This is a genomic window from Flavobacterium amylolyticum, from assembly GCF_048284335.1.
GTDB lineage: Bacteria > Bacteroidota > Bacteroidia > Flavobacteriales > Flavobacteriaceae > Flavobacterium.
Genome location: NZ_JBLVPG010000003.1, coordinates 173,015 through 288,357, shown reverse-complemented (window position 1 = coordinate 288,357; position 115,343 = coordinate 173,015). Strand labels below are relative to the sequence as shown.

Annotated in this window: 104 protein-coding genes (2 of these 104 running past the window's edge); 52 read left to right on the top strand and 52 right to left on the bottom strand. The window is 34.4% G+C overall.

Features of this window, described 5'->3' with window-relative positions:
- The 3 genes from ACNQF9_RS12180 to ACNQF9_RS12170 form a co-directional block, all read right to left on the bottom strand.
- A protein-coding gene (locus ACNQF9_RS12180) for a pyridoxamine 5'-phosphate oxidase family protein (protein WP_417960953.1) crosses the window boundary here: on the bottom strand, positions 1 to 491 show its 5' portion. Its footprint begins 19 nt before the window's first position; only the first 491 of its 510 coding nucleotides appear in the window; it begins with the start codon at positions 489 to 491; the stop codon falls past the left edge of the window.
- Between the two features lie 200 nt (positions 492 to 691).
- Entirely contained in the window at positions 692 to 1,054 is a 363-nt protein-coding gene (locus ACNQF9_RS12175) for a VOC family protein (protein WP_417960951.1), read from the bottom strand.
- A gap of 177 nt (positions 1,055 to 1,231) precedes the next feature.
- The gene (locus tag ACNQF9_RS12170) at positions 1,232 to 2,284 is read right to left on the bottom strand and encodes a glycosyltransferase family 9 protein (RefSeq protein WP_417960949.1); all 1,053 of its coding nucleotides are present in this window, start codon (positions 2,282 to 2,284) and stop codon (positions 1,232 to 1,234) included.
- A gap of 412 nt (positions 2,285 to 2,696) precedes the next feature.
- Between ACNQF9_RS12170 and ACNQF9_RS12165 the strand changes: the two genes are divergently transcribed.
- A complete protein-coding gene (locus tag ACNQF9_RS12165; RefSeq protein WP_132065763.1) occupies positions 2,697 to 2,924 on the top strand; it encodes a CDGSH iron-sulfur domain-containing protein in 228 nt (75 codons plus the stop codon).
- An 89-nt stretch (positions 2,925 to 3,013) separates the two neighbouring features.
- Here ACNQF9_RS12165 and ACNQF9_RS12160 read toward each other — a convergent pair whose 3' ends face one another.
- The 5 genes from ACNQF9_RS12160 to ACNQF9_RS12140 all read right to left on the bottom strand — a co-directional run bounded on the left by ACNQF9_RS12160 (position 3,014) and on the right by ACNQF9_RS12140 (position 6,933).
- The gene (locus ACNQF9_RS12160) at positions 3,014 to 3,874 is read right to left on the bottom strand and encodes an NAD(P)-dependent oxidoreductase (protein WP_417990303.1); all 861 of its coding nucleotides are present in this window, start codon (positions 3,872 to 3,874) and stop codon (positions 3,014 to 3,016) included.
- 165 nt (positions 3,875 to 4,039) lie between these two features.
- Positions 4,040 to 4,372, bottom strand: coding sequence for a hypothetical protein (locus tag ACNQF9_RS12155; RefSeq protein ID WP_417960946.1), 333 nt, complete (start codon positions 4,370 to 4,372; stop codon positions 4,040 to 4,042).
- Between the two features lie 138 nt (positions 4,373 to 4,510).
- On the bottom strand, positions 4,511 to 5,065 hold the full coding sequence (locus ACNQF9_RS12150) for an REP-associated tyrosine transposase (protein ID WP_417960944.1): 555 nt from the start codon (positions 5,063 to 5,065) through the stop codon (positions 4,511 to 4,513).
- 231 nt (positions 5,066 to 5,296) lie between these two features.
- The gene (locus tag ACNQF9_RS12145) at positions 5,297 to 5,962 is read right to left on the bottom strand and encodes a hypothetical protein (protein ID WP_417960942.1); all 666 of its coding nucleotides are present in this window, start codon (positions 5,960 to 5,962) and stop codon (positions 5,297 to 5,299) included.
- A 395-nt stretch (positions 5,963 to 6,357) separates the two neighbouring features.
- Complete coding sequence (locus ACNQF9_RS12140) at positions 6,358 to 6,933, bottom strand: hypothetical protein (RefSeq protein ID WP_417960940.1); 576 nt, start codon at positions 6,931 to 6,933, stop codon at positions 6,358 to 6,360.
- 436 nt (positions 6,934 to 7,369) lie between these two features.
- On the opposite strand from ACNQF9_RS12140, the gene ACNQF9_RS12135 reads away from it, so the two are divergent.
- Positions 7,370 to 8,776: an APC family permease gene (locus ACNQF9_RS12135; RefSeq protein ID WP_417960938.1), complete on the top strand. Its 1,407-nt coding sequence runs from the start codon at positions 7,370 to 7,372 to the stop codon at positions 8,774 to 8,776.
- Between the two features lie 336 nt (positions 8,777 to 9,112).
- On the opposite strand, the gene ACNQF9_RS12130 is transcribed toward ACNQF9_RS12135, so the two are convergent.
- Both ACNQF9_RS12130 and ACNQF9_RS12125 read right to left on the bottom strand, forming a co-directional pair.
- Positions 9,113 to 10,561, bottom strand: a complete 1,449-nt coding sequence (locus ACNQF9_RS12130) for a glyceraldehyde-3-phosphate dehydrogenase (protein ID WP_417960936.1) — start codon at positions 10,559 to 10,561, stop codon at positions 9,113 to 9,115.
- Positions 10,562 to 10,718: 157 nt separating this feature from the next.
- Entirely contained in the window at positions 10,719 to 12,119 is a 1,401-nt protein-coding gene (locus ACNQF9_RS12125; RefSeq protein WP_417960934.1) for a trypsin-like peptidase domain-containing protein, read from the bottom strand.
- A gap of 137 nt (positions 12,120 to 12,256) precedes the next feature.
- Between ACNQF9_RS12125 and dapF the strand changes: the two genes are divergently transcribed.
- The 5 genes from dapF (at position 12,257) to ACNQF9_RS12100 (ending at position 16,373) form a co-directional block, all read left to right on the top strand.
- Positions 12,257 to 13,039, top strand: a complete 783-nt coding sequence (dapF, locus tag ACNQF9_RS12120; RefSeq protein ID WP_417990302.1) for a diaminopimelate epimerase — start codon at positions 12,257 to 12,259, stop codon at positions 13,037 to 13,039.
- 17 nt (positions 13,040 to 13,056) lie between these two features.
- Positions 13,057 to 13,590: a GNAT family N-acetyltransferase gene (locus ACNQF9_RS12115; protein ID WP_417960930.1), complete on the top strand. Its 534-nt coding sequence runs from the start codon at positions 13,057 to 13,059 to the stop codon at positions 13,588 to 13,590.
- Between the two features lie 87 nt (positions 13,591 to 13,677).
- Positions 13,678 to 14,718 (top strand): endolytic transglycosylase MltG, encoded by a 1,041-nt coding sequence (gene mltG, locus ACNQF9_RS12110; protein WP_417990301.1) that lies wholly within the window; start codon positions 13,678 to 13,680, stop codon positions 14,716 to 14,718.
- A 2-nt stretch (positions 14,719 to 14,720) separates the two neighbouring features.
- On the top strand, positions 14,721 to 15,635 hold the full coding sequence (locus tag ACNQF9_RS12105; protein WP_417990300.1) for a DUF2279 domain-containing protein: 915 nt from the start codon (positions 14,721 to 14,723) through the stop codon (positions 15,633 to 15,635).
- A 96-nt stretch (positions 15,636 to 15,731) separates the two neighbouring features.
- Positions 15,732 to 16,373, top strand: a complete 642-nt coding sequence (locus tag ACNQF9_RS12100; RefSeq protein ID WP_417960923.1) for a peptidoglycan-binding protein LysM — start codon at positions 15,732 to 15,734, stop codon at positions 16,371 to 16,373.
- 68 nt (positions 16,374 to 16,441) lie between these two features.
- Here ACNQF9_RS12100 and ACNQF9_RS12095 read toward each other — a convergent pair whose 3' ends face one another.
- The 5 genes from ACNQF9_RS12095 to udk form a co-directional block, all read right to left on the bottom strand.
- Positions 16,442 to 16,960 carry a hypothetical protein gene (locus ACNQF9_RS12095; protein ID WP_417960921.1) on the bottom strand — a complete coding sequence of 173 codons (519 nt, stop codon included), beginning with the start codon at positions 16,958 to 16,960 and terminating at the stop codon, positions 16,442 to 16,444.
- A 295-nt stretch (positions 16,961 to 17,255) separates the two neighbouring features.
- Positions 17,256 to 19,394, bottom strand: a complete 2,139-nt coding sequence (scpA, locus tag ACNQF9_RS12090; protein WP_417990299.1) for a methylmalonyl-CoA mutase — start codon at positions 19,392 to 19,394, stop codon at positions 17,256 to 17,258.
- 66 nt (positions 19,395 to 19,460) lie between these two features.
- The gene (locus tag ACNQF9_RS12085; protein ID WP_417990298.1) at positions 19,461 to 20,825 is read right to left on the bottom strand and encodes a methylmalonyl-CoA mutase subunit beta; all 1,365 of its coding nucleotides are present in this window, start codon (positions 20,823 to 20,825) and stop codon (positions 19,461 to 19,463) included.
- A 124-nt stretch (positions 20,826 to 20,949) separates the two neighbouring features.
- Positions 20,950 to 21,270, bottom strand: a complete 321-nt coding sequence (locus ACNQF9_RS12080) for an FtsB family cell division protein (RefSeq protein ID WP_417960915.1) — start codon at positions 21,268 to 21,270, stop codon at positions 20,950 to 20,952.
- A 136-nt stretch (positions 21,271 to 21,406) separates the two neighbouring features.
- Positions 21,407 to 22,015, bottom strand: a complete 609-nt coding sequence (udk, locus tag ACNQF9_RS12075) for a uridine kinase (RefSeq protein WP_417960912.1) — start codon at positions 22,013 to 22,015, stop codon at positions 21,407 to 21,409.
- A 154-nt stretch (positions 22,016 to 22,169) separates the two neighbouring features.
- Between udk and ACNQF9_RS12070 the strand changes: the two genes are divergently transcribed.
- From ACNQF9_RS12070 to ACNQF9_RS12055, 4 genes are all read left to right on the top strand, one after another.
- On the top strand, positions 22,170 to 22,751 hold the full coding sequence (locus tag ACNQF9_RS12070; RefSeq protein ID WP_417960910.1) for a Crp/Fnr family transcriptional regulator: 582 nt from the start codon (positions 22,170 to 22,172) through the stop codon (positions 22,749 to 22,751).
- A 90-nt stretch (positions 22,752 to 22,841) separates the two neighbouring features.
- Complete coding sequence (locus ACNQF9_RS12065) at positions 22,842 to 23,594, top strand: pirin family protein (protein WP_417960908.1); 753 nt, start codon at positions 22,842 to 22,844, stop codon at positions 23,592 to 23,594.
- Positions 23,595 to 23,641: 47 nt separating this feature from the next.
- On the top strand, positions 23,642 to 24,172 hold the full coding sequence (locus ACNQF9_RS12060) for a YceI family protein (protein ID WP_417960906.1): 531 nt from the start codon (positions 23,642 to 23,644) through the stop codon (positions 24,170 to 24,172).
- Positions 24,173 to 24,242: 70 nt separating this feature from the next.
- Positions 24,243 to 24,554: a response regulator gene (locus tag ACNQF9_RS12055; protein WP_417960904.1), complete on the top strand. Its 312-nt coding sequence runs from the start codon at positions 24,243 to 24,245 to the stop codon at positions 24,552 to 24,554.
- Positions 24,555 to 24,672: 118 nt separating this feature from the next.
- On the opposite strand, the gene ACNQF9_RS12050 is transcribed toward ACNQF9_RS12055, so the two are convergent.
- From ACNQF9_RS12050 to dnaA, 6 genes are all read right to left on the bottom strand, one after another.
- On the bottom strand, positions 24,673 to 25,554 hold the full coding sequence (locus ACNQF9_RS12050) for an SDR family oxidoreductase (protein WP_417990297.1): 882 nt from the start codon (positions 25,552 to 25,554) through the stop codon (positions 24,673 to 24,675).
- 74 nt (positions 25,555 to 25,628) lie between these two features.
- Complete coding sequence (locus ACNQF9_RS12045; RefSeq protein ID WP_417960900.1) at positions 25,629 to 26,756, bottom strand: methionine aminotransferase; 1,128 nt, start codon at positions 26,754 to 26,756, stop codon at positions 25,629 to 25,631.
- 163 nt (positions 26,757 to 26,919) lie between these two features.
- Positions 26,920 to 27,453 (bottom strand): hypothetical protein, encoded by a 534-nt coding sequence (locus ACNQF9_RS12040; protein WP_417960898.1) that lies wholly within the window; start codon positions 27,451 to 27,453, stop codon positions 26,920 to 26,922.
- A 457-nt stretch (positions 27,454 to 27,910) separates the two neighbouring features.
- Positions 27,911 to 28,636: an SAM-dependent methyltransferase gene (locus ACNQF9_RS12035; protein ID WP_417960896.1), complete on the bottom strand. Its 726-nt coding sequence runs from the start codon at positions 28,634 to 28,636 to the stop codon at positions 27,911 to 27,913.
- Between the two features lie 70 nt (positions 28,637 to 28,706).
- Complete coding sequence (locus tag ACNQF9_RS12030) at positions 28,707 to 29,174, bottom strand: low molecular weight protein-tyrosine-phosphatase (protein ID WP_417960894.1); 468 nt, start codon at positions 29,172 to 29,174, stop codon at positions 28,707 to 28,709.
- A gap of 7 nt (positions 29,175 to 29,181) precedes the next feature.
- A complete protein-coding gene (gene dnaA, locus ACNQF9_RS12025; protein WP_417960892.1) occupies positions 29,182 to 30,609 on the bottom strand; it encodes a chromosomal replication initiator protein DnaA in 1,428 nt (475 codons plus the stop codon).
- Between the two features lie 183 nt (positions 30,610 to 30,792).
- On the opposite strand from dnaA, the gene ACNQF9_RS12020 reads away from it, so the two are divergent.
- Positions 30,793 to 31,197, top strand: a complete 405-nt coding sequence (locus ACNQF9_RS12020; protein ID WP_417990296.1) for an acyl-CoA thioesterase — start codon at positions 30,793 to 30,795, stop codon at positions 31,195 to 31,197.
- A gap of 29 nt (positions 31,198 to 31,226) precedes the next feature.
- On the opposite strand, the gene ACNQF9_RS12015 is transcribed toward ACNQF9_RS12020, so the two are convergent.
- Genes ACNQF9_RS12015 through ribD form a run of 3 tightly spaced genes read right to left on the bottom strand, consistent with a single transcriptional unit; the run spans position 31,227 to position 33,534 of the window.
- Entirely contained in the window at positions 31,227 to 31,850 is a 624-nt protein-coding gene (locus tag ACNQF9_RS12015) for an IMPACT family protein (protein ID WP_417990295.1), read from the bottom strand.
- Between the two features lie 45 nt (positions 31,851 to 31,895).
- Entirely contained in the window at positions 31,896 to 32,498 is a 603-nt protein-coding gene (locus tag ACNQF9_RS12010) for an HAD family hydrolase (RefSeq protein WP_417960886.1), read from the bottom strand.
- Entirely contained in the window at positions 32,491 to 33,534 is a 1,044-nt protein-coding gene (gene ribD / locus ACNQF9_RS12005; protein WP_417960884.1) for a bifunctional diaminohydroxyphosphoribosylaminopyrimidine deaminase/5-amino-6-(5-phosphoribosylamino)uracil reductase RibD, read from the bottom strand. Before ribD ends, ACNQF9_RS12010 begins: the two co-directional genes overlap by 8 nt.
- A gap of 105 nt (positions 33,535 to 33,639) precedes the next feature.
- On the opposite strand from ribD, the gene ACNQF9_RS12000 reads away from it, so the two are divergent.
- Both ACNQF9_RS12000 and prmC read left to right on the top strand, forming a co-directional pair.
- A complete protein-coding gene (locus tag ACNQF9_RS12000; protein ID WP_417960882.1) occupies positions 33,640 to 34,125 on the top strand; it encodes a GNAT family N-acetyltransferase in 486 nt (161 codons plus the stop codon).
- 51 nt (positions 34,126 to 34,176) lie between these two features.
- Positions 34,177 to 35,031: a peptide chain release factor N(5)-glutamine methyltransferase gene (gene prmC, locus ACNQF9_RS11995; protein WP_417960880.1), complete on the top strand. Its 855-nt coding sequence runs from the start codon at positions 34,177 to 34,179 to the stop codon at positions 35,029 to 35,031.
- A 65-nt stretch (positions 35,032 to 35,096) separates the two neighbouring features.
- Here prmC and ACNQF9_RS11990 read toward each other — a convergent pair whose 3' ends face one another.
- The gene (locus ACNQF9_RS11990; RefSeq protein WP_417960878.1) at positions 35,097 to 36,341 is read right to left on the bottom strand and encodes an ABC transporter permease; all 1,245 of its coding nucleotides are present in this window, start codon (positions 36,339 to 36,341) and stop codon (positions 35,097 to 35,099) included.
- A 396-nt stretch (positions 36,342 to 36,737) separates the two neighbouring features.
- Here ACNQF9_RS11990 and hisS point away from each other — a divergent pair, with 396 nt between their 5' ends.
- The 9 genes from hisS to ACNQF9_RS11945 all read left to right on the top strand — a co-directional run bounded on the left by hisS (position 36,738) and on the right by ACNQF9_RS11945 (position 45,716).
- Positions 36,738 to 38,114: a histidine--tRNA ligase gene (gene hisS, locus ACNQF9_RS11985; RefSeq protein ID WP_417960876.1), complete on the top strand. Its 1,377-nt coding sequence runs from the start codon at positions 36,738 to 36,740 to the stop codon at positions 38,112 to 38,114.
- A gap of 295 nt (positions 38,115 to 38,409) precedes the next feature.
- Positions 38,410 to 38,988, top strand: coding sequence for a nucleotide exchange factor GrpE (locus ACNQF9_RS11980; RefSeq protein WP_417960874.1), 579 nt, complete (start codon positions 38,410 to 38,412; stop codon positions 38,986 to 38,988).
- 81 nt (positions 38,989 to 39,069) lie between these two features.
- Positions 39,070 to 40,182, top strand: coding sequence for a molecular chaperone DnaJ (gene dnaJ / locus ACNQF9_RS11975; RefSeq protein WP_417960872.1), 1,113 nt, complete (start codon positions 39,070 to 39,072; stop codon positions 40,180 to 40,182).
- Between the two features lie 169 nt (positions 40,183 to 40,351).
- Complete coding sequence (locus tag ACNQF9_RS11970; protein WP_417960870.1) at positions 40,352 to 41,272, top strand: ABC transporter ATP-binding protein; 921 nt, start codon at positions 40,352 to 40,354, stop codon at positions 41,270 to 41,272.
- 60 nt (positions 41,273 to 41,332) lie between these two features.
- Positions 41,333 to 42,649 (top strand): ABC transporter permease, encoded by a 1,317-nt coding sequence (locus ACNQF9_RS11965; RefSeq protein ID WP_417990294.1) that lies wholly within the window; start codon positions 41,333 to 41,335, stop codon positions 42,647 to 42,649.
- Between the two features lie 63 nt (positions 42,650 to 42,712).
- Positions 42,713 to 43,876: a sigma-54-dependent transcriptional regulator gene (locus tag ACNQF9_RS11960; protein ID WP_417960866.1), complete on the top strand. Its 1,164-nt coding sequence runs from the start codon at positions 42,713 to 42,715 to the stop codon at positions 43,874 to 43,876.
- Between the two features lie 86 nt (positions 43,877 to 43,962).
- A complete protein-coding gene (locus ACNQF9_RS11955; protein ID WP_417960864.1) occupies positions 43,963 to 44,661 on the top strand; it encodes a DEAD/DEAH box helicase in 699 nt (232 codons plus the stop codon).
- A 15-nt stretch (positions 44,662 to 44,676) separates the two neighbouring features.
- Entirely contained in the window at positions 44,677 to 44,895 is a 219-nt protein-coding gene (locus ACNQF9_RS11950; RefSeq protein WP_291249006.1) for a DUF2007 domain-containing protein, read from the top strand.
- Positions 44,896 to 44,918: 23 nt separating this feature from the next.
- Positions 44,919 to 45,716: a Cof-type HAD-IIB family hydrolase gene (locus ACNQF9_RS11945; RefSeq protein WP_417990293.1), complete on the top strand. Its 798-nt coding sequence runs from the start codon at positions 44,919 to 44,921 to the stop codon at positions 45,714 to 45,716.
- On the opposite strand, the gene ACNQF9_RS11940 is transcribed toward ACNQF9_RS11945, so the two are convergent.
- Positions 45,713 to 46,294, bottom strand: a complete 582-nt coding sequence (locus ACNQF9_RS11940) for a hypothetical protein (RefSeq protein ID WP_417990292.1) — start codon at positions 46,292 to 46,294, stop codon at positions 45,713 to 45,715. The two genes, ACNQF9_RS11945 and ACNQF9_RS11940, sit on opposite strands and share 4 nt — an antisense overlap.
- Positions 46,295 to 46,424: 130 nt before the next feature.
- Between ACNQF9_RS11940 and mtaB the strand changes: the two genes are divergently transcribed.
- Positions 46,425 to 47,753, top strand: coding sequence for a tRNA (N(6)-L-threonylcarbamoyladenosine(37)-C(2))-methylthiotransferase MtaB (gene mtaB, locus ACNQF9_RS11935; protein WP_417990291.1), 1,329 nt, complete (start codon positions 46,425 to 46,427; stop codon positions 47,751 to 47,753).
- 127 nt (positions 47,754 to 47,880) lie between these two features.
- Here the strand turns inward: mtaB and ACNQF9_RS11930 are convergent, their stop codons facing one another.
- Positions 47,881 to 48,597 (bottom strand): 3-ketoacyl-ACP reductase, encoded by a 717-nt coding sequence (locus ACNQF9_RS11930; protein WP_417960856.1) that lies wholly within the window; start codon positions 48,595 to 48,597, stop codon positions 47,881 to 47,883.
- A 134-nt stretch (positions 48,598 to 48,731) separates the two neighbouring features.
- Entirely contained in the window at positions 48,732 to 49,583 is an 852-nt protein-coding gene (locus ACNQF9_RS11925; RefSeq protein ID WP_417960854.1) for a DUF6929 family protein, read from the bottom strand.
- A gap of 171 nt (positions 49,584 to 49,754) precedes the next feature.
- Between ACNQF9_RS11925 and ACNQF9_RS11920 the strand changes: the two genes are divergently transcribed.
- The 3 genes from ACNQF9_RS11920 to ACNQF9_RS11910 all read left to right on the top strand — a co-directional run bounded on the left by ACNQF9_RS11920 (position 49,755) and on the right by ACNQF9_RS11910 (position 54,135).
- A complete protein-coding gene (locus ACNQF9_RS11920; protein ID WP_417990290.1) occupies positions 49,755 to 50,636 on the top strand; it encodes a PPK2 family polyphosphate kinase in 882 nt (293 codons plus the stop codon).
- A gap of 187 nt (positions 50,637 to 50,823) precedes the next feature.
- Entirely contained in the window at positions 50,824 to 52,272 is a 1,449-nt protein-coding gene (locus ACNQF9_RS11915) for a PhoX family protein (RefSeq protein ID WP_417990289.1), read from the top strand.
- An 84-nt stretch (positions 52,273 to 52,356) separates the two neighbouring features.
- Positions 52,357 to 54,135: a cytochrome-c peroxidase gene (locus tag ACNQF9_RS11910; protein WP_417990288.1), complete on the top strand. Its 1,779-nt coding sequence runs from the start codon at positions 52,357 to 52,359 to the stop codon at positions 54,133 to 54,135.
- Between the two features lie 53 nt (positions 54,136 to 54,188).
- Here ACNQF9_RS11910 and ACNQF9_RS11905 read toward each other — a convergent pair whose 3' ends face one another.
- A complete protein-coding gene (locus ACNQF9_RS11905; protein ID WP_417960846.1) occupies positions 54,189 to 54,779 on the bottom strand; it encodes a hypothetical protein in 591 nt (196 codons plus the stop codon).
- Between the two features lie 225 nt (positions 54,780 to 55,004).
- Between ACNQF9_RS11905 and ACNQF9_RS11900 the strand changes: the two genes are divergently transcribed.
- Positions 55,005 to 56,387 (top strand): MATE family efflux transporter, encoded by a 1,383-nt coding sequence (locus tag ACNQF9_RS11900; protein ID WP_417960844.1) that lies wholly within the window; start codon positions 55,005 to 55,007, stop codon positions 56,385 to 56,387.
- Between the two features lie 27 nt (positions 56,388 to 56,414).
- Positions 56,415 to 56,642 carry a hypothetical protein gene (locus ACNQF9_RS11895; RefSeq protein ID WP_091204000.1) on the top strand — a complete coding sequence of 76 codons (228 nt, stop codon included), beginning with the start codon at positions 56,415 to 56,417 and terminating at the stop codon, positions 56,640 to 56,642.
- A 2-nt stretch (positions 56,643 to 56,644) separates the two neighbouring features.
- Here ACNQF9_RS11895 and meaB read toward each other — a convergent pair whose 3' ends face one another.
- Positions 56,645 to 57,733 (bottom strand): methylmalonyl Co-A mutase-associated GTPase MeaB, encoded by a 1,089-nt coding sequence (meaB, locus tag ACNQF9_RS11890; RefSeq protein WP_417990287.1) that lies wholly within the window; start codon positions 57,731 to 57,733, stop codon positions 56,645 to 56,647.
- Between the two features lie 168 nt (positions 57,734 to 57,901).
- Between meaB and ACNQF9_RS11885 the strand changes: the two genes are divergently transcribed.
- From ACNQF9_RS11885 to ACNQF9_RS11875, 3 genes are all read left to right on the top strand, one after another.
- Positions 57,902 to 58,813, top strand: a complete 912-nt coding sequence (locus tag ACNQF9_RS11885) for an AEC family transporter (RefSeq protein WP_417990286.1) — start codon at positions 57,902 to 57,904, stop codon at positions 58,811 to 58,813.
- Positions 58,814 to 58,858: 45 nt separating this feature from the next.
- Positions 58,859 to 60,070 (top strand): MFS transporter, encoded by a 1,212-nt coding sequence (locus ACNQF9_RS11880; protein ID WP_417990285.1) that lies wholly within the window; start codon positions 58,859 to 58,861, stop codon positions 60,068 to 60,070.
- A 232-nt stretch (positions 60,071 to 60,302) separates the two neighbouring features.
- Entirely contained in the window at positions 60,303 to 60,941 is a 639-nt protein-coding gene (locus ACNQF9_RS11875) for a peroxiredoxin (RefSeq protein ID WP_417960837.1), read from the top strand.
- Positions 60,942 to 61,023: 82 nt separating this feature from the next.
- Here the strand turns inward: ACNQF9_RS11875 and ACNQF9_RS11870 are convergent, their stop codons facing one another.
- From ACNQF9_RS11870 to ACNQF9_RS11840, 7 genes are all read right to left on the bottom strand, one after another.
- The gene (locus ACNQF9_RS11870; RefSeq protein ID WP_417960835.1) at positions 61,024 to 61,905 is read right to left on the bottom strand and encodes a DMT family transporter; all 882 of its coding nucleotides are present in this window, start codon (positions 61,903 to 61,905) and stop codon (positions 61,024 to 61,026) included.
- Positions 61,905 to 62,486, bottom strand: coding sequence for a GDP-mannose pyrophosphatase NudK (nudK, locus tag ACNQF9_RS11865; RefSeq protein WP_417960833.1), 582 nt, complete (start codon positions 62,484 to 62,486; stop codon positions 61,905 to 61,907). Before nudK ends, ACNQF9_RS11870 begins: the two co-directional genes overlap by 1 nt.
- A 63-nt stretch (positions 62,487 to 62,549) precedes the next feature.
- Positions 62,550 to 63,821 (bottom strand): adenylosuccinate synthase, encoded by a 1,272-nt coding sequence (locus ACNQF9_RS11860; RefSeq protein ID WP_417960831.1) that lies wholly within the window; start codon positions 63,819 to 63,821, stop codon positions 62,550 to 62,552.
- Positions 63,822 to 63,852: 31 nt separating this feature from the next.
- On the bottom strand, positions 63,853 to 64,335 hold the full coding sequence (locus ACNQF9_RS11855; RefSeq protein ID WP_417960829.1) for a Fur family transcriptional regulator: 483 nt from the start codon (positions 64,333 to 64,335) through the stop codon (positions 63,853 to 63,855).
- A gap of 116 nt (positions 64,336 to 64,451) precedes the next feature.
- Positions 64,452 to 66,671: a RelA/SpoT family protein gene (locus ACNQF9_RS11850; RefSeq protein ID WP_417960827.1), complete on the bottom strand. Its 2,220-nt coding sequence runs from the start codon at positions 66,669 to 66,671 to the stop codon at positions 64,452 to 64,454.
- Positions 66,672 to 66,770: 99 nt separating this feature from the next.
- Positions 66,771 to 68,318, bottom strand: coding sequence for a serine hydrolase (locus tag ACNQF9_RS11845; RefSeq protein ID WP_417990284.1), 1,548 nt, complete (start codon positions 68,316 to 68,318; stop codon positions 66,771 to 66,773).
- A gap of 122 nt (positions 68,319 to 68,440) precedes the next feature.
- The gene (locus ACNQF9_RS11840) at positions 68,441 to 69,226 is read right to left on the bottom strand and encodes a TrmH family RNA methyltransferase (RefSeq protein ID WP_417960823.1); all 786 of its coding nucleotides are present in this window, start codon (positions 69,224 to 69,226) and stop codon (positions 68,441 to 68,443) included.
- Positions 69,227 to 69,389: 163 nt separating this feature from the next.
- On the opposite strand from ACNQF9_RS11840, the gene ACNQF9_RS11835 reads away from it, so the two are divergent.
- Genes ACNQF9_RS11835 through ACNQF9_RS11815 form a run of 5 tightly spaced genes read left to right on the top strand, consistent with a single transcriptional unit; the run spans position 69,390 to position 73,944 of the window.
- Complete coding sequence (locus ACNQF9_RS11835; protein WP_417990283.1) at positions 69,390 to 69,992, top strand: trimeric intracellular cation channel family protein; 603 nt, start codon at positions 69,390 to 69,392, stop codon at positions 69,990 to 69,992.
- Between the two features lie 35 nt (positions 69,993 to 70,027).
- Positions 70,028 to 70,978 (top strand): FemAB family protein, encoded by a 951-nt coding sequence (locus ACNQF9_RS11830; protein ID WP_417990282.1) that lies wholly within the window; start codon positions 70,028 to 70,030, stop codon positions 70,976 to 70,978.
- On the top strand, positions 70,975 to 72,090 hold the full coding sequence (locus tag ACNQF9_RS11825; protein WP_417990281.1) for a DegT/DnrJ/EryC1/StrS family aminotransferase: 1,116 nt from the start codon (positions 70,975 to 70,977) through the stop codon (positions 72,088 to 72,090). The genes ACNQF9_RS11830 and ACNQF9_RS11825 overlap by 4 nt, the downstream gene beginning before the upstream one ends.
- Positions 72,077 to 72,646, top strand: a complete 570-nt coding sequence (locus ACNQF9_RS11820; RefSeq protein ID WP_417990280.1) for an acyltransferase — start codon at positions 72,077 to 72,079, stop codon at positions 72,644 to 72,646. The genes ACNQF9_RS11825 and ACNQF9_RS11820 overlap by 14 nt, the downstream gene beginning before the upstream one ends.
- Positions 72,646 to 73,944: an O-antigen translocase gene (locus tag ACNQF9_RS11815; protein WP_417990279.1), complete on the top strand. Its 1,299-nt coding sequence runs from the start codon at positions 72,646 to 72,648 to the stop codon at positions 73,942 to 73,944. The genes ACNQF9_RS11820 and ACNQF9_RS11815 overlap by 1 nt, the downstream gene beginning before the upstream one ends.
- Here ACNQF9_RS11815 and ACNQF9_RS11810 read toward each other — a convergent pair.
- Complete coding sequence (locus ACNQF9_RS11810) at positions 73,892 to 75,043, bottom strand: glycosyltransferase family protein (protein WP_417990278.1); 1,152 nt, start codon at positions 75,041 to 75,043, stop codon at positions 73,892 to 73,894. The genes ACNQF9_RS11815 and ACNQF9_RS11810 overlap by 53 nt on opposite strands.
- 44 nt (positions 75,044 to 75,087) lie before the next feature.
- Here ACNQF9_RS11810 and ACNQF9_RS11805 point away from each other — a divergent pair, with 44 nt between their 5' ends.
- The 3 genes from ACNQF9_RS11805 to ACNQF9_RS11795 are packed head-to-tail and all read left to right on the top strand — an operon-like array spanning position 75,088 to position 77,404.
- The gene (locus ACNQF9_RS11805; protein ID WP_417990277.1) at positions 75,088 to 75,912 is read left to right on the top strand and encodes a glycosyltransferase family 2 protein; all 825 of its coding nucleotides are present in this window, start codon (positions 75,088 to 75,090) and stop codon (positions 75,910 to 75,912) included.
- Positions 75,909 to 76,316 (top strand): sugar 3,4-ketoisomerase, encoded by a 408-nt coding sequence (locus tag ACNQF9_RS11800; RefSeq protein ID WP_417960807.1) that lies wholly within the window; start codon positions 75,909 to 75,911, stop codon positions 76,314 to 76,316. The genes ACNQF9_RS11805 and ACNQF9_RS11800 overlap by 4 nt, the downstream gene beginning before the upstream one ends.
- A complete protein-coding gene (locus ACNQF9_RS11795; RefSeq protein WP_417960805.1) occupies positions 76,313 to 77,404 on the top strand; it encodes a glycosyltransferase family 4 protein in 1,092 nt (363 codons plus the stop codon). The genes ACNQF9_RS11800 and ACNQF9_RS11795 overlap by 4 nt, the downstream gene beginning before the upstream one ends.
- Here ACNQF9_RS11795 and ACNQF9_RS11790 read toward each other — a convergent pair.
- A complete protein-coding gene (locus tag ACNQF9_RS11790; protein WP_417990276.1) occupies positions 77,401 to 78,291 on the bottom strand; it encodes a glycosyltransferase family 2 protein in 891 nt (296 codons plus the stop codon). The genes ACNQF9_RS11795 and ACNQF9_RS11790 overlap by 4 nt on opposite strands.
- A complete protein-coding gene (locus tag ACNQF9_RS11785) occupies positions 78,291 to 78,977 on the bottom strand; it encodes a cell division ATP-binding protein FtsE (protein WP_417960801.1) in 687 nt (228 codons plus the stop codon). Before ACNQF9_RS11785 ends, ACNQF9_RS11790 begins: the two co-directional genes overlap by 1 nt.
- Positions 78,978 to 79,224: 247 nt before the next feature.
- Between ACNQF9_RS11785 and ACNQF9_RS11780 the strand changes: the two genes are divergently transcribed.
- The 10 genes from ACNQF9_RS11780 (at position 79,225) to ACNQF9_RS11735 (ending at position 96,287) form a co-directional block, all read left to right on the top strand.
- On the top strand, positions 79,225 to 82,239 hold the full coding sequence (locus ACNQF9_RS11780) for a tetratricopeptide repeat protein (protein ID WP_417990275.1): 3,015 nt from the start codon (positions 79,225 to 79,227) through the stop codon (positions 82,237 to 82,239).
- An 82-nt stretch (positions 82,240 to 82,321) separates the two neighbouring features.
- A complete protein-coding gene (locus tag ACNQF9_RS11775; RefSeq protein ID WP_417960797.1) occupies positions 82,322 to 83,185 on the top strand; it encodes a PhzF family phenazine biosynthesis protein in 864 nt (287 codons plus the stop codon).
- Between the two features lie 47 nt (positions 83,186 to 83,232).
- Entirely contained in the window at positions 83,233 to 85,044 is a 1,812-nt protein-coding gene (locus tag ACNQF9_RS11770) for a porin family protein (RefSeq protein WP_417990274.1), read from the top strand.
- A gap of 143 nt (positions 85,045 to 85,187) precedes the next feature.
- Positions 85,188 to 85,637, top strand: a complete 450-nt coding sequence (locus ACNQF9_RS11765) for a hypothetical protein (protein ID WP_417960793.1) — start codon at positions 85,188 to 85,190, stop codon at positions 85,635 to 85,637.
- Positions 85,638 to 85,720: 83 nt separating this feature from the next.
- Entirely contained in the window at positions 85,721 to 87,346 is a 1,626-nt protein-coding gene (locus ACNQF9_RS11760) for an amidohydrolase (RefSeq protein WP_417960791.1), read from the top strand.
- 195 nt (positions 87,347 to 87,541) lie between these two features.
- On the top strand, positions 87,542 to 89,158 hold the full coding sequence (asnB, locus tag ACNQF9_RS11755) for an asparagine synthase B (protein ID WP_417960789.1): 1,617 nt from the start codon (positions 87,542 to 87,544) through the stop codon (positions 89,156 to 89,158).
- Positions 89,159 to 89,338: 180 nt separating this feature from the next.
- Positions 89,339 to 91,282: a DNA topoisomerase (ATP-hydrolyzing) subunit B gene (gyrB, locus tag ACNQF9_RS11750; RefSeq protein ID WP_417960787.1), complete on the top strand. Its 1,944-nt coding sequence runs from the start codon at positions 89,339 to 89,341 to the stop codon at positions 91,280 to 91,282.
- A gap of 116 nt (positions 91,283 to 91,398) precedes the next feature.
- Positions 91,399 to 92,334, top strand: a complete 936-nt coding sequence (mdh, locus tag ACNQF9_RS11745) for a malate dehydrogenase (RefSeq protein ID WP_417960785.1) — start codon at positions 91,399 to 91,401, stop codon at positions 92,332 to 92,334.
- 225 nt (positions 92,335 to 92,559) lie between these two features.
- The gene (gene secDF, locus ACNQF9_RS11740; protein WP_417960783.1) at positions 92,560 to 95,532 is read left to right on the top strand and encodes a protein translocase subunit SecDF; all 2,973 of its coding nucleotides are present in this window, start codon (positions 92,560 to 92,562) and stop codon (positions 95,530 to 95,532) included.
- A gap of 347 nt (positions 95,533 to 95,879) precedes the next feature.
- Positions 95,880 to 96,287 (top strand): acyloxyacyl hydrolase, encoded by a 408-nt coding sequence (locus ACNQF9_RS11735; protein WP_417990273.1) that lies wholly within the window; start codon positions 95,880 to 95,882, stop codon positions 96,285 to 96,287.
- Positions 96,288 to 96,341: 54 nt separating this feature from the next.
- Here the strand turns inward: ACNQF9_RS11735 and lgt are convergent, their stop codons facing one another.
- The 5 genes from lgt to ACNQF9_RS11710 all read right to left on the bottom strand — a co-directional run bounded on the left by lgt (position 96,342) and on the right by ACNQF9_RS11710 (position 101,367).
- The gene (gene lgt / locus ACNQF9_RS11730) at positions 96,342 to 97,268 is read right to left on the bottom strand and encodes a prolipoprotein diacylglyceryl transferase (RefSeq protein ID WP_417990272.1); all 927 of its coding nucleotides are present in this window, start codon (positions 97,266 to 97,268) and stop codon (positions 96,342 to 96,344) included.
- A 66-nt stretch (positions 97,269 to 97,334) separates the two neighbouring features.
- Positions 97,335 to 97,583 carry a membrane protein insertion efficiency factor YidD gene (gene yidD, locus ACNQF9_RS11725; RefSeq protein WP_417990271.1) on the bottom strand — a complete coding sequence of 83 codons (249 nt, stop codon included), beginning with the start codon at positions 97,581 to 97,583 and terminating at the stop codon, positions 97,335 to 97,337.
- An 84-nt stretch (positions 97,584 to 97,667) separates the two neighbouring features.
- A complete protein-coding gene (gene cysS, locus ACNQF9_RS11720) occupies positions 97,668 to 99,146 on the bottom strand; it encodes a cysteine--tRNA ligase (RefSeq protein ID WP_417990270.1) in 1,479 nt (492 codons plus the stop codon).
- Between the two features lie 127 nt (positions 99,147 to 99,273).
- A complete protein-coding gene (gene folE / locus ACNQF9_RS11715) occupies positions 99,274 to 99,945 on the bottom strand; it encodes a GTP cyclohydrolase I FolE (protein ID WP_417960771.1) in 672 nt (223 codons plus the stop codon).
- Positions 99,946 to 100,149: 204 nt separating this feature from the next.
- On the bottom strand, positions 100,150 to 101,367 hold the full coding sequence (locus ACNQF9_RS11710) for a pyridoxal phosphate-dependent aminotransferase (protein WP_417990269.1): 1,218 nt from the start codon (positions 101,365 to 101,367) through the stop codon (positions 100,150 to 100,152).
- A 127-nt stretch (positions 101,368 to 101,494) separates the two neighbouring features.
- On the opposite strand from ACNQF9_RS11710, the gene ACNQF9_RS11705 reads away from it, so the two are divergent.
- The gene (locus ACNQF9_RS11705) at positions 101,495 to 102,823 is read left to right on the top strand and encodes a PDZ domain-containing protein (protein ID WP_417990268.1); all 1,329 of its coding nucleotides are present in this window, start codon (positions 101,495 to 101,497) and stop codon (positions 102,821 to 102,823) included.
- Between the two features lie 52 nt (positions 102,824 to 102,875).
- Here ACNQF9_RS11705 and ACNQF9_RS11700 read toward each other — a convergent pair whose 3' ends face one another.
- Entirely contained in the window at positions 102,876 to 103,262 is a 387-nt protein-coding gene (locus tag ACNQF9_RS11700) for a DUF1573 domain-containing protein (protein ID WP_417960765.1), read from the bottom strand.
- A gap of 215 nt (positions 103,263 to 103,477) precedes the next feature.
- Between ACNQF9_RS11700 and ACNQF9_RS11695 the strand changes: the two genes are divergently transcribed.
- Positions 103,478 to 106,111 carry a valine--tRNA ligase gene (locus ACNQF9_RS11695; RefSeq protein WP_417990267.1) on the top strand — a complete coding sequence of 878 codons (2,634 nt, stop codon included), beginning with the start codon at positions 103,478 to 103,480 and terminating at the stop codon, positions 106,109 to 106,111.
- A gap of 78 nt (positions 106,112 to 106,189) precedes the next feature.
- On the opposite strand, the gene ACNQF9_RS11690 is transcribed toward ACNQF9_RS11695, so the two are convergent.
- The 6 genes from ACNQF9_RS11690 to ACNQF9_RS11665 form a co-directional block, all read right to left on the bottom strand.
- A complete protein-coding gene (locus ACNQF9_RS11690) occupies positions 106,190 to 106,738 on the bottom strand; it encodes a PepSY-associated TM helix domain-containing protein (RefSeq protein WP_417990266.1) in 549 nt (182 codons plus the stop codon).
- A gap of 58 nt (positions 106,739 to 106,796) precedes the next feature.
- Positions 106,797 to 109,004 (bottom strand): TonB-dependent siderophore receptor, encoded by a 2,208-nt coding sequence (locus ACNQF9_RS11685; protein WP_417990265.1) that lies wholly within the window; start codon positions 109,002 to 109,004, stop codon positions 106,797 to 106,799.
- Positions 109,005 to 109,190: 186 nt separating this feature from the next.
- The gene (locus ACNQF9_RS11680; protein WP_417990264.1) at positions 109,191 to 110,318 is read right to left on the bottom strand and encodes a PepSY-associated TM helix domain-containing protein; all 1,128 of its coding nucleotides are present in this window, start codon (positions 110,316 to 110,318) and stop codon (positions 109,191 to 109,193) included.
- Between the two features lie 63 nt (positions 110,319 to 110,381).
- Entirely contained in the window at positions 110,382 to 112,529 is a 2,148-nt protein-coding gene (locus ACNQF9_RS11675) for a TonB-dependent siderophore receptor (protein ID WP_417990263.1), read from the bottom strand.
- Between the two features lie 187 nt (positions 112,530 to 112,716).
- Positions 112,717 to 113,196, bottom strand: coding sequence for a DUF6265 family protein (locus ACNQF9_RS11670; RefSeq protein ID WP_417990262.1), 480 nt, complete (start codon positions 113,194 to 113,196; stop codon positions 112,717 to 112,719).
- Between the two features lie 157 nt (positions 113,197 to 113,353).
- Positions 113,354 to 115,343, bottom strand: the 3' portion of a protein-coding gene (locus ACNQF9_RS11665; RefSeq protein WP_417960751.1) for a DNA topoisomerase 3. It continues 302 nt past the right edge of the window; 1,990 of the gene's 2,292 nt are visible here — the last part of the coding sequence; its start codon lies off the right edge, out of view — the gene reads right to left on this strand; it ends in the stop codon at positions 113,354 to 113,356.

The window sequence follows — 115,343 nt, the reverse complement described above, 5'->3', positions numbered from 1 at the left end:
TCATTATTGTTAAGTAAATTGGCACCTGTTACTACGGATGCAGCCATTTTTAGAAAATTTATCATTTTGCTATCATCAGTATCCCAATAGTAAGCACTGGATGGTATTACTTTTATTAGAGAAACATTGGGATCAGACTTCCCTTCTTGGAACCATATATTTACTACCGGAGTCCATAGTTTATCAATATTTTCTCGTTCGGTATTGATTTTTGCCTCGCCATTTACAACCATATAACTTCCAATTCCTGGATGTGCAAAAAATAATTGTACTACAGCGTCTTGTTCTATTTCTTTATTTTTATCACTGTCTTTCTCGCTAAAAAACCAAATGTTTCCTTCTTCACATACTTTTACGGCACTCATTGGTCTAGTAGTTGCACCATCATTGGTTTTCAGATTAGTACAAAAAAGGCATGTATTAATTTCCTTGACCAGAGTTTTAAGTTTTTCAATTCCTTCACTGGTATGCTTGCTTGTTGTAGTACTCATGATTGTAGATTTTATTTGGATAAAACAATGGTAAACTTAAAGTACAAAGTTGAGCAATAAATAAGAAGTAGACATTACACAATTCCATGTAAGAGTTTCAATTTTCACACATCTGATAATTAGACGGTTATTGTTTTTTATATAAAATATGCTTCTTGATATAAGATACTTACAGATAAGGATTAATCTAAATATTAGTATTACTTTTCTAGACTATTTATTTCAATCCAATATCCATCAGGATCCTGAATGTAGATTTGTTTGATACCATCTGCTCGAACAGTAATTTTGTCAAGTGTCCCCGGCCAGTCAGAATATGTAATGTTCTGGTTGTTTAATACTTTTATTAGCGTATCAAAATTAGTAGTTTTAAAAGCCAGATGAACCGCTTTATTTAGGGCAACAGGTTCTTTAATGGTAGAGACAAGATGCAATTCTTTACCTTCACCCAATGACATCCATCGAATGCCTTCTTTTTTTGTTAGGTTAGTGATTTCTGAAAGTTTTAATACGTTTTTGTAAAAAGTAACAGAACGATCTAAATCTTTAACTGAAAGTGCCATGTGATCTAACTTTAAAGTAAATGAATCTTGATTTTGTGACCAAATTGTGCTCGAACAAATAAAGGTGAGTAGGATTGATAGTAAATAGGGAATTCTCATAAGCTTTAGTTTTTATGTTTTGTGTTCAATAATTTTATTTAAAAGATAATGTTTAAGAATATTTATTCTCAATTAAAATTAGCCTTTTATAAGGACGCTATTTATTATTTTGATCCAAGCTTCTTTATTGCCAATATTCGTATTTATAGCTACACTATTATTGTTATATGGTTTATAGGTGTTTATATTCTCGCGGGAGAAAAGCCCAATTGTAGGCTTTAAGGCGGAACTGGCCAAATGCATAATGCCACTATCGGCGCCAATAAAAATTTCAGTATTGGCAATTACAGCTGCAATTTCACGAATGTCTTTACTGTAAAAGGAAGGTGCTTTAAATCCAATTTGTGAAATGTTTTCAACTGGTAAAACTTCAATAATATTGTAATTTGGGTATTCTGTTTTTAAGAGGTCATAAAATTCTTCCCACCAAGTTTCTGAATAGCATTTGTCATCCGTGGCAAAAGTGAAAATAGAAATTGTCTTACTGTCATTTTTTACTATATTTTGCACTATTTCTTGGCCTTGAGCAATTTCAGAGGGCCTTAGCTTAAGGTCTAGTGATGGAACTGGATTGGCATTATTTTCATATCCTAATTGGATCAGGAAATTCCTAAATTCATACACTGGATATTTTGCAATGTGCTCATAATCGGTGTGTTTTAATTGCATTTTATCATCAACTTCTCCGAAAAATTTGTATTTTGCATCTGCAAATTGTGCCGATAATCGTCCTGAGGAGGAGTTCTTATCTACGTTGATAACAATGTCATATTTTTGCTTTTTGATTTTTATCCAAACCTTAAAATAATCGATTAAGTTTTTGAAAGGCTTTTTAGGAAGTGCAATGATGTAATTTATGTTTGCATAATTTTCAAATACAATTGGAGCTAAACCTCCTTTTACAAACAAATCAATTTTACAGTCCGGAAAAGTTGCTATTACATCCTGTACTAATGGGGTAATAAGCAGCAAATTTCCCAGTCTATGATTGGGTCTGGATATTAAAACCCTTTTAATTTCGATTTTTTGAGCTAAATCTATTTTCTGATTCTTTTGTGAACTGCCAATATTTTTGGTCAAGGCATGGGTTGCAATTCTCCTGTAAACATTTATTTGTTGTAAAATACTCATGCTTTTGAAATATTATGGGGTATTGAATTCTTATTTAGTTAAAATTAATTAAGGGTGTGAATATTCATTCAAAAAAAACTCAAAATAATCAATCACCACCCAATAGGTACTGTCTTCTTGACAAATGTACAATTTAGATGGAATCATTATGCTTATACCATAAAATAAAAAGCCGCGAAGTATCGATTTAGATCCTATTTGAAGTTCGCTTTATCCAAAAGGGAAATGTGGATACAGTCGATTTGGTATGAGATCAAATCAAATTCTGCCAGCTAGTACTTTTTTCATTATTTAAATTTCACATAATATAGAATTAATGTAAATTAGCTTTGTATATCCTAAAAAAAAGCACGATTTTTAAGCTGTCAGAATATATTTTGCAATCTTTGAACTCTAAAAAATAAAAAGTATTATGAGTAAGACTAAACTAACAATAAATCGCAACGGTTCTATAAAAATAGAAGGTGATTTCGAAATAACAGACTGCGAAGGAAAAACATACGGATTAGAGGGTAGAACGGCTTTGGGTCTTTGCCGTTGCGGATTGTCAGTAAATAAACCTTTTTGTGATGGTTCACACCGCAATGGTTTTGAGCATGAATCAGCTGCATTTGACTTGCCACCAGTAAAAACGAAGTAATGTCATTTTTTAGTTCGATTAAATAAGAAAAGCTACATCCGTAAAGATGTAGCTTTTTTGTTTTATACGCGTTTTTATAAAATTTTATCTCAATGCTTTTTCAAACTGCTGATAATCGCCATAACATCTTGATCGCCTAATCCTTCTTTTTCTGCTGCAGCATAACTGTCGTACAAAGGATGAATTAGCGGGGAATCGAGTCCGGCCTCTTTGGCCAGTCTTAAATCTTTGACTAAATGTTTCAAAGCAAATGCTGCCGGATAGGAATCGTTCAAAATAGAAGGTGTTTTGATATTCGTAATTCCGTTGCCACATGCGCCTTGATTGATGATGTTGAGCATGTCTTCTTTGCTTACGCCGTTTTTCTCGGCAAATAAAACCGTTTCGGCTACTCCTTGAAGGTTCAATCCTAATAGGTAATTGATGGCTAATTTAGCTGAACTCGCCACGCCAGGTTCGCCTACATGAATCGCAATTTTACCCAAAACGTCAAATATGGGTTTGGCTACTTCGTAATCTTCATTCGAAGCACCCACAAGAATAACCAGCGTTCCGTCTTGTGCTGGTTTTACACTTCCAGAAACGGGAGCATCTATAAAATGTACTTTATGTTGGTTGCAAATGGTGTTTAAATAACGCGAGGTTTCCGGTGCAACCGTGCTCATATTGATGAGGGTTTTGCCAGGATTGGTTTTAGACAATAAACCTGTTGGTCCCACAAAAACTTCTTTGACGGCTGCGTCATTGGATAACATCGTCAAAACGACGTCACAAGTTTCCATTAGTTCTTGTAAACTGCTTGCTGATTTTGCTCCTGCAGCCAGTAATGGCGCTTCTTTCTCTTTGGTACGATTGAAAACGGATACTTCAAAACCTGCTTTGAGTAGGTTCATCACCATTGGATTTCCCATATTGCCAAGACCTGTCCATCCTAATTTTAATGTATTCATAATTTTTAGTGCTAAATGATACGTTTCCTGTTTTGGTGTTAAAGCTATACTAACATCAGGAAAGCGACACTAAAGTACGTTTAATTTCTGGGAAAGAAACATAAAATTGCGAGTGGAACGGATTATTGACATCCAAGCGAACGGGTTTTATAAATTCAGGTATTCCTAAAGTAAATTTAGAAGTTTAGAGAGTGCGATTCCTGTAGCGACCCCAATTAGCATCCAAAAATATCTTTGTTTTTTGTCTATTTTTACAAATTGTTCCTGGAGTAATTCACCATTTTCTTTCAATTCAAGTTTGATTTCTTTTTTGTCGAATTGTTTGTATTTGGATTCTAATATTAAATCTCTGGCGTGTAGTTTTATTTCATGGGTAATTCCAGAAAAAGAAAACTTTTTAGAAATTATTTTTCCATTCAGTAAAACACTTTCAATTCCAAAAATAGAATTCCAGAATTCTATTTTATTCGAGTCAATGTTGAATTCAGCGTATTTCATTTTGTTTTGATGTTTATATAATGTTGTGTAATATGCTTTTTTTAAATCAAATTAAGCTCTGTTTTCGGTCTGCCAAATCATCCATAATGCAAAACCAATACGATAGCGCGGATTTGCAATCCGTGCCCGTAACGAATATCAAAATATTTCTAATATAAGTACTTCTAATTCACTTTCTAAACTGGCATAATTTCTGGCGGAACTAAAATAATAATCTTCTGGTACAGAAACTATTTTATCTTTAACGGGGTTGTTATGGATGTATTCTACTTTTTCTTTGATAAACAAATTGCTAAATATATGTTCTGCATGATAACCATCTTGCCATACTTTATAGTGTTGTTCTTTTTTTAAATGTTCACATGATTTTTTAAAATAATCCAACAGCCATTCTCTTCTGCTTTCTGGTTCCTCTTTTATTATTTGTATTATTTTTTTGGAAGTAAACTTTTTAAAATCCCGAATTATGTCAGATAAAATGAAATCATTTGTTGCTTTACAAAATAAATGTAAATGACTACTCATTAAACAATACGCATAAATTCCTAAACCTTTATGTGTTTGGCAATGTTTTAAAGAATCGGTTATGATAAATTTTTGATTTGGTCTAGTAAATATATCAACCCAACCTACAGTGGTTATTGTGATAAAAAAAGCTTCTTCTGTAGTTGTGGCTTTGTATTTAGTAGACATCGTTTTTTTTAATTTTATGGGAGAATTTAATTTATTTAGCGAATCTCTGGAACACCCAATATATTAGTTACACTTCTAATTTTTAAATTGTTTTATTCTCTTTGTGGGCACGGATTGCAAATCCGCGCTATCGTTGTCCGAAAATTAGATATCCGCGCTATCGGGGTTATTCCTTAACTTAATGACATTGTGCGCTAGAAATTAGCAGTTATTTGGTTGTTGTTTTTTGATTTATTTAAATTCACTTAAAATTTTATACTCAATTTCAATATTTGATGTATTTAAAATTTCAATTCTCATACCTTTAAATCCAATGACATTACTTTCGCTAAGATCATAGTGTAACTCTTGAGTAAACGCGGGTCTTGCCATATCGTTAATAAATTCCCGGTATGTAAAATTGAGTACATTACTAGCTTTTCCGTTATAAATAAATACTTTCTTAAAGCAATCTTTACAATTAGGATTGACGTAAATTGCATTTTCAACTATTAATTTTTCTTTTTGATCTTTTGTTAAAAAGCCATTAAATGAGTCTATATATGGGACATAAATACTTTTTTCGTTGTCAAATGCTATTCCAATAGTTCCACGATCTAAATAACCCTTTTTGGCTGGGTTAAAATATAGTCGATATTGTTTTTTATCTTCTAAATATGGCAAAATGTCACCAACTTTATAGGGAAACTTTACAAAATTTATTTTAAAATCAGGGCATGTTTTGATTTTAATAGCTTCTTGAAAATCTTCTTGACCTGTCATAAATATTTCGTCTCCAATTTCACTTCTTAAAGTTATATTTAATTCTTTACTGTTAAAATTACGTCTTTTGTATTGACCATTTGCTGTTAATGATATGGAAATTAATAATGTCAGGATTATTTTTTTTATTATCATAATTTTTAAATATATATTGTTTAAATTTTGCCCATTTGGTGCGTGAGTCCCCCTCGTGAACACAGTTAATACCCCATTATATTTTAAATAAAATCTTAATCTTAGCACAAATTAAAATCATATTAATTCATTAAAACTTTCACGAGCGGGACGCTCGAGCTAGCTGGTAAACCCTAACTGTTAGCAGTAGTTGTTTATTTTTTTCTACTATTATGGTAATCATTCATATTTGTCTGAGTATAGATTTTGTATTTGCCTGTTCTAATTATTTTTCGAATTTGGGCATCTTCTTCTAAAAGATAAGAAATTGGATTTGCCTAATCTTCCAAATACAAAACCATATTTAAATTAAGCCAAATACCCAAATTGCTTGTAGCGTGTATTAGCTACAGTAACTAATTGAATTTTATTTTCACTCCAAACTTATCTTCTAGTTTGTCTACTTTCTTATTAACTTTTTCTGTAATGTAATTTGTGCAATGGTCAAAAAGATCAAAGTATTTTTCATATTCTCCCACTGGCGATTTGAAAGTTATTGTTTGACTTAAAACAATTTCATCTTCCATTTTTTTCTGAAAAACTACAGCAAGTTCAAAATCACTATTGCCATTGTGCGCAATGTATTCGTTACGCATATCCATTAAAGCAGAATGAATTTGTTTAAGCTTCGGCTCATTTTTGAAAACTTCTTTTGCATCTAGCGATACTTTCCCACTTCCAGAACTTGAAAAACATTTCGCATAAGAGAGAACGGAATTTTTAAACATCCCATGTGCCAAAACAAATTCCTCAAAGTTATCAAAAGGTTTTTTTTCGTTGAATTTGTTGGCAAACTTTAGGGAATGTTCAGCTTCTAAGATTTGCATAGATAAATTTGTCCAAGAATTTAAATAATGAGTTTCATCTTCACTGATGGCAAAACCTTTATCTGTCAAGCTTTTTAAATTTTCTGAAAGTTCTTCTTTATGCATAGTTTGTGGTTATTGTAGCTAACTAACATATAGGCGATTCAAACTTTCGCATATACATCCAAATACGGGTGGCTTCGCGAAACTTTATTTCTTTTTTATATTTCTCAAATATATTCAATTTTTCTTACAATTTTCCTTAAAAAGATAAACGTTTAGTTATTGCGGTTTGCGTGAGGGAGGGAAGCGGCATCCTTTATTTTCCTTCTTTAAGAAAATAAAGATACAGCGTACCGCCCGACCCAAAGTGGCGAGGAGGAACGACAAAGCTAACTGCAGGGTCACGCCCAAAAGAACAATCGGTTTATTAATTCTCACGCTATACTCTTGTCTCTTGTTTCTATATTCTTCACTCTAAACTTCTCACTTTTATCCTCCCTTTTATGAAATTTCCAAAAAAAGTATATCTTTAGCCAACAAAAAACCAAAAAGTCACTTTATGGAAGACCAAAAACCAGACGATTTTAAAAGAGAATTAGGATTACTCGACGGAACCATGCTTGTGGTGGGTTCTATGATAGGTTCCGGGATATTTATTGTCAGCTCGGATATGGTCCGTCAGTTGGGATCTGCCGGTTGGTTGATTGCTATGTGGGTGCTTACGGGTACTATTACGGTGATTGCCGCCGTGAGTTATGGCGAATTGAGCGCAATGTTTCCTAAAGCGGGGGGTCAATATGTGTACATCAAGGAAGCGTACGGGAAACTGGTGGGTTTCTTGTACGGTTGGAGTTTCTTTGCCGTAATTCAAACCGGTACCATTGCTGCCGTGGGTGTGGCTTTTGCTAAATTTGCCGCCTATTTGTATGCACCTTTAAGTGATAAGAATATTTTATACGAGATCGGGGATTTCAAACTCAATGCAGCTCAGATTGTTTCTATTTTCACGATTATTTTGTTGAGTTACATCAACAGTCGCGGTGTGAAAAACTCTAAGATTCTACAAACAGTTCTGACAGTTATCAAAATTTTATCATTGGCAGGTTTGATTATTTTTGGTTTTATGGCTGCCAAAGCGGAAGTTTGGGATGCGAACTGGACGAATGCTTGGACGTCACAAACGCTGAATGTAGAAACGGGTTCGTGGTTGCCCATCAGCGGAACGGCTTTGATATCTGGGATTTCGGCTGCCTTAGTGGGTTCAATGTTCTCTAGTGTAGCTTGGGAAGGGGTAACTTTTATCGCCGGAGAAATAAAAAATCCAAAACGCAACGTAGGATTGAGTTTGTTCTTAGGAACCTTAATCGTGAGTGTGATTTATATTTTAGCTAATATTATGTATTTGGCGGTAGTGCCATTGTATGAAATTGCTACGGCAGAATCTGATCGTGTCGCTGTTGTGGCTTCGCAAAGTATTTTTGGTTCAGTGGGAACATTGATTATTGCTGTGATGATTATGATTTCGACTTTTGCCTGCAACAACGGATTGATTATGGCGGGAGCCAGAGTATATTATACGATGGCGCAAGACGGTGTTTTCTTCAAGAAAGCGGCTGAATTGAATCATGCCAGTGTTCCGGCTTGGTCTATCTGGGCGCAGTGTATCTGGGCTTCGGCGTTGTGTCTTACGGGAAAATACGGAGATTTATTGGATTTTGTGGTTATCATCGTTTTGATATTTTACATCTTGACTATCCTAGGAATATTTATTCTGCGCAAGAAAATGCCAAATGCTGAAAGACCATATAAAGCTTTTGGATATCCATTTTTGCCAGGATTATACCTTATTATTGCCTCGGCAATTTGTATTGCTTTGTTGTATACAAAAACCAGTACAAGTGGATGGGGAGTTTTGATAATGTTGATTGGGATACCGGTGTATTATTTGACAAAAGCTAAGGAGTAGTTTTTAAGTTATGAGTTATTAATTATGAATTTATGGCTGTATTATATCATTTATGAATTCAAAATAGTCGAACCTAAAGGAACTTATATTCCTTATATGTTTAAAAAGACTCGTAATTAATTTATGTTCAAGATTTTTTTAAAATCAGTGAAAATCCCCTTAATTTGTGTTCCAATACGGTAGAATAATACCTTAAAAACCTAAAACAAAAAAATCCGTCTCGTTTTATAACGCGACGGATTTTTTATTTAATCCAGGTTGGGCTGCTGTTAATACAATCTAAAACTAAAACTAAAAATTACAACTACTTGCAACCCATAACCTGTAAGCTGAATGCTAGTAGTACGTGAATCGTCTTACTTTGGCAATGTATTTTGCTAATCGGATGACTTGGTGGCTGTAGCCGTACTCATTGTCGTACCAAATGTATAGTACGATATTTTTTCCATCGGCAGAAACGATTGTGGCATTACTGTCATAAATGGCAGGAGCTGAGGTTCCTACAATATCCGAAGAAACCAATTCGTTATTCAAAGAATATTTGATTTGCTCTACTAATTCGCCTTCCAAGGCATATTTTTTCATGATAGCATTGATCTCTAAGAGCGAAGTTTCTCTCGATACTTCAAGATTTAAGACCACCAAGGAACCGTTAGGAACCGGCACCCGAATCGCATTGGAAGTTAATTTCCCGGCAAGGCTTGGTAATGCTTTTGCAACTGCGCTTCCTGCACCAGTTTCGGTAATGACCATGTTTAATGCTGCTGCTCTTCCGCGACGGTATTTTTTGTGCATATTATCCACAAGATTCTGGTCGTTCGTGTAGGCATGTATGGTTTCCAAATGTCCTTTGACAACACCCAAAGTATCTTCAACAACTTTCAGGATTGGTGTGATTGCATTGGTTGTGCAGGATGCTGCCGAAAAGATGTTAATTTCGTCTGGATTGTATTCATTTTGGTTTACACCATGAACAATATTAGGAACTCCTTTTCCAGGAGCTGTAAGCAAAACTTTATCTACACCTTTAGAAACTAAATGCCGGCTCAAGGCTTCGTGTGTTGTAAAGGCACCAGTATTGTCAATGACTAAGGCTCTATCAATACCAAAATGGGTATAATCTATTTCTTCTGGAGCATTTGCCGTGATGATGTGAACGGTAGTTCCATTGATAATCAGTGCATTGTTTTCAGGATCAGCCGTTACAGATCCTTGAAAATCACCGTGAATAGAATCATAACGCAACAAGGATGCTCTTTTTTCAAGTGTGGTAGCGTCATTTTTGTCACGGGTCACAATTGCTCGCAACCGCAATTGACTTCCTTTTCCAGTCTTAGACATTAATTCGCGAGCTAATAAGCGTCCTATACGTCCAAAACCATAGAGCACAACATCTTTCGGATGAATTTCCTCTGAGTTTTTGGCGTTTTTTAATTTGTCTATCACAAAATATTTAGCATCAGGATATTTATCCTCTTCTAAACCATATTCATACGTAAGTTTACCAATGTCGAGTTTTGCGGGTGGTAAATTCAATTCTAAAATAGCTTTTGCAATTTTAACCGAATCAAACACAGAAATGGGTTTGCCTACAAATTCGGCCGCATATTCATGCAGGTTGATAATGTCACTGACATTTCTATCAATTAATTGATTTCGGAATAAAACCATTTCTATGGATTTATCATACCATAAATCGCTGATAATTTTAATCAGTTTTACTCCTGCACGTCGCCTGTCGGCCTGAAAAGAAACTTCCTTTTCGTATAAAGTTGTGATTGCCATGTTGAAAATTTAATGAAAATAAGTGATTGTATTTTTTAAAATTTGCGCAAAAATACCCATTTCAATCGATTTCGTAACGCATTTTGCGATTTATTTATAAAATAAAAAAGCCACCTTGTTTTTTCAAGATGGCTTTGATTTTTAAAATTAGAGTAACTTATAGGATTACGCGAAGTACCTCCCCATTTTTAGTGATCATTTCGATACGTACCGTTTGATTTTCCTCTTTTTTGTTCAAAAGTTTAGCGACTGTTTCAATATCTGTCGCTTTTACATTGTCAATGCTCAGGATGATGTTTCCTCTTAACTCAGCATCATATTGTTTTAAATTTTCAGCAGTGATGGATTTGATTTTTACCCCATAATCAATTTTGAATTTCTTTTTGTCAGCAGCATCAATGTTCTCTAATTCAATTCCTTTAAATTCCGTACTAAAAAATTCATTTTTGCTTAAAATTACAGGAATCATTTTTGTCTTCCCTGCTCTAATATAAGTAACTTGAACTTTATCATTTGGTCTTTTAGTATTGATATATCCGGAAAGATCAGCAAAAGTAGCTACGTTTTGTTCGTCTAGTTTGATAATGATATCTCCTTTAGTAAGACCTGATTTTTCCGCACCGGAATGTTGGGTAACCTTATTGATGTAGAATCCTTGGGTTTGGGAAATACCCAATTCTTTCGAGGCAGTTCCGTTTAACTCGCCCCCCTCAACACCCAAAATTCCGCGTTGAACATTACCAAATTCCATAAGGTCTTCGATAATTTTTCGCGCAATATTCGAAGGTACGGCAAACGAATACCCTACATAAGAACCTGTCATGGAAGAAATCATCGTATTGATGCCTATTAATTCTCCCCTTGTGTTAACCAAGGCACCACCACTGTTTCCTGGGTTTACGGCAGCATCTGTTTGTATAAAAGACTGTATTCCACTAGTGTCTAAGTCTCGGGCCTTTGCCGAAACAATTCCTGCGGTTACTGTTGAAGTCAGATTATAGGGATTTCCAACAGCCAAAACCCATTCGCCGACTTTCACCGAATCAGAATTGGCAAAAACGGTGTACGGTAACTTTTCCTCTGTATCAATTTTCAACAAAGCAATATCCATTTTAGAATCGGTACCGATAAGTTTTGCCTGATATGATTTTTTGTTGTTTAAGGTAATTTCAATTTCAGAGGCCCCTTTGATTACGTGATTGTTCGTTACGATATAGCCATCTTCAGAAATAATGACTCCGGAACCGGTTCCCACTTGTTCTTGGGATTGCCCCCCTTTGTACCCATAAAAATATTCTAGCATAGGATTGGTTATGGTTCTGCGGGAAACGTTTTTAACATGCACAACCGTATGGATTGTTTTCTCTGCAGCTTCAGTAAAATCAATAACTTCTGCTGACAATCCTACTTTTTTACCGTAGGAATCAGATGCTACTGTCACCGCCGAACTTTTTTCATTAGAAAAATATCCATTGGTGTCAAAGAATACTTTGTAAGCACCTAGTGTTACCACTCCGCTTAATAAAGAAACCAAAAAAAGAGTTGAAAATTTTTTCATAATAAAGTTTGTTTTTATGATATCCACATGTAAAAATAAAACTAAATTGCTTTTTTAAAATACTCTTTAACGCTCTTTAACAATGATTAACATTTCATTAATAGTTCGTACTTTTGTTGGACTTAATTATAACTATAATGCTACTAGAATTTTATAAATACCAGGGAACGGGGAATGATTTTGTAATGGTGGATAACCGTTTGGGTTTTTTCCCAAAAGAAAATACGAAGCGCATTGCGCATTTATGTGACAGACGCTTTGGTATAGGTGGAGATGGGCTTATTTTATTAGAAAATGACGCAGAAACTGACTTTAAAATGGTCTATTACAATTCTGATGGCAATCAAAGTTCCATGTGTGGTAACGGTGGCAGGTGTTTAGTGGCTTTCGCCAAAAAGCTGAACGTAATTCAAAACAAGACTACTTTTATCGCAACAGATGGTGTGCACCACGCTACAATTACGGAGGATGGATTAGTTTCGCTACAAATGATTGATGTTGCTGAGGTAAAAGTGAGTGACGATCATGTGTTTCTGAATACTGGTTCGCCACATCATGTGCAGCTGGTGGATGATTTAGAAAATTATAACATTAAGAAAAACGGAGCAGCGATTCGATACGGTGATTTATATGGAGAAGTAGGTAGTAACATTAATTTTGTCAAACAAATTGACGACACCACTTTTTCGCTCAGAACTTATGAACGAGGCGTAGAAGACGAAACGCTTTCATGCGGAACAGGAGCCACAGCAGTGGCTATTGCAATGAATGTCTTAGGAAAAACAAAGGCCTCTTCGATCGACTTAAATGTTGAAGGTGGAAAATTAGTCGTTTCTTTTGATAAAAAAGAAGGGCAATTTACCCGAATTTTTCTGAAAGGACCAGCAGAATTTGTATTTAAAGGGACTATTGATCTATAAATAATATTCCGAATAAAATGAAAACATTAAAAGGGGATTCAATCTACATCCGCGCATTAGAACCCAATGATTTAGAGTTTGTTTATGGGATTGAAAACGATCAGAGCATTTGGGAAGTCAGCAATACACATACACCTTACAGCCGGTTTTTAGTCAAGCAATATTTAGAAAATGCCCATCAGGATATTTATGAAGCCAAGCAATTGCGATTGGCAATTTGTCAGGATCAGGATTTTCCAGCCTTGGGTCTAATCGATTTATTTGATTTTGATCCCAAGAATAATAGGGCTGGTGTTGGTATTGTTATTCAAGCGAAAGAAAATAGAAAACAGAATATTGGGTCAGAAGCATTGGAGCTATTAATACAATATGCTTTTTACAATCTTAATTTACATCAATTGTATGCAAATATAGGTGCCGAAAATGAAGCAAGTAAAGCTCTTTTTACTAAATTTGGATTCGAATTGATCGGTGTAAAAAAAGAGTGGACCTTTGTAAATGGTAAATACAAAGACGAAGCGATTTTTCAATTGATTAATACTGAATTTTAAACGCTTTAGTTTTGATTCACGACCCTTTCAAAAACAAATAAGACACAAAGAATAGTTGTGTGCTATACCTATAAAAAAATAACACTTATGAATATTAAGAAAATTATCACAATCGTATCAGTAGTTTTGATAACTATATTAATGATTTACGGATTGGTTATTTTACGCCAGATCTTTTCTTCGAATACAAAATTTTCGGAAAAAGAAGTCTTTATTTTTATTCCAACAGACGCTAAATACGAGGAGGTCAAAAAAATAGTGGCACCATATATTGAGAATTTAGAACGTTTTGAAATGGTAGCTAATAAAAGAGGCTATATTGATAATGTTATACCAGGTCGTTTTTTATTCAAAAAAGGAATGAATAGTTATGAATTGGTAAAAACATTGCGACTTAATTCACCGGTAAAACTGGCATTCAACAACCAGGAACGTATAGAAAATTTAGCAGGGCGAGTTGGCTCTCAGATTGAAGCGGATAGTTTATCCTTATTGACTACATTCAAAGATTCTATTTTCTTACAGGAAAATGGTTTTAATGAGGAAAACATTTTAGCGATGTTTATCCCAAATACCTATGAGATTTATTGGAATACAACAGCTGAAAAATTCCGAGATAAAATGATTAAGGAATATCGTAATTTTTGGAATAAGGAAAGAGTAGCAAAAGCTCAAAAACAAGGACTCACACCAATTGATGCAACAATTTTAGCTTCGATAGTTCACAAAGAGTCAGTAAAAAAAGACGAAAGACCTAGAATAGCCGGTGTATATTTGAATCGTTTGAGAGCTGGAATGCCACTTCAAGCTGATCCAACCGTTATTTACGCTATAAAAAAGAAAGCAGATGATTTTGATCAAGTGATTAAAAGAGTTTTCTATAATGATTTAACCATGGCGCATCCATATAACACGTATATGAATTTAGGACTTCCTCCAGGGCCTATTGCAATGCCCGATATCACAGCATTAGAAGCCGTTTTGAATCCTGAGAAGAATAATTTTATTTATTTCTGTGCCAGTGTGGAACGTTTTGGGTACCACGAATTTGCGGCTACTTTAGAAGAGCACAATAAAAACGCCAAAAAATATTCAGATTGGATCAACAGCCAAGGTGTGAAAAGATAGTGTTGAGAGTAAAAAAATTAGTTCTATTTTTATTCTTGTTTGGATTTCAAATTGGCTATTCACAAAATAAAGTAGAACGTTTTCTGAAACCTTCGGACTCTTTAAATAAAAAAAGGCAAAACGGAGTTGCTGTTGCTGAAGCAGTGCTTTTTTCAGGGACTTTGATAGGTTTAAACCAACTTTGGTATGCGGATTATCCCAAATCTGATTTTCATTTTATAAACGATAACTCAGATTGGCTTCAAATGGATAAAGCAGGACATGTGTTTTCGTCGTATCATTTAGGACGGTTTGGTGCTGAGATGCTAAAGTGGAGCGATACTAGTGAAAAAAATCAATTGCTTTACGGTTCAGGTCTAGGTTTCGCATTTCTTACAGCTGTTGAGGTATTGGATGGTTATTCTTCTGAATGGGGAGCTTCGCCCGGAGATATTATTGCGAATGCATCTGGAACTGCACTTTACGTTTCCCAAGAATTAATATGGAAGGAACAGCGTATTATTCCAAAGTTTTCTTTCCACACCACACCCTATGCAAGATACAGACCCGAAGTATTAGGCAATTCAGTAGCAGAGCAAATTTTGAAGGATTATAACGGTCAGACATATTGGTTGTCAGTTAATCTGCATTCTTTTGCTAAAGAGTCAATAGTACCAAAATGGCTCAATTTAGCGATAGGGTACGGAGGCGAAGGAATGGTTACTGCAAGCAAAGGGAACACCCATCCATTCTTGGCGATGAGTCCCGAGCGATTTAGACAATTTTACTTAAGCATTGATGTCGATTTGACTAAAATTAAGACCAATTCTTCTTTATTAAAGACTGTCTTTTCTGTTTTTAATACCGTTAAAATTCCTGCACCAACAATTGAATTTGTGCGTTTTAACGATGTAAAATACCACTTCATCTATTTTTAGAAAAGTTTAACTAACTGATTATCAGTATTATTATTTTTATTGTATCTTTGCCCGTAGAAATTTCACAACGGGACAGCGTTTGAAGAAAAACAATTTATGATAAAGAAATGGTATTTTTATACAAGTTTGACTGTAATAACAGTTTTTTTGAGCTCAGGTTTTAGACCTTTTAATTTAGAAACCAACCCATGGTTTCTTATCAATGAAGAAGATGGAACACACTACTTATATCCATCAGAAGAACAAGGCGAATACACGAATTTGAATATCCCTTTTACTGGAAATTTCTTTATAGGCTTTAAAGAGGCTATAGGTTATAGAGAATCGGAAAGTAAATATAAAAAAATCAATTCTCTGGGCTATATGGGAAAATACCAGTTTGGTATTGAAACATTAAAATCAGTTGGAATATCCAATCGCTCCGCTTTCTTGAACAGTCCAGAACTACAAGAAAAAGCATTTTTGGCTCTTTTAGCGAAGAATAAATGGGAGCTAAAAAAAGAAATCGAAAAATACGAGGGTACTATTTTAAATGGAATTCAGATAACGGAGTCTGGAATATTAGCTGCTGCGCATCTTGGAGGTGCAGGATCCGTAAAAAAATACTTTAAAAATAAAGGTCAACGTAATTTTAGAGATGCTTATGGCAGTTCTTTAAGAAGCTACATGAAAATGTTTGGGGGCTATGATACTTCTTTTATTGTGGCGGATATCAATGCAAAAGTTAATAATAAATAATTTATTTTACATAATATAAAAAATAGGCTGTCAAAACATTTTGGCAGCCTATTTTTATTAAAATTAGATTATTTTTCTTTTAGAATTTGTCCATCAGGGCGTACCACTAGTTTCATGGTCTCTTTATCTTTTTTAATTTTAATGTTGTATTGTTTTTTGATGATGTCTCCATCTTCCTGTGTATAAAGAAAACTATCATTTACAATAGACCATCCAGGATAAGTTCTGTAAATAGAATAGATAACTTCACTAGGTAGTTTTACGTTTTTAAAATTCTCAACTACACGAACTAATTTTCCGTTTTCATTATAAGTTGCTGTTAAAGATCCGTTTTTCACTTCCATTACTACTAGGTATTCTTCAAAACCTTCCGCATCTTTTCCTAAATCATAAGCAATGAATTTTTCTTCAACCATTTTAACTCTTTGATCTGGATTATTATCGGGTATATAAACGGAAAAATCAGATCCAACTCTTTTAATTACCACTCCGGGTAACTCTTCAATTTTAATTTTACCTTTTTCAGTTTCTTGGGAATAGGACATTATTGTAAAACTTAAAAAAAGTAAAATGATAAATGATTTCATAATATTTAGTTTTAAATTAATAAATAAATAAAGCATATCATTTTATTAATAGAATAACCTAAAAATCAGTATTATAAAAGGCCTATAATTTAGTAAATAAAAAATATGCTTATGTAAATTTAGCAATTTTATGAAGTTATTACCGTTAATGCATCCATTATTTTATGTTAATAATAGGAGCTAAATGATCTTTTTTTTAATAGGAATATTATATTTTAAATTGAATTATATAAAAAAACACCAACCTTTTGATTGATGTTTTTAAATTATAAAGTCAAGTTATTTATACCGTGTTTTATTCAAAAGTTTCCATTAGAATTTCTAATATTTTAATAGCGGCCTGACTTATTTTTGTACCCGGACCAAATACAGCTACGGCGCCAGCATCAAATAAAAACTGATAATCCTGTGCTGGAATCACCCCGCCCACAACCACCATGATGTCTTCGCGTCCATATCTTTTTAGTTCTTCAATTACTTGTGGGACAAGCGTTTTATGTCCTGCAGCAAGTGATGAAACACCAAGAATATGGACGTCATTTTCAATAGCTTGTTTGGCAGCCTCAGCTGGGGTCTGAAACAGTGGGCCAATGTCAACATCAAAACCTACATCCGCATACCCAGTTGCCACAACTTTAGCGCCACGATCGTGGCCGTCCTGACCCATTTTAGCAATCATAATTCGAGGTCTGCGACCTTCTTTTTTAGCAAATTCATCTGCTAATAGTTTTGCTTTTTCAAAACTTTTGTCGTCTTTTATTTCTTTACTATACACACCGCTAAAGGATTTAATTTGTGCTTTGTATCTTCCAAAAACCGTTTCCAGTGCATCACTGATTTCTCCTAATGTAGTTCTGTTTCTGGCAGCTTCAACAGCAATTTCAAGTAAATTACCCTCGCCGGTTTGAGCACAAAGGATTAGTTTTTTTAGAGAATTTTGTACTTTTTCCGAATCTCTGCTTGCTTTAATTTGGTCTAATTGTTCCAATTGCTGTTTGCGAACCATTTGATTATCCACATCGAGAATCTGCAAGGGGTCTTCTTTTTCCAATCGGTATTGATTGACTCCTACAATAATATCCTGGCCACTGTCTATTCTTGCTTGTTTTCTGGCTGCGGCTTCTTCGATTCGTAGTTTTGGAATTCCGGATTCAATTGCTTTGGTCATACCGCCCAATTCTTCCACTTCTTCGATAAGTTTCCACGCATTTTGGGCAATCTCATTGGTTAAGCTTTCTACATAATAACTCCCAGCCCAAGGATCTACTGTTTTAGTGATTTTAGTTTCCTCTTGCAAATACAGTTGTGTATTTCTAGCAATTCTTGCAGAGAAATCTGTGGGTAAAGCAATAGCTTCATCCAAGGCATTAGTATGTAAAGATTGCGTTCCGCCAAATGCAGCTGCAGCGGCTTCTATGCAAGTTCGTGCCACATTATTGAAAGGATCTTGCTCTGTTAAACTCCAACCTGAAGTTTGGCAGTGAGTGCGCAAGGCTAATGATTTATCATCTTTTGGTTCGAATTGTTTGACCAGTTTTGCCCAAATCATTCTTCCGGCGCGCATTTTAGCAATTTCCATAAAATGGTTCATACCTATTGCCCAGAAAAAGGATAATCTGGGGGCGAATTCATCAATTTTCATTCCGGTCGCTAATCCCGTCCTGATGTATTCCAGTCCATCTGCTAGGGTATAGGCCAACTCAATATCAGCAGTGGCTCCCGCTTCTTGCATGTGATATCCAGAAATCGAAATCGAGTTGAATTTGGGCATTTTTTTGCTGGTAAATTCAAAAATATCAGCAATGATCTTCATCGAAGGTGTAGGTGGATAAATATAGGTATTACGCACCATGAACTCTTTCAGAATATCATTTTGAATCGTTCCAGAAAGCAGTTCGGGTTTTACGCCTTGTTCTTCTGCAGCGACAATATAGAAAGCCATAATGGGTAATACAGCACCATTCATCGTCATGGAGACGGACATCTCCTCTAGCGGAATCTGGTCAAACAATACTTTCATATCTTCTACCGAGTCAATTGCAACTCCAGCTTTCCCTACATCACCCACTACACGTTCGTGATCGGAGTCATATCCGCGGTGTGTAGGCAAATCAAAAGCTATGGAAAGTCCTTTTTGACCTGCAGCAAGATTTCTTCTGTAAAAAGCATTGCTTTCTTCGGCAGTCGAAAATCCTGCATATTGACGCACGGTCCATGGTCGGCGCACATACATTGTTGCGTAAGGTCCACGCAAATTAGGTGCAAAACCAGCTCCAAAATCAAGATGGGTAAGATTCTGGATGTCTTGTGCGGAATAGGTTGGTTTTAGTTCGATTCCTTCGGCTGTTATAAATGGAGTAGTCACAGAACTATCATCCGCTATTTTGAACGTTGTGCTTTCTAATTTTATATGTTGTAAATCTTTTCTTTTCATTTGTTTAATACCAAATTACACGAATTCTAATGGTTTTTTATTTTAATTAGCCGAAATCTCTGAATATTATTCTAGACCAAGCCGTTCCTGTTCTATTTTTTCTGCCAGACGTTTTTCGATTATTGGTGTAATCAAGGTTTTTCTTGGTTTGACTTTTACAAAAGGGAACAGTTCTAAATCGTGTTTCATCATATCCTGTTTGTTGGGGTATTTGTTGGTTCCCAATAAAATGTCTTTACCAGAATCAAATAATTCTTGTGCTGCATCAGCACTTTCCTGAATTTTTCTTTTGATAATTCCATCATTAAGCTGTTTAAGAAAGCCCCCATTTGCCTCGATATCTTTGAATAAAGTCAACGATTTCTCGGCTAGTTGGTTGGTGATATTTTCTATATAATAACTCCCGTCAGCGGGATTATTGACTTTGTCAAAATAACTTTCATTTTTGAGAATTAATAGTTGATTTCGAGCAATTCGATCCCCAAATTCATTGTCTTTATGATAGAGCGAATCGTATGGTAAATTGGCAATGGCATTTGCTCCGCCAATAATAGCACTCATGCATTCAGTAGTGGTGCGCAACATGTTTATATTGTAATCATACAATGTTTTGTTCCGTTTTGTGGGTGAAACTATAATGTTACAATCTAAGTTGTGGTCGTATTCTTTGGCTATTAAATTAAAAAGCAATCGCAAAGCACGGAGTTTTGCAATCTCAAAAAAGTAATTTGTTCCCACTGCAACTTCAAAAACAATCGGTTTATTTATAGCTTCAACTCTATTGAAATATTCATTGGCATGTCCTAAACTATAGGCAATTTGCTGTACCATAGTAGCACCCGCATTTTGATATAAAGCAGTATTGATACTTAACAGCGAAACGGCTAGAGTTTGTTTTAAAAGTAAGTTTAAGGTTTCAAAATTATTTTTTTCTTTGGTTATGAACCAATTCCCGTCTTTGGCTAATTGACCAATAGGATCCAGATTGCAGAAAATGGTAATGTTGTTTTTCTTTGCGAAAGCATCAATTTTTTTGACGAAATCGATTGAGATAAAACTCAAATGAAAGTAAACCGTTACTTTTTCTAAAGGTAACTTCTCAAGTAGGTAGGTAATGTCAATTGTTTCGTTTTCTATTGAAAACCGAAGGCTGTCTGCACCACGACTCAATGTGTCTAGGGCTCTTTCGATAGATTTGTCAACATCATAAACAAATATATTTTGGCAAATTCTGAATTGAGTTGCTTGCGTAGGCAGCGGAAAAGTTTTGGTAAATTCATCTTTATGGTAAAAAGGTTTTACCTGAATGTCTTCGGGTGAATTCCAAACTACGGTTTCATTATAATCAGCTCCACTGAGTTCAAATTGGATTTTTTGTTTCCATTGTTTGGAAGAAATGGGATTGAAATCATCGTAAAGATTTGTTGTCATTTTGTTTGTGGTTTTCCTAATCCCAGCATCGCCAAAGGAAAGTGAGCTGAAACAGGGTGTTGCATTTCAATAATTACTATAAATTGTACACTCCTTTCCTTTTAAGAAGGGTTGGGATGTGATTTTATTTTTCAATTGTGTCGCCTTCAAATTCAATGATATAAATATCTTCACTATCTTTTTTCATATAGTATTTTTCGCGGGCGTATTTTTCTATTTGCTCTGAATTTTTTAATTGCTTGATATTCTCTTGATCCTTTTTTATTTCCTGTTTATAATAAGTAGCATTCTCTTCTAAATTTTCGATCTGTTTGTCTAAGACACGATGGCCGAAATAGGAATAGTTGTCCAGAAAAATCATCCATGTACAAAAAAACAACAGAACCCAAACGTATTTGTTACTCAATAATTTAAACCAAGATTTATCTTTATACGGATTTGTCATTTTATTTTTTTTAGCCCCGATTAAAGTGAAAATCCTTTAAGTGGTGGTGATGACGAAGGAAGATTCACCACTTAAAGATTGAAACGGAAAGCGGGAAATAGCTTCAAATAATTTGTACGCTAAAATTACAATTAAATTATAGAATTTTTTGATTTATTACGGCACGCACCACATCAATCGCTACAGTGTTGTATTTGTCGTTTGGTATAATAATATCTGCAAATGCTTTAGTAGGTTCAATGAACTGTTCGTGCATTGGCTTCAAGGTGGTTTGATACCTGCTGATTACTTCGTGCATGTCTCTGCCACGATCAGCGATATCGCGCCTCATTCGTCTAATTAATCGTTCGTCTGAATCGGCATGAACGTATATTTTCACATCAAATAATTCTCTTAATTCTGGATTTGCCAAGATTAAGATCCCTTCTACTATCATCACTTTTCTTGGATGTGTAAAAACCGTATCGTCTGTTCTGTTATGTGTTACAAAGGAATAAACAGGCTGATGAATGTTGTTCCCATCTTTTAATTCTTTAAGATGAGCGACCAGTAATTCAAAATCAATGGCTCTTGGATGATCAAAATTTATCAACGCTCTCTCATCAAATGAAAGTCCATGATTTTCTTTGTAATACGAATCCTGAGAGATGATTCCAACTTCAGTTTCTGGTAATTCATTCATAATTTGATGTACAACGGTTGTTTTTCCGCTTCCTGTACCACCCGCAATTCCTATAATGAGCATAAATTTTTTGTTATGTTTTTATCGGAACAAAAATAGGAATTTATTCGTGAGCAGTTTTTCTTTTTCTAACAAATATTGCTAATTTATTATATTTTTTGGACAGTAGTGATTGACATTTTTTCTATCTTTATTTTTCTAAAAATAATAATAAACGGTGTATTCCCAAATAAATAATAATATAAGCAGGTACGTCACTTTTACCCCAGAAGAATTAGCCCTGTTTCATTCTTTGCTGGAATACAAAACCGTTCCGAAAAAAACTATTTTACTGCACGAAGGGGAGAGTTGTAATTTTGAAGCCTTTGTAGTCAAGGGATGTGTCCGGAAATATTATATTGACGCTAATGGCTTTGAGGTTATTCTTCAATTTGCTATAGAGAATGCTTGGGTCAGTGATATTTCTTTTAGCATTTATGAAGAGAAACCAAGTAGAGTTTATATTGAAACCTTAGAGGATTGCGAGTTTTTTATGTTTAATCCTGAAAGTAAAGAATCCTTATTTATTCAAGCACCCAAGTTTGAACGTGCTTTTCGTATCCTGATGCAACGAAGCCTAGCGGCTACCCAAGATCGTTTGTTTAATACTATTTCTAAAACTGCTACTGAAAAATATTTAGAATTTTTAGAAAAATATCCAGCGCTTTCTCAGCGTGTTACCCAACATTATATCGCATCTTATCTAGGAATTTCAGCTGAGTTTCTTAGCAAAATAAGAACCAAGATAGCCAAACACTAAATTTTCGTTGTTTTTAATTTCTTGTCCTAGTTCAATGTAAGCGGGTTTTTTTTGAACCAACTTTGTATTCTATTAATTAAGAAAATGACAATGGAAAATTCAAACAAAATAGAAGAGGAAGCATTAACTCATACCGTTTTACATAAAGCCAATACAAGAGGTCATGCCAATCACGGATGGCTAGAATCGTATCATACTTTTAGTTTCGCAAATTACCAAAATCCGGAGCGTATGAACTTTGGAGTATTACGTGTTTTGAATGATGACCGAGTAAATCAGGGAATGGGTTTTGGAAAACATCCGCATGATAACATGGAAATTATTTCGATACCGTTGGACGGAGATTTAGAACATCAGGACAGTATGGGGAATACGACTGTAATCAAACAAGGCGATATTCAAGTTATGAGTGCTGGTACCGGAATTTTTCATAGTGAATACAATAAAAATAAAGACCAGTTGGTTAAATTTTTGCAGATATGGATTTATCCAAATCAGAAAAATGTGACACCCCGTTATGATCAACTTACTTTGGATCTAGATGATCGTCACAATAGACTACAGCAAATTTTATCCCCAAATCCTGAAGACGAAGGGGTTTGGATTCATCAAGACGCTTGGTTTCATATTGGGAAATTTGACAACGGTTTTTCGACTGACTATCAATTAAAAAAATCAGGAAACGGAATTTATGCTTTTATTTTAAAAGGGGATTTTACCATTGGAACTATCGATTTAAAGGAACGCGATGGATTAGGAATTTGGGATACTGCTGAAATAAAAATCAGCGCAAATACTGCTGATGCTGAAATTCTTTTGATGGAAGTACCAATGAAATTATAACCTGCCAAAAAAAACACTACTAATACTTAATATTAAATAATACTACTATGTCATCAACAAAATGGGTAATTGACCCTACACACTCAGAAATTGGTTTTAAAGTAAAACACATGATGTTTACAAATGTTTCAGGTAAGTTTTCAAAATTCGATGCAACAATTGAATCCGAAGATATTAATTTTGAAAATGCAAAGATTGAATTCACCGGAGCGATTGATTCCATAACAACAGGGAATGCAGATAGAGATACTCATTTATTGAGTCCAGATTTTTTTGATGCAGCACAATTTCCTGAAATAAAATTTAGCGCTACTTCTTTTACTAAAATTAAGGAGGGAGAATATGAATTGGTTGGCGATTTAACCCTACACGGTGTTACAAAATCAGTAAAATTAGCCACAGAATATGGTGGGTTATTGAAAGATCCTTGGGGAAATACTAAAATGGCACTAGCATTAGAAGGGAAAATTAACAGAAAAGATTGGGGATTAAACTGGAATTCAGCTCTTGAAGCCGGAGGTGTCTTAGTTAGTGATGAAGTTCGATTGAATATCGAATTACAATTTATCAAACAATAAATTTTAGAAATAATAAAAGCATGGCTTAAAAATCATTTTTTGAGTCATGCTTTGCTGTAAATGAAGGACGATGGAAACCATAAATATTTTATACATAGGAAGACATCTTGAAATTTCAGCAACTGTGGTCCGATTAATAAATGCGACTGATACTTGGTTTGGAGTAGGGGTACTGAATGATGAGGAGGCTAAGGAAATTTTTCTAAAAAATAATTTCTCCATAGTATTATTAGGCTCTGGAATTGAAGATGAAAGTGAAACTAATTTGTGTGATTTTTTCAAAAAACAAAATCCTAATATTATAATAGTTCAACATTACGGTGGCGGAAGTGGTCTGCTAAAAAGTGAAATTTTAGTTGCCTTGGACTGTAATAAGACATAAAAAGTTGTTTTTAAACCATTCGGAAATTAGGAAAAAGCACCTAATTTTTCTTAATTTCCGAATGGTTTAATTTTTAAAAATGATTATGTAAAAACAAAAAGTAGAACTAATTAAAAACTTATTTGTTCTTTTTTGCCTTAATCATCATCTCTAATTGATCCCAAAGTTCTTCTGGGATTGCTTCCAAAATATTAAATTGCCCTGCTCCTTTCAACCACTCACCTCCATCAATCACTACAACTTCACCATTGACATAAGCGGAGAAATCAGAAACTAAATAAGCCGCTAAATTGGCTAATTCCTGATGGTCACCCACCCGTTTTAACGGTACTTTTTTAGCCATGTCAAATTTTTCTGCTAAATCTCCAGGCAACAATCGGTCCCAAGCCCCTTTAGTAGGGAATGGTCCGGGTGCAATCGCATTTGAACGAATTCCGTATTTTGCCCATTCAACAGCAAGGCTTCGGGTCATGGCCAAAACTCCAGCTTTTGCAGTGGCGCTAGGCACTACATAGGCAGAGCCAGTCCAGGCATAAGTTGTCACAATATTCAAAATGGTAGATGATTTTTGTTTAGTGTCAATCCAGTGTTTTCCAAAAGCAAGTGTGCAGTTTTTGGTGCCTTTTAAAACAATATCAATCACAGTATCAAAAGCATTAGCAGATAATCTTTCGGTCGGAGAAATGAAATTTCCTGCAGCATTATTGAGTAAAACATCTACTTTTCCAAAAGCTTTCAAAACTTCTTGCAGCATGTTTTCTACTTCTTCGTAATGACGTACATCACATTGAATCGGAAGACAAGTTCCGCCTGTTTCCGTTTCTAGTTCTGAAGCTGTATTTTTAAGCTTTTCTAAATCTCTGGAAGTGATGGCAACTTGCGCGCCCAATTCTAAGAAATATTTAGTCATAGCTTTTCCTAAACCACTTCCTCCTCCAGTTACTACTATCACTTTGCCTTGAAGTGCATCGTCACGTAACATTTTATCGGTATAATTCATAGTCTGATTTTTTTAATGTAAATGTAATAAAATAAATAGTATGCGTGCATAATAAAAAATTAAAAGCAATATTTTTATATGGCGCACAGTCTTTTAGCAGCTTCTTCAAGTGTTGCATTGTCTTTGGCAAAACAAAAGCGAATTAAATGGAGGTCTTTGCCATCTGCATAAAAAGTAGAGATAGGAATTGCGGCCACACCGTGTTCCTGGATTAACCGTTTGCAAAAATCAATATCATTCTCCTTTGATATGTTTGTATAACAAACTACCTGAAAGTAAGTTCCTTCACAAGGCAGTAGTGTAAAGCGGCTATCCTTTAATAATTTTCGGAAGTAGTCTCTTTTTTCTTGATATAATTCTCCAATTTTATCAATGGATACTAAGTCTAGATAGTCACTGATGGCAACCTGACAAATACTATTGACACTAAAAACTAGAAATTGATGTACTTTTTTAATTTCTGTCATAAGGTGTTCAGGTGCTACGAGATAGCCGATTTTCCATCCCGTTACATGGAAGGATTTTCCAAATGAAGATACCATAATACAGCGATGTAATATTTTTCTCCGAGTATGAGCTGAAATGTATTTTTGCTCGAAAGTGATGTGTTCATATACTTCATCTGATAGCACTACAATTTTAGGATATTTATCTAAAAGAACTTCCAATGCTTCAAAATCGGATTCACTTAGGATTTTTCCTGTAGGATTGTGCGGATTATTAATGATAATCATGCGGGTTTTGGGTGTGCAGGCTTGTTCTATAATTCCCCAATTTGGGGTGTAATCATCGTTTAATGCTACTCGAATCGGATGTGCGTTGCATAACAAAATAGGTGCTTCATAACAATCATAACTAGGGTCTAGAATAAGTACTTCCTCATTGGTTTGCACTAAAGCTAGAATAGTCGTAAAAATTCCTTGTGTGGCACCAGCTGTGATCAATAGCTCAGTTTCAGGTAGAACGCTCCTGTGGTATGAATGATTAATGAGTGTTGCAATTTTTGATAAAAGAGGCGGATATCCTGACATGGGAAGGTACTGGTGTACATTTTTTGTAGCAAGAATGGAGACTAAATTTGTAAGCCTTTCGTCAACAGGAAAATTTGGAAAACCTTGTGACAGGTTAATAGCATTATACTCAGCTGCCATTTTTGACATGATAGTAAAAATACTCGTGCTGATATTTGGAAGTTTACTCATAATAAATGAACATAGATTGCTTCATAAATGTACTGTTTTTTACTGGAATTGTTTTTTAAAAGGAAAAGTTACAAAAATGATAGTTGATTACGATTGGTTATTATTTTTCTATGTGCAAAAAAGCCACCATAATGGCGGCTCTTTATAAATAAATTATTAAAGTTTAATTTTGACTAACAATTTCTCCTTTTGGAGTGACTACTAATTTGCGATTTTCTTTGTCTTTTTTTATTCGGATATTATATTCCTTTTTGATGATATCACCTTCTTTTTGAGAATACAAATATTTATCATTTACAATTTGCCAACCGGGGAATGCTTTATAAATAGAATAGATGACACTATTTGGTAATTTTATATTTTTATAATTCTCAACAACACTTGTTAGTTTTCCATTTTCATTATAAGTGGCAGTCAACGACCCTTTCTTGGTTTCCATAATAACTAAATAATTTTCGAAACCTTCAAAGTCTCTTCCTAAATCATAGGCTATGAACTTGTCTTCTATAGCTCTTACATTTGGATCGGGATTTCTATCTGGCAAGTATACAGAGAAATCCTTTCCTGCGCTTTTAATAACAACTGCGGGCAGTTCTTCCATTTTAATATTTCCTTGCCCAGATCCACTTATCTTTTCCTGTGCTAAGGATGCTGTAGTTATACTTAGAAAAAGTAAAACGAATTGATATGCTTTCATGACATTTTGCTTTAATTTATAATTTAATACACTTTTAGTAATGATTAAATAAATTCAGCAAGGCTTGTTTTTTTTCTCCCCCTTTTATTTTATGAGTTATTTAAATCATTAGACTTAAAAACAGTAGTAGTTTTAGATTTTAAATTTATATTTAGAAAATGATTTTTGGGACAAGTAAAATTACCTCTTTTTAAGAAATAGGTGGGTTAATTTTTTTGTAAATAGTGTTAATTTAACAGGGCATTCTAAAGGCTTTTTTAGCAGGAAAATCCATTTCAATAGCTATTATGGGAGGTCTGTAGAGATGTGTTTTAGAACAAAGTGCTTTGCAAGTGTTTGTATTCCTGTATTTTGGTGTAAATTATAAAAATAAAAAACTGACTTTTAGAATTTAAAAGTCAGTGTCGGGGTATTATTTAGAGGGAAATAGGAAGTGTAGGTATAAATCTAAATAGAATTAATGCATTTTATGTATAATAAAGATAGTTGGACGATTGTGTAAATCTACTTTTACTTTTTTCCAATCATTGGCTTTCATAGTTTTGATATATTCTGAAGGTAAAGTGATATCAGTTGCAATACAAAGATGAGTTGTAGGATTAAGAGCTTGTAAAATATCCTCCAGCATTTTATTGTTCCTATAAGGTGTTTCTATAAAAATTTGAGATTGGTTTTTGTCGTGAGATAATTTTTCAAGATTTTTCAGTGCTGTTTTCTTTTCTGCTTTTTCAATAGGTAAATACCCATTAAAGGTAAAGCTTTGTCCGTTCATTCCAGAAGCCATCATAGCCAAAAGGATTGAAGAAGGACCTACTAAAGGAATAACTTGAATTCCTTTTTCGTGGGCTAATTTTACAATTACTGCACCAGGATCAGCTACTCCAGGGCAGCCTGCCTCACTCATTAAACCGATGTTGTGACCTTCTAATAAGGGTTTAATAAAGTCTAAGTGTTCTTTGGTCTCGGTGTGTTTATTTAATACAAAAAGTTTTAGCTCCGATTGTTTTTTTTCAGGATGCACCCCTTTAATAGATTTACGCGCTGTTTTTTCATTTTCAACAATATAATAATCAATAAAATCAATGCTTCTTTTTATGGTTTGGGGTAAAACATCCATCGGGTCACTATCGCCTAAAGTAGTTGGAATTAAATAGAGTTTACCTAAAAAAGTACTTGTTTTCATTGTTTTATAATTGCATTTTTAAAGTAGAATGTATCTTAAAATTATTTCTTTAAAATTAAGGATTGAAAAATTATTGGTGCTTGGCTATTAATTTTTTAGCAATTACTTCGCAAACTTCATCCAGCATGTTATAAACAATTTCGAATCCATTGGGCAAACCAAAATAGGGATCAGGGACGTCTACTTTTTCATCTGGAAATAATTCATTCAGAATAAGTTGCACTTTTTCTTTTTGTTCCTGACTTTTTGCCAACTGAATTACATCGTCATAATTAGAATTATCCATTACATAGATATAGTCAAACGAATCAAAATCAGTCGTGCTGAACTGTCTTCCTTTTTGATCAGAAATACTGATTTTGTTTTTTTTTGCTACAGCAATAGAGCGATCATCCGGTGTATGGCCAACGTGCCAAGAACCAGTTCCTGCTGAATCCACTTTGAACTTATTTTTGGGGAGCTTTGAGGCTAATATACCTTCGGCCAATGGAGACCGACAAATATTGCCTAGACAAACCATTAAAATTTTTATGGGCATAATGCTTTTATAGCGTTAATTTTTTATTGATATCTTCAACAAATTTTTTGAATTGTTTGTCAGTAGCAACTAAATTGTCAACGGTTTTACAAGCATGTAATACGGTAGCGTGATCACGATCTCCAATTTGAGAGCCTATATTAGCCAAAGATGCTTTTGTGAACTTCTTTGCAAAAAACATTGCCAACTGTCTGGCTTGAACTACGTGTCTTTTTCTGGTTTTTGATTGAAGTGTTTCTAAATCCAATTGGAAATAATCCGATACAATTTTTTGAATATAATCGATTGAAATTTCTCGTTTTACATTTTTTACAAATTTCTCCACGACACTTTTAGCAAGTTCTAGGGTAACTTCTTTTTTATTAAATGAAGATTGCGCAATCAGGGAAATAATTGCTCCTTCTAATTCTCTAACATTCGATTTAATATTTCGTGCAACGTATTCGATTATCTCTTCTGGAATTTCCACACCATCTCGGTACAAAATATTTTTTAGAATAGAAATTCTAGTTTCATAATCTGGTTGATGCAATTCAGCTGACAATCCCCATTTGAAACGAGATAACAAACGTTGTTCAATATCTTGCATGTCAACAGGCGCTTTGTCAGAGGTCAAGATGACCTGTTTGCCGTTTTGATGGAGATAATTAAAAATATGAAAAAATACATCTTGAGTTCCTGATTTTCCAGAAAGAAATTGAACGTCATCAATAATTAAGACATCAATTAACTGATAGAAATGTATAAAATCATTTCGATTATTCTTCTTAACGGAATCTATATACTGTTGTGTAAAAATCTCAGCAGAGATGTATAAAACGGTTTTTTCAGGATGTTTGTCTTTTATTTCTACACCAATGGCATGTGCCAAGTGTGTTTTTCCAAGGCCAACTCCACCAAAAATTAATAACGGATTAAAAGAAGTTCCCCCCGGTTTATTAGCAACGGCCATCCCTGCCGAACGGGCCAGTCTATTGGAGTCACCTTCTAAAAAATTATCAAAACTATAATTAGCATTCAGTTGAGATTCAATCTTTAAATTCCGAATTCCAGGAATTACAAAAGGATTTCGTAATTCAGGGTTTAAATTTTTAAAGGGAGCGTCTACTTCTTGGGGCTTCATAGGAACTCTATTGGCGCTTGGCAACTGTTCTGTAAACGGTTGTTTATTGCCATAAGTATTTTCCATTCTGATTTTATAAAGTAACTTAGCGTTTTTTCCAAGTTCTTTGGTCAAGGCCACTTTTAATAGTTTTACATAGTGTTCTTCTAACCATTCATAGAAAAATTTACTTGGAACTTGAATATATAATGCGTTATCGGTAAGTTCAACTGATTTGATTGGTTCAAACCAAGTTTTATAGGCTTGGTCTTGGATGTTGTCTTTTATAAAAGACAAACAGTTTTCCCATACTGATTGAGCAGTTTTGTTCATATATTCTATTAAATTGTTTTTTATTGGTAATTGTTATCTTACTAAAAAAAAGATGTTTTATTATTATTTATCGGGGTAACAAATATGTGAACAAATTTCTGTAAAAAAAAATATATAGGGTAATAATTTCACGAATTATTGTTGTAAGGAGCTTTTAAAATTTAAATTTTTAATACATAATTAATGAAAGATCATCAAATTGAAGTGAGGGTTAGGTACTCAGAAACAGATCAAATGGGCGTTGTATATCATGGGAATTACATCCCCTATTTTGAAATAGGAAGAGTGGAATGGCTAAGAAACAAAGGGGTTTCGTATAAAAGTATGGAAGATAACGGGATTGCGCTTCCTATTGTTTCGATGGATATAAATTATAAAAAATCAGCTCGGTATGATGAGTTGCTCACCGTACATACAATTTTCAAAAGTCAGAGTTCTGTGAAGATAGAATTTGATTGTGCTATATATAATGAATCAGATGAGTTATTAACAACTGCCCAATTTATTTTGGTTTTTGTGTCCTTAAAAACAGGTCGTCCTACTGCGCCACCGGATTATATTTTAGAATTGTTAAAAACAATAGAATAAATTGTAAAAGGAGCAATTTTATATTGGAATTAGAGTCGTTTTATATCGATTTCAAACATCAAATTAAAAATGTCGAATACTATTTCGGCATTTTTTTTTCGGGTTTTTATCTCAATTATGCCCATAGGAAGCATAGTGATTTCATTTATGGTCATGTGTTGAGATACAATATTCAATCTCTTTTCCTTAATAACCCGCATTACTTTATTCATATTAGTGTAATCAAAGGAGATCGTAAAGCGAATATCTATGGTTTTTTCAACAATCTGACTTGTTTCTAGTACCATTTGGGCGGTAGTTTTATAAGCGGAAATTAATCCACCAACGCCTAATTTGATTCCGCCAAAAACCCTAACAACTACCAGTAATATATTGGTAACTGTGAAGGATTGAATTTGCCCATATATTGGCATCCCTGCACTATTGCTTGGTTCTCCGTCGTCATTTGCTCTGTAGGTGATGGCCTCGGCACCAATTTGGTATGCATAGCAAAAATGTCCGGCATTAGGGTGTTGTTTGCGTAAAACTTCAAGGAGTGGTTTTACTTCTTCCTCGGAGTGAATGGGAAAGGCATATCCATAAAATTTGCTGTTTTTTTCTTTATATAGAAGTGCCTCCGTAGGGAATTCAATGGTATTGTAAGTATCTTTCAATTTGAATTTTAAAAATGGGAAGGGAGTTTAAACCTTAAGTGGATTTTAGATTAATTTTTTGTCTAAGAGATGAATTACATCTTCTTTTCCAACTTGTAAATTCCAAACCTCAAAGCCTAAAGCCAGAGCAGCATCAGTATTTTCTTTTTTGTCATCAATAAATAACGTGCGCTTTGGTGACAAATCATGGTTGTTTATCAAATGATTGAAAATTTCAGGATTTGGTTTTCTGATGCCAAGTTCGAATGAAAAATAGACTTTTTCAAAACATTGATAAAAATCTCGGTAAAACGATATCCCGTTTTTTTGCTCAAAAGTTTCGATATGGATAGCATCAGTATTAGACAATAAAAACAAGCGGTATTTTCCGGAAAGCAATTGAAGGAATTCCAACCGGTATAAAGGAAAGTCCAAAAGAATGGCATTCCAGGCGGCTAATATTTGTTTAATACTGGCCGTTGGGATGTATTTTTGAATCCCAAAAAGGAAATTTTCGCGAGAGATTTGCCCCGTTTCAAACTGCAAGTTCAATAGGTCTAAATCTTCATTCCATTCCTTTAAGCCTAATTTTTCAAAAGCATTTACAGTGGCTTGTTTATCTAAATTGATAAAAATATCTCCAAAATCAAAAATTATTGCATTAATCATGGTTTCTAGAAATTATAAGTTCGTCAGCACCAAGTATGTGTTTTTTAAACTGTTTTTTTATAAGAATTGGCGCGTTGATTCCTTTTTTAAATTGGATGTCTCCAATGAATATTCGGGCTTCATCCCAAAGATTGGCATTGATAAAAGTGTCTAATGTTTGTCTTCCACCTTCAATAATAACAGATTGAATCTGATGCTCATACAGCAATTGGATTATTTGTATTGCTAAGTTATTTTGAAAGTCAATTGTTTCAAAGATACTATTTTCTTTTTCAACAAGAGTTTTATATTTAGAAAATAGGATAGTTTTAACTTGATTGTCAAGGACGTGGCTGTCTTTTGGGATGCGATTATTTTGATCTAAAAGCACACGGATGGGATCGCTTCCAAACCAGTCGCGTGCGTTTAATTTTGGATTATCATCAATGGCAGTTTGAGTTCCTATCAAAATGGCTTGTTCTTCAGTGCGCCATTTGTGTACCAATTGTCTGGAATACGCATTGGTAATCCAAACAGGTTTTTTTTCTGTCTTCTGCTCTGGGGCTATGAATCCATCTTGACTTTCGGCCCATTTCAATATAATGTAGGGTCTTTTCTTTTGGTGGTAGGTAAAAAAACGTTTGTTCAGTTCGTTACACTCTGCTTCCAAAACACCAACGGTAACCTCAAGTCCAGCTTCTAGCAATTTTTTGATCCCATTTCCAGCTACTTGTATGTTGGGATCCACCGTTCCGATAACCACATTTGGAATTTTATTTTGGATAATCAAATTGCAACACGGAGGTGTTTTTCCAAAATGGCTGCACGGTTCTAAACTGACGTAAATTGTTGCTTTAGTCAGCAATGATTTGTCTTTTACCGTATGGATGGCATTTACTTCAGCATGTGATTCTCCTGCTTTTTTATGCCAGCCTTCGCCAATGATTGTGTCATTATAAACAATAACACAACCCACTAGTGGATTTGGATAGGTTGTCCCTAATCCGTTTTTAGCCAATTCGAGGCAACGGTTCATGTATTTTTGATGTATTTTCACATTGTAAAAGTAGTAATTTTTGAGTTTAAGATTTTGTTTTAAAAACTTCTGAAAATAATAGTAAACAATTTCTATTTTTGCAACTGTAATTATATTTAAAGAAAAATGGAAAACTTCGTAATCAGAAAAATAAATAAAGAAGACAATCAAGAAGTTGCTCAATTAATTCGAGCTATTTTTGATGAAATGGATATACCAAAAGTAGGTACAGCTTATGAAGATCCGTATTTGGATTTAATGTATGAAGAGTACAATAAGCCCCGATCTGTTTACTATGTAGTAGAAAACAATGGGAAAATTGTTGGAGCTGCAGGGATTGCTCCGCTCGCGAATGAAGCAGTAACCATTTGTGAATTGCAAAAAATGTATTTTCTTCCTGAAACTCGTGGAATTGGACTAGGTTCAGAAATGATGGAGGTGTGTTTGCAAAGTGCTAAAAGCTTTGGTTTTGAAAAGTGTTATTTAGAAACGATGCCATTTATGATAGATGCTCAAAAACTGTATAAAAAAGTAGGTTTTGAAAACATTTCTAATCCTATGGGCAGCACAGGTCATACAAGCTGTCCGATATGGATGTTAAAAGAGTTATAAGTTTTGACTAATCAATGGATTGTTGTTTCATAGATTCAATTACCGAGTAAAATGAAAATAAAAGAATACAGAAGGTTTTTTATTGAGGAACTTACGTCAGTTTATGAGGCGGGAGAAGCAGAAAGTTTTTTCTATTTGATTTTAGAAGACAAAAACCACTTGAAACGTATTGATTTAGCTTTGAACCCTGATTTGCTTTTTTCAGAAGTAGATATTGCGGGTTGGGATTTAATTTTAGTAGCATTAAAACAGGAAATTCCGATACAATATTTGTTAGGGAAAACTAATTTTTATGGGTTGGATTTCCAAGTCAATTCAGATGTTTTGATTCCAAGGCCTGAAACCGAAGAACTAGTTGATTGGATTTTAGAAAGTCAAAAGTCGAAAGTCGGAAGTCAAAAGATCCGTATTTTGGATGTTGGAACAGGAAGTGGCTGTATCGCCATTTCATTGGCAAAAAATCTTCCAAATGCCACTATTTTTGCAATTGATGTTTCTGAAAAGGCTTTGGCTACAGCCAAAAGAAACGCAGAAAATAATTCTGTAGCTGTTGCTTTTATTAATCAAAATATTCTTGAAACGGAAAATTTATTGCAACAATTTGACATTATTGTGTCTAATCCTCCTTATGTTCGCAATTTAGAAAAAGTAGAAATCAAAAAAAATGTTTTAGATCATGAACCGCATTTAGCCCTTTTTGTAGAAGACAATGACGCATTGATTTTTTATAAAAAAATAGCTGAATTAGCACAAAAAAACCTACCCAAAGACGGACTGTTGTATTTTGAAATCAATCAATATTTAGGGAAAGAAATGATTGATTTACTCGAAAAAATGAACTTTAAAAACATCGAATTGAAAAAAGACATCTATGGTAATGACAGGATGATTAAAGGAAGTGTATAGGAAACAGTTCCAGCATCAATTGCTTATAAATTGAAAAGGTCTTACTTTTATGTCTAAAGAGTATATTATTCGTATCGTAATGCTTCTATAGGATCAAGTACTGCAGCTTTTACAGCAGGATACAAACCGGACGCGATTGCTACAATAAAACTTGTGATAAAAGCCGCCATAATGGCTCCCCAAGGTATTACAAATACAAAATTCATTGCGGTAGCGATTCCAAATCCAATTAGAATTCCAAAAATAATTCCTACGAGGCCCCCTAATTGACCAATAAGTAATGTTTCGATAAAAAACTGAAAAGCAATTGTGGTTTTCTTTGCTCCCAATGCTTTTCTGACTCCGATTTCTCGAGTACGTTCTGTAACCGAAACAATCATAATGTTCATCAATGCAATAGAGGATCCCAATACGGTTATAATACCGATTAGCCATGAGGCTAAGCCTAGATATTTTGTAATTCCTAAAATCCTGTTAATAAGATCATCACTTCGGACCACACCAAAATTATTGTCTTCTACAGGACTTAATTTCCGGACCCTTCGCATGGTGCTGTTTGCGTTATCAATGGCTTGATCAAGCAACTCTTTTTTGCCTGCCATGACGCTCACAGTATAGTTAATATTAGGTGCGGTAAATAATGAGCGCGCTAATTGAATAGGGATTAAAATCCTTAAATCTTGACTGTTGCCAAAAGTGGATCCTTTCTCTTTCAAAACACCAATAACTTTGAATTTAGCGCCCCGGATAGAAATTATTTTATCAATTGGGTTAACATCTTTCAACAGACCTTTTTGAAAATCAGAACCGACTACGCATACATAAGCGTTATTATCAATATCAAATCCTGTAAAATTACGTCCAGCGCTGGTTTCCAATCCGGAATTGGTCATGAAATATTCATCGACGCCTACAATTGAATTCTCGGGATCTGTTTTGGTAGCTTCATATTTTACTTCAGCTGCTGATGTTGCCGTAAAAGAAAGAGAGGTTTCTGTAAAAGGATATTTGTATTTATTTTTGAAAGCCACAGCTTCAGGATAAGAAATAATCGGATTTATCACTTCGCGTTCACTGCCTCCACGATTTCGCGTGGTGTTTTCATATTGCTTGATGTTAAAAGTATTGGCTCCCATGGATGCGAAATCAGAGGATATTGTATTTTCAAGAGCTGAAACAACGGTAAGGATACTAACTAAAGCCGTAATCCCAATAGCGATAATCATCACTGTAAGAACCGTTCGCAACAATTGCGTTCTAATAGAACCTAATGCAATCCGAATATTTTCTTTGAATAATTTTAACATCATGTAAGTTTGACACGAAAATACAATTTTTGTTACAAATTTTCTTCAGGTAAAAACTATTTTAATTTGGCGGCTTTTTTTTGGGGCGCTTTTTCAAGCTTCCAGATACAAACGAAGTTCACTGAACTCAAATAAAAATATAAAATACGTGAAGTAATCGCTCCGTAAAAATAAGTTGTTTTTCAGTTACCTAAAAGGAGCTTGCTCTGGTCGCTCTTTCCGGCAAGAAAATACTATTATTTTTTACGTCCCTTTTTCCACTATAATCGGGTTTAGGCACCGGAGAATAAAATGCTAAAATTTGTAAACAGAATAATTTTAAAAATAAGATATTTGCAAAGAATTAATTTTTGGAAATTTTTCAAAACTTCCAAAATCGTAACATCCAATAATCATATAATGGCATCAAAACCGAGCATTCCTAAGGGTACCAGAGATTTTTCACCAACAGAGGTGGCAAAGCGGCAATACATCATTCAAATTATAAAAAGTAATTTTGAGAAATTTGGTTTTCAACCCATAGAAACGCCTTCCTTCGAAAACTCCGAAACTTTAATGGGGAAATATGGGGAAGAGGGCGATCGTTTGATTTTTAAAATATTAAATTCCGGGGATTATTTAGCAAAAGCCAATGCAACACATCTTGAAAACAAAGACAGTACAAAACTGACCGCAAGTATTTCAGAGAAAGCCTTGCGGTATGACTTAACCGTTCCGTTTGCTCGTTATGTGGTACAGCATCAAAATGATATAGAGTTTCCATTTAAAAGATACCAAATTCAACCCGTTTGGAGAGCTGACCGACCTCAAAAAGGGCGTTTCAGAGAATTTTTTCAATGTGATGCTGATGTTGTGGGATCAAAATCATTGTGGCAGGAGGTAGAATTAGTACAGTTGTACGACACTGTTTTTTCGGCTTTGGGTTTAAAAGGAGTAACAATCAAAATCAATAATAGAAAAATTTTGTCCGGTATTGCAGAAGTAATTGGTGCATCCGATAAATTAATAGATTTCACAGTAGCACTGGATAAGCTGGATAAAATAGGGGAAGAAGGTGTCAAAAAAGAAATGATCGAGAAAGGCATTTCGGAAGAAGCGATCTCAAAAGTGCAGCCATTATTTAATTTCACAGGAACGATTTCGGAGAAAATAACCCAGCTTTCAATTTTGCTTGCGGAATCTCAGGAAGGGATGAAGGGCGTAGAAGAATTGCGTTTTATTTGTGAGAATGTGATGAATCTAGGATTAAACAATTCGATTTTAGACTTGGATGTGACCTTAGCAAGAGGATTGAATTATTACACAGGCGCTATTTTTGAAGTGGCTCCGCCAAAATCAGTCGCCATGGGCTCCATTGGTGGTGGCGGACGCTACGATGATTTGACAGGTATTTTTGGACTCAAAAACATGAGTGGTGTAGGAATTTCTTTTGGATTGGATCGAATTTATCTGGTTGTCGAAGAATTAGATTTATTTCCGGACACAGTAACAGCAACCTCCAGCGCATTGTTTATTAATTATGGAAACGCAGAAGCTTTTTACGGGTTACAGGCCATCCAAAAATTACGAGATTCAGGTGTAAAAGTAGAATTATATCCAGATAATGTAAAGGTAGCTAAACAATTCCAGCATGCTGATAAGCGAGGAATTCCTTTTGCGGTGCTAATTGGAGAACAGGAAATGGAATCAAATATGTTCTCTCTTAAAAATCTAGGTACAGGCGAACAGCTGTTACTGGATTTTGAAGGTTTAAAACGGGCATTGTTGCAGTCTTAAAAATTTGTAAATATAAAAAAAGCTTCGTTTTTCAAAACGAAGCTTTTTTTAATATACGGTAATAGTGAATTAATAATTGTTTGGAATAATATTTTTAATCTTTACTTAGAAATACTTTTCTAAAGAAAGGTTTAACAAAGCTAAAGAAACAATATCAAGATAATCTTAAAATAATCTTAAAATTTTATGTTGTTAGGAGTTATATTGAAAAGAAAAGTGAAATCAGTAAAAAGATGACAATTTGACATTTTGAAAGAATTGGCAGTACTTTTGCAATCCATAGAAAAGAATAAAAATGAAGTTTAAGAATATTTTTAAAAACACTAGTAATATGACTACTGAAAATACAGAAATTGATCAAGAAATAGATGATGTGACATTAGAGAATAATGCCAATGGAGAGCAAATCATTATTGAGGAATTAAGTCTGGAAGAGCAATTGACTCAAGACTTAGCCAAAGAGAAAGACAAGTATTTACGATTATTTGCTGAATTTGAAAATTATAAAAGAAGAACTTCTAAGGAGCGTATAGAATTGTTTAAGACTGCAAATCAAGAAGTTTTATTAGCAATGCTACCTGTTTTAGATGATTTTGACAGAGCTATAGTAGAAATTAGCAAATCCGATGATGAACTTCTTTTAAAAGGTGTAGAGCTTATTCATGAGAAATTAAAAAACACTTTAGTTTCTAAAGGATTAGAGCAAGTTGAGGTTAATGCTGGAGATGCATTTGATGCTGATTTTGCTGAAGCAATTACTCAAATTCCGGCGCCTTCAGAAAAAATGAAAGGTAAAATTGTAGATGTTCTTGAAAAAGGATACAAATTGGGAGATAAAATCATTCGTTTTCCAAAAGTTGTTTTAGGGCAATAAATAGGATCTTGAATTAATAATGTCTTTGATATTACGCCTAGAGATGCGTTGCTGTGTGACTCTACAAAAGAAAAAATAAAAATGAAAAAAGATTTTTACGAAATATTAGGCATTTCAAAAAATGCAGATGCTGCTGAAATTAAAAAAGCATATCGAAAAAACGCGCTACAGTTTCATCCTGACAAAAATCCTGGAGACAAATCGGCAGAAGATAAATTTAAATTAGCTGCTGAAGCGTATGAAGTACTGAGTGATCCGCAAAAGAAAGCTAAATATGATCAATATGGGCATCAAGCTTTTGATGGTTCTGGAGGATTTGGCGGTGGTGGTCACGGCGGAATGAATATGGATGACATTTTTAGTCAGTTTGGGGATATTTTCGGAGGCGGTTTCGGTGGTTTTAGTGGCGGCGGCGGCGGAGCTCGTCGTGCTAAAGGAAGTAATCTTCGTATAAAAGTAAAATTAACATTGGAAGAAATTGCCAATGGTGTTGAGAAAAAAGTAAAAGTAAAACGTAAGGTTCAAGCGCCTGGAGTTACCTATAAAACGTGTGCTACCTGTAACGGCCAAGGTCAGGTAATGCGCGTAACCAATACTATTTTGGGTAGAATGCAATCTGCTTCTACTTGTCCTACTTGTAGTGGTTCAGGTCAAATATTAGATAAAAAGCCAGCAGAAGCCGATTCACAGGGAATGATTCTTGAAGATGAAACCGTTTCAATAAAAATACCTGCAGGAGTTGTTGACGGTATGCAATTGAAAGTTTCTAATAAAGGGAATGATGCTCCAGGAAATAGTATTCCGGGAGATTTAATTGTTGCAATTGAAGAATTAGAGCATGAATTTTTGAAACGTGAAGGAGAGAATCTCCATTACGATTTATACATCAGTTTTGCCGAGGCTGTTCTTGGAATTTCAAAAGATATTGAAGCTATTAACGGTAAAGTGAGAATTAAGCTGGAAGAAGGAATTCAATCCGGTAAAATTCTCAGATTAAAAGGAAAAGGAATTCCGAGTATTAATGGATATGGAAACGGAGATTTACTGGTTCATGTAAATGTTTGGACACCAAAAACATTGAACAAAGACCAAAAGCAGTTTTTTGAAAAAAATCTTACGGATGAGAATTTTATTCCAAATCCGGAGAAATCTGACAAATCCTTTTTCGAGAAAGTAAAAGATATGTTTTCGTAAATTTTTTAGACACTCTTTATTGCGTTTAAACCAGATGATACCTAAGCCATTTTAATATGGTATTTAAAATTTAATCCCCATTCTTGCTAAACAAGGATGGGTTTTTTATGTAATAATTCTAAGGATATCGGTACTTATTATTTACTTTTACCCCAATTAAAAATTCAGCATGAGTAACATACTTGAAGTTAATAAAGTAGTGAAGCAATATGGTGATTATGTAGCACTTAATGGTGTTTCATTAGCTGTTCCGAAAGGGAGTATCTACGGACTTTTAGGTCCAAATGGTGCGGGAAAAACATCACTAATACGGATAATAAACCAAATTACATTGCCAGATAGTGGAGAAATTATTCTGGATGGTGAAAAACTGCAACCCAAGCATGTTCAATACATAGGATATTTACCAGAAGAACGGGGCTTGTATAATACAATGAAAGTAGGCGAGCAATGTTTGTATCTGGCTCAAATGAAAGGACTTTCAAAGGCTGAGGCCAAAAAACAACTGGAATACTGGTTTGAAAGGCTGGAGATTCAAGGGTGGTGGAACAAGAAAATTCAAGAACTCTCTAAAGGGATGGCTCAGAAAATTCAATTTGTAGTGTGTGTGTTGCATAAGCCAAAATTATTGATTTTTGACGAACCCTTTTCCGGTTTTGATCCTGTAAATGCCAATATTATAAAAGATGAAATTCTGGCACTGAGAGAAGATGGCGCTACTATAATTTTTTCGACACACCGAATGGAAAGTGTTGAAGAATTGTGTGACCATATTGCGTTAATTCACAAATCAAATAAGTTGATAGAAGGAAAGTTAAGTGATGTTAAAAGAGAGTTTAAAACTAATAGTTTTGAAGTGGGTATCTTGTCTGATAATGTTGAGGGTTTGATGTATGCGATTACGCAAAAATTCACTGTTGGCCCCGCTAATTTTAAATCACTTAACAACGAATTAAAACTGGAAATTCACCTTGGAACTGCTTCGCCAAATGATTTATTACACGTCCTAACACAACGCGGACAGGTAACGCACTTTGTAGAAAAAATACCAAGTGTAAACGATATTTTTATTAGAACAGTAACACAATAGATATTTCGATATTCAAAAAAACCTAAGAATTCAAAAAATCAATAATCGAAAATAAAATAAATGAGTATCATATCATTAATCATAAAAAGAGAATTTATTGCTAAGGTGCGTAATAAATCTTTTATCGTTATGACCTTTTTAAGTCCGTTGCTATTTGTAGGACTTGCGGCATTTGTGGGGTACTTGAGTTCGATGAAGGCGGATACGAAACGAATCGCTATTCACGATGAATCCGGTTTATTTGTAGAAGAATTTACAGCTAAAAATGATGGAAAAGCAGAATGCAAATACCTAAATTTATCTCTCATCGATTTAAAATTTTTGAAAGACAGCATCACTAACGAAAGCTATGAAGGGCTGTTATACATTCCAAAATTAGAAAACATAAAGGATTTTGAAAATAAAATACAATTCATTTCAAATAACAGTCCCAGTATTTCATTTATAGAAAATGTTCAGGAGGTGATTGCAGGAAAGCTTACTAAAATTAACCTTGTACAAGCCAATTTAGATACTTTAGCCATTAATAAGGCTCAAGCCAAAGTGAATATTAATTTGGCCAAAGCATCGGGAGAAGAAAGTATAAAAGGGCTTAACGAAATCAAAATAGGGATTGGAGGTGCTTTTGGGTATCTCATTATGATGTTTATTATCATTTATGGCAATATGGTAATGCGAAGCGTCATAGAAGAAAAAACCAGCCGAATTGTAGAGATAATCATTTCTTCGGTAAAACCATTTCAATTAATGATGGGCAAGATTATAGGGACAGCGTTAGCGGGATTGCTACAATTCTTTATTTGGGCAATAATCGGATTATCATTAATGTTTGCTGCTTCGGTATTTTTTGGTGTAAATGTGGGCCCAACAGCTAGAATTTCACCGGAGTTAATGCAAGCTGCACAACAAGAAATGACCGGAACCGCACAAATGTATATTAGGGAGTTATGGAATTTGCCTATTGCAAGCATATTGATCGGATTTGTAATTTATTTCATAGGTGGATATTTTCTATATAGTTCCTTTTACGCAGCCATTGGTGCCGCAGTTGATAACCAAACCGATTCGCAACAATTTCTATTACCCATTATCATGCCCTTAATGTTGAGTGTTTATATTGGTTTTTTTACCGTTATAAATGATCCTCACGGTACAATTGCCGTCATCTTCTCCATGATTCCGCTTACCTCACCAATTGTAATGCTAATGCGTATTCCGTTTGGCGTACCTTTGTGGCAAATTACCATTTCAGTGGCATTATTATTTTGTACTTTCTTTTCGGTAGTTTGGTTTGCCGCAAAAATATACCGGATAGGAATTTTGATGTATGGTAAAAAACCAACCTGGAAGGAAATGTACCGATGGTTAAAATATTAATAGAACTTTAATTGTTTAGTTGGTTGACCCATTAGACAATTTATCCATTAAACAAAAAATTAAATGAGTAAAATACTTATCATAGAAGATGAAGCTGCAATTCGAAGAGTATTAACCAAAATACTTTCCGAAGAAAACGATACCTATCAAGTTGAAGAAGCGGAAGATGGTGTCACAGGTTTTGAAAAAATTAAAAACAATGATTACGATTTGGTTTTGTGCGATATCAAAATGCCAAAAATGGATGGAGTAGAATTACTAGAGGCCGTCAAAAAAATCAAACCTGAAATTCCTATGGTTATGATCTCCGGTCATGGTGATATGGAAACGGCTATCAATACGATGCGTTTGGGGGCGTTTGATTACATCTCAAAGCCACCGGATTTAAACCGATTGTTGAATACGGTACGCAACGCTTTAGACAAAAAACAACTTGTAGTAGAGAATAAAATTCTGAAGAAAAAAGTCAGTAAAAACTATGAAATGATTGGCGAAAGCGATGCTATTAATCACATTAAAGTGATGATTGAAAAAGTTGCTCAAACTGAAGCCAGAGTTTTGATTACAGGGCCAAACGGAACTGGAAAAGAGCTTGTAGCCCATCAACTTCACGAGAAAAGTGAAAGAGCAAATTATCCATTAATCGAAGTGAATTGTGCTGCAATTCCGTCAGAATTGATAGAAAGTGAATTATTCGGTCACGTAAAAGGAGCGTTTACATCGGCGGTGAAAGACCGCGCAGGAAAATTTGAAGCGGCTGATAAAGGAACTATTTTCTTAGATGAAATTGGTGACATGAGCCTTTCGGCACAAGCCAAAGTATTACGAGCTTTACAGGAAAGTATGATTACCAGAGTGGGAGCGGATAAAGACATTAAAGTGGATGTTCGTGTCGTTGCTGCAACCAATAAAGATTTAAAAGTAGAAATTGCAGAGGGACGTTTTCGGGAAGATTTGTACCACCGTTTGGCTGTGATCTTAATAAAAGTCCCATCGTTGAATGATAGGCGTAATGATATACCGATGTTGATTTCGCATTTTTCTGAAAAAATTGCTTCCGAGCAAGGAAATGCAATCAAACGATTTTCAAAAGATGCTGTTCGTCTTTTACAAGAATACGATTGGACGGGTAATATTCGTGAACTGCGAAATGTAGTAGAACGCTTGATTATTCTCGGCGGAAGCGAAATTTCCGAGAATGATGTGAAGTTATTCGCATCGAAATAATTAAATAATTTAAAGATTAAATAATTTAAAAATTAGTGGAGTTCTCTTTTAATTTTTGAATATTTAAATCTTTCAATCTAAAATAAATGAAACTAAAAAAAATAAACGAAGCGTTACAAGAAGCCTTAATTGAAAATGGTTTAAAAGAGGCCAATGCCATGCAAAAAGAAACCTTTTCAACAATGAAAAGCGGTTCGGATTGTATTGTTATTGCACCAAAAGGAAGCGGGAAATCGACTACAATAGTATTAAATGTAATTCAGCAATTGGTTCGAGAAGGGGAAGAATCACCTCGGGCTTTGATAATCGTTGAAGATAAAGCCAAAGTATTGGAAATGGAAGACCTTTTCGAGAAGTTTGGAAAATACACAGATTTAAGAGTATATGGTGTGCATGACAAAGGAGATATGGAATATGATAAAAATTATATTTCAACTGGAATTGATGTGTTGATTGGAACTCCGAATAAATTAAGTGAAATGTTTACTACAGCCGGTTTTAATGTAAACCGATTAAAAATGTTTATTTTGGATGATGCAGATCCAATTTTGAAGTTGCGTCATGAAACTAAAATCATGCGTATTTCAAATAGCATCACTAAAACGCAACGTATCATTTTCTCAGAACAATTCACTGAGCGAATAGAAATTCTTGCTGAAAAAATGCTGGTAGAGCCTTTTGAATTCGATTTTGATGCAGATGAAGAGGATGCAGAAAATTTTGAACTTGAGACTGGAGATGAGTTCGAAGAGCAAGAAGGAGATGAAGAAAATGGTACTAAATAATTAAATAAAGACAAGATGGGATTAATGAAAGTGTTTTCGGGAAGTGAAATTTTAGCTTTAGCATTGCAACAGAGAATTGAAGCAATTGGAGTAGATACCGTTTTAAAAAATAACATACAATCAGCTCGATTAGGAGGTTTTGGAAATTCAGATTTAGCAGTAGAATTGTTTGTTCAAGAAACTGAGTTTTCAAAAGTGAATCCAGTTATTGAAGAATTCAGAATGAGTATTTAAAAGCATTCACAATAAAAAACAGAATGAAATATAAAATGTTAGTTTTGGACATGGACGACACTTTGTTGACCGATGACCATATCATTTCAAACGAGAATAAAGAAATGTTGTTTAAGGCCCAAGAGCTGGGAGTTTATGTTATTTTGGCATCTGGAAGACCAACACCTGCAATGATTGCTTACGCCAAAGAATTGCAATTGGATAATTCCTATATGATATCGTATAACGGCGCTGTTATAACGGATTTAAAAGAAGATAAAATCATTTTTGAGCAAACGTTAACCCAAGAACAAATTCATGATTTGTATGATTACAGTTTAAAAAACAAGACCCATATTATCACGTACCTTGACGGGAAGATTGTGAGTGAGACGGATTCAGAATACATTGAAATCGAAAAAAACATCACCGGTTTAGAGCATAATAAAGTACTTAGTTTTAAAGCAGAGGTTAAATCAGCAGCTATAAAATGTATTTTATTGGAAGCCCCAGACTATCTCAAAGAAGTAGAAAAAGACTTGAAAGCAGCCATGCCACATCTCAGCGTATGCATGTCAAAACCCTTCTTTCTGGAAGTAGCACAAAACGGAATTGATAAAGGAGCCAGCATTAAGTTTCTAGCCGAAAAACTGAACATTCTTCAAAGCGAAATTATAGCTGTTGGCAACGCAGGAAATGATTTAACCATGATTGAATATGCTGGATTGGGGGTTTGGGTTGATAATGTAGATCCTGAATTAAGGGATAAAGGAGATGTGATAGTAGCCTCAAATAATGATCACGGTGTGGCTGAGGTGGTGAGGCGATTTATTCTCAACTAAGATTTTTTCTTAGGAGGTTTGCAATTTTCACAAAAATCTGGATATTCTTGTATTCTTTTAAGTACATCTGTTCGAATTTCTAATAGCTTTTTCTCGTTTTGACCAAGGTCAGTTATTTTTGATGTAATGGCATGTTCTTCAGTATATTTTTTTTCAATGTCATTATAGATAAGTTGTAAAAAACTGGCGTCAGAAAAGGTACCTTTTCGATCGTAAATCTCTTTTCGCAATTTACGTGCGTAGAGTTCAGACAAATCAAATTCATATTGAGCAAAATTTATTAAATAGTTTGCTGTAGTAGTATCAGTTGCAATAATTGATGCCGCATCACGCTTGAATGTAGAATTCACTTTAGAATTAAAATTTTTAGTAAACATAAACTCAATATTGCTCATTTGGAACGCAAAATCAAGACTTGAAGCAGTATGAATACTATTGATTTTTACATTCCCAATTTGAGTAGCACTAGATTGAAAGTCCGAAAGTTGCAATTGGTATTTACCATCCCATTCAATAGTATTTTGAGCATTTATCTGAACTGTAATTAAAAGAAACGTAATTATAAATATTTTTTTCATTTTTTAGAGTCTAATTATTTGCATACAAGAAGCTAATATATAGAAAATTATTGATTTCGTTTTCCAAAATATTGTGCGTAAATTTGCACTCTCAATTTTTTGACAACGATTTCATTAATTGAGTTATCTTATGGAAAATAGAAAAAAAGTTGCTTTTTATACGCTTGGTTGCAAACTGAATTTTTCGGAAACTTCTACAATTGCCCGTAATTTACAAGACGAGGGTTTTGATCGGGTAGATTTTGAAGAAGTTGCTGATATGTATGTTATTAATACGTGTTCAGTAACGGAAAATGCAGACAAACAGTTCAAGCAAGTCGTGCGAAAAGCGATGAAATTGAATGATAAAGCATTTGTCGCAGCAGTAGGTTGTTATGCGCAATTGAAACCGGAAGAATTAGCAGCCGTTGATGGTGTAGATTTAGTTCTTGGTGCAACAGAGAAATTTAAATTGGCGGATTATATCAATGATTTGTCCAAAAACGATATGGGCGAAGTACATTCTTGCGAGATTTCGGAAGCGGATTTTTATGTGGGAAGTTATTCGATAGGAGATAGAACCCGTGCTTTCTTGAAAGTGCAGGACGGTTGCGATTATAAATGTACCTATTGTACCATTCCATTAGCAAGAGGAATTTCGAGAAGTGATGAGCTGGAAAATGTGCTCAAAAATGCTAAAGATATTTCTGCTCAAAATATCAAAGAAATTGTTCTTACCGGTGTAAATATTGGAGATTACGGAAAAGGGGAATTTGGAAATAAAAAACACGAACATACCTTCTTAGAATTAGTTCAGGAATTAGACAAAGTAGAAGGAATCGAAAGATTGCGAATTTCTTCAATTGAACCAAATTTATTGAAAAATGAAACGATCGAATTTGTATCAAAAAGCAGGACTTTTGTACCACATTTTCATATTCCGTTGCAATCCGGTAGTAATGATATTTTGAAATTAATGAAGCGTCGTTACCAACGTGAAATATATACGGAACGGGTAAATAAAATACGGGAAGTAATGCCGCACGCTTGTATTGGTGTGGATGTGATTGTTGGTTTTCCTGGTGAAACGGATGAGCACTTTTTAGAAACCTATCATTTTTTAAATGATATGGATATTTCGTATTTACATGTTTTCACGTATTCAGAACGGGATAATACCGAAGCGGCAGTAATGGAAGGTGTTGTTCCTGGAAATGTTCGGGCAAAACGCAGTAAAATGTTGCGCGGATTGTCCGTTAAAAAACGCCGTGCTTTTTACGAAAGCCAATTGGGTACAAACAGAACTGTTCTATTTGAAAGTGAAAATAAAGAAGGATACATTCATGGTTTTACCGAAAACTATGTGAAAGTAAAGACGCCTTGGAATCCAGAATTAGTAAATACATTACACGAAATCAATTTGACTAAAATTGATGAAGACGGAAGTGTGCGAATGGATTTTGTAAAGACTATGGTTTAAGTTTTTTTACCATATAAGTCATGTAAGATTTTAAACCATTAAGATATTAAGGGAAAACTTAATCTCTCAATGGTTTTTTATTAGATATTGGTCATTCGACTTTAAGACTTTTGACCTTCAACCATTACTATGGATTCGTAGACCAAATACTACTGTTTTTGATGAAAACGCGTCGGTTTAGTTTGAGTTGCGCGATGATTAATTCGGCCATATCTTCGGCTTGCATGACTTTTTCCGGATTTCCATCAGTCAGTTTTAAATCTTTGGCCATTTCAGTGGCAACTGTGCTTGGTGTTAATGCCGTGACACGAATATTATGTTTACGCACTTCTTGCATTAAGGATTCCGTTAATCCTAAAACAGCAAATTTAGAAGCACTGTAGGCACTTGTTAACGCATTTCCGCTTAATCCGGCTGTTGAAGAAATATTAATGATATCACCCATTTGTCTTTCGATCATATTGGGTAATACGGCGCGGGTTACATAATAGGTTCCCATCAGGTTTACCTGAATGATGCGTTCCCAATCGGTTGGTTCTAATTCTAAAAATTTACCAAAAGCCGCTATTCCGGCATTGTTAATTAAAATATCAATAGATCCAAATTCGGCCAATGCTTTAGCAACTGCGGCGTTCACCGAATTAATATCGGCAACATCAGCGGTTATTGCCAGCGCTTTTACTCTTAAAGAGCGTACTTTTGCAGCGACGCTGTCAATCTCTTCTTGTGTTCTGGCAACCAAAATCACATTCACACCTTCTTTTGCTAAGGCCAAAGCTATGGCTTTTCCAATGCCTTTTCCAGCTCCCGTAATCAGGGCATTTTTATTTTTTAAGTCTGTCATTTTATCAATTATTGGGAAGCCAATTATAAGGCTTCGTTTACTGTAAAAGTACCTCGTTTTATATTTGAAATCTATTTTGGGTTTCTATTTAATTTAAATTTAACGTTATGGTATTTTGAATGAAACGATTATTTTTAATCTAGGAGACTCTTTTTTAAATCCAAGGTCAATTTGTAAATGTCTGTTTCTAAAACTTCGGTGTCTTTGTCTTCACAAAGTAGGAACTCGATTTTTTCTTTTGAATGTGTAAATACAGTTAATCCTTCAAATTTATGGGTACTGCTAATTTTTTTGGTGAAATCGATTTTCATGGTTTTGAGGTTAATTCTCCCTATAAGGCTTCCTAAAACTTCGCCATCATCGTAAGTAGATGCAGTATCTTCGGCTGTTGCCAAAAAATAAATGCTATCATCGACTAAAACACCATCGGTAAAACTACTGCGTACTCCTTTTATTTTAGGGAGTTTGTAGTTGTTTGAGAGAATACTAAAATCGTTGGTCAGATTTTCTCCTTGAATAGTGAAAATAACATTTTTATTGGCACTTCCGTTGCCACGATTCAATAACAACCAGTTTTCACCATTATAAATTGCACCTTCGATATTGAAATCTTGGGGTTTAACATCGCCAAAACTTTGCATTACGGCATATAAATTGGAAAGATCTGTTGTAGTATTCATTTTTTTATCTTGGGTATCAAGTTGCACCATGGCGTTTCTTTTTTTGGTAGAACCAGAACCAAAAACATACAGCTTATCTTCAAAATGGGCGATTGCCTCAAAATCAGGTTTTTCTTTTTTTAGAATATTTTCGGATGGATTTTCAATTAGAGCATGGCGCTTTAAATCATGAGAATTCATATGATACTCATAAAGGTACCCACTGTTGTCTCCAATGATGTAAAGGGAATCCTCTTTGTAAATAAGTCCTGATGCGGAACCAATGCCAATGATTTGAAATAATAATTCGAGTGTAAATTTTTCCATTATTTTTTATGTAAACGAGTGCCTAGCCCAGATAGTAGTAGAAATCCTTTTGTTATTTTTTTTTAAAATAATAAAAGATTGCAACGAATAGCTGGAAAATGCTCCTGAAATTCATCAGGATTAATCCTCATTATTTGTTATATTTGAGTTCGCTAAGATAAATTATTTGATATGAAGTCTATAAATCCCGACGATTTTAAAGTGATTGGCAAAATTAATTTGGCCAATATGGCTACTAACCTTTTTAATGGGAATAGTAACGATGAAAAGGAAGATAAATTAGATAAAGTTCAAGTGAAATTGAGTGAAATACAGGACGTGATGTATGCACACAATCGGTATGGAGTTTTGATTTGTCTGCAAGGGATGGATACATCAGGCAAGGATAGTTTGATTCGGGAAGTTTTTAAGGAATTCAATTCCCGTGGTGTGGTAGTACATAGTTTTAAAACGCCAAATTCTAATGAATTAGAGCATGATTACTTGTGGCGGCATTATTTAGTTTTACCTGAAAAAGGAAAATTTACGGTTTTTAATCGATCACATTATGAAAATGTTTTGGTTACTCGAGTGCATCCGGAATATTTGTTAAAGGAAAATTTACCTGAAATTGAAAATATAGCGGCTGTTACGCCCCAGTTTTGGGAAAATAGAATGGAACAAATCAATAATTTTGAAAAGCACATTACACAAAATGGGATTATCATGCTGAAATTCTTTTTGCACTTAAGTAAAGAGGAGCAACGGAAACGCTTGTTGCGTCGCTTAGAAGAACAAAAGCACAATTGGAAATTCTCTACAGGTGATTTGAAAGAGCGAGAACGTTGGGATGATTATATGCATTGTTATGAAGAAGCAATTAATAAAACATCGACTGATTATGCGCCATGGTTTGTGATTCCTGCAGATGATAAGGAGATGGCGCGCTATATTGTAGCCAAAATTATTTGGGAAGAAATGCGAAAACATGCGGACATTCAAGAACCAAAAATGGACGATAGTATTAAAGCAAATATTGAAATGTATAAGGAGATGCTTAAGAAGGAAAAGTAGTTTATAACACCTCTTGGGGCAAGGTTAATTAAAGTTTACTATTGTATTAATATAAAGTTACTACGTAAATTTATTGTTTTTTTAAGCAAAAAAACGCTCAAATTGTTAATTTTTTCTTAATAATTTATTCGTTTAAAGTTAAAACTCAGTGCATTTCTTTGCAATGAATTTAAAACTATTAACCAAAATGAAAAAAATTATTCTACCAATGTTGTTTTTAGCATCACTAATTTCTTGTGAAAGTGATTCTAAATCTTCAAATGAGACTACAAGTGTAGTTTTAGCCAATCAATCGCTGACACCAGTATTATTAAAAAAACAAGCGGGATTTGAAGGTTTATCGCTTTTTTCATTGATCACATCAGATGATGTTTTAGCGGGAAGCCCAAATTTTGTTTTTGGAGGTTCAGCCGATGGATCAGGATTATTGAAAAATGCGGATGGAACATTTACTTTTTTGGTAAATCATGAAGATAACTTTGCCGTGTCAAGAGTCACTTTTGATAAAACATTTAAACCAACAAAAGGGGAGTATTTATTGAATTCTAATGGAGGAACTTGGAGGTTGTGTGGAGCCACTATGGCTACTGTTGCTGAGCATGGTTTTGGTCCTTTGTATTTGACATGTGGAGAGTCTGGTGAAGAATCTCGTACACATGCCGTAAATCCTTTTGGAGATGTGGGTTCTGCTTCTGTTTCAAAAGAATTACCAGGTCTAGGACGACTAAGTGCTGAAAATGCATTACCATTGAAGGCAACTGCTTTTACTGGGAAAACGGTTGTAGTTATTGGTGATGATGACTCAGGGACTAATGGGGGCCAGGTATTTATGTATGTCTCCAATACAGTTGGAGATTTAGCGAATGGTGCTTTGTATATGATGAAAAGAACGGATGACAACCAAAGAGAGAAAGATATGGTTGCAAACCAAACGTATAATGTGTCTTTCGTAAAAATTGATAATCATACTACAATGACTGGAGCGGCAATAAATGCATCTGTCAATTCCTTGAAAGCATTAAAGTTTGGTAGAGTTGAGGATCTAGATTATAAAAAAGGGAGTGATGCCGGAGCAAGAGAAATATATTTTAACGTTACTGGACAAAATACAACAGGTTCAAATGCAGATGGTTCCAGAACTAAATATGGCAGAGTTTATAAGTTAAATCTAGATGCTAATAATCCGTTAATTGGAACTTTACAAGTGATTCTTGATGGCGATGATCGAACAGGAATTGCAGGGAAATTTCAAAATCCAGATAATATTTGTGTGACAAAGAACTATGTTTATGTTCAGGAAGATGCAAACGGTTATGGTGACGAAACGCATGATGCTTATATTTATCAATACAATATGGCAACAAAACAATTGAAGGTAGTTGTTGAATTAGACCATCGTCGTACTGAGATTGATGCTGCTAAGTATAATGTTGGTGGGGTTAGTAAATTTGGAGACTGGGAGTATGGAGCTATGATTGATGTGTCAGAGGAGTTAGGAATTGAAGATACTTTTTTATTGAGTGTTCAGCCTCATACTTGGAGAGGAACAAAATATAAAGGTGTCGATGGAGGAACCAATCGTCCCAATGAAGATCAGGCAAGTCAAATCGTATTAATCAAAGGATTAGCACGATAGTTAATCCAATTACAATAGTTACAAATATCCACGGTTTCTTATTGGGAACCGTGGATATTGTTTTTAAATTTATTAATGTTTATCATGAAAAAGAGTTGTATTTTATTGGTTCTAATTATATTGGTTTCTTGTCAGAAAGCAGTACCAAAGCATGAATCTGTAAATGATTTATTTAAATCAGATATCCTGAAAGTTATAGATAACGTTTCTAAGCTAGAGCACTTAATTCAATCGAATACTTCAACGCCTAAACTTCAGCAACAATTTCTGGATGCTCATGCCAGTTATAAACAAGTAGAAATGATCAGTGAATATTATTTTCCGGTTGTTTCCAAAGCTATCAACGGTCCCGCCTTGTCTGAATTTGAAGAAAATGATGGAAAGACTTTGCCTCCAGAAGGATTTCAAGTGATTGAAGAATTCATTTTTCCAGTTTATAATTCCCAAACTAAAGGGAGTTTATTGAAAGAAATAGGCATTCTTTCTGCTAATTTAAAGCGGCTGGACAAAGTGTCTCAAACGAATGAATTAACAGATTCACATGTTTTTGACGCAATGCGATTAGAAGTATTTAGAATCATAACCTTGGGAATAACAGGCTTTGATTCCCCAATTGCTCAAAATTCTATCTCAGAAGCGATTTCAACATTAGAAAGTATTGAGCAATACCATACAATTTATGTTGGCGATTCAAGCGATAAGACATCTCTATTGGTTTTGAAAATCATTGGAAACGGAAAGAAGTATCTAAAAAAAAGTAATAAGTTCAATGAATTTAATCGGGCTGTTTTTATTCGAGAAATTGCCAATCCTTTGAGTAAGGCTTTATATAAAAGTCAGGGGAATTTAAAAATTCCTTTCATAAAAGAAACAAGAGGTTTAAGATCTACTGCACAAACACTTTTTGATAAAAAAGCTTTTGATGTTGAGGCTTTTTCAGCATTCCCAGATTACAAAACAACCTCTGAAAAAATAGAATTGGGGAGATTGTTGTTTAATGATCCTGTTTTATCTGGAGATAATTCTCGTTCGTGTGCTTCGTGTCATCATATTGAAAAAGCGTTTACAGATGGTTTGGAGAAATCAGTTTCCTTAGATGGTAATTCTCTAGTTAAAAGGAATACGCCTACACTTACTCATATTGCCTTTCAACGTTCATTTTTTTTAGATTCCAGAGTTAGTTATCTGGAAGATCAGGCAGTAGCAGTAATAACTAATGAAAATGAAATGCACGGCTCTTTAGAAAAATCAGTTATAGCTTTAAAAAAGAATGTTAATTACAATGCAAAGTTCTTAAAGGCATTTCCTAAAACAGGAATAGATGAATTTGCTATAAAAAATGCATTGGCTTCCTACATAAGATCATTGAGTACTTATGATTCAAAATTTGATGGTTTTATGCGAGGAGAAGAGAAATTTGATTTAGATGAGATTGCTGGATTTAATCTCTTTACTGGAAAAGCAAAATGCGCGACCTGTCATTTTATCCCATTAACAAACGGAACGGTACCACCAAGTTTTATGAAATCGGAAAGTGAAGTATTAGGTGTTCCTGATAAGAATAAAAAACTGGATGCTGATTTAGGAAAATTTGAATTAACCAAAGCGTCAATTCATAGAAATTCATTCAAAACACCTACTTTACGAAATGTTGAATTGACTGCCCCATACATGCATAATGGTGTTTTTAAAACACTAGAGGAAGTCATTGATTTTTATAATGATGGCGGTGGAAACGGATTGGGTTTTAATTTGCAGAATCAAACTTTACCCGAGGACAAATTAAAGCTGACTGACAAGGAAAAAAAACAACTTATAGCTTTTATGAAAAGCTTAACGGATAAAAAGTATTTCCAATATTAAACAAAAAATGCGCTGAATTTCAGCGCATCTTTCTTAACTAATTCAATATTTTTTTACAATTGAAAACCATAAGCTAAACGTACACCTACTTGTCCAACTCCTCTTCCAAGAGAACCGTTACTGTTTAAACGATCAAAATGATTATAGTGAGTATAGTTCAAAGAAATATCTATGTATTTCGTAGCATAACCTATACTTGGAGATAATAATAAAGAAGTTTTGTCTCTAGTATTGTCTACATTACTTACTGCAAATGCTGCACCAGCTTCCCCCATAACGTAAAATTGATCTTCCCAAATAAAAGCTTTGAAACCCGCTTTAGCTGGAATAATACCTAAATCTTTTCCTTCTGTTTGACCAGGAAACGCATCAGCTTTGCTTACAAATAAATTAGTGTAACCTGTAGTCAACGTCAAAGAGTATCTTTGTGATAAATCATATTGTCCTCTTACATCTGCACCAAGTGATAATTTGTAAGGATCATTAGTTGAGTACCCTGCATTTGCACCAAATCCTAAACGGAATCCTTGATCGTAATTTGTAACATCTTTCGCTTCTTTTGTTTCTTGTGCTTCAACATTGCTTGCAAACATTATTGATATTGCTACTACCAACACAGTTTTAATTTTTCTTGTAATTCTCATAATTCTACTATTTTAATTAATTGTTTTTGTCGTTACTTGTATTAGTTTGAAAACGACTTTACAAATGTATAGCCCGCATCAGGCTGTTTTGTTATACAATTGTTTGGTTTTGTTACAGAATTCCTTGTTATGTGTAAATAAGTATTAAAAAAAAGACTGTTATATATGCAATAGTATGAATACAATTGAAAGCTTCTAATTATATTTGCCATCAAAAAAGTAAAAGTGAATTTATCTCAGTACTTCAAAGAGTTCTCCTATAATATTAAATTAGCCTATCCAGTAATTTTAGGAATGTTAGGGCATACTTTAATAGGGATAGTCGATAATTTTATGGTCGGTAAACTGGGGTCGACAGAGTTAGCGGCTGTTTCGTTAGGCAATAGCTTTATATTTATTGCTTTGTCTTTAGGTATAGGTTTTTCTACGGCAATTACTCCGTTAGTTGCCGAAGCTGATGCCGAAAAGGACAATCAAAAAATCCGCACTACTTTTCATCACGGACTACTTTTATGTACGGTTTTAGGGGTAGCATTATTTATTATGACAGTGTTATCAAAACAGATCATGTATCTGATGCACCAGCCTAAGGATGTGGTTGATATGGCTGCTCCATATATTGATTGGGTTGCTTTCTCATTAATTCCAGTAATTATCTATCAAGGATACAAACAATTTGCTGATGGTTTAGCTAAAACAAAATACTCGATGTATGCTATTTTTATGGCTAACGTAGTGCATATTTTTTTTAATTATGTGTTGATTTATGGAATTTGGTTTTTTCCGAAATTAGGAATTTTGGGAGCGGCTTTGGGGACGGTTTTATCAAGAATTATGATGGTAGTCTTTATGCATTATCTAATGAAAAGTAACTCGGACATGAAGAAATATTTCAAGAATTTCAGTTTTAAAGAAATACAAAAATCAATTTTAAAAAAAATAATCAATCTTGGTTTGCCTTCGGCAATGCAAATGTTGTTTGAAGTAGCATTGTTTACAGCTGCAATATGGCTATCGGGTTCATTGGGAAAAAATAGCCAGGCTGCCAATCAAATTGCTTTAATTCTGGCATCTTCAACGTTTATGGTAGCGATGGGTTTGAGCGTTACTGCCATGATTCGGGTAAGCCATACAAAAGGAATGAACGATTATAAAAACTTGATTGTTGTGGCGCGTTCTATTTTTCTGTTAGCCATCATATTGGAAACTTTCTTTGCGATAATTTTTGTGGTATTTCATAATTTTTTGCCACATTTGTTCTTGAATATGAGTGATCCTGGTCAAATGATTGATAATCAAGAAATTATCATTATAACTTCAAAATTGCTTCTGATTGCAGCTATTTTCCAAATTTCGGATGGAATTCAAGTAGTTGTTTTGGGGGCTTTACGAGGTTTACAAGATGTAAAAGTTCCAATGTATATTACCTTTGTGGCGTATTGGATTATTGGTTTTCCTATTTCGTATTATTTAGGGGAATACACCAATTTGAAGGCAGTTGGAATTTGGATAGGACTTTTGGCAGGTTTAACCGCCGCCGCTATATTTTTGTATATTCGCTTTGCGAGATTAACAAAAAAGTTAGTGTTACAAAACGAAAAGAGATAAAACAATAAATATTTAATTATAATATTCATGGAATTACCAAAATTTTTACTAGGCGACAATACTGATTTCCCCGAAGATATTTTTATCATACATTTAGATTATCCTAGATTTATTATTAATCTTAAAGATGATGAGGTAGAGTTTATGGAAGAAGCTGAGGACCTTGACGAAGCAGAATTAAATGCTGAAATGGAAGGATTAATTGTTCTTGCTAATGAGTTTTATGACCGAGAAATCAAACTTTACGAAGAATAAATTTATTGTTTAAAATACTTTTCTAATAATGACTGAGCGGCTGCAAAGGGTGAAATTTCATCATTTTGTACCGCTTTTTTGGTTGAATCCAATGATTTTTGAATTTCCGGATTGCTGTAGAAATTGGTTTTCAATTGCTCGTTGATGGTCTCCAGCATCCAATATTGATTTTGTTCTTTTCGTTTTTCAAAGAAATAATTATTGCCTTTTGTCAACTCCAGAAATTTTTGAATGGTTTCCCAAACATCGGGTATCCCGTCTTGTGTAATAGCACTACAAGTAGCAGTTGTGGGGGTCCATCCTGATTTTTTTGCTGGGAAAAGATGCAAAGCTCTATTGAACTCTAGCTTGGCTAAATTTGCTTTTCTAACATTGTCTCCATCCGCTTTATTGATGACAATAGTATCCGCCATTTCCATGATGCCCCGTTTAATGCCTTGCAATTCATCACCGGCACCAGAAATTTTTAATAAAAGAAAAAAATCAACCATACTGTGAACGGCAGTTTCACTTTGGCCTACGCCAACGGTTTCAATAATGATGGTATCAAAACCAGCAGCCTCACAAAGCGTGATGGTTTCGCGGGTTTTTCTAGCCACACCTCCCAATGTTTCCCCGGAAGGCGAGGGGCGTATAAAAGCATTCTTGTCTTTAACTAATTCTTCCATTCGGGTTTTATCACCTAAAATGCTGCCATGCGAAATCGTACTGCTAGGGTCAACGGCAAGTACCGCTACTTTTTTACCTAAACTAGTCAAGTGTTTTCCAAAAGCTTCAATAAAGGTGCTTTTCCCAACACCAGGAACTCCCGTAATTCCTATTCTTATAGATTTGTTAGCATAGGGTAAGCAAGTATTTATAACGTCGGTGGCTTTAGTCAAATGATTTACATTCGTACTCTCCACTAAAGTAATCGCACGACTCAGCGCAGTTATATTTCCCTTTTTAATTCCTTCAACGAGTTCTTTTGCTGTAGGTTGTATTCTTCTAAAGTGCTGAATTTGTTCAACAACAACCGAACTGATAATTTCTGGAGGAGAAATACCAGGTTTTTCGTTAAGGGCAGAATGTTTTGATTTTTTATTGGACAAAGCAATTTATTTGAAAAGTAAAATTAATAAAAACTATTTTGAATTGACAGTCATTCTCTTAAAATGTCATTTACCTTATTATTGTTAATTTCGTACTGCTAATATATCACAAATTTTATATTTTTTGAATTCAGTTTATAAATCATTAGTCAATATCTTTGCCGTATTATGACCAACTTTATTATAATCTTCATTTTTTTATTTCTCGGTATTATACTCCAGAATATAAAAGGGTTTCCTGTAACTATTTATAAGTTATTAAATAAAATTGTTATTTATATCTGCCTTCCAGCTTTGGCGCTGTATTACATTCCAAAAATAAAATGGAGTCCTGAATTATTATTCCCAATTGGGGTTGCTTGGATAGGATTTATTGTTTCCTTTCTTCTTTTTAGTTTTTTAGGAAATAGACTTGGATGGTCCAAAAAACTTATTGGTTGTTTAATTTTAACAGCCGGATTGGGAAATACTTCCTTTTTAGGTTTTCCAATAATTGAGGCATTATATGGAGAAGAAGGACTAAAGACAGCTATTTTAGTGGATCAGCCTGGTTCTTTTGTAGTGCTTTCCACATTAGGAATCCTTGTGGCAACTTTATATTCCAGCGGCAATCCCAATGGTTTTCAAATCGCTAAGAAGATTGTTCTCTTTCCACCATTTATAACTTTTTTGATAGCCTGTTTGATGAATGTATTTAAAGTTGATTTTCAGGATTACATTCAGTTTTTATTACAGAAAATGGGAAGTGGTGTGACACCTTTAGCTTTGCTTTCGGTTGGTTTACAACTGCGTTTTGATCGAAAAAGTAAGCATTGGAAGTTTTTAGGACTTGGACTCCTGTATAAATTAATATTGACTCCCGCTCTTATTTACCTGTTGTATGTCGTAATTTTGCAACAGCATTCCAAAATTATTCAGGTTGCCATATTGGAGTCAGCAATGGCGCCTATGATTACTGCTTGTATTTTAGCGTCTACTCACGGTTTAAAACCCCGTTTAAGCAGTATGATGATTGGGTTTGGCATACCATTGTCTTTTTTAACTTTGTTGTTTTGGTATTATGTGGTTCAGTTTATTTAACTTTTTTTATAACGAACCAATAATTATTAATTTAGTTTTTTAAATATGAATTCATCTCTTGATAGTGTATCAAAAACGGATACAACTCCTATTGCGCAGCAAACCGTTTATTCTGTATTGTTTTCCATTGCATTTGCCCATTTATTGAATGATTTATTACAAGCCGTAATTCCGGCAGCCTATCCTATTTTAAAAGAAAATTTCAATTTAACCTTTACACAAATTGGATTGATCACCTTAGCATATCAATTAGCGGCTTCCATATTACAGCCTTTAGTTGGTTTGTATACTGATAAAAGACCCAAGCCATTTTCTCAAATTTTTGGGATGTTATTTACTATGTCGGGAATAGTATTTCTATCCTATGCATCTAGTTTTTCTATGATTATAATTTCAGTTATTTTGGTTGGGATTGGTTCTTCGATTTTTCATCCTGAAGCTTCCCGAATCTCTTTTTTGGCATCTGGAGGAAAACGGGGCTTGGCGCAATCTATTTTCCAGCTGGGAGGCAATGCTGGGACTGCAATAGGACCTTTACTTGTGGCATTAATTGTAGTTCCTAATTCACAATATTACATCATCTGGTTTGTGGTGGTTGCTATTATCGGACTGATTGTTTTGAGTAGAATTGCGTTGTGGTACCAAAACCATTTAAGTTTAAGAAGTGCCAAAAAAGCCGTAATCGATTTGCCTAATTTATCCCAAAGAAAGATTATAATCTCCGTGGGGATTTTGTTGGTTTTGATATTTTCAAAATTCTTTTACATGGCCAGTATGTCCAGTTATTTTACGTTTTATCTAATTGAAAAATTTGGATTGTCGGTTCAGGAAGCACAATTTCATTTGGTTTTATTTTTGGCTTCTTGTGCTATTGGAACTTTAATAGGTGGGCCGTTAGGGGATAAATTTGGAAGAAAATATGTGATTTGGTTTTCAGTCTTGGGAGCAGCACCTTTTACTTTATTGTTGCCGCATGTGGATTTATTTTGGACAGGCGTTTTATCTGTCGTAATTGGAATCATAATCTCCTCTGCATTTCCAGCAATCTTGGTTTATGCACAAGAATTATTGCCGAAAAAACTAGGAATGGTTTCTGGTCTTTTCTATGGTTTTGCCTTTGGAATGGGTGGTTTGGGATCGGCTTTATTGGGAAATCTTGCGGATCATACTAGTATTACTTATGTGTATTATCTTTGCGTTTATTTGCCGTTAATAGGGATTGTTGGCTTGTTTTTGCCTAATTTAAAAAAGAAATAACAGCTTTTTTAGGAGCTTTTTCCTGCTCTGCACTGAATCTTTAGTTTTTTAAAGAAAAAAACGAAAGGATGCTGTTGCGATCATTGCTAGGGTATGAAGGCTTTTGTTATATTATTTGGATACTATTTTTTTTGTTTTTATAAAAATTAGTACAATTTTAAGACCTGTTTCCTCCGTAGATTGGGTTAATTTGAATACCTTACAGTGGTACTAATCAAAAAATTAAACTACTATGGCAACATTACGCTTAGGCGATATTGCTCCTGATTTTGAAGCAGAAACGTCACAAGGAAAAATAAAATTTCATGAATGGTTAGGGGATTCTTGGTGTGTTTTATTCTCTCACCCAGCTGATTTCACACCGGTTTGTACCACTGAGTTAGGAACAGCAGCCAATTATTATCCGGAATTTGAAAAACGAAATGTAAAAGTAATCGCGCTGAGTGTTGATGGTGTTGATTCGCACATGGAATGGATAAAAGACATTAATGAAACTCAAAATACAACAGTAAATTTTCCAATAATTGCTGATCAAGACAAGCATATTGCAGAATTGTACGATATGATTCATCCCAATGCAAGTGAGAGTTTTACTGTGCGTTCTGTTTTTATAATTGGTCCAGACAAAAAAATAAAATTAACATTGACATATCCTGCGTCAACCGGCAGAAATTTCGATGAAATACTACGTGTAATTGATAGTCTACAATTGACAGCTAAATACAGTGTTGCAACACCCGCAAACTGGAAAGATGGTGATAAGGTCGTAATTTCAACAGCAATTAAGGACGAAGATATTGCTACTAAATTTCCAAAAGGCTTCGAAAGAATTAAACCATATTTAAGAATGACACCTCAGCCTAATAAATAGTAGTTTTCAGCATATCCTTTAACTAGAAAAGCAGAAATAAAATAAATTCATTCTGCTTTTCTATTTTGTTAAAAGTTAATGATTACTTCTTATTGGTAATTAATAACCCGGAAATAATGATTCCCATGCTTATAATTTGGGTACGTACAATAACTTGATCTAGAAAAAAATAAGCTAGAATTCCACTGAATACGGGAATCAAATAGTAAATTATTGCTGTTTTTGAGGTACCAATCAATCGAATGGCTTCGTTCCACAGATAAAATGAAATTAAGGAAGCGCAAACGCCAACATAGCTGATTACTAAAACTGTTTTTACGTCAAAAATTACTTTTTTATAATAGATGTGTTCATAAACATAAAAAGGAAAGAGTAAAATTGTACCAATTACAAAAACACTAAATAAAAATACTTTGGGTGATAATTCATCTGGTTTTTGTCGCACCAGTATCGTGTAATAAGCAAAAAAGAAGCAAGCCACGAGCATCAATAAATCCCCAATAGTAAAGCTAATATGGAGTAAAGCCTGTAAGGAGCCTTTAGAAATAAGTACTAAAACTCCTGTGATTATGGTTGTAATTCCCACTATTTTTATAGTACTAACTTTCTCTTTAAAAACAATCCTGGAGAGTACAACAATAAATAGCGGAATCGAAATGGCGATTAACGATAAATTGACTGCATTTGTTGTTTTTCCAGCAAAGTATATCAGTGTATTGAAGATAGTAATTCCCAATACAGCTGTAAGCGTAAGATACTTAATGTGTCTTTTTACAATTTTTAAATTTTTAATAGTACTTTTTATAGCAAACGGTGTCAAGACAATATATGCAACTGACCATCTCCAAAAAGCCAATCCAACTGGAGGGATGTGGTCTTTTATACCACTGGCGATTACCATATTAACTGACCAAAGTAAGGTTGCTAATAAGGCAAACAAAACTCCTTTTGTCGTATTATTCATTAAATAAGGTCGTTAATTCTGGCATATTGTAGTAGCATAATGGTTTTTGCATCTTGCATTTCACCCGATTCAATCATTGCATAGGCATCGTCGAAAGGCATTTCTAGCACATCAATATTTTCTTGTTCGTGTTCTACTCCGCCACCTTCGCTGACTTTCATGGATTCATCGTATTCTCCAACAAATAAATATAAAATTTCAGTTACTGCTCCAGGTGACATGTAGGTTTCCATTACTTTTTGTACTTTAGAAATGCGATATCCCGTTTCTTCCTCCGTTTCTCTAATGATGCATTGTTCCGGATTATCTTGATCTAGAAGTCCGGCACAAACCTCAATCATCATTCCGGTTTCATTTCCGTTAAGGTAGGTTGGTAAGCGAAACTGACGTGTTAGAATAACTGTTTTTTGGAGCCTATTATAAAGTAAAATGGCAGCGCCATTTCCTCGATCGTAGACTTCTCTTTTTTGGGTAATCCAAGAATCATCTTTTTTTTGGTAGTCAAAAGTTACTTTGTTTAAAATGTACCAATTGTCAGAAAGTAATTCGGTTTTTTGTATTTTGATAGTTGGGTTTTTCATTGGGTTGGATGGGATTTTAAACTAAAAAAAACGCTCTGAATTTTCAGAGCGTTTAGTGTAATCTTATTTTAGAATAGTTTGCTTTCTGTCTGGACCTACAGAAACTATTTTAATAGGAACTTCTACTTCTTTTTCAATAAATTCAATGTATTCTTTTAATTCTGTTGGTAATTCATCATACGTAGTCATACCAGTCAAATCAGCTTGCCATCCTTTGAAATCTTGATACACTGGTGTTACATTTTCGGGTTCGATGTTATAAGGGAAATGAGAAATTTTCTCTCCTTTATAATTGTATTCGGTACATACTTTCAACGTTTCAAATCCTGAAAGTACATCCCCTTTCATCATCATCAGTTGTGTTACACCATTCACCTGAACCGCATATTTAAGTGCTACTAAGTCTAACCAGCCACAACGTCTTTGTCTTCCAGTTACAGATCCAAATTCATTTCCTACACGTGCCATAGTTGCACCGTCTTCGTCAAAAAGTTCAGTAGGGAATGGACCACTTCCTACGCGTGTCACATATGCTTTGAAAATACCGTATACTTCTTTAATTTTATTTGGAGCAATCCCTAAACCGGTACAAGCACCAGCAGCAGTTGTATTAGATGAAGTTACAAAGGGATAAGTACCAAAATCAACATCCAATAATGAACCTTGAGCTCCCTCACATAATATTGATTTACCTGCTTTTTGAGCTTGGTGTAAATATTCTTCACTATCAATAAAATCTAATTTTTTTAGTTCTTCGATAGCTTCAAAAAATTCTTTTTCTAATTCCTCTAAATTATATTGTATGGCAACATCATAGAATTTAATCATGGCTTCATGCTTGTCAGCCAAAGCTCTATAACGGTCTGCAAAATCTTCTAATTCAATATCACCTACACGAATACCGTTTCTTCCGGTTTTGTCCATATAAGTTGGCCCAATTCCTTTCAGTGTAGAACCTATTTTTGCTTTGCCTTTAGAAGCTTCTGAAGCTGCGTCTAGTAGACGGTGCGTTGGTAAAATTAAATGTGCCTTTCTTGAAATGATTAATTTATTTTTGATGTCTAAATTAAATTTTTCAAGTCCTTCAATTTCTTTTTGAAAAACTACAGGATCAATAACAACTCCGTTTCCAATAATATTTATGGCGGTTTTATGAAAGATACCAGAAGGAATAGTTCTAAGCACATGTTTTATTCCATCAAATTCAAGAGTATGTCCAGCATTTGGTCCACCTTGAAAACGAGCAATAATATCGTAATTTGAAGTTAGAACATCAACAATTTTTCCTTTTCCTTCATCTCCCCATTGTAATCCTAATAATAAATCTACCGTCATTCTGAATGTTATTTGTAGTTAATTTTTATATTTATGAACGCTCTTGTTCGTCCAAGTTGTTTTTTTGTTTCTTAATTCCGTAAAGATATAACGAGTGGTTGGTAATCTCTATATCGAAAATTTCTTCAATTGTTTTTTTGATACTTTGAATCCTTGGGTCACAAAATTCAATCACCTCTCCAGTATCGGTCATAATAATATGATCGTGTTGTTTGTCAAAATATGATTTTTCGTAATGTGCCTGATTTTGCCCAAATTGATGTTTGCGCACTAAAGCACAATCCAGTAGTAATTCAATCGTATTATAAAGGGTTGCTCGACTGACGCGATAATTTTTATTTTTCATTTTGATGTAAAGGTTTTCTACATCAAAATGTTCCTCGCTGTCATAGATTTCCTGAAGGATAGCATAACGTTCAGGAGTTTTGCGGTGTCCTTTTTTTTCAAGATACATTGTAAAAACATTTTTTACAATTTCTTGGTTTTTGGTATTATCTGTGGAAATGAGTGTCATATGCTGGCAAAGATAAATTTTTTAGTTTAAAGTTTAAAGTTTCCGGTTTGTTTAGTTTCAAGTTTATTCAGTTTCAGAGGTTGAAACTTAAGGTCAAATACAAAAAACGAAATTTTCTAGGTTTTATATTCGCGCGTTACCTTATCGATTCCATCAATTTTTTTAATATTATTGATCATTTTTTTTAAAATAGTATTGTTTTGTACAATTACCGCTACCTGACCATGAAAAATTCCAGCGTCGGTATTCAATGCTATACTTTGAATATTAACATGCATATTGTTTGAAATTACTTTTGTTAACTGGTTGGTAAGTCCTAAAACATCCATTCCGGTTATGTTAATAATAGCTTTGAATTCTTCTTGTGAGGAATCAATCCATTTGGCTGTCATTATTCTATAGGCATAGTTGGATTGCATACCAATGGCATTAGGGCAATCTTTTTTATGCACTTTTATTCCTTCATTTATTGTTACGAAACCAAACACATCATCGCCAGGAATTGGGTTGCAACAAGGCGACAGCTTATAATCCAGCTTGTCATGTTCTTTGCCAAAAACAAGCATATCATAATTACTGCTTATTATTGGTTTGTGAATGTCTTCATTAGCAGTACTTGGAGAACGTTTTATTTTGTTTTTGAAAAAATTAATAAAAGTATTGCTTTTTTGTGCGGCGTAATCTTTGAGTTGTTGATTTTCTATAGCGCCAATTCCCACTCTGTAAAATAAATCTAAACTGGTTTTTAATTTGAAAAAATTGACTAATTCATTAACGACAGCTTCATTTAAGGTGATTTTTAAATGTTTTAATTTTCGGGTAAGGAGTTCTTTTCCTTCCTCACCAATTTTCTTAGTGTTCTCGTTTAAAACATTTTTTATCTTTGTTTTAGCTCTGGAAGTGGTTACATAATCCAGCCAGTTTACTGTAGGTTTTTGATGTTGTGAGGTGATAACTTCTATTTGATCCCCACTTTTTAATTCGAAGTTCAAAGGAACTAATTTCCCGTTAACACGTGTTCCCCTGGTGCGAATCCCTATTTCAGAATGGATGCTAAAAGCAAAATCTAATGAAGTCGCTCCTTTGGGTAACGATTTTATTTCTCCTTTTGGAGTAAAAACAAAAATTTCTTTCGAATATAAATTCATCTTGAAATCTTCTACAAAGCTTACCGCATTTGTTTCAGAATTTTCTAAAGCTTCTTTTAATAAGTTAAGCCATACATCCAGACCGCTTTCTTCGGTAGTTCCGTTTTTATATTTATAATGTGCAGCATATCCTTTTTCAGCAATTTCGTCCATGCGCTCGCTTCGGACTTGTACCTCTACCCATCGCCCTTTTGGTCCCATTACAGTAATGTGTAAGGCTTCATAGCCTGTAGATTTGGGAGAGGAAATCCAATCCCGTAAGCGACTTGGACTTGGCCTGTAATGATCGGTTACTATAGAATAAATTTTCCAGGCAATAAATTTTTCTTCGTGTGGTGTCGATTTGTAGACTATACGCAGTGCAAATTTATCATATACCTCATCAAAACTTACATTTTGCGCCTGCATTTTTCTGCGAATAGAATAAATGGATTTAGGCCGACCTTTGATAATGAAATCAATATTCTCGACATCTAATGCTTTTTTTAGCACATCCGTGATATCCCCAATGTAGGCATCTTGTTCCTCTTTTGTTTCTTTTATTTTACTTACAATATCATTATAAACGACAGGTTCCGTGTATTTTAATCCTAAGTCTTCTAGTTTTGTCTTGATGTTATACAACCCTAGCCGGTGCGCTAAGGGTGCGTATATGTATAAAGTTTCGGATGCAATTTTTGTTTGCTTGTCTTCCTGCATAGAATCCATCGTTTGCATGTTGTGCAAACGATCGGCAAGTTTAATTAGAATAACACGAACGTCATCGTTCAAGGTTAATATCATTTTACGAAAATTTTCCGCCTGCATCGATACATTTAAATCTTTTTGTACCAATGATATTTTTGTCAATCCTTCGACAATTTGGGCCACTTTAGGATTAAAAAGGCGTTCGATATCCTGAATAGTAGTTGGTGTATCTTCTACAACGTCGTGCAACAATGCGGCGGCAATAGAAGTGGCTCCCAAACCAATTTCGGAGGCCACAATTTTTGCTACAGCAATAGGATGAAAAATATAAGCTTCACCCGATTTTCTTCGTTGTTCTTTATGGGCTTCCACGGAAACATCAAATGCTTTTCGGATAAGTTTTTTATCATCATCGCTCAAGGTTTGATAGCTAATGCGAAGTAACTCCTTGTATTCTTGAGCAATAGCTTTATTCTCTTTTTCTATATCAATTTCTATCATAACGGCATGGTTCAATTCCTAAAAATAGAAATAAGTTAGGAGATATGCAAGTAAAACAAGTGTCTAAATATAAATTGCAAATAGTGCTTTCTAACAAGATTATTGCACTTTGCTAAAATCCAAATCCTGAAAATCATAACTGAAATCAGTTAATTCAGAAATGGGTTTCATCGTTAATCGAACTGCATTTCCGGTAGCATCACATTCAAAAAATAAATGAGCATCTGCATGAAAATAAGCATTGTTCCATTTTACTACATAGTTTGTGTCTTTGTATAAAAAAACTTCACCAGCAAGTTGAGGAGAACGTTTAGAGGCAAAATAGAGTTTTCCTTTTTTTTCTGTAAGTACCACGTCTCCAAACCACTTGTCATTGTAGGTGCCAATAAAACTTTTAAAATCTATTTTAATTTTTTCTTTCATGTTTTTGGCTACCGTTGCCCAAACTTCATCGGTTACTTTGTCAGCAGTTTCTTCATTCGCTTTTAGTCGGTTGCTATAAATGGTTACATAATCTTCGGATTGAATTCCTAAATAACTGTCTTTTATAGTATTGGTAATGGCATTAAAAGCAGCACCGGATTGTTGGTTGGTTAATACAATAATTCCGAGATTTAATTCTGGAAAAAGAGTAACTTGGGTAACAATCCCCTCTAATCCGCCCGTGTGGGAGACTTGTTTGAATCCCTTTACATCACTTAAAAACCAACCTAGTCCGTACCCGCTAAAATGAGTGTTGTAAGGTGGTTTTGTGGTTGCAGGAATTATGGTTTGCAGCTGCCACATCTCGTGCTGCTCTTTTTTAGAAAATAATGGTTTGTTATCAACACCATATTTTCCGGTGTTCATTTGCATGATTGTCCATTTGCTTAAATCATTTATACTGGAATAAATTCCTGCTGCTGCATCAAAAAGTGGGTTTTGATAGCGTTTGATTGTTTTTAGTTTTCCATTTACAGGAACATGAGGCGCAATGATGTTCGTGGTGTCTTTTAAACGTAAAAACGATGCAGCACTGTTGTTCATCTCCAAGGGTTTCATTATGCGTTTCTCAACAAAATCGCACCAGCTCAATCCGCTTGCTACGCGAATGACTTCTCCAGCTACTATGTACAGTAAATTGTCATAATCGTATTGCGTTCTAAATGCTGAAACCGGTTTTAAATACTGTAAATTCTGAATAATATCTGCTGCTGTAAAATTACTTCCGTCAGGCCAAATCATTAAATCGCCTGCGCCTAAACCCAATCCACTGCGGTGTGTCAATAAATCCCGAATGGTAAATTCATTAGTTACATAGTCATTATACATCTTGAAATTAGGAAGGTATTGAATGACTTTATCGTCCCATTTTACTTTGCCTTCATCGACTAGCATCGCCAATGCGGCACTTGTAAACGCTTTACTGTTTGAAGCAATCCCAAAAAGGGTATTCGCATCTACTTTTTCGTTAGTCAAAACTGATTTTACGCCATATCCTTTGGCGTGAATTATTTTTCCGTCTTTTACAATAGCCACTGCAATTCCAGGAACATCAAACGTTTTTAGGGTACGATTTACTACTTCATCCACTTGGTTCGAAGTGATTTGTGCGAAAGAAAGTGCCGTTGTGAGTAAAGTGATTGCAAATACGAATCTATTTTTCATATTATAAATGTTATTTTTATGCATGAGATTTTTTATTAGGTTTACTTCGTTCGAGTTTTTTTGTTGAAATGACAAAATCATACGAAAAAGGTGAAGTTCAATATCTTTTTTTAAGCTGCAATCTAAAACCCTCTTTGTCTTTTGGCCTCAAAAATCAGGATGGCAGCAGCAACTGAAACATTCATTGAATCGATTTCGCCTTGCATTGGAATTATAATATTTTGAGTTGCTTCTTTTCTCCATTCCTCTGTCAATCCAGTCGCTTCTGTTCCTACTACTAGGGCCGTTGGAGTGGTATAATCTTGTGTGTGATAGGAAGTGGAGTTTTGCAACGTTGCGCAATAAAAATTGATCTTTTGTTCTTTCAAAAAGGCAATGATTTCTGATGTTGTTCCGGTTGCAATTTGGTTGGTAAACAAACAGCCTACACTAGAGCGAACAATATTTGGATTGTATAAATCACTTTTTGGATTAGCAATAATCACAGCGTCCAGGTTAGCAGCATCGGCAGTACGAAGTAAAGCACCAATATTTCCTGGTTTTTCCGGTGCTTCGGCAACAAGGATCAATGGATTTTTAGATAATTTCAAATCCGTTAATTGCAGCGATTTGGTTTTGGCAACAGCCAAAATTCCTTCAGTGGTATCGCGATAGGCTAATTTTTGATAGACTTCTTTGTTGATTTCTATCAGTTCTGCATTTTTAGATAATTCTCTGGCTTCGTTTTCCGAACAAATTTCCGGTAAAAACAGAAGTGTTTGCATTTGATACCCCCCTTTAAGGGCAATCGAAATTTCTCGTTTTCCCTCTATTAAAAAAGTCCCGGATTGTTTGCGTGCTTTGGATTTCTCCTGCAATTGCACTAAAGATTTTATGTATGGATTTTGTATCGAAGTGATTTGTTTCAAGACTCTCAACTATTTAATTAAAAGCTACAAAGATACATAGAGAAAATCCAGTTTTATAATAGGATCCTAATATTTATTTAGAAGCAATAGATTCAGTAATTGATTGAGGTTTCAAGCTGGATTCACGAGTATTTTCTTTATTTTTGTCAAAATCTCAATTCAAATGTTTCACTTATTAGACATCATTGGTACGATGGCTTTTGCCATGTCTGGCGCATTGACGGCTATGAATAAAAAGCTGGATCCTTTTGGTGTTTTTATCATTGCATTTGTCACTGCGGTTGGCGGCGGCACCTTACGAGATATCATGATTGGCAGAACGCCAGTGGGATGGATGCTGGACTTGAAATATGTTTATGTAATTAGTATTGGGTTTGTTTTGGCAATCCTTTTTCGAAAAAGATTCGATAGATTACGCACCTCTTTATTTTTATTTGACACGATCGGATTAGGTGTTTTTACTTTAATAGGTCTTGAAAAAGGAATTAATATTGGACTTCATCCCGTTATTTGTATTGCTTTAGGAACGATGACTGCTTGTTTTGGAGGTGTTATCCGAGATATATTATGTACTGAAATCCCAGTAATTTTCAGGAGAGAAATTTATGCAACGATTTGTATTTTGGGCGGAATTGTCTTTTTTTTACTTCGAAAACTGAATTTAGAAAATGATGTTTTATACTTGGCCACTTCATTGGTTATCATTGCAGTCCGTTTGATGGCGGTAAAATTCAAATGGTATTTACCTACTTTAGAACATAAATAAAAATTGATTACTTTCACAGGGTCTAAAATTTAATAGTGAAAAATTATTCTGTCAAACAATATCGGGAAAGTGATTGTAAAAATTGGAATGCCTTTATTGGTGAAGCCAAAAATGCTACTTTTTTATTTCACCGAGATTTTATGGAATACCATAAAGATCGATTCGAAGATTTCTCGTTAATGATTTTCGAAAACGAAAAACTAGTTGCTGTTCTTCCGGCAAATAGAGTTGGAGCAATAGTGTATTCTCATCAAGGTTTGACGTATGGCGGATTGGTTTATTCCCATAAAATAAATGGAGAAAAAGTAGCCGCAATTTTAGATTCTCTTTTGTCTTTTTTTAAAGAAAATAGGATACTATCTTTTTATTATAAACCCATTCCTTTATTTTATGCTTCAAAAGGGAACGCTGAATTAGATTTTTTTATGTTAAAAAAAGGAGCGTTTTTAGACAAAAAAGAAATGAATCTGGCGATCAATTTAGCCATGCCTTTGACGATTTCAAAAAGTAAACTAAAGCATTTCAGAAAAAAGGAACAACTTGATTTAGAGTTGGTGGAAGAAAGTCATTTTAAGTCCTTTTGGGAATCTGTTTTAGTACCAAGGTTATTGGAAAAATTCGGTTCCAAACCAGTGCATACCCTTCAAGAAATAACAGTACTTAAAAAAAAATTTCCCACTAATATCAAACAATTTTCAGTGTATTATCAGGATGAGATTGTTGCGGGCATTACAATATTCGAAACGGAAACGGTTGTGAAATCGCAATATGGCGCCACTACTAAAAAAGGGGAGGAGTTGCGCGCATTGGATTTTTTATTTCTCAATTTAATACAAAAATACAAAAGCGAAGGGAAGCTTTTTTTTGATATGGGTATTGTAAATGCGGCAAATCAAAAAGGGTTTCATGCTGGACTCTTGAAACAGAAAGAAGAATTAGGATGCTCGGTTTACAGTCAGGATTTTTATACAATGCAATTAATATGATACCATTCCTTGATTTAAAAAAAATAAATGAACCGTTTGAAGCTGCTTTTCAAGAAAAATTAAAAGCAGTTTTAGATACTGGGTGGTATGTTTTAGGGAATGAAGTCAAGGAATTCGAAACAAGTTTTGCCAACTATTGCGGTATAAAATATTGTATAGGTGTGGGAAATGGTTTTGATGCTTTAGTGTTGATTTTCAAAGGATATATTCAATTGGGAAAATTACAAAAAGGAGACGAAGTTATTGTTCCCGCCAACACCTATATTGCCAGTATTTTGGCTATTTTACAAGCAGATTTAATTCCTGTTTTGGTTGAGCCAAAGTTGGAAACCTACAACATCAACCCCGATTTAATTACTGAAAAGATTACCTCAAAAACCAAAGCGATTTTAGTTGTTCATTTGTACGGACACTTGGCTGAAATGGATAAGATAAATAAAATTGCTGTTGCTAATGCTTTACTGGTTGTTGAAGATGCCGCTCAGGCTCACGGTGCAATAAAAAATAAAGAATCAGCAATCATAACGCAACAAATAAGCGTAGCATACAGTTTTTATCCTGGAAAAAACTTAGGAGCTTTAGGCGATGGTGGCGCTGTTATAACAAATGATTTGGAATTAGCCAAAACTATTCGATCAATCAGAAATTATGGTTCTGAAACGAAGTATTACAATGACAATATGGGGGTAAATTCAAGATTAGACGAATTACAAGCCGCTTTTCTTAATGTTAAATTACCCAAATTAGATGCTGAAAATGAAAAACGAAGAATAATTGCCAAACGGTATTTATCGGAAATTAACAATGATAAAATAATTTTACCAAATTGGGATTTGTCAAATAATCATGTTTTCCATTTGTTTGTCATTCGAACACAGAACAGACTAAATTTACAAGAATATTTACTGCAGCATAATATTCAAACGGTCATACATTATCCCATTCCGCCACACAATCAAAGAGCGCTATCAGCCTGGAATCATTTGTCTTTTCCTATCACGCAAAAAATTCACGATGAAGTACTAAGTTTGCCAATAAGTCCGGTATTAACAAGGGATGAAGTGAGTCATATTGTTGCAATTTTAAATAAATATCAGGATGGGATTAGCTAGTAGAATAAAACAATTGTGCTGTGTTACTTTTCGAATCAAAAAGTATGAGTTTCTTTCGGATTGTAAAAGAGTTTTTGGGAAGCCAAATCTTTTTTATCCCTTGCTGTTAAAAGGAAATGGGAAGATTTATTTTGGGAAGAATGTCCAAATCGGTGTAGTTTCCTCTCCATACTTTTTTTCAGGCTATACCTATATAGAAGCCAGAAATGAAAACAGCGAAATTAACATTGGAAACAATGTTGCTATCAATAATGCTTTTTCTATTGTTTGTTTTTCGAAAGTTACCATCAAAGACCATGTTTTAATAGGTGTAAACTGTTCTATAATAGATAATGATGGACATGATTTGAATAGTATTAAACGAAACCAAGAAAACCCAAATTCCCTTCCAGTGTGTATTGGTGAAAATGTCTTTATTGGATCAAATGTTTCTATTTTAAAAGGAGTTGAAATTGGGGATAATTCTATTATAGGAAATGGGTCTGTCGTGACAAAAAACATTCCCAAAAATGTTGTCGCTGCAGGAAATCCGGCTAAAGTTATGCGAAATTTATAATGTTGAAAATTTTAAAACAAAATGCACTTTTAAAATTAGTATCACTTAATTCTATTTCGGTAGTGATGAGTTTTGTTTTGGGAATTATTTCTACAAAAATTGTGTCTGTTTATTTAGGAACTTCTGGAATGGCATTGTTGGGGAGTTTGAGAAACTTCACAGCAATGATGAAGTCCATAGCTACCTTAGGGATAAACAATTCATTAATAAAGTTATTCGTTGAAAATAAAGAGGATAAGAAAGAACTGGGCATCATTTATGCTACTTTTTTTTGGTTTTTCCTGCTAATTGCTACGGTCTTGGGTTTGCTTATTTTACTATTTGCCAATACTATTTCTGAATTATTGCTTTTTACAAATTCGTTTGCTAATCCCATTCGGTTTTTTGGATTGCTACTACCATTGATTGTCATCAATACGTTTTGGATAGCAATCTATAACGCTTTAGAACAGTATAAAAAAATTATAGTTTTACAGATTATTTCAAATGTGCTAATTTTTGGTTTTACCGCATTTTTAATTGTGAAAAACGCTATAAATGGTGGATTGCTGGCGGTTGTGTTCGGCGAATTACTTATGGTTATAGTGACTTTTGTATTTGTCTTAAAAGACAAAAGCTATTTTCAATTCAATCTCCAGAAAGTTTTAAAAAAGAAATACCTGAATGTTATCAAGCAATTTTCTGCGATGGCATTGTTAAGCGCTGTAATTGCACCTGTAACATTAATGCTCATACGGAATTTTATAATTGAAACGCACTCCATTCAAGAAGCTGGAATTTGGGATGCCACCAATAAATTTTCCAGTTTTTATATGTTGGTTTTCAGTTCTGGATTGTCATTGTATTACATGCCTAAATTAGCTTCTCTGACAACAGAGCTTGAGTTTAAAGTAGAATTGAAGTCTTATTTTAAATTTTTTGTTCCACTATTTTTAACAGTATTAGTAGCTGTCTTTTTGTTGAAAGGAATTATAGTGGATGTCGCTTTTACAGCAGCATTTTCAAAAGTGAATGAGGTGTTGATTTGGCAACTTTTAGGGGATCTTTTAAGGATAATGACATTAGCTTTTGGCTATCAAGTCGTTGTTAAAGCGAGTGTAAAAAAATATTTTATTCTTGAAATAGTGTTTAATGTAGCGTATCTTTTATTATCATTTTATTTAGTATCGCTTTTTTCTTTTGAAGGAGCTTTGCTGGCGTATTTTTTTGCTAATTTAATTGTTTTCTTCCTGATTCTATTTATGTTTAGGAAACTGCTTTTAAATTCCAAACTTCCAAGTACTGATACGCTATATTAACCAAATCATGCTCTTTCTCAATAAATGCTCTGGCACGCTTTCCTATAGCGATTATGACCTCGGGATTTTCGATCAGAAAGGAAAGTTCCTTTACCAAAGAATTGACGTCTGGTATTGCACATATATTGATTGGTTCCTTAATGTTATAATGTTTTATGAATTCTTTGCCACCACCGGTAAAAACTACTTTTCCTTTTGCCATAGCTTCCAAGGCATTGTATCCTTGGTCCTTAGCGTAGATTTGATCCAATAGAATTTGTGCAGAATTGTATAAATTTATATATTCAATATAAGGAAGATTTTCAGTGGTAATCACAGTTACTTTCTCCGGATATTTTTGTTGAATAATCTCTAAGGCTTTTTCAAAATAAGGAATCCCTTTTTTGATATAACTGGTGCGATTTATCCCAAGAAAAATGACAATTTTGTCATTAATTTTTTGTTCTTGAAATCTAATTTTTTGAGTGTTAATAGGATTTGGAACGAAGTGGACCGAATAGCCCATTTTTTCCATTGGAATTTTATAATCTAAATCGGAGGCAATTAGGTTTTGGCAGTTTTCAGCCAACCAATTAAAAGTTTTTCGATAGTTGTTCTTGGTATACTTTAAGGGGTATTCAAAATGGGTTTTTAACAAATTGTCTTCAAAATAGGGCGTCAGAATGCTATGATCAAAGGTTCTTTGTAACAAATAATCAATTACTGGGGTTTCATCACCGCAGATTAGCAAGCTCCTGTTTTTAATTTTTTTGAATACTCTTTTATAGAGTATACGGGACAAAAAAGGAAATGTTTCAATCGCATCGGAATTAATCAACTGTACGTGATCAAAGTTTTTTAAATGAGATAATAAAAGATAAAAACGAAGTCCTCTTTCAGCGTTTTCTAAATCAATTCCCGTGAGTTTATGAATGACATTTTTAATTTTTAGAGGCAACCAATAACCGGATATAAATGCAGAATCAAAGGAATAATCAGTGTCAAATTTTTTGAAATGATCGCCAGATGACAACAGAATTACTTCATGCCCCAACATTACCAATCCTTCTTTTAAAGAATTATGCAATCGACTGTATTCACCAATCAAAAGTATTTTCATTTACAAAGCTGAATTATTTATATTTGTGTAAATATAATGACAAATTGATAAAAGAATTTAAAAAAGGCGATCTAGAAATAGTATTGGCTACGATGAATAGAGATTCTTTGGATTTTTTAATTCCTATGTTTCCTTTTTGTCATTTTTCTGAATTGTCAATTGTAATTGTCAATCAAACCGTGAAGAATAAAGTATTGGTTTCTGATTTTCCTTCCATTAGAGTTGTAAATTCATTTGAAAGAGGGTTGTCTAACAGTAGGAATTTAGGATTGTCGAATGCAAGAGGAAAACTTGTTTTAATAGCCGATGACGATGAGGTTTTCAAAGAAGATTTTGAGAGTAGTATTCTGGAAGCACATAACAATTATCCTGAGGCATCCAGCATTTGTTTTGCGATAGAAGATTCAGAAGGCTTGTTGTTTAAAAAATATCCTTCTCACACAAAACTACAACTAAATTATTTGGATATTTTCAATGTTTTATCCATTGAAATCAGTTTAAAAAAAGCGGTATTTGATCAATTAAATAATAAGTTTGATACTAATTTTGGTCTTGGTAGTCCATTCATGATGGGGGAAGAAGCTGTTTTTTTGTCAGATTTAAAAAAGCAAAAACAAATTATAATCATTGAGCCTAAGGTTATAGCGAGTCATCCAGCGGTTTCAACGGATGATAAATTAAATTATGAACAAAGATATTTCATACAAGGAGCGTTCTTCACTAGAGTTGGAAAGCATAAGTATCAACTCTGGGTTTTGTTAAAACTTTTTTTTGACATTAAACAAAATAAGATTAAAACAAACCAGGTTTTTGCAGCACTAAAAAGCGCAAATAAAGGAAAAGACGCTTTTTTACAAATGATTAAATGAAAACAACCATAAGCGCCATACAGCTACTAAAAATACCTGTCATAGAAGACACGAGAGGGAATTTAGCATTCATTCAAAAGGATTTTTTGCCATTTGAATTTAAGCGCGTGTACTATCTTTTTGATGTGCCGAGTAATGCATATAGAGGCGGACATTCACACATTGATCAGCAAGAAGTTCTGATTGCTTTAAGCGGAAGTTTTGAGGTTGTTCTTCACGATGGTTTAGGGAAAAAGTCATTTGTATTGAACAAACCAAATCTTGGGTTACTGATACCAACAGGAATTTGGAGGGAATTACAGAATTTCTCTTCAGGAGCTGTTTGCTTAGTATTGGCATCAGATGTTTTCGAAGAAGCCGATTATATTCGGGATTTTGATGATTTTTTGGAGTCAAAAAAATGAAGCTTCTTTATATAGTTCCTAACATAAATAACGAAGGAGGAGTCGCTCGAGTGCTTTCGGTAAAAACGAATTGTCTTATAGAAAAATTCGGCTATGAAGTGCATATTTTAACCCAAAATGAAGGTTGTTCTCCATTGTTCTACTCTTTCAATAAAGCGATTGCTTATCATGACATGAAATTGAAAGGCACTTTTTTTCAGTTTTTTAGTTCGTACAGCAATGCTTTAAAAACTAAAGTAGAAGCCATACAGCCGGATTGTATTATTGTTTGTGATAATGGTTTGAAAGCTTTTTTTATTCCTTTTATTTTAAAGACAAAGATCCCTATTATTTTTGAGTGCCACGGTTCTAAATATATTGAGGAAAAGGAGCCGACAAAATATTTCTCTTCAACAAAAATTAAAATACTGTTCAAAGAATTGTCTGCCAGAAAGTTTACCAAGTTTGTTGCCTTATCGAAGGAGAGTTTGAAAGAATGGAATGTAAAAAATGGAATTGTAATTCCAAATCCACTATGGTTTGAAACAACGACTTTCTCAGATTTAAAGGCTAAAAAAGTAATTGCAGTTGGTCGTCATTCGTATGAAAAAGGATTGGATAGAATGTTACCTATCTGGAAAAAAGTTGTAGCGAAACATCCGGATTGGATTTTGGAAATTTTTGGAAAATCATCTGAAAAGAACAATCTAAGAGTGTTGGCTGAAGATCTTCATATTTTGGATAATGTTGTTTTTCATGGCCCCGTTCAGGATATTATTAAAAAATATACAGAAGCTTCATTCTATTTAATGACGTCGCGATTTGAAGGTTTTGGAATGGTGTTGCTTGAAGCAATGGCTTCCGGATTACCCTGTGTTGCTTATGATTGTCCGTGTGGGCCAAGAGCAATAATTGCTCATAACGAAGACGGTTTTTTAATTGAAAATGGTAACGAATCAGAATATGTCAAAGCCGTACAGACCTTAATCGAAAAGGAAGAAATTAGGATTGAAATGGGAAAAAAAGCAAAGTTATCCAGCGAAAAATACCATATAGTTACTATTATGGAAATCTGGAATCAGCTATTCATTGACATCAAAAAAAATTAATTTTTTTGTCCTATCGAGCACAAATAACCCATTCGAAACCAATTAAATAGGAATAAATTAGGGTTGTTTCCTGTCAGATTTTTTAGGAGCGACTTTTCTAAAAAGGGATGTATTTGTGAAATAATATGAGTTAATCTCGTTTTTTTTAAAAAATGATACAGTTGTAATAATCGAACAAACTCAATATCAATTTTTTTACCTTCATATAATAACATTAGATTTTCTAAAGCCTCTTTAGTTTTGTTTAGATAAGCTCGATTGGTATCAATATCTCCATGTGCTACGGGATTTTCGATATGGCTAACTTTGGCTTGTAATAGGCGCAATTGACAGGAAAATTGGGTGTCATCATGGCCGTATTTTTTTATATTTCTATCAAATTTTATTTCATCGAAATAGTTTTTTTTAATTACGGTGTTGTTAAAAAGTAACGATTGATAGGTTTTTTTCTTTCTATTTTCGGCATTTTTATCCTCAATAAACCTTCCGTATTTCCAACGCAGTTTTTGATTGTCGGAGGGACATTTTCTAGGATGCAACCGGCCGCCATAAATAACATCAAAATCGTCAAGATTGTCGATGTATTTTTTGATGTAATCTTCATGAATAATTACGGAGTCCCCATCAATAAAAAGCAAATATTGATATTTTGCTTGTTCGGCAAGGGAATTTCTGTTTTCACGATGGGCAAGGTTTTCTTTTACCGAGATGAAACTACAGTTAGGAAATACATTTATATTCTCATTAAATGCATTTAAACACGATCGCGAAGCGTCATCTTGACATAGAATTTCAAAATGTATCCCGCAATCCATACTTTGTTTGTGTAACTCCGAAACAAGTGGATAAGCGTTGTAATTATAAACAGGAATTAGTATGGAAAGCATTATGCTGTTCGCTGCTGAATAACCTCAAAAATTTTGGAGTCTTCGCATTTCAATGTTTTTGAAGGAAATTTCATTAGTAGGGCATAATCGTGCGTTGCCATAATGATGGTCTTTCCGTTAGCATTTATTTTCTTTAACACCTCTAATACTTCGGCACTGGTTTGTGGATCTAAATTTCCTGTAGGTTCATCAGCAAGGATTAATTCTGGATCGTTTAGCAAAGCCCGAGCGATAGCCACACGTTGCTGTTCTCCTCCGGAAAGTTGATGTGGCATTTTTTTGCCAAAATCTCTCATCCCCACTTTATTCAAAACCTCGTCAATTTTATTTTGCATTTCTATGTTGTCTGTCCAGCCAGTGGCTTTCAATACAAATAACATATTGTCATTTACAGTACGGTCCGGTAGTAATTTGAAATCCTGAAAAACGATACCAATCTTTCTTCTCAAAAACGGAATATCATCTTCTTTTAAAGTGGATAAATCAAAATCTACAATGCTTCCTTCACCTTCAGTCATAGGTAAATCAGCATACAAGGTTTTCATTAAACTACTTTTTCCAGAGCCTGTTTTTCCAATGATATAAAGAAATTCACCATGTTTTACCTCTAAGTTTACGTCTGTTAAAATAGATTTCCCTTCTTGATAAATAGTTACATTTTTTAAAGACAGTACAGATTGTGACATAGTTTGCTTTTGTTTATTGGGTAAAAGTAATAAGATAACGGTTCTATTCAAAATAAATTCTGTTGTATTAGATAGAAAAAAAAATATTATAGACAATATAGTAAAGTCATGATGTTTGAACTGGTTGTTTAAAAAGTAAAGAAGATTAAAATCCAAACTGTAAAAAAAATATTCATAATAAAAACCAATTGCCATTCGTTATAGAGTTCAGAATATAATACATTTGAATTTTTAAAATTAAATCACAATGCGTAAACTTTCCTGGGGGTATTTCTTTTCTTTTTTTATTGTAACAGCTGCAATTTCGGCACAAAAATCTACCATTTATACTCACGAATCTAAAGATTTTAACAAAGCAGTTTCATTGTTTAAAGATTCACAATATGCATCGGCGCAAATTATTTTTAATAAAGTAAAGGAAACAGCCACTACTGATGAGTTAAAATCAGATTGTGCTTATTATGCCGCTAATTGTGCCATTCGGACCAATCAAGCCAATGCAGATGAATTGATGGAGAATTTTGTTTCTGATTACCCTACCAGTGTAAAACAAAATCAGGCATACATTGAGGTGGCACATTATCATTTTGATCAAGGGAATTATCCACAAGCCTTACAATGGTTTGATAAAGTGGATGAAAGCAGTTTGAGCAGAAACGATCAGGATAAATTTAATTTTCAAAAAGGCTATAGTTTTTTTAATGCCAAAAAGAAAAAAGAAGCCACAGTTTATTTGAATAAAGTAGTGAACTCGGTAGAATATGGTTCACAAGCTAAATATTATTTGGGTTTTATGGCGTATGAAGGAGATGATTATAAGCAAGCTACAAAATATTTTGATGAAGTTTCGGGTGAAGAAAAATACAAAGAAAAGCTATCGTATTATCAAGCCGATATGAATTTTAAATTAGGGAATTTCGAGAAAGCAATAGATTTAGGACAGAAAGCAATGGATAAATCAGACCCTTTGGAAAAATCTGAATTAAATAAAATAATTGGCGAAAGCTATTTTAACCTAAAAGAATACGACACCGCAATTCCATTTTTGGTTGCTTACAAAGGAAAAAAAGGGAAATGGAATAATACGGATTTTTATCAGTTGGGATATGCGTATTACAAGCAGAAAGAGTATGAAAATGCGATTTCTCAGTTCAATAAAATAATTGGTGGTAAAGATTTCGTGGCACAAAATGCGTATTATCATTTAGGCGAAAGCTACTTGAATACCGATAAGAAACAACAGGCTTTGAATGCTTTCAAAAATGCCTCTGAAATGGAATTCGATATCGCAATTCAAGAGGATGCCAGTCTAAATTATGCTAAATTGAGTTATGAATTAGGAAATTCCTATCAAAGTGCACCCGTTATTCTGCAAGCTTTTCTAAATAAATATCCGGATAATGCTAGCCGTTCAGAGGTAGAACGGCTGTTGATTGATTCTTATATTTCTTCAAAAAATTACAAAGAAGCTTTAGTTTTATTGGAAAAAAACAAATCTCCAGAAAATAAATTGGCCTATCAAAAAGTACTTTTTTATAGGGGTTTAGAGTTGTATACTGATGGAAATTATCCAGAGGCTTTTAAAATGTTTAGTAAATCTTTTAGGGAACAAAAAGACGCTGTTTTCACCGCAAGGGCTACTTTCTGGAAAGGAGAAAGTGAATATGTTGTGAATGATTTTAAAGAGGCATTATTGAGTTTCAAGCAATTTATTGGTTCAAATCAAGCCGCAACAACACCAGAATATAAAAACAGTAATTACAATATTGCTTACGCTTATTTCAAATTGAAAGAGTACGATCAAGCAGGTGATTATTTCCAAAAACAAATTGAGAAGGCGCCTGCTGATAAAGTACGTTTGAATGATTCCTATTTGCGTTTAGCGGATTCTCGTTTTGTAACTTCAAAATATGGACAGGCAATGGATGCGTACAGTAAAGTTATCGAATCTAAGAGTGTCGATGCAGATTATGCGTATTTCCAAAAAGCAATTTCTTATGGTTTTATGGCTAAAAATGATAAGAAAATTGATGAGTTGAATGCCTTTTTACAATTGTATCCAAAATCAGAATACAGAGACGATGCGTTTTTTGAATTGGCAAATACCTATGTTGCCGAGAATAAAAATGAGCTTGCGATAAAAAACTATGAGCGTTTAAATACAGAATTTAAAAAAGGTGCTTTCACTTCAAGATCTATTTTGCGTCAGGGATTGGTGTATTATAATACCGATAAAGACGACCAGGCCTTATTGAAATTTAAAAAAGTAGCGGCGGATTTTCCTAGAACTCCAGAGGCTTTAGAAGCTGTAGCCACCGCGCGATTAATATATGTCGACAATGGCAGAGTAGAGGAGTATGCAACCTGGGTTCGCACGTTAGATTTTGTTGCAGTTACAGATGCAGAGCTTGATAATGATACGTATGAGGCTGCCGAAAAACAGTTTCAGCAAAATAATACCAAGCAGGCTATTACGGGATTTAGTGGTTATGTCAATCAGTTTCCCCGAGGAATACATGCTTTGCAGGCTAATTATTATCTGGCTCAACTGTATTTCGCTGAAGGATCCGAGAGCAAATCAATTCCTAATTATGAATATGTAATTGCACAATCCAGAAGTGAATATACGGAACAGTCCTTGTCCCGATTGGCTCAAATTTTTCTTAAAAACAAAGAATATGGCAAAGCAATTCCGGTCTTGTCCCGTTTAGAAAATGAAGCGGATGCTGCTCATAATAAAACATTTGCACAATCAAATTTGATGAAATCTTATTATGATTTGAAAGATTATTCAAATTCGGTTATTTACGCGGATAAAGTATTGATGAATCCTAAAACGGATGATAATGTAAAAAGTGATGCGCAAATTATTATAGCGCGTGCAGCAATTGAAACGGGTGATGAGGCTAAAGCGAAAGTTGCCTACGCAAAATTAATGACGATTGCCAGAGGAGAATTAGCAGCCGAAGCCTTGTATTATGACGCCTATTTTAAAAATAAGGACCAGAAATTTGATGCTTCTAATGCTGCCGTTCAAAAATTAGCAAAGAATTATTCCAGCTATAAGTATTTTGGCGCCAAAGGTTTGGTCTTAATGGCGAAAAACTTTTACGGTTTAAAAGACAGTTATCAGGCAACGTATATTTTAGAAAATGTAATTCAAAATTTTACTGATTTTCCGGATGTGGTTGCTAATGCAAAAGCGGAATTAGATACTATAAAAGCGGAAGAATCCAAAACAAATGCATCGATAACTAAATAAAGAAGGCAGTTATTGTATGTTGGGAAGCATCAAAAAACGGCATGAAATTTTTAGAATAATCGAAAGTCAAAAAACAAATAGAATGAATCTACCTTTTTACATCGTTGATGTTTTTACAAAGCAAAAATATGCAGGCAATCAATTGGCTATTTTTTTAGAGGCTGAAGCCTTAAGTGACGAACAGATGCAAAAAATCGCTCGTGAAATCAACTTTGCAGAAAGCACATTTATAACAAAGCTTAGCCCTGAAAATAGCTTCGCAGAAATTAGGATTTTTACTCCAGAGCACGAAATGAAGTTTGCTGGACATCCAATAATAGGAACGTCGTGGGTTTTGATGAATAAGATATTTGAAAACCAACCAGAAAAGATTACGTTATCGGTTCCAATTGGTGAAATTCCAGTACATCAATCGGGAGATTTGGTTTGGTTACAGGCGGCTCAACCTCAGTTTTTGGATACTTTTTCAGCAGAAGGTTTTTTATCCTTCAGCAATTTAAGCAGTGCTGATTTTGATGATAAATTTTCCATTCAGGAAGTAAGTACCGGAAGCGCCTTTGTAATTGTTCCTCTGAAAAATAAAAAAGCATTGGAGAATTTAATTCTTGACATGGATAAAATGAACGAATGGTTGCATACCTACTGTAAAACCAATCATAGAGCGTTATATTTTTATTGTTTAGAAGATGCAAAACTCATTAGCAGAATGCTATGTGTTGAAAACAATCAACTTATTGAAGATGCCGCTACGGGAAGTGCCAGCACTTGTTTACAGGCTTTTCTTTTAAAATATTATTCGCCAGAAATTAAAATGGTCAATCATCAGGGGGATTTTATAAACAGAGCCTCCCAGATTTATTTTGATGGAAAATTAAGTGAAAATAATTTTGATATAAAAATAGGCGGAGAAACGCAATTCATTGCAAAAGGGGAATGGGAAGTTTAAAGATTAAGATTATTAGCGTTAGAAATAAGAAGTAAAAAAAATAAAACATGACATTTAAAGTATTAAACATAAAATCATTCACAAATACGGCAGCAAGGTTTTCGGCTCCCTTTCCTTCAGTGAGAGTTGGGTTGGGGATTTTATTTCTTTTAGTTTCCCAATTCTCATTTGCACAAAAAAAAGAGCAAATAGGCACCGAAACTGTAAATGTAGTAAAACCCTACACCCCAAAGATTTCAGATGCTTTCAAAGTAAAAGAAATTCCGGAACTGGACGAGGATGGTAATACCAAAAAGGAAACTATAAAATACAATATATTTTCTTTTCCTGTGGCCTCGACTTTTACACCATCCAAAGGAAAAGCGGAAGGTGTCGAGAAAGGAAAAGAAGCACATTTGTTTAAAAATTATGCGACTTTTGGAGTAGGGAATTACGGAACCTTTATTGGGGAGTTATACGTTAATCATGACCTTAGCGCTACGGATTATGTAGGGGGAATGTTTCGGCATCATTCGTCTCAAGGCGGCATTAAAAGTGTAGAACTGGACAATCGATTTTATGATACCGCTATAGATTTGATGTATGGTTCTAATCAAAAAGAGCTTTCTTGGAATCTGGATTTAGGATATCAAAATCAAATTTATAACTGGTATGGATTGCCTGCTACTTTTGGCAATACTTTGTCGCCTCAGGAGAAATCAATTTTGATTAGTGGTATTGATCCAAAACAAGCTTACAGCACGATATCATTGGGAGGTAATGTAGCATTTAATGAAAGTGTCTTGGATAAAATGACCTTAAAATTTAATCATTTTTCAGATATTTTTGATTCTTCAGAAAATAGATTTTACGCAAAACCTACAATAGAATTTGATGTAATGGAGAGTGCCGTAAAAACGGATTTGATAGTGGATTATGTTGCTGGAAACTTTAAGAATAATTATTCGAAGACTAATACAGAGCCCTTGAAATATAGTTTTACAAATTTTGGGATTGCCCCTAGTTTTGTAATGCAAGAAGACGATTGGACTTTGAATATTGGTGCCGCTTTTTTTTACAGTTTGGACAATCAATACAGTAAAAATAAATTTTTTGTGTATCCAAAATTTAATGCTTCCTACAAAGTGGTAGGTGATTTGATGATTTTCTACGCTGGTGCTGAGGGGAATTTAGAGCAAAATTCGTATCAGGATTTTGTGGATATCAATCCGTTTGTATCACCAACATTAAATATTGCGCCTACGGATCAGCAGTACGATGTGTTTGCGGGATTGAAAGGGAAATTGACAAATAATGTGAGTTATAATATTAGAGGTTCTTATATAAATGAAAGAAATAAAGCGATGTTTAAAAGCAATAGTTACACTGAAAACTCGAATAATCAGGATTACGCTTTTGGAAATTCCTTTCAAGTGGTGTATGACGATATGCGAACATTGAATTTTTACGGAGAACTGAAAGCAGATTTTTCTAAAAATGTGACTTTTGGGATTAATGGAAGCTTTAGCAGTTTTACGAATAGTTTTGAGAGTGAAGCCTGGAATTTGCCCGCTATAAAAATAAATTCTACTCTGGATTTTAATATTACAGAAAAGTGGTTTGCTGGTGCGAATGTTTTTTATGTAGGCGAGCGTAAGGAATTTACAATATTGGCATTTGAGCCTGCATATATTGAGGGCACTACAACTTTAAAATCGTATTTTGATGTAAATGCGAATATTGGTTACAAATACAGTGATCGATTGACCGCTTTTGCAAGAGCTAATAACATTACCAATAATGCTTACCAAAAATGGCATAATTATCCAGTTCAAGGTTTTCAAGTCATTCTGGGAGTGAACTACAAATTTGATTTTTAATTTTTTAACTAAAAGACACTTAGATAAAAGGTTTTTATTTGTTCTTTTGGGATAAATTAAATTCTCTTTGTTTATTGAGTTTGTTGATTTACTAAAAATTAGAATTTTTTTTAATGTCTTAGTCCCTTTGTGGCAAAATAATTATGACTTTCAAACAAAAAATACATACTCATTACCTTCAATTAGTGCAGGATCGAATCGATGTTTTCAAAGACATGATTGTCGCCCTTACGGAGGATTCAAAGAACGATGCAAAAGGTTCTGCAGGAGATAAGCATGAAACCGCTTTATCAATGATGCATATTGAGCAAGAAAAACTTAATCGTAAATTGAGGGAAGTGCTGGATCAAAAAGTAATTTTGGATAAAATTGATGCTACTGCAATTGCTGAAACTATTATTGTTGGGAGCTTAGTGAAAGCAAACGGGATTTATTTATACCTGAGCGTGGCACTCCCAAAAATTAGTATTGAAGGCATTAATGTTATTGCTTTATCACCGCAATCTCCTTTGGGAAATAAATTAATGGGGAACAAAACGGGATTTGCTTTTGAGATAAATACTACAAGATACATTATAGAAGAAATTTTTTGATTGGATATTTTTAAATAAATCATTTGCAGTTTGTCATTTTTTTGGACTTCTTTCTTTATATTAGCCCAACTAAACTGTTTACTATGAAACGTATTGCTTTACTTCTCTCTTTATTTTTATTGATTTCCTGTGATCAAAAAAATAAGATTTCAGTTGATACTATTATTACTGATGCTACTATTTATACGCTCAATAACTCCTTTGCTATTGCTTCGGCTATGGCTATAGAGAACGGAAAAATTGTCGCTATTGGTACTAATCGTGAAATAGCAAACAAATATGAATCCAAGAATACGATAGATGCTGCAGGTAAATTCATGTATCCGGGCTTAATTGACGCGCATTGTCATTTTTATAGTTACGGACTTACGTTACAGGAAGTTGATTTGCGGGGTACCAAAAGTATGGAGGAGATAATTACACGTTTAAAGGCTTTTCAAAAAAATAAGAATCCAGCGTTTATTGTTGGTAACGGTTGGGATCAAAACGATTGGAAAGTAAAAAAGTATCCTACAAAAGCGGATCTAGATGCGGCGTTTCCAGACGTTCCAGTGGTACTGAATAGAATAGATGGACACGCAATTATTGTCAATAGTAAAGCGTTGAAATTAGCTGGAATTACAAAAGACACTAAAGTTGTTGGTGGTCAGATTGAAATTGCAAATGGGGAGCCCACCGGAATTTTAGTAGATAATCCGATGGAATTAGTTTTTAAGATAATTCCAAAACCAACCCGTAAAATACAAATTGCAGCTTTATTGGATGCCGAAAAAATAATGTTTGATTATGGTTTAACAACTGTAAATGACGCCGGATTAGACCCAGATATTATTCATTTGATTGATAGCTTGCAGAAAGCAAAGGTTATGAAACTAAATGTTTATGCCATGGTTACAGTCAATCAGAAGAATATTGATATGTATCTAAAAAAGGGAATTTACAAAACGGATAATCTAAATGTACGATCCTTCAAAATGTATGGTGATGGTGCTTTGGGTTCTCGTGGTGCTTGCATGCACAATCCATATTCTGATATGCCACAACAATACGGTGCTTTGCTGTCTTCGGTTTCAGAATTAAAAGCGGTCGCTCGACAAATTGCAGCTTCTAATTTTCAATTGAATACACATGCTATCGGAGATTCAGCCAATACTGTAATTTTAAAAATATACAAAGAAGTTCTCGCAGGTACTAAAGACCGAAGATGGAAAATTGAGCACGCCCAAGTTTTGCGGGAAGCAGATTTTGATTATTTCAAATTTGGAATTATTCCTTCGGTACAACCGACACATGCTACTTCAGACATGTATTGGGCTGGAGACAGATTGGGTAAAGAAAGATTGAAAAATGCGTATGCGTATAAAAAATTACTTCAAAAAGCAGGAATGGTAGCTTTAGGGACGGATTTTCCGGTAGAGGAAGTAAATCCGATGTTGACCTTTCATGCGGCTGTTGCCAGAAAAGACAGTAAGGAATTTCCAAAAGGTGGTTTTCAAATGGAAAATGCGTTAACCAGAGCCGAAACTTTAAGAGGAATGACCATCTGGGCTGCTTATTCTAATTTCGAAGAAAAAGAAAAAGGAAGTCTGGAAGTAGGAAAATGGGCTGATTTTGTACTATACGATGAGGACTTAATGAAAGTGGAAGAAAATAAAATGGTAAAGATGAAACCAGTACATACCTATTTAAAAGGGAATAAAGAAAAATAAATAAGGCAGTTTTTAGTGGTGATTTCTAATTGTAAGGGAATCTTTTAAAATAGCATCGTTTAAATTACAATCTAATTGTAAATCCCCTTATTTAGTTTAAATTTTAAACTAAATAAGGGGATTGTGTTTTGTATTTGTAACTAGTATTGCATCTTTGCCTTATCAAAACAAACAAACCATTTAAAATATAGAGTTATGTGCGGAATATTAGCCATTATAGGAAAAGGAAAAGATGAAGAGTTAGTAAAAACACTTTCAAAAAGAATGTCACACCGTGGCCCGGATGAAAGCGATTTACACGTAACAGAAAACGGACATATTTTAAGTCATGAACGTTTGTCTATTATTGATTTGCATTCAGGAAGACAGCCTATTCAAGGAACTTCAACTGCCTGGATGATTCATAATGGCGAAGTTTACAATCATCAGGAATTGAGGGATGGTGTTTTGAAAGGACATGCTTTTAGAACTAAATCAGATTCGGAAGTTATTGTGCATTTGTATGAGGAGTTTGGTTATGATTTTTGCAACATGCTGGATGGCGATTGGGCTTTTGTGGTAGTTGATGGCGATGATTTTATTGCTGGCAGGGATCCAATGGGTGTGAAGCCATTGTATTATGGTTTAGATGAAAGAGGGAGGATTTATTTTTCTTCTGAAATGAAACCTATCGCTGATCAATGCAAAACATTTTCTACTTTTCCTCCGGGACATTATTATACCCAAAAAACAGGTTTTGTGAAATATTACAAGCCAGAATACGAAGACTATTTGAAAGCGGATCAAGAATTAGATTTGGATTTAATCAGAGAAACGTTGACCGAAGCAACTCGTAAAAGATTAATGAGCGATGTGCCCATTGGAGTATTGCTTTCTGGGGGATTAGATTCCTCATTGACTTCGGCTATTGCCTCAAGATTATTGGCTGAAAGTGGGAAAAAATTACATTCTTTTTCTATCGGATTGGATGCGGATGCTCCGGATGCAGCAGCTGCCAGAAAAGTGGCGGAGTTTTTAGGTACAGAACACCATGAAATTCACTTTACGATTGAAGAAGGAATTAAGATTTTAGATACATTAATCTGGCATTTAGAAACCTATGATGTAACCTCGGTAAGAGCAAGTACACCCATGTATTTCTTGTCCAAAGCGATTACTGATTTGGGAATTAAAGTGGTGCTTTCTGGAGAGGGTGCTGATGAGATTTTTGGTGGATATTTGTATTTTAGAAATGCACCATCAACAGAAGATTTCCAAAAAGAAACCATTGAAAGAGTCCAAAAATTATTTACTGCCGATTTGCTGAGAGCAGATAAGTCAACTATGGCACACGGATTAGAGGCGAGAGTCCCGTTTTTAGACAAAGCATTCTTAGATATGGCCGTTCGTATCAAAGCAGAAGAGAAAATGCCTAAAACGTATGATGGGAAAGAAAAATATATTTTAAGAAAAGCATTTGATACTCCGGACAATCCATACCTTCCAGCCGAGGTTTTGTGGAGACAAAAAGAGCAGTTTTCTGATGGAGTGGGATACAACTGGATTGATCAATTGATAGAATATTGTTCTTCTCAAGTTACGGACGACCAACTAATAGGTGCGGCGATGGAATTTCCATACAACTCTCCTACAACTAAGGAAGCGTACTTTTACAGATCCATATTTAATAAGTATTACCCTCAAGTTAGTGCTGCTCAGACGGTTAGAAAGTGGATTCCGAAATGGCAGGAAAATCAAGATCCAAGCGGAAGAGCAAATGCTGCCCATGTTCAGGCAGATACCGAAATTGCTAAAGCAGGAGCTACGGTTTAAAATAATAATATGGTTTTATAGGCATAGGAAAACGCTCTCGATTTCGAGAGCGTTTTTTTGCTATTATATGAACAAATGTTAATAACTTAAAAGCTTAAAAAGGGATTTTAACGGTTATATAATTTGCGTTTTTATATATTTGCGTGTTAGACAAAAATTACATTTTTTAGAATAAAACATATGAGCGAAGAAATCAAGAAGGACAATTATTCAGCAGATAGTATTCAGGCATTAGAAGGAATGGAGCATGTTAGAATGCGTCCGTCGATGTATATTGGAGATGTAGGGGTTCGAGGACTCCATCATTTAGTTTATGAGGTTGTAGATAACTCTATTGATGAGGCAATGGGAGGTCATTGTGATACGATTATAGTTGATATTAATGAAGATGGATCTGTTTCTGTTGAGGATAACGGTCGTGGTATTCCAGTAGGAATTCATAAAAAAGAAGGTGTTTCAGCATTGGAGGTTGTAATGACCAAAATTGGCGCTGGAGGGAAGTTTGATAAAGATTCGTATAAAGTTTCCGGGGGGCTTCACGGTGTTGGGGTTTCGGTGGTTAATGCATTATCAAACCATCTTAGAGCAACCGTTCACAGTAGTGACGGAAATGTATACGAGCAAGAATATGAAAAGGGGAAAGCACTTTATCCGGTTAAACAAATTGGTGTAACTACCAAAAGAGGGACAATAGTCACTTTTTATCCCGATGAGACTATTTTTACACAAACTACCGAGTTTTCATACGATACTTTATCAGCGCGTATGCGTGAATTGTCTTATTTGAACAAAGGGATAACGATTACATTTACAGATAAAAGAGAGGTAGATAAAGACGGAAATTTTGTTTCTGAAATTTTCCATTCTACAGAAGGTCTTAAAGAATATATCCGGTATTTAGATGGAAATCGGGAGCCAATCATAGCCCACGTTATTTCTATGGATAACGACAAAGGAGAAATACCAGTAGAGGTGGCCTTGATTTATAATACAAGCTATACTGAAAATATTTTTTCGTACGTAAATAATATCAATACGCACGAAGGAGGAACCCACTTGCAAGGTTTTAGAACGGGGCTTACCAGATCATTAAAAAAATATGCAGATGCTTCTGGAATGTTAGATAAGTTGAAATTTGATATTTCAGGAGATGACTTTCGGGAAGGATTAACTGCTATTATTTCTGTAAAAGTCGCTGAACCTCAATTTGAGGGACAAACGAAAACAAAACTGGGGAATAGAGAAGTGGTTTCGCCAGTAAGTCAAGCTGTTGGTGATATGATTGAAGCTTATTTGGAAGAAAATCCAAATGATGCTCGAATTATTGTTCAAAAAGTAATTCTAGCGGCTCAGGCTCGTCACGCAGCCAAAAAAGCACGTGAAATGGTACAACGCAAAACCGTAATGGGTGGCGGTGGATTGCCCGGGAAACTATCAGATTGTTCCGAACAAGATCCTGCAAAATGCGAAGTATATCTTGTCGAGGGAGATTCGGCAGGTGGAACGGCTAAGCAAGGTCGTGACCGTGCATTCCAAGCTATTTTACCTTTGCGTGGTAAGATTTTGAATGTCGAAAAAGCAATGGTTCACAAGGTTTTTGAAAACGAAGAGATTAGAAATATTTTTACAGCTTTGGGAGTTACTATCGGAACTGCCGAAGACAGTAAAGCTTTGAATATTGAAAAGTTACGGTACCATAAAGTAATTATTATGTGTGATGCCGATGTCGATGGTAGTCATATTTCTACTTTAATCTTGACGTTCTTCTTTAGGTTTATGAAAGAATTAATTGAAGAAGGACACGTGTATATTGCTGCGCCACCTTTGTATTTAGTTAAAAAAGGAAATAAGAAAGAATACGCTTGGAATGACCTACAGCGAGATCAGGCCAATGCAAGAATGGGCGGTAGCGCTGGAATTCAACGCTATAAAGGTCTTGGAGAAATGAATGCGGAACAATTATGGGAAACTACCATGGACCCAAGTTTCAGAACGTTGCGTCAGGTAACTATTGATAGTTTAGCAGAAGCCGATAGAGTTTTTTCTATGTTAATGGGGGATGAGGTTCCGCCAAGAAGAGAATTTATTGAGAAGAATGCAGTATATGCAAATATTGATGCTTAATTAAAAGGACCTGTTTACTCGCTTTTTTTAGTAATAAAGCGAGTAAACGATTAACCGAATAAGAAAATAACCGATTAACCACAAAAATTAAAAAATAACCGAATAAACTTTAAAATATGAAAGTTACCATTGTAGGAGCAGGGAATGTTGGTGCGACATGTGCGGATGTAATTTCGTACAGAGGGATTGCAAGTGAAGTAGTATTATTAGACATTAGAGAAGGTTTCGCTGAAGGTAAAGCTTTAGATATTATGCAATGTGCTACTAATACTGGTTTTAATACTAAAGTGTCAGGCGTTACTAACGATTATTCTAAAACGGCAGGAAGCGATGTAGTGGTAATTACATCTGGAATTCCTAGAAAACCAGGAATGACTCGTGAAGAACTTATAGGGATCAACGCAGGAATTGTAAAAACGGTTGCCGAAAATGTTTTAAAGCATTCGCCAGATACAATTATAGTAGTAGTTTCTAATCCTATGGATACAATGACTTACTTGGCATTGAAATCCACAGGATTGCCAAAAAATAGAATTATAGGTATGGGTGGAGCGTTAGACAGTTCTCGTTTCCGAACCTATTTGTCTTTGGCTTTAGACAAACCGGCTAATGATATTTCAGCAATGGTTATCGGTGGGCACGGTGATACAACTATGATTCCTCTGACACGTTTGGCTTCTTATAATGGAATTCCAGTTTCTCAATTTCTTTCAGAAGAGGCATTGCAAAAAGTTGCTGCAGATACTATGGTAGGTGGAGCGACACTTACTGGACTTTTAGGAACATCCGCTTGGTATGCTCCGGGAGCTTCAGTTGCTTTTTTAGTAGATAGTATTTTGAATGACCAAAAGAAAATGATTGCCTGTTCTGTTTTTGTTGAAGGCGAATACGGTCAAAATGATATTTGTATAGGTGTACCGTGTATTATTGGTAAAAACGGAGTGGAAGAAATTCTTGATATTGAACTTGATGATGCTGAAAAAGCCTTGTTTGCTAAAAGTGCAGATGCTGTTAGACAAATGAATGATGCTTTAAAATCACTTTTGGTATAGAAATTTACATTTTAAAAGAGAAGACTGCATTATTGCAGTCTTTTTCTTGAGATTAATCGATAAATAAATTGGTTAATCTTAACGTTAATTATATATTTGCTCGGTTTAAAAAAAATAATGTAACGCAGAATGTTCTTTTTTAGTATTAAAAATGAATTTAAAGTGTTATTCTATAGGGTTTAAAGTAAAAATAAATAAATAAAAAATAATTAATTTTTAGTAATAATGCAGAATAAAGGACTTATTAAATTTTTCGCAATTCTATTTGCATTGGTAAGTATTTACCAACTTTCTTTCACTTTTGTTGCAAACAAAGTAAAAAATGAGGCTAAATCTTTTGCCGGTGGAAATCCTGAAAAAGAAGTAAAATATTTAGATTCTATTGGTAAAGAAAAAGTATTTAATCTTGGGTTTACTAATTTTACATTCAATGAAGTTAGTGACAAACAAATCAACAAAGGTTTAGACTTAGAAGGTGGTATCAATGTGATACTTCAAATATCAGTAAAAGACATCTTAAAAGGGTTATCGAATAATTCTAAGAATCCAGTTTTCAATAAGTCTTTAGCTGATGCTACTGCAAATCAAAAAGGGAATCAAACGTACTTAGATGCTTTCTACGATGCTTTTGATGCTAATTCTAAAGGCAGTGTAAAACTAGCGTCGCCAGATATTTTTGCAAACAGAAGTTTACAAGGTGAAGGTGGGGTAGATTTTCAGATGACAGACGCACAAGTAAAAAAGGTAATCTCTAGAAAAGTTGATGAGTCCGTAGAGAGTGCTTTTGGTGTTTTAAGAAAGCGTATCGATAAATTTGGGGTAACACAGCCTAATATTCAAAAATTAGGAGAGTCAGGAAGAATTCTTGTAGAACTTCCAGGAGCTAAAGATGTAGACAGAATTAAAAAATTGTTGCAGAGTACTGCGCAATTAGAGTTTTGGGAGACCTATAAAATTGAAGAAATTGGTAATTTTTTGATGGCTGCTAATGAGTCATTGAAAAAAACGGAAATCAAAACTACTGAAGTAAAACCAGTTGTAAAAGATTCTTTAAGTGCATTGCTTACTGATGGTAAAGATTCAACGGTTGCAAATAAAGGTGCAAATCCTTTATTTGATAAAATTATTGGCCAAGGTGGAGGTCCAGTTTTGGGACTTTTCTCTCCAAAGGATACAGCAATAGTAAACGGATATTTGAAAAGAGCTGACATTAGAGTCTTATTAGCAGGCGATCAGCGTTATGCGAAATTTGTTTGGGGTATACCTACAATTATTAAAGATGCAAAGGCTAAAGACATTGAAGCAGTTGAGCTGTATGCCTTAAAAGGAAATCGTGATAATGTTGCCGCTATGGGTGGTGGTGTAGTTACGGATGCAAGTGATACATTTGACCAAATGGGTAAACCAGCGGTTTCAATGCAAATGAATGGTCAAGGTGCAAAAGCTTGGGAAGAACTAACAGGTAGAGCGTATACTCAAAAAAGTAATATTGCTATTGTTCTTGATGATGTCGTTTATTCTGCACCGGGAGTTTCTACAGGGCCTATTTCAGGCGGTAGATCTGAAATTTCAGGTAGTTTTGACGTAACACAAACAAAAGATTTAGCGAATGTATTAAGAGCAGGAAAACTTCCAGCGGCGGCTGATATTGTTCAGTCAGAAGTGGTAGGTCCATCCTTAGGACAAGAAGCGATTGATAATGGAACTAACTCAGCTCTTATTGGATTGTTATTAGTATCGCTATGGATGATGATTTATTATGGCAAAGCAGGTTGGTATGCTAATCTTGCCTTGGCGGTTAACTTACTTTTCTTGTTTGGAATTTTAGCCAGTATTGGAGCAGTTCTTACGTTGCCTGGTATTGCCGGTATCGTTTTAACAATGGGAACAGCGGTTGATGCGAATATAATTATTTACGAAAGAGCAAAAGAAGAATTGCGTGCTGGGAAAACACTTGAAGAAGCTATTAAAACTTCCTATAGTTGGAGAGGTGCGATGTCATCAATTACTGATGCGAATGTTACGCATATTTTAACAGGAGCGGTTTTGTTTATTTTTGGTTCAGGGCCAATTAAAGGATTTGCGACTACTTTATTAATTGGTATCGTAACGTCTTTATTTACGTCTATTTTTATTGCAAGAATCTTTATTGATTGGAATATTAGTAAAAAGAATGATTTAACTTTTGTTACTAAGTTTTCTAAAAACATGTTTAATAATTTCCATTTTGATTTCTTAGGAGTAAAAAAGTGGACGTATTTATTCTCAAGTATTGTAGTGGTTATCAGTGTTATCTCTCTAGCTACTAACGGTCTTGATGAAGGTGTAGATTTTGTTGGAGGAAGAACTTTTCAAGTACGTTTTGAAAAACCAATAGAAACAGAAACAGTAAAAGCAGAACTCGCAAAAGTTTTTGACGGTAGTGCTGAAGTAAAAGTTTTTGGTAGTCAAAACCAATTAAAGATCACTACTAAATATAAAGTTGAAGAGCATGGAAGTAAAGCTGACGAGGAAGTAAACAGATTGTTATATGATAATTTGAAACAACATTATACAGCAGGGTTAACCTATGATCAATTTATAAATGCTTATGATGGTAAAAAAGTAGGTGTTTTACTAGCTTCAAAAGTAGGACCTACTGTTGCAGAGGATATTAAAACTAATGCATATTGGGCTGTATTAGGCGCTATGCTTATCGTATTTTTATATTTAATGATCAGTTTTAGAAAATGGCAATACAGTTTAGGAGCAATTGCAGCTGTAGCACATGATGTAATTTTTGTATTAGGTATTTATTCTTTGTGTTATAAATTTATGCCTTTTGGTATGGAAATCGATCAACACTTTATTGCTGCTATTCTTACCGTTATTGGTTATTCGATGAATGATACCGTTATTGTATTTGACAGGGTTAGAGAATATTTAGCAGGTAAAACGAAAGGAACATTCGCTGAGATTGTAAATCAATCTATTAATACAACTATGTCAAGAACAATTAATACCTCATTGACAATGATTGTTGTGCTTTTGATTATGTTTATTTTTGGAGGGGAATCTATCAGAGGATTTATATTTGCTATGTTGGTGGGAATCATTGTAGGAACATACTCTTCATTGTTTATTGCAACACCAGTACTTGTGGATACGATTTCGAAAGAAGATAAAAATAAGGTGGAAAAAGCACATCAAGAAAGTTAAAAATAATTTTAGATTAATTTTAAAAGAGGTTCAACGAAAGTTGAATCTCTTTTTTTATATCCAATAATTAGAAGTTTAATTTTAATTTGTACATTAACAGTTAGAAATTAAATGGCTTTCGGTTTTAAAGCGCAGGTTTTATGTATGGGAAAATAATTTTTACTATAATCGTTCTTTGGAGTTCGATGTCATTTTAAGGGCAAGACAAGGGAAATAAGATTGATTTGGGATTTGCTTATGGCTTTGGCAATCAGCTAAAGAACACCGATTACACCTTTACCAATAGTTATTACAAACTGCAAGTATACTACACAATAAAAAAATACAAAAGTTTAAAATATGAAGTAATGCTTCAGCCAGAACTTAATTTTGCGACTCACCAACTTTTTAATTTTTATTTTGTTGAGCCAGATAATCTTGATTATGTAGCCAAGCGAGAAAAATATACCAAGCTTAAGGACATCAAAGAATGTATTCTTAATATTGGTTTGTTAGTAAGAAAACCAATTTTTAAATCAGCTAGTATTTATCTTTTAGGAAGTGTGGGTCCAATGATAACGAATACTGAAACGGAACGATTGTCAAAAGGATTTGCATTTTCAGACGTTTTAGCTGTAGGATTTACGTTCAAAGTTAATAAAGTAACTTTTGACGTGAGGCCAAATTTTCGTCATGTATCTAACGCAGGATTACAAAAAAACAACTCCGGTTACAATACTAAAAACATTGATTTTGGAGTTTTATTTCCGTTATAAAAAAAGCATTAACTACTTTGGGTAGTCAACGCTTTAATAATAAGTTTAATTTTTTTAATTTTTAATTTCTTTATCCGCAGTAAAAACAAAATACAGTCCTATAAGTATAAAGGGAATGCTGAGCCATTGTCCTGTAGAAAATAAGCCTAAGGAACTTTCAAAACCACCTTGACTTTCTTTAACTGATTCCACAATAAAACGAACGGTAAAAAGAAGGACCAGAAACATACCAAATATAAATCCGGTATACTTTCTTTTTTCGGTTTTCCAATACAGGAAAAATAATATTGCAAACACAAAAACGTAACAAAATGCTTCGTACAATTGAGTAGGATGGCGTACGGGAACCTGTTCTAATAAAGTAGCGAACTTAGGATCAGTTGCAATAGCTGTATATGCCTCTTTAGGATTATCTATTAGGGTAGCATTTACAGCATCCATTGGGCTAAAATGATCTTTTATGAATTTAATTCCAAATGGAGATGTTGTTTCATGTCCAATAATTTCAGAATTGAAAAAGTTACCGAGTCGTACAAAAATAGCACCACTGGCAACAGGAATTACGACGCGATCCAAAATCCATAATTGTGGTTTTTTTAATATATTTTTACTGTAAAAATACATTGCAATTATGATAGAAATGGCTGCACCATGACTGGCTAAGCCTTGATAACCTGTAAATTCAAAACTAGGATTGAATCTAAAAGGCAAAATAATTTCTAATAGATGATTGCGATAATATTCCCAATCATAAAAGAAAACATGTCCTAAACGAGCTCCAATCAGTGTGGCCAATACGGTCCAGATGAATAAGGAATCTAATTTTTCGATTGATTCACCTTCGCGTTCAAAGATGTTTTTCATTATATACCAGCCTAATCCAAAAGCAATTACAAACATCAAGCTGTAATATCGAATAATAAAAAAGCCTAAATCAATTCCTTCCGATGGATTCCAAACAATGTTTAAAGCGTGTATCATGTATTTTAAATTTGTTTATTTGACGTAAAAATAGAGATTAAAACTAAAATTCGTATTAAAAAAAAGCTAATCTTTAGGCATATGCCTTTTTTTGGGAACAGGATCATATCCGGTTTTCCCCCAAGGATTACAACTTAAAATGCGCTTAATTCCTAAAAATCCCCCATAAAATAAGCCATGATTATTTAAAGCTTCTATCATATAGGTGGAGCATGTTGGGTCAAAACGACAAGCTGAAGGTGTAAACGGTGAAATGGCAACTTGATAAAACCGAACGATCAGTATAAAAGGGAAAATGAGAATTTTTGAAAGCATGATTTATTTTTTCAAATTTAAAATGTCAACATTCTTTTGCCCGTTTTTAGTTACTAGACTTCTTCCGCGTGTTTAAAAATGGGGTTAGATACTAAAAGTTGTACCTTCTTTACCGTCTTTCAATTGAATTCCTATAGCAATCAATTGATCTCTAATTTGGTCTGATAAGGCAAAGTTTTTGTTTTCGCGCGCTTGTTTTCTCATCTCAATAAGCATAGTAACTGTCCCTTCCAATTTGTCGTTATTGCTATCAGAAATTTTTTCGTTTTCCAGACCTAAAACATCAAATACAAAACCATGAATTGCTTTTTTAAAAGTTTTTAGATCCTCCGTATTTAGTGTCTCTTTTCCATCTTTCAAAATATTGATATATCGAACTCCCTCAAACAATTGTGCGATTAAAATGGGAGTATTGAAGTCATCATTCATAGCATCGTAACAGGATTGTTTCCATGCTTGAATATCAATAGTGCTGTTTGTGGTAGCGGAGATGTCTTTTAATGCATTTAAGGCCTCCATTAATCGTTTATATCCCTTTTCTGCCGCTACAATGGCGTCATCCGAAAAGTCGAGAATGCTCCTGTAGTGTGCTTGTAACATAAAAAATCGTGCTACCGAGGCGGAAAAAGCTTTGCTTAAAATCGTATTTTCTCCAGTCAATATTTCTCTTGGTAAAATATTATTCCCAGTTGATTTAGCCATTTTTTTTCCATTCAAAGTCAGCATATTGGCATGAAGCCAATAATTAACTGGAGTTTGACCGGTGCATGCTTCATTTTGCGCAATTTCACATTCATGATGCGGAAATTTTAAATCCATTCCGCCCCCGTGAATATCAAAGTGGCTGCCTAAGTATTTAGTACTCATGGCAGTACATTCCAGGTGCCATCCCGGAAATCCATCACTCCAAGGCGAAGGCCAACGCATGATGTGTTGTGTTTCTGCTTTTTTCCAAAGTGCAAAATCTTGTGGATTTTTCTTATCGCTTTGTCCGTCAAGATCACGGGTATTGGTTAGCATATCTTCAATATTACGTCCGCTTAAGCGACCGTAATGATTGGTTTCATTGAATTTTACTACATCAAAATATACTGATCCATTAGCTTCATAACCAATTCCTTTATCGATAATAGTTTTGATAATTTCAATTTGTTCGATAATATGTCCTGTTGCAGTGGGCTCAATACTTGGTGGCAAAAAATTAAATGCATTCAAAATATCATGAAAATCCACTGTATAGCGTTGTACAACTTCCATCGGTTCCAGTTGTTCCAGACGCGCTTTTTTTGCAATTTTATCCTCGCCTTCATCCACATCATCCACAATATGCCCTACATCCGTAATATTACGAACGTAACGTACTTTATAATCTAAATGTAAAAAATACCTAAAAATTACATCAAAAGACATGAACGTGCGTACATTTCCAAGATGGACATTGCTGTAAACCGTAGGTCCACAAACGTACATTCCAACATTTCCTTCATGAATAGGGGCAAACTTTTCTTTTTCTCCCGAAAGAGAATTGTATATTTTTAAATTTTGGCTACTGTATAATGGCATTGCTGTTTTTTTTTGGAGCTTTTCCTGCTTTGTGTTACAATCTTTCTTCGTTAAAAAAACGAAGAAAGGATTTTCACTGCAATCAGGGCTAGGGCTTTATCGCTACGAATGAAATTTATTTTTTATTTTAGAACTTTGTTTCTAATTTAATGTAATCCAAAAACTCTCTTCGAGTCACACTATCTTTAAATTTTCCACCAAACTCTGAAGTCACAGTACTGCTTTCAATATCACTGATTCCTCTTGAATTGACACAAAGGTGTTTCGCATCAATCACACAAGCGACATCTTCAGTGCCTAAAGCAATTTGTAATTCCTGAACAATTTGCATAGTTAAACGCTCTTGAACCTGAGGTCTTTTGGCATAATACTCCACAATACGATTCATTTTGGATAAGCCAATAACCGTTCCATTAGAAATATAAGCAACATGAGCTCTACCAATAATTGGTAATAAATGATGTTCACAGGTAGAATAAACGATAATGTTTTTTTCAACTAACATTTCGCCATATTTGTAATTATTGTCAAAAGTGGAAGCTTTGGGTTTCTTATCAGGATTTAAACCGCCAAAAATCTCTTTCACAAACATTTTGGCCACACGATTGGGCGTGCCTTTTAGACTATCATCCGTTAAGTCCATTCCAAGGGTCAGTAGGATATTCTCAACGTCTTTTTTTATTTTCTCAATTTTTTCGTCATCAGTAAGGTCAAATGCATCATCTCTTACTGGATTTTTTGCGGATAAACTAAAGTGATTATCTCCTATTTCGTCTTGAAATTCTTCGTTTTTTATCATTAAAAGCAACTATTATTGTGGGTGTAAATATTTAAGGCGTAAAGATAAATAATAAAAATTAAAGAATTTCTATAGCTTCTACTATTTAAGACGACTTTATCGGTTCTAAAGGTCGTTTTAGTTTTTGGAATTGATCCTAAAAACAAAAGGCAATAACACAGTAGTTATTGCCTTGCTGTAAAATATTTTAGAATAGTATTGAAACTATAGGCTTACGGCAGCGTTTAATTGGATCGCATTGTAAACCGGAATTGCGGCTTTTAATATTCGTACTGCACTAATCAAGTCTTCTTTCTTTAGTACATAAGCAATTCGCACCTGATTTAATCCCATTCCTGGAGTCGAGTAAAAACCTGCTGCTGGAGCTACCATTACAGTTTCGCCATTTAAATCGTAACTTTCTAAAAGCCATTGGGCGAATGCGTCAGCGTTGTCAATAGGTAGTTGTGCGATACAATAAAAAGCCCCTTTTGGTTTGCTTACGATGACCCCTTCTATAGTATTCAATTCTTCAACTAAAGTGTCTCTTCGTTCTCTATATTCTGAAATCACTTCATCAAAATAACTTTTTGGCGTGTCTAAAGCTGCTTCGCTTGCAATTTGTTCAATTGTTGGAGGGCTCAATCTTGCTTGCGCAAATTTCATAGCGGTAGCCATAACCTCCTTATTTTTAGAAACGATACAGCCAATTCTGGCGCCACACATACTATATCTTTTTGATACGGAATCAATCATAATAGCATGTTCTTCAAGACCTGGTACACTCATTACGGAATAATGAATATCGCCATCGTACGTGAATTCGCGATATACCTCATCAGAGATCAAGAACAAATCATGTTTTTTGACTAAGGCAGCTAATTGCATGATTTCTTCTTTAGAATATAAATATCCTGTTGGGTTTCCGGGATTGCAAATAAGGATAGCCTTTGTTCTTGGAGTAATCAATTTTTCAAAATCTTCTACTGCTGGTAAGGCAAAACCTGTTTCAATTGTTGAAATAACAGGCACAACGGTAACACCTGATGCTGTTGAAAATCCATTGTAATTAGCATAAAACGGTTCAGGGATAATAATTTCATCCCCTTGATCCATCGTGCTTCCCATGGCAAACATAAGCGCTTCTGATCCACCTGTGGTTATTATAATATCTTCAACATTTACTGAAATACCTTGATTGATATAATAAGCGGATAATTTTTTTCTATAGCTTTCGTTTCCTGCAGAATGGCTGTATTCTAAAATTGTTAAATCAATGTTTTTAACGGCATTCATTGCAACTTCAGGTGTCTTTATATCGGGTTGGCCAATATTTAAATGGAACACTTTATTGCCTTTTTTCTTGGCTATCTCTGAGTAAGGAACTAATTTTCGTATAGGAGATTCAGGCATTTGTTTGCCTTTGTTTGATATTTTTGGCATAGTCTTAATTATTGAATTGCAAATTTGCAATTTTTTTTTCGAATTTATTATAATCATTGTGCGTATATATTGTTAAATCTGCATTTTCGGTATGATTTATTTAGTATTTTTATGTAAAAGAATCGCAATGAAAAAAACAATATTTTTAATTCTTATTTTTCTTTTTCTGTCTCCACTTTTTGCACAAGAAGGATTTCAGTTTGAAAACGATAGTGATAGAATCAGCGTACCTTTTAAATTAATTAATAATTTAGTTTTTGTACCGATAAAAGTCAATGGCATAGAATTGAATTTTTTATTGGATACCGGTGTAGCCGAAACGATATTGTTTAGTCTGGAAGAAAAAAAAGAAGTCCGTTTTTTTAATGCAGAAAAAATATTATTAAAAGGGTTAGGCAGTCAAGAAGCTGTTGAAGGATTGAAATCGACTAATAATATACTGGAATTTAGTACTTTAAAAAACACCAGTCACATGCTTTATATTGTTTTAGATCCTGAATTTAATCTCTCATCTCACATAGGTATTCCCGTAAATGGAATTATTGGATACCAGTTTTTTCGTAATAATTTAGTTGAAATTAATTATGAAAAAAAGAAGGTTATTGTTTACAAAGAGAGTAAAAAAAACAGAACTAAAATCGAAAAAAAATTTAGCATTATTCCAATTACCCTTGAAAAATCGAAGCCATATTTGAAAAGTACCGTATTTCAAGACAATAAAGCGGTGCCCGTTAAGTTGTTGATTGATATAGGTAATAGTGATGCTATTTGGTTGTTTCAGGACCGTTCAGAGTTTATAAAGGTTCCTTTGAAAAATTTTGACGATTTTCTTGGAAGAGGTTTCAGTGGTGAAGTAGAAGGTAAAAGAGGTAAAATCCAAAAATTTCAAATGGCAGATTTTGAATTTAATAATCCTGTAGTGGCTTTTCCTGACACGACTTCGATACGAAATGTCTCTATGGTACCCGATCGGATGGGGTCTGTAGGAGGGGAGATTATGAAGCGATTTACGGTTGTATTTGATTACCAAAACCAACAAATGTATCTCAAAAAAAACAGGGATTATCACGCTCCGTTTAGCTATAATAAAAGCGGGGTAGAGATACAGCACAATGGATTGCAATGGGTTCAGGAAACAGTTAGAATGGAAACGGTTTCGCTGGGCGCTAAATACAATGAGAACAGCGGGGTTAAAATGACGAATGAATTTAAGTACAAATTTCAATTGAAGCCCATCTATGAAATTGCGCATGTTCGGAAGAATTCTCCTGCCGCCAAAGCGGGATTGCAAAAAGGAGATATTATTATTTTGATTAATAATAATGTCACTCATAAATACTCATTACAAGAAATTAATTCTATGTTTAAATCTGAGGGGCTTAAGTGGATTAGTTTAGAAGTAGAACGCGAAAGCGAAATCTTAAAGTTCCGGTTTCAGCTCGATGATATTTTATAAAAAAAACACTTCTAAATAATTTTAGAAGTGTTTAGGTATATTCTATTATTTTTTAATTGGATAGGACTTCTCCTTTAATCTTTAGTGCAACTCGTCCTGCTTCATAATTTACTGCATTCGATTCTACTGTCAATGTTTTTCGGATGGGTCCAGGTGCCATATTGTATTTCACGGTAATTTTTCCCGTTTTTCCAGGCATGATGGGCTCATTTGGTTTTGTCGGAACAGTACATCCACAGGTAGACAAAACGTTAGTTATAATTAAAGGAGCATTACCAGTATTTGTAAAAATAAAATCACGAGTGCCGTTTTCAGTTTTGGTCACCTTACCATAATCAATAGTATTGTCTTTGGCAGCAAATTCAATTTTAGGTCCATTTTGAGCAAAACTGATACTGCTAAACAATGTTAAAGCGAATAATGCTATTATTTTTTTCATTTTAAAATTTTTAAAATCATTTAAGTAAATATACTTTCTTTTAATTAACGTACAAATTTTTATTTCTCTTTTTATAGTCTACTTAATTATTTACTTTTGTTGCTCATACAAATACAAATATCAGACCAAAGTCTAAATGGGTATTTGTTGCGTTGGTTATGCGTTTAACTGAACGAACAAACAATTGAATTTAACGATTAAACGAATCTATAATAATGATTATTCCTGCACAATTTGACGCTAAAACTATTGAAGATAAGTGGTATGACTACTGGATGAAAAATAATTATTTTCATTCAGAACCTGACCAAAGAACACCCTATACCATAGTTATTCCTCCACCCAATGTGACTGGTGTTTTACACATGGGACACATGCTAAACAATACCATTCAAGACGTCTTAATCAGAAGAGCGCGACTTAAAGGTTTCAATGCTTGTTGGGTTCCGGGAACGGATCATGCATCGATAGCGACAGAAGCTAAAGTGGTAGCTAAGCTGAAAGCCGAAGGAATTAATAAAAATGATTTAACCCGTGAAGAATTTCTGGCCCATGCATGGGAATGGACGGATAAATATGGAGGCGTAATTTTAGAGCAATTAAAAAAACTGGGTGCTTCTTGTGATTGGGAGCGAACTAAGTTTACCATGGACCCTGATATGTCAGCATCTGTAATTCGTTCTTTTGTAGACTTATACAATAAGGGATTAATTTACAGAGGATACCGAATGGTGAATTGGGATCCTGAAGCCAAAACAACTCTTTCTGACGAGGAAGTAATTTATGAGGAACAACAAGGGAAATTGTATTTTCTAAAATATAAAATCGAAGGAAGCGAAGACTTTCTTACGATTGCCACAACACGTCCAGAAACTATTTTTGGGGATACTGCAATTTGTATTAATCCAAATGATGAACGTTTTGCTCATTTGAAAGGGAAGAAAGCGATTGTGCCCATTTGTGGTAGAGTAATTCCAATAATTGAGGATGTATATGTTGATATAGAATTTGGAACAGGTTGTTTAAAAGTAACTCCGGCTCATGATATGAATGATAAGGCGTTAGGGGAGAAGCACCATCTTGAAATTATTGATATTTTCAATGAAGATGCTACTTTGAATAGTTTTGGGTTGCAGTATCAGGGACAAGATCGTTTTGTGGTACGGGAGGCAATAGCCAAAGAATTGGAAACCATCGGCGCTTTGGCCAAAACAGAAACCCATTTGAATAAAGTAGGAACTTCTGAAAGAACCAAAGCCGTAATCGAACCTCGTTTATCAGACCAATGGTTCCTGAAAATGGAAGATTTGGTAAAACCAGCTATTAAATCAGTTTTAGTTGACGGAGAAATTAAATTGCACCCAAAACGTTTTGAGAATACGTACGCTCATTGGTTAAACAACATCCGTGATTGGAATATTTCCCGTCAATTGTGGTGGGGACAACAAATTCCTGCGTATTTCTACGGTGACGGGAAAGAAGATTTCGTCGTTGCTGAATCTATTGAAGACGCTTTAGTTCTGGCAAAAGCCAAAACGTCAAACGCAGAACTTAAAACCTCTGATTTACGACAAGACGTAGATGCTTTGGACACTTGGTTTTCGTCTTGGCTGTGGCCAATGTCTGTTTTTGGAGGAATTATGGATCCGGAAAGCGAAGATTTCAAATACTATTATCCAACCAATGATTTAGTAACCGGACCGGATATTTTATTTTTCTGGGTGGCGAGAATGATTATTGCGGGTTATGAATATACTGATAAAAAGCCGTTTACGAATGTGTATTTAACCGGCTTAGTTCGCGATAAACAGCGTCGTAAAATGTCTAAATCATTAGGAAATTCTCCTGATCCTTTAGCGTTAATAGAGAAATTTGGTGCTGATGGCGTTCGTGTGGGACTTCTTTTGAGCGCTTCTGCAGGAAATGATATCATGTTTGACGAAGAATTGTGCAACCAAGGAAAAGCGTTTACTAACAAAATATGGAATGCTTTCAAACTAATAAAAGGTTGGGAAGTATCCGATGCAATCCCGCAACCGGAATCTTCCAAAGTGGCTATTGAATGGTATGAGGGTAAGTTGCAACAAACACTTCTGGAAATTGAAGATAATTTCGAAAAATATAGAATTTCGGAAGCTTTAATGGGAATCTATAAATTAGTTTGGGATGATTTTTGTTCTTGGTTTTTAGAAATGATAAAACCGGCTTACCAGCAGCCTATTGACAGCGTAACTTTTGCGAAAGCAATAGAAATGTTAGAAAATAATCTAAAATTATTGCATCCGTTTATGCCATTCCTGACAGAGGAAATTTGGCAAATTCTTGCCGAAAGAACTACTGAAGAAGCATTAATTGTTTCGACTTGGCCAGAATTAAAGCCGTTTAATGCAAGTATAACAGCTGATTTCGAAAATACTATTGAGGTAATCTCCGGAATCAGAACGATACGCAAAGACAAGAATATTCCGTTCAAAGATGCGATTGAACTGAAAGTGATGAATAATGATAAAGCGTCAACGTATTTCGATTCGGTGGTGATTAAATTAGGAAACATTACATCGTTAGAATATGTTTCGGATAAAGTGGACGGAGCATTGTCTTTCCGTGTAAAATCGAACGAATATTTCATTCCAATCACCGGGAACATTGATGTAGAAGCGGAGATTGCTAAACTTACCACTGAGTTGATGTATACGCAAGGTTTCTTGAAATCAGTTCAAAATAAACTGGCAAATGAGAAATTTGTAGCGGGTGCGCCAGAGAAAGTATTGGCAAACGAAAGACAAAAAGAAGCTGACGCTTTGGCAAAAATTGAAACCATCGAGCACAGTTTGAATGGATTGAAATAAGTTTAAATCTCTTATAAAAATAAAAATCCCAATACTGAAATTTTCAGGATTGGGATTTTTTATGTTTTAAAGGAAAATTTAGCCTAATAAAAACAAGAAAATTAACGGAAAAATTACTCCGGCTAAAGCCAGTTTCCATCCTCTGTTTTTCCAGCTGAATTTCCCAGCTTTAATCATAACAGTTCCAGTTAAGGCAATGATGATCAAACTTATCGCAAAAATATCAGAATAGTAAATCCAGAAATTGGAGGTGCTTTTATGTAATTTCATTGTTTGGCTTATGAGTGGTGTTTTAGAAAAAGAAACAATTTCACCTTTACCAGTTTTCAGGTCAATTTCAACATCGTGTTTTTCAAAAGAAATTTTAAAAACATCTTTCTTTACATTATGGCGTCTGAATTTATCATCGATACCCAATTGTTTTCCTAAATCTTCAGCAAATTTCTCATCGATTTTACTTTCTGCAGGAAGGGTTACTGTTATGGCTTTTGTTTCCGTAGTATATTTTTCAGGGTGCCATAATTCTCGGTGGTTCATCATAAGTCCGGAGAAGGCAAAAGAAACAATAAGTCCGATGTAAAAATAGCCTAAATCGCGGTGTAAGTTTCTTCCTTTAATTTTTTTCATGAATTTAAATTTATGATATTAATTTTTTGTAAGACCAGTTATTTTATAAAAAGTTTAATTAAAATTTATATTTTAGACTTGTCATTACTTGACGCGGTGCAATAGGATTTACACTGTAATTTTCATGAACAGTATAATTTAGCTCATTTGTTATATTTGATAATTTGCATAAGATAGAAACTTGTTTCCAGGTGTATCCTGCTGATATATCTATTGTTGTGTAACCCTCAAGAGGAATTTCTCGGTCATAAATTCCGTTAGGTAATGATTGGTCAATTTGATTGTTCCAGCCACCCACTCTTTTTCCAATATAATTTCCTGAAGCCCCAAAAGAAGCTCCTTTTATTATTCCAGAAGGCAACGTGTAGAAAAAGCTAAGGTTAGCGGTGTTTGCAGGAGTTCTTGCTAAACGATCTCCTTCTATAAAGCTTCCTTTTAACCCAGACGTTTTAGTGAAGCGCATGTCATTATAGCTGTAGCCAGCTATAATATTAAAACCATCTAAAGGATTTGCAATAATGTCAAATTCTACTCCTTTACTAGTTGTTTCTCCGCTTAACACTTTTATTGACGTGTCTATATTGCTGGAACCATCGGCTTTAAATTCAGCAGTTTGAGCTAAGTTGCTGTTTGTTATTTGATACACCGTAATGTTTGTACTTAATTTGCCTCTCCAAAAATCCTTTTTTAATCCCACTTCATATTGGTCGATAATTGAAGGCTCAATGGCTTTTAAATCAACTGTAGTTCCAGTATTTGGTGTAAATGAATTCGAGTAACTTGCAAAAAGTGACATGTTTTTTGTTGGTTGAAATACAACTCCTAATTTTGGAGTGAAAGCTTCATCTTTGCGTTTTGGAGCTTCTGTAACCGTAGCTTTAATCAAGTCGTAAGTATTCACTTGTGCTTCTTGCCATGACCAGCGAATTCCTGCCAATATTTTAAATTTTTCGGTAATAGAAATTAAATCCTGCGCATAAATTCCAAAACGGTTGGTATCCGTTTTTACAATTCTGGTATTCTTTGAATCTGGAATAGCGCCTCCTTGATTAAAATTTCCGAAATCAAATATGTTTCCACTCCCATATGTTGTTGGGCTAAATGTAAAAGTATAGGCTTCAGTAAATGAGTTTTCCATATCAACACCAGTAAATAATTGGTGTTTTACTTTTCCTGTCGAAAAATTTCCTTGAATGCTTAATTGCTCTCCAATGATTTGTTCGAGGTTTTTATTTTGTCCCAAAGGTCTTTTCCAGTCCCCATTAGCAGCCGGTTGAATGCGTTCCGTTCCTTTAGAAGTTCTACTGAAGTTTTGAAAAGAAGTATTGAAATTTAATTTCCAGTTGGTGTTAAAATCATGTTTTACCAATCCTGAAACGGTAGCCTGTTTCGTTTGTCCGTTAGACCAAGTCGCTCCAAAATAGGTATTACGAGGGATATCAATGATTTCCTTTCCGATGATGGCAGTTCCAAAGTCTGGGGTCCAATCGTCTTTTAAATAGTCTCCTTGTAAAAGAATCTCTGTTTTATCACTAGCTTTAAAAAGAACCGAAGGATTGATATAGTACCGCTCTTTTGTCACATTGTCTCTAAAACTTTTGGAATTTTCATAAGAACCGGTAAATCGATAAGCGATAATTTCGTTTAAGGGTCCGTAAATATCAATTGAAGGTTTGTAAAAAGAATAACTTCCCATTTGCATGGCAATTTCTCCTCCTTTTTTAAATGAAGGTGTTTTGGTTACCATGTTCAAAATTCCTCCAGGGGCAACATTTCCATACAATAGAGCAGCGCTTCCTTTTAAGACTTCAACTTTTTCTAAAGAGGAGACTTCTGGAATTGAACCACTATTAAAACGAAATCCATTTTTAAACATATTATTGGCAGACATATCATATCCTCTTGAGAAGAAAGATTCTTGGGCGCCACCACGAGCTGATCCAACATATACGCCATTAACATTTTTTATTACATCACTTAGTCGTATTGCCTGCTGCTGTTCTATAATTTCACTTCCTATAATTTGGATACTTTGGGGAATATCCATTGGTTTTAGACCAGAACGTACTGCTGTAACTGGTTTTTTATGTTGATTTTGAGTAACAATTACTTCTTTAAGAATCCCACCTTTCTTGTTTTTTATGGTATCTATAACGGTGTCGAATGTTTCAGTGTTAGGTGTATTTTCGATTCCGTTTGCTGTTTCTTGTGCAAAGCCGCTTGCGCTAAATAATAAGGTCAAAACGGGTATTATAATATTTTTCATGATTATTTATTTGGATTGAATAAAAATAACGGTGCAAATATATAATCTGATTTTCATTTAACAAAACTTATTTAGATTAAATATGAATAGTATTTAAAATTATTTTATACTGCTTTGAAATACAGTATTTTGTCAAAAAAAAATCCTTACTTTTTAAAGTAAGGATTTTAATTAAAGTGTCAAATGTTAAATTTTAACATTTTGTTTTCGGGTTTTACCCCACCAAATATAGAATCCGGTGATAGGAAGACTCGCAATAAGTAAACTGATTAAAAAAGCAAATATTTTTCCGGCTAAACCGAAAATACCGCCGGTGTGAATATCATAATTAAGGAGTATTAATTGATCAGCAATTTTAGCTTCCTTATATCTTCCGTAAATGTGGTCTACTTTTTGTTCCTGTATCGTATATTGGTCAAAATAGCGGTAATCTATTTTTCCATACGTTCCTTCATCAGGATTTGCATTAGCAGCAATGGAAGAAAAGGCATTTTCTGGAGGATGGACTTCTATTGATTTCGCATTAGGGTATTCTTTTTTCATTAATGCCCAAATTTGATCTAACGGTTTTTTTACATATTTTGTTTTTTTGGTTGAAATAGGATCTTCATAAACAAGTAATTTTTCTCCGCCCAGAACAGTATAATATGAATAACTAAACCACTGAAAACCCCAAACTAAGCCGGTAATTGCAAAAATAATTGCAAAAACAAGCACATAAAAGCCAGTAATGGTGTGTAAGTCATAGTTTTTACGTTTCCATTTTGGGGCCTTTTTCCATTTAAACCAGAAGCGCTGTTTTACTGCATTTTTATTTTTTGGATACCAAAGTATGAATCCTGTAATAAGCATTATTAAAAATACTAATGTTGCCGATGCTACAACCAGTTGTCCAACTTCATGTGGTAACCAAAGGTAGAAATGCCCATCAAGAATAAACTTAAAAAAACCTTCTTCCATATTAGTAGTTGCAAGTACTTTTCCTGAATACGGATTTAGATATACTGTATAATGATAAGTAGGTTCAAAATGGAAAAATATAGCTTCAACAGCTTTAACGGGACCATTATATTTTATAGCATGAAGTACTTTGTTTGGTATTTCTTTTCGGGCAATTTCTTCTAATTGGGAGGGTAAAAGAAAAGCTTTTTCTTGTTTTTCAACAAACCGATATGTTTCGGTAGTGTTCTGAATTTCTTCCTGAAATGCATAAAGGCATCCCGTTACCGCAATAATAAAAACAATCAAGCCCGAGGTCAAACCCAGCCAAAGATGAATTTGTAGAATCGCTTTTTTTAAGGTGTTGTTTTTCATTAAAAAAGGATAAAACTCCTCAGTATAACAAGGAGTTTAGTTAAACAAAATTACTTCTGAAACTTAAAATTTATATGTTAAACCAGCGGTAACATTTCTCAAACGTTGTGGAGTTACAGTAGACCAACCTGAATAATATTTTTCGTTTAAAGCATTATTTAATTTCAAGGAGATATTAAATTTATCATTAGAGTAAGACAAAGCCGAATTTAAAACACTGTAATTTGGTAATTCAAAAGTGCCAATATTTGCCCTGTTTAAGGTTTTGTAAGCACTAGCATAATTTCCGCCAAACCCAATTCCGAACCCTTTCAATTTTCCTGAAGTCAACGTGTAATTAGCCCAGAAGTTAACGAGTGTTTCCGGTCCTGCTTCTTCGGGTCTTAGTCCTAAATAACCATCTCCGGGATTGTCTTTGGTTACTTCACTTTTATTGTTACTGAATCCAGCTATGATGTTAAATCCTTTTACCGGATTTGCAGTAAAGCTTACTTCAACTCCTTTGCTATTGACTTCACCCCCCTGAATCGCATTGTTGATATTGTTTGGATCGGTCATCAATCGGTTTCTTACGTCAATAGTATAATAACTGATTGATGCGGATATAATATCTTTATATAAGTTTGTTTTCAAGCCAAATTCATATTGATTGGCTTGTTCTGGATCAAATGATTTCATTCTCGGATTAGAACCATCAATTTCAGAAATTTCTCTGGGTACTACGTTAATAAAACCATTCATATAATTTGAAAATACCGAAACTTTATCTTTGACTAACATGTAAACCAACCCAAATTTTGGTGAAACTGCTACTTGGTTGTTTTCTTCCGTAGCCGTTGTAGATTTGAAGTGATCCACTCTTAAACTGGTCATTACGGATAACTTATCGGTTATATTTAGTACGTCTGAGGCATAAGCACTAATAACTTCCGTTTCTGCAGTAGTATTTCCGCTGAAGGAACCTACTAATAAATTATCAACTCCCGCTTGTGTCAAATCTCCGGTATCGGATCCATTAATTAAAGAAACCACACCGTTTCCTAGCCAGCCTGTGCTCCCGTTTTGTATACTTGATTTATAATAATCAACACCTGCGACCAATCGGTTTCTTAAATTTCCAATTTTAAAATCTCCAATGAAATTCTGTTGAATATCAGTTGCTAATGTTTCTCCGTTTCTTTTAGAAATGAATCTTGAAAAATTATTTCCGTTTGATGCGTCAAATAAATAGGAATAGTATCCACTGGTTTTACTATTGCTTCTGGATAATACAGTTTGAGATGTCCATTGATCAGATAACTTGTACAACATTTGAGCTTGTAAATTATAAGTAGGATTACTAATAGACAATTCATTGGAAGTAAATGATCTTTTATAATTTCTTTCAAATAATTCTATTGAATCAAAGGATAGAGGCGCGTATCTACTCAAGAAAAGCATGGGTGCATTTGAAGAATTTCTATTAGTAAATTCAGTATTTATTAAAAACGAAAGTTTATCATTTACTTTATAACTTAATGAAGGCGCAAAGAAAAACGATTTGCTGAAACCTGCATCTTGAAATGAATTTTCTTTTTGATATGCTGTATTAATTCGTATGGCAACATCAGCGTTTAAAGGTAGATTTATGTCGGCGGTGATTCGGTCCATTCCATATGATCCAGAATTATAACTAATTTCTCCACCAAATCTTGAAAATGGTTTTTTAGTTACAATATTTATTAAACCACCATAAGAAATCAAACTGCTTCCAAATAATGTTCCTGATGGCCCTTTGATAACCTCTATATTATCCACGTTTGCAGGATCAATACTTCCGTTATTTATTCCTGGAAGCCCGTTTATCATAGTTGGTTGAACAGAAAAACCTCTCATTGTAAAATATTCAGCACCATCTCCGCCACGTCCAGTTGACTCCCAAAGACGTGTTATTCCAGTCGCATTTTTTAACGCATCACTAAAGTTAGTTACCACTTGCTCTTTAAGTAACTCGCTGGTAACATTGTTGTAAACTTGTGGATTTTCAATATTGTTCAAAGGCATTTTAGAAACCGTAGTGCTTTTTTCTCTTTTATACCTGTATTTGTTGGTGTTAATAATAACTTCATTCAAAACTTTTAGGGAATCATTTTTTTGCTCTTTTGTTTCTTGAGCACTAGCTGTTATACTAACTAATAAGATGGACAGGTAAAGTGTATGTATCGTTTTCATTTATTTAGATTAATTAAAAATAATAATGCAAATATAGAAGAGCTTTTTATTTTAACAAAACTTATTTAGACTAAATATAAATAATATTTTAAAAAATGTTTTTATAGTATTGAAAAACAGTAATTTAAAAGCATAAAAAAAACCTTGCTTTTCAGGGTAAGGTTTTAATGATAAATAAATGTTAAACTTATTTGATTTTTTTCATTGAAAATTGTTCAGTGCTCGGTTTTCCTTGTTGGATTCCCGAAATTTTAGCTACTAAACCGTCTGGAGTGATGTGGGTGTAGCTAATTTTTTGAGGATAGTCGTGTTTTGGGTTTTCAAAAACCAATTGTTTCTCTGTTGTAGTGGTCAATAGGAAAGCAACTGGCTTATCATTATTTTGTCCTTTTACAGTAGCAGTGTAGGTTAATTGTTCCCCTTTTTGCTGTAAGGTTATAGATTCAAAATGCAAGGTGTCTTTTTCTTTTATAAAGTATGACTGTGCTTGAAAGGTGCTGTCGTTTACTTTTCTCCAAGTTTCAGTAAGGTTACCTTCAGCTGATTTGTTTTCCCAATTACCCAAAAGCCAATTTGCCGCTTTGATTTTTTCATTTTTGTTTGAATCTGACTTTTTACAAGCAGAAATTGCCAAAAGTAGAACGAGAATAATGAATGTTTTTTTCATGGATTTCAAATTTAGATTTGGTAATGAAATTAATACAAATTTATCAAAAAGATTACTTCAGCATGCAATTTTTTAGTGGAGTTCAGGAAATTATATTTGCAACTAGTCCGGATAAAGTGTGTAATCTGAAAATTTGCTAAAAAACAAGGGAATGTTCTTAGATGGTTTCTTTCAAAATAGTATAAACCAATTCTTTAGTAGGTTTTTGATCTTTTAATTTCGTTCTCACCAGATCAAAAGTAACTTTGAAATCGCATCCTAATTTATAGTTGCTGCAACCATAAGCTGTTTTTCCCTTAAGAACCGTTCCTTTTTGACATTTAGGACATGCCAATTCGTCTGGAATGGCTTTCGACATCGTTTTCTTAGGTTCTAATTTGAGTCTGAAATGCTCGTCAAAGCGAAGCAAACCTTCCACAACACCGGAATCGGTTTTAAAATCTTTCAAGTTTACGGTAGAGCCTTTTTGAAGCAAACGCAAGTATTGGTTCTCGGATATTTTTTTCTCCGCAAAAGTATAAGGCAATAAAAACGTGCAACCTGCTTTATAATCGCCACAACCATAAGAAGATTTTCCCTTTATAAGTGCTGCTTTTTTGCATTTCGGACAGGCTTCCGCCAAAATTCCTGCTGCTTTCTTTTTCTCCACTTTAGCGACTTCTTTTTGGACATTCCCGGCATGTGAAATATTGGCGCGTCTGGTTTCACTGCGTACTTCATAAACCAAGACTTCAACCATGCGCTTCATATTGTTGATAAACGCTGCGGCGGTAAAAGTTCCTTTTTCAATATCTTTCAACTGCTTTTCCCAGGAACCGGTAAGTTCAGCCGACTTGACCAAATCATTTTGAATGGTATCAATAAGCTGAATTCCTGTAGGCGTTGGCAAGACCTGTTTTTTGTTTCGAACGATGTATTGGCGTCTAAAAAGAGTCTCGATAATATTGGCTCGTGTGGATGGACGCCCAATACCATTTTCTTTCATCAATTCACGTAAATCTTCATCATCCACTTGTTTACCCGCGGTTTCCATGGCCCGCAATAAGGTTGCCTCCGTAAACTGATTGGGTGGTTTGGTCTCCTTTTCTAAAAACGAAGGTTCGTGTGGGCCTTTTTCGCCCACAACAAAACTCGGTACTATATCGGCTTCTTTTTCTTTGGCGTTTGGGTCTTCAAAAACAATACGGAACCCTTTTTTTAAGATTTCTTTTCCGGTAGCTTTGAAAGCTACATCGGCAGCTTTTCCAATCACGGTGGTATTGGCTACCAAACAATCGTCATAAAAAACGGCAATAAAACGCTTAGTAATACTATCATACACTTGTTGCTGATTGTGTTGCAAATTGCTTTGAATCCCCGTTGGAATAATTGCGTGGTGATCGGTTACTTTTTTATCATTAAAAACTTTGGTCGATTTTTTAATCTTTTTTTCTAAAAGCGGTTGCGTCAACGCGGCATAATTCGTCAAGTTTTTCAGAATTTCCGGTACTTTTGGGTAGATATCATTGGGTAAAAACGTAGTGTCGACTCTAGGATAGGTAACTACTTTTTGTTCATACAAAGTCTGCACAATTTTAAGCGTTTCATCAGCTGTAAACCCAAACTTAGTGTTGCAATATACTTGTAAGCCTGTTAAGTCAAACAGCTTAGGTGCAAACTCATTGCCATTCTTTTTTTCAACAGAAACAATTTCAAAATCACTTTCTTTGACTTTATTGGCTAAAATTTCTCCATCTTCTTTTTTCAAAAAGCGTCCTTCCTCATAGCTGAAAAGCGTCTCTCGATATACCGTTTGCAACTCCCAATAGGGTTGCGGTTTAAAATTCTCAATTTCCTTGAATCGGTCAACCACCATGGCTAGGGTTGGGGTTTGTACACGACCAATAGACAATACTTGTTTGTAACCACCATGTTTTACAGTGTACAAACGGGTGGCATTCATACCGAGTAACCAGTCGCCGATGGCTCTGGAAAATCCGGCATAGTATAAATTATCGTAGTTGGCGGATGGTTTCAGATTTTTAAAACCTTCTTTGATGGCTTCGGTGGTCAGTGACGAAATCCACAAGCGTTGTACTTCTCCTTTGTACTGAGCTTGATTCATCACCCAGCGCTGAATGAGTTCTCCTTCTTGCCCGGCATCCCCG

What these genes read in the sequence shown, in the direction of transcription:
- ACNQF9_RS12030 (WP_417960894.1), bottom strand. Translation starts at nt 29,174, where the DNA reads ATGCCCATAAAAATTTTAATGGTTTGTCTAGGCAATATTTGTCGGTCT.
- prmC (WP_417960880.1), top strand. Translation starts at nt 34,177, where the DNA reads ATGAAAATAAAAGAATACAGAAGGTTTTTTATTGAGGAACTTACGTCA.
- ACNQF9_RS11945 (WP_417990293.1), top strand. Translation starts at nt 44,919, where the DNA reads ATGAAATATAAAATGTTAGTTTTGGACATGGACGACACTTTGTTGACC.
- ACNQF9_RS11780 (WP_417990275.1), top strand. Translation starts at nt 79,225, where the DNA reads ATGCGTAAACTTTCCTGGGGGTATTTCTTTTCTTTTTTTATTGTAACA.
- ACNQF9_RS11915 (WP_417990289.1), top strand. Translation starts at nt 50,824, where the DNA reads ATGAAAAAAATTATTCTACCAATGTTGTTTTTAGCATCACTAATTTCT.
- ACNQF9_RS12085 (WP_417990298.1), bottom strand. Translation starts at nt 20,825, where the DNA reads ATGACAACAAATCTTTACGATGATTTCAATCCCATTTCTTCCAAACAA.
- ACNQF9_RS12100 (WP_417960923.1), top strand. Translation starts at nt 15,732, where the DNA reads ATGATAAAGAAATGGTATTTTTATACAAGTTTGACTGTAATAACAGTT.
- ACNQF9_RS11960 (WP_417960866.1), top strand. Translation starts at nt 42,713, where the DNA reads ATGAGTAAAATACTTATCATAGAAGATGAAGCTGCAATTCGAAGAGTA.
- cysS (WP_417990270.1), bottom strand. Translation starts at nt 99,146, where the DNA reads ATGCCATTATACAGTAGCCAAAATTTAAAAATATACAATTCTCTTTCG.
- ACNQF9_RS11700 (WP_417960765.1), bottom strand. Translation starts at nt 103,262, where the DNA reads ATGAAAAAAATAATAGCATTATTCGCTTTAACATTGTTTAGCAGTATC.
- ACNQF9_RS12050 (WP_417990297.1), bottom strand. Translation starts at nt 25,554, where the DNA reads ATGAATTATACCGATAAAATGTTACGTGACGATGCACTTCAAGGCAAA.
- ACNQF9_RS11835 (WP_417990283.1), top strand. Translation starts at nt 69,390, where the DNA reads ATGTTTCACTTATTAGACATCATTGGTACGATGGCTTTTGCCATGTCT.
- ACNQF9_RS12020 (WP_417990296.1), top strand. Translation starts at nt 30,793, where the DNA reads ATGAAAGATCATCAAATTGAAGTGAGGGTTAGGTACTCAGAAACAGAT.
- dnaJ (WP_417960872.1), top strand. Translation starts at nt 39,070, where the DNA reads ATGAAAAAAGATTTTTACGAAATATTAGGCATTTCAAAAAATGCAGAT.
- ACNQF9_RS12145 (WP_417960942.1), bottom strand. Translation starts at nt 5,962, where the DNA reads ATGATAATAAAAAAAATAATCCTGACATTATTAATTTCCATATCATTA.
- dnaA (WP_417960892.1), bottom strand. Translation starts at nt 30,609, where the DNA reads ATGAACAAAACTGCTCAATCAGTATGGGAAAACTGTTTGTCTTTTATA.
- ACNQF9_RS11880 (WP_417990285.1), top strand. Translation starts at nt 58,859, where the DNA reads ATGAATTCATCTCTTGATAGTGTATCAAAAACGGATACAACTCCTATT.
- ACNQF9_RS12095 (WP_417960921.1), bottom strand. Translation starts at nt 16,960, where the DNA reads ATGAAATCATTTATCATTTTACTTTTTTTAAGTTTTACAATAATGTCC.
- ACNQF9_RS11765 (WP_417960793.1), top strand. Translation starts at nt 85,188, where the DNA reads ATGACTTTCAAACAAAAAATACATACTCATTACCTTCAATTAGTGCAG.
- udk (WP_417960912.1), bottom strand. Translation starts at nt 22,015, where the DNA reads ATGCTCATTATAGGAATTGCGGGTGGTACAGGAAGCGGAAAAACAACC.
- ACNQF9_RS11920 (WP_417990290.1), top strand. Translation starts at nt 49,755, where the DNA reads ATGAAGTCTATAAATCCCGACGATTTTAAAGTGATTGGCAAAATTAAT.
- ACNQF9_RS12135 (WP_417960938.1), top strand. Translation starts at nt 7,370, where the DNA reads ATGGAAGACCAAAAACCAGACGATTTTAAAAGAGAATTAGGATTACTC.
- ACNQF9_RS11770 (WP_417990274.1), top strand. Translation starts at nt 83,233, where the DNA reads ATGACATTTAAAGTATTAAACATAAAATCATTCACAAATACGGCAGCA.
- ACNQF9_RS12155 (WP_417960946.1), bottom strand. Translation starts at nt 4,372, where the DNA reads ATGAAATACGCTGAATTCAACATTGACTCGAATAAAATAGAATTCTGG.
- ACNQF9_RS11690 (WP_417990266.1), bottom strand. Translation starts at nt 106,738, where the DNA reads ATGAAAAAAATTAAAGGAAGAAACTTACACCGCGATTTAGGCTATTTT.
- ACNQF9_RS11815 (WP_417990279.1), top strand. Translation starts at nt 72,646, where the DNA reads ATGTTGAAAATTTTAAAACAAAATGCACTTTTAAAATTAGTATCACTT.
- ACNQF9_RS11775 (WP_417960797.1), top strand. Translation starts at nt 82,322, where the DNA reads ATGAATCTACCTTTTTACATCGTTGATGTTTTTACAAAGCAAAAATAT.
- yidD (WP_417990271.1), bottom strand. Translation starts at nt 97,583, where the DNA reads ATGCTTTCAAAAATTCTCATTTTCCCTTTTATACTGATCGTTCGGTTT.
- ACNQF9_RS12175 (WP_417960951.1), bottom strand. Translation starts at nt 1,054, where the DNA reads ATGGCACTTTCAGTTAAAGATTTAGATCGTTCTGTTACTTTTTACAAA.
- ACNQF9_RS11685 (WP_417990265.1), bottom strand. Translation starts at nt 109,004, where the DNA reads ATGAAAAATATTATAATACCCGTTTTGACCTTATTATTTAGCGCAAGC.
- ACNQF9_RS11825 (WP_417990281.1), top strand. Translation starts at nt 70,975, where the DNA reads ATGATACCATTCCTTGATTTAAAAAAAATAAATGAACCGTTTGAAGCT.
- ACNQF9_RS11790 (WP_417990276.1), bottom strand. Translation starts at nt 78,291, where the DNA reads ATGCTTTCCATACTAATTCCTGTTTATAATTACAACGCTTATCCACTT.
- ACNQF9_RS11860 (WP_417960831.1), bottom strand. Translation starts at nt 63,821, where the DNA reads ATGACGGTAGATTTATTATTAGGATTACAATGGGGAGATGAAGGAAAA.
- ACNQF9_RS11800 (WP_417960807.1), top strand. Translation starts at nt 75,909, where the DNA reads ATGAAAACAACCATAAGCGCCATACAGCTACTAAAAATACCTGTCATA.
- ACNQF9_RS11785 (WP_417960801.1), bottom strand. Translation starts at nt 78,977, where the DNA reads ATGTCACAATCTGTACTGTCTTTAAAAAATGTAACTATTTATCAAGAA.
- ACNQF9_RS11965 (WP_417990294.1), top strand. Translation starts at nt 41,333, where the DNA reads ATGAGTATCATATCATTAATCATAAAAAGAGAATTTATTGCTAAGGTG.
- ACNQF9_RS12150 (WP_417960944.1), bottom strand. Translation starts at nt 5,065, where the DNA reads ATGTCTACTAAATACAAAGCCACAACTACAGAAGAAGCTTTTTTTATC.
- ACNQF9_RS11845 (WP_417990284.1), bottom strand. Translation starts at nt 68,318, where the DNA reads ATGAAAAATAGATTCGTATTTGCAATCACTTTACTCACAACGGCACTT.
- gyrB (WP_417960787.1), top strand. Translation starts at nt 89,339, where the DNA reads ATGAGCGAAGAAATCAAGAAGGACAATTATTCAGCAGATAGTATTCAG.
- ACNQF9_RS12080 (WP_417960915.1), bottom strand. Translation starts at nt 21,270, where the DNA reads ATGACAAATCCGTATAAAGATAAATCTTGGTTTAAATTATTGAGTAAC.
- ACNQF9_RS11905 (WP_417960846.1), bottom strand. Translation starts at nt 54,779, where the DNA reads ATGAGAATTACAAGAAAAATTAAAACTGTGTTGGTAGTAGCAATATCA.
- ACNQF9_RS11680 (WP_417990264.1), bottom strand. Translation starts at nt 110,318, where the DNA reads ATGAAAAACAACACCTTAAAAAAAGCGATTCTACAAATTCATCTTTGG.
- ACNQF9_RS11940 (WP_417990292.1), bottom strand. Translation starts at nt 46,294, where the DNA reads ATGAAAAAAATATTTATAATTACGTTTCTTTTAATTACAGTTCAGATA.
- ACNQF9_RS11810 (WP_417990278.1), bottom strand. Translation starts at nt 75,043, where the DNA reads ATGAAAATACTTTTGATTGGTGAATACAGTCGATTGCATAATTCTTTA.
- ACNQF9_RS11895 (WP_091204000.1), top strand. Translation starts at nt 56,415, where the DNA reads ATGGAATTACCAAAATTTTTACTAGGCGACAATACTGATTTCCCCGAA.
- ACNQF9_RS12060 (WP_417960906.1), top strand. Translation starts at nt 23,642, where the DNA reads ATGTCATCAACAAAATGGGTAATTGACCCTACACACTCAGAAATTGGT.
- ACNQF9_RS12040 (WP_417960898.1), bottom strand. Translation starts at nt 27,453, where the DNA reads ATGAAAGCATATCAATTCGTTTTACTTTTTCTAAGTATAACTACAGCA.
- ACNQF9_RS11875 (WP_417960837.1), top strand. Translation starts at nt 60,303, where the DNA reads ATGGCAACATTACGCTTAGGCGATATTGCTCCTGATTTTGAAGCAGAA.
- ACNQF9_RS12160 (WP_417990303.1), bottom strand. Translation starts at nt 3,874, where the DNA reads ATGAATACATTAAAATTAGGATGGACAGGTCTTGGCAATATGGGAAAT.
- ACNQF9_RS12125 (WP_417960934.1), bottom strand. Translation starts at nt 12,119, where the DNA reads ATGAAAAAATTTTCAACTCTTTTTTTGGTTTCTTTATTAAGCGGAGTG.
- ACNQF9_RS11850 (WP_417960827.1), bottom strand. Translation starts at nt 66,671, where the DNA reads ATGATAGAAATTGATATAGAAAAAGAGAATAAAGCTATTGCTCAAGAA.
- ACNQF9_RS12140 (WP_417960940.1), bottom strand. Translation starts at nt 6,933, where the DNA reads ATGCATAAAGAAGAACTTTCAGAAAATTTAAAAAGCTTGACAGATAAA.
- ACNQF9_RS11885 (WP_417990286.1), top strand. Translation starts at nt 57,902, where the DNA reads ATGACCAACTTTATTATAATCTTCATTTTTTTATTTCTCGGTATTATA.
- folE (WP_417960771.1), bottom strand. Translation starts at nt 99,945, where the DNA reads ATGATAAAAAACGAAGAATTTCAAGACGAAATAGGAGATAATCACTTT.
- ACNQF9_RS12035 (WP_417960896.1), bottom strand. Translation starts at nt 28,636, where the DNA reads ATGAAAACAAGTACTTTTTTAGGTAAACTCTATTTAATTCCAACTACT.
- ACNQF9_RS11855 (WP_417960829.1), bottom strand. Translation starts at nt 64,335, where the DNA reads ATGACACTCATTTCCACAGATAATACCAAAAACCAAGAAATTGTAAAA.
- ACNQF9_RS11970 (WP_417960870.1), top strand. Translation starts at nt 40,352, where the DNA reads ATGAGTAACATACTTGAAGTTAATAAAGTAGTGAAGCAATATGGTGAT.
- ACNQF9_RS12115 (WP_417960930.1), top strand. Translation starts at nt 13,057, where the DNA reads ATGAAAACATTAAAAGGGGATTCAATCTACATCCGCGCATTAGAACCC.
- ACNQF9_RS11910 (WP_417990288.1), top strand. Translation starts at nt 52,357, where the DNA reads ATGAAAAAGAGTTGTATTTTATTGGTTCTAATTATATTGGTTTCTTGT.
- ACNQF9_RS12165 (WP_132065763.1), top strand. Translation starts at nt 2,697, where the DNA reads ATGAGTAAGACTAAACTAACAATAAATCGCAACGGTTCTATAAAAATA.
- secDF (WP_417960783.1), top strand. Translation starts at nt 92,560, where the DNA reads ATGCAGAATAAAGGACTTATTAAATTTTTCGCAATTCTATTTGCATTG.
- ACNQF9_RS11670 (WP_417990262.1), bottom strand. Translation starts at nt 113,196, where the DNA reads ATGAAAAAAACATTCATTATTCTCGTTCTACTTTTGGCAATTTCTGCT.
- ACNQF9_RS11710 (WP_417990269.1), bottom strand. Translation starts at nt 101,367, where the DNA reads ATGCCAAAAATATCAAACAAAGGCAAACAAATGCCTGAATCTCCTATA.
- ACNQF9_RS11950 (WP_291249006.1), top strand. Translation starts at nt 44,677, where the DNA reads ATGGGATTAATGAAAGTGTTTTCGGGAAGTGAAATTTTAGCTTTAGCA.
- ACNQF9_RS12170 (WP_417960949.1), bottom strand. Translation starts at nt 2,284, where the DNA reads ATGAGTATTTTACAACAAATAAATGTTTACAGGAGAATTGCAACCCAT.
- mdh (WP_417960785.1), top strand. Translation starts at nt 91,399, where the DNA reads ATGAAAGTTACCATTGTAGGAGCAGGGAATGTTGGTGCGACATGTGCG.
- ACNQF9_RS11795 (WP_417960805.1), top strand. Translation starts at nt 76,313, where the DNA reads ATGAAGCTTCTTTATATAGTTCCTAACATAAATAACGAAGGAGGAGTC.
- ACNQF9_RS12000 (WP_417960882.1), top strand. Translation starts at nt 33,640, where the DNA reads ATGGAAAACTTCGTAATCAGAAAAATAAATAAAGAAGACAATCAAGAA.
- ACNQF9_RS11980 (WP_417960874.1), top strand. Translation starts at nt 38,410, where the DNA reads ATGAAGTTTAAGAATATTTTTAAAAACACTAGTAATATGACTACTGAA.
- mltG (WP_417990301.1), top strand. Translation starts at nt 13,678, where the DNA reads ATGAATATTAAGAAAATTATCACAATCGTATCAGTAGTTTTGATAACT.
- scpA (WP_417990299.1), bottom strand. Translation starts at nt 19,394, where the DNA reads ATGAAAAGAAAAGATTTACAACATATAAAATTAGAAAGCACAACGTTC.
- ACNQF9_RS12045 (WP_417960900.1), bottom strand. Translation starts at nt 26,756, where the DNA reads ATGAGTAAACTTCCAAATATCAGCACGAGTATTTTTACTATCATGTCA.
- ACNQF9_RS11870 (WP_417960835.1), bottom strand. Translation starts at nt 61,905, where the DNA reads ATGAATAATACGACAAAAGGAGTTTTGTTTGCCTTATTAGCAACCTTA.
- dapF (WP_417990302.1), top strand. Translation starts at nt 12,257, where the DNA reads ATGCTACTAGAATTTTATAAATACCAGGGAACGGGGAATGATTTTGTA.
- ACNQF9_RS11820 (WP_417990280.1), top strand. Translation starts at nt 72,077, where the DNA reads ATGGGATTAGCTAGTAGAATAAAACAATTGTGCTGTGTTACTTTTCGA.
- ACNQF9_RS11930 (WP_417960856.1), bottom strand. Translation starts at nt 48,597, where the DNA reads ATGACAGACTTAAAAAATAAAAATGCCCTGATTACGGGAGCTGGAAAA.
- ACNQF9_RS11760 (WP_417960791.1), top strand. Translation starts at nt 85,721, where the DNA reads ATGAAACGTATTGCTTTACTTCTCTCTTTATTTTTATTGATTTCCTGT.
- hisS (WP_417960876.1), top strand. Translation starts at nt 36,738, where the DNA reads ATGGCATCAAAACCGAGCATTCCTAAGGGTACCAGAGATTTTTCACCA.
- mtaB (WP_417990291.1), top strand. Translation starts at nt 46,425, where the DNA reads ATGGAAAATAGAAAAAAAGTTGCTTTTTATACGCTTGGTTGCAAACTG.
- ACNQF9_RS11695 (WP_417990267.1), top strand. Translation starts at nt 103,478, where the DNA reads ATGATTATTCCTGCACAATTTGACGCTAAAACTATTGAAGATAAGTGG.
- ACNQF9_RS11990 (WP_417960878.1), bottom strand. Translation starts at nt 36,341, where the DNA reads ATGATGTTAAAATTATTCAAAGAAAATATTCGGATTGCATTAGGTTCT.
- ACNQF9_RS11955 (WP_417960864.1), top strand. Translation starts at nt 43,963, where the DNA reads ATGAAACTAAAAAAAATAAACGAAGCGTTACAAGAAGCCTTAATTGAA.
- asnB (WP_417960789.1), top strand. Translation starts at nt 87,542, where the DNA reads ATGTGCGGAATATTAGCCATTATAGGAAAAGGAAAAGATGAAGAGTTA.
- ACNQF9_RS11735 (WP_417990273.1), top strand. Translation starts at nt 95,880, where the DNA reads ATGCTTCAGCCAGAACTTAATTTTGCGACTCACCAACTTTTTAATTTT.
- ACNQF9_RS12065 (WP_417960908.1), top strand. Translation starts at nt 22,842, where the DNA reads ATGGAAAATTCAAACAAAATAGAAGAGGAAGCATTAACTCATACCGTT.
- ACNQF9_RS11705 (WP_417990268.1), top strand. Translation starts at nt 101,495, where the DNA reads ATGAAAAAAACAATATTTTTAATTCTTATTTTTCTTTTTCTGTCTCCA.
- ACNQF9_RS11925 (WP_417960854.1), bottom strand. Translation starts at nt 49,583, where the DNA reads ATGGAAAAATTTACACTCGAATTATTATTTCAAATCATTGGCATTGGT.
- ACNQF9_RS12010 (WP_417960886.1), bottom strand. Translation starts at nt 32,498, where the DNA reads ATGATTAATGCAATAATTTTTGATTTTGGAGATATTTTTATCAATTTA.
- ACNQF9_RS12130 (WP_417960936.1), bottom strand. Translation starts at nt 10,561, where the DNA reads ATGGCAATCACAACTTTATACGAAAAGGAAGTTTCTTTTCAGGCCGAC.
- nudK (WP_417960833.1), bottom strand. Translation starts at nt 62,486, where the DNA reads ATGAAAAACCCAACTATCAAAATACAAAAAACCGAATTACTTTCTGAC.
- lgt (WP_417990272.1), bottom strand. Translation starts at nt 97,268, where the DNA reads ATGATACACGCTTTAAACATTGTTTGGAATCCATCGGAAGGAATTGAT.
- ACNQF9_RS12055 (WP_417960904.1), top strand. Translation starts at nt 24,243, where the DNA reads ATGGAAACCATAAATATTTTATACATAGGAAGACATCTTGAAATTTCA.
- ACNQF9_RS11675 (WP_417990263.1), bottom strand. Translation starts at nt 112,529, where the DNA reads ATGAAAACGATACATACACTTTACCTGTCCATCTTATTAGTTAGTATA.